The organism is Mycetocola manganoxydans, from assembly GCF_003667545.1.
In the GTDB taxonomy this organism is placed as follows: Bacteria; Actinomycetota; Actinomycetes; order Actinomycetales; family Microbacteriaceae; genus Mycetocola_A; species Mycetocola_A manganoxydans.
Genome location: NZ_RCUV01000001.1, coordinates 113,026 through 228,368 on the forward strand (window position 1 = coordinate 113,026; position 115,343 = coordinate 228,368).

Consider the following 115,343-nt stretch of genomic DNA (forward strand, 5'->3'; position numbering starts at 1 on the left):
CGGTGTCCATCGGCGAGATCGCCGGCGAATTCGTCTACGCGGTCGCGGCCGCGATCGCTGTCGGGATCGGTGTCGGTTATGCCACGGTGTGGGTGCGCTCGAAACTCGGGGACCCCGTCCTCAACACGACGATCTCGTTCGTCGTGCCGTTTCTCGCCTTCATCCCGGCGGAAGCCGTGAATTCCTCCGGCGTCCTCGCCGTTGTGGTTGCCGGGCTGATCACCGGCCATAACAGCGCCAGGTACTTCAGCGCCCAGGACAGGATCGCCGAGCGGATCAACTGGCGGACAGCGCAGTTCGTTCTGGAGAACGGCGTCTTCCTGCTCATGGGAGTCGAGCTGAGAACCCTCGTCGAGCAGGTCGAAGCGGATGACCTCAGCGTGCCGGGAGCGATCGGGCTCGGCCTGCTGATGTGCGTGCTGCTCGTTCTCATCCGGACCCTCTTCGTCATTCCGCTCATCGGCGTGCTTCGCAGGGACCAGCGACGAGCCAAATCGAAGGGGATCTACCTCGACTCCGCCATACGCCGTCTCGACAACCGAGCGCCGGACTACTCGATCTCGCCGGAAGGACGCCGCCGTGCGCGCCGGTTCCTCAGCCGCAAGCGGGCGGATGCTGCTTTCCTCACCTCCGAGGGACTGGGCTGGCGTGGCGGGGCCGTCCTGGCCTGGTCAGGGATGCGTGGCGTCGTCACCCTCGCAGCGGCCCAGTCCCTGCCGGTCGACATCCCGTACCGTCCTCAGCTCATCCTCATCGCATTCACGGTCGCCGTCGCCACGCTGCTCGTCAACGGAGGAACACTCCCCCTCCTCATCCGCAAGCTTCGGATCGTCGGCACCACGCCTGAAGCGGACCAGGCTGAGCTCACCAGCCTGGTCGGGGAGCTCAGTTCGGCCGGACTCGCGACCCTCGACAACCCGGACCTGCTTCGCGACAACGGGTTCACGGCCGACGTCATCGCCCGGGTTCGCGACGACAGCATCCTGCACCGGAAATCGCTCGCCGAGCGGAGCTCCGGTAATCCCGGCCCTCATGAGCAGCACCGGGCGTTGCGGCTTCGTGTGCTCGAAGCGGAGCGGGCAGCGCTCCTCGACGCCCGAGCGACCGGCGCATACAGTTCGCGAATTCTGGAGCGGGCCCAGACCTTGCTCGACCTCGAGGAATACCGGCTGGGGCAGCTGTAACAACGACAAAGCGGGGAACGGATGCTGTGGCATCCGTTCCCCGCCTGTGTCCTGGGTCAGCTCTCGCGAGCGGCCGCGACGTGTTTCTCGGTGTGTGCAGGCTCCGTGCGGTCGGCGGAGTGGACGCCGCGGGAGAGCTTGCTCGGCCACCAGATGGCGCGACCGATGTCATAGCTCAACGCAGGGACGAGCAGTGTGCGCACGAGGAACGTGTCGAGCAGCACACCGAACGCGACGATGAAGGCGATCTGGAGCAGGAACAGGATGGGGATCACGCTGAGAGCCGCGAAGGTGGCCGCGAGAACGAGACCGGCAGAGGTGATCACGCCACCGGTGACCGCAAGCCCGCGCAGGATTCCCTGCTTGGTGCCGTGCTTACCGGATTCCTCCCGAACCCTCGTCATGAGGAAGATGTTGTAGTCCACCCCGAGGGCAACGAGGAACACGAAACCGAACAGCGGTACGGACGGGTCGGCTCCTGGGAAGTCGAAGATCCCGTTGAAGACCCACGCCGACACACCGAGCGCGGCACCGAATGACAGCACGACACTCGCGATGAGGATCAGCGGCGCAACGATCGACCGCAGCAACAGCATGAGGATCAGGGTGATCGCACCGAGGATCAACGGAATGAGCAGGTTGCGGTCATGGATCGCCGTCGTGTTGGAGTCGAGGGCGATCGCGGTGGTACCACCGACGAGAACCGGCTCCGAGTCCGTCGACACCGGAGCGAGCTCCGCACGCAGGTCGACAACGACGTTCTCTGCCTCGATCGAGTCACCGGCGTCGAGAAGGGTCGCCGAGAGCAGGACGTTGCCGTCGACCACGGTGACGTCCGGCACTGGAGTTCCCGGAGGGCCGAGAGGCTGAACGCCGTCCTCGGTGACCGGGAGAGAGCCGGACGGGGAGTCCTCGGAGAGGACGGTCAGCGAATCGACACCGTCGGTACCGAGCACGATGTCAGACACCACGTCGAGTTCCCCCTCGGGAGCGATGATCACCGTCGGCGATCCTGAGCCGGCCGGGAAGTGGTCAGCGAGGACTTCCTGACCGTCACGAGCCTGCGATTCGCCGAGGACGAATTCGCTCGCTGCAACGCCGTCGGCCTTGAGCTGGAAGACACCGAGAGACATCACGGCGAGAAGCAGAACGCTCGAGATCGAGATCACCCGCGGGCGTTTCTGAACAAATCGCGCCAGCCAGGGCCAGAGTCCCTTCTTGTCGGCTGCGATGGGGTTGTCGTTCAGCGGCGTCGCCTTCGGTTTCACCGGCCAGAACGCGACCTTGCCTGCCCAGTAGAGAAGAGCGGGGAGCAGGGTGAGCGATGCGAGCAGGGCGAACACGATCCCGATGGATGCCACGGGGCCGAGCGACTTGTTCGAGTTGAGATCCGAGAAGAGCAGGAGCAGGAGCGCCGCGATGACGGTGCCGCCCGAGGCGAGGATCGGCTCCCACGAGCCCTTGAGCGCCGCCCAGGTGGCCTTCCACTTGGTCGGTTCGATGGCGAGGGCCTCTTTGAACCGCGCGATATAGAGCAGTGAGTAGTCGGTGGCAGCACCGATGACGAGGATGAACAGAATCCCCTGCGTCTGCCCGCTGAGGAGCAGGACGTCAGCGCGTGCCAACTGCACGACGACGAGGATCGACGCGCACAAAGCGGAAAGGCTCGAGAACAGCACGAGCACCGGGAGGAGTGGTGAACGGTAGACGACCACGAGGATCACGAACACGGCGCCGAGAGCGACGAGGAGCAGGAGGCCGTCGATGCCGGCGAACGCGTTCGTCAGGTCGGCGGTGAGCCCGCCAGGACCGGTGATCGCGGCGTTGACACCGTCGATCGGGTTCTCGTCGAGAACACCGCGGAGAGCTTCGACGACCTCGGCCGTCTTCTCGTCGGTGTCGAGCACGAGAACGACCTGGACGGCTTCGCCGTCCTCGGATTCGATTGCGGGTGAACTCTCGTCGGCGAGAACCCCTTCGATGTCGGAGAACTCGGCCACGCGGTCATCGATCGCGGTGAGGTCGCTTTCCGTCAGCCCGCCGTCGCGTTCGAAGACGACGATCGCCGGGATGACGTCGTCGTCGCGGAAGTCGGCCTGCAGGTCCTGGACCTTTGTAGCCTCGGCGCTGGCGGGCAACTGCTGCGACTGGTCATTGGTGCTGACGGCGCTGATCTGGCCGAAGCTCGCGCCGCCGGCGCCGAACAGTCCGAACCAGACAAGAATGAGCGCGACGGGGATGAGAACACGCAGCCAGACAGGCACGCGTGAGTCTCGGACGGGGGCAGGGGTTTTCATCACAACCCGAGCGTACGTGCCCCGAAGGCGGTCCTGCGTCGTCCGAAAGTTTGAGGTAGAACGCTAGTGCGTTGCCTGCGCTGCGCGGAGCCGCGCCATCACCTGGAGCTTGAGATCCTCCGGCGCCGTCTCCTTGCACGCACGCTGCACAGCCTCCGTGAGGGTACGGGCGAGCAGTGCCTCTTCCTGGCACGAGGCGCAGTGCTCCAGGTGCTCACGAATATCAGCGGCGTTGGTCGAGCACACCTCGTGACGGAGGTACTCTTCCAGGTCACGCTTCGCTTTGTCGCATCCGCAATCGGTCATTTCTTCACTCCAGCCCGGCCCGTGTCGATCCCGCGCTCGTGGGCATAGTCGGCCAACAGGTCCCGCAGCATGCGCCTGCCACGGTGCAGGCGGCTCATGACGGTCCCGATGGGCGTTTTCATGATGTCGGCGATCTCCTGGTACGCGAACCCCTCGACGTCTGCCAGGTAGACGGCGAGCCGGAAGTCCTCAGGAATCGCCTGGAGGGCATCCTTCACGGCGCTGTCTGGCATGTGATCGATCGCTTCGGCCTCAGCCGAACGGGAGGACGTCGCCGTCCGTGATTCAGCACCACCCAGTTGCCAGTCCTCGAGATCATCGAGGGTGCCCTGGAACGGCTCGCGCTGCTTCTTGCGATAGATGTTGATGTAGGTGTTGGTGAGAATCCGGTACAGCCACGCCTTGAGGTTGGTGCCCTGCGTGAACTGTCCGAACGCCGAATACGCCTTGACGAAGGTCTCCTGGACGAGATCCTGTGCGTCGGACGGATTCTTCGTCATCCGCATCGCTGCGCCATAGAGCTGATCGATGAACGGCAGCGCCTGCTCTTCGAACAGCGCGCGCGGATCGCTCTCCGGCTCGGGAGGAAGTGTGTCATCGACGGTGGTCATCACCGGCCAGTCTACGACCAGCTCAGAAGCCACGCCGCGTTCGAGCACTCCAGTTGCCACCATCCACACCCTTCGAAACGAATTCTCGTTAGATTAGGAGAACAATGCTTGAGTCAAAATATTCCGCTCCGGAGTTCGACCTGTACGGCGACCGGCACCAGAGCGACGACGACGGGTCCTGGCCCGCGCCCGTTTCCGGATCCCCGGTCGCGGCGACCGTCGCACTCCCGGGCTCGAAGTCGCTGACCAACCGCGAACTGGTGCTCGCCGCCCTCGCCGATTCACCATCGCGCCTGCGCGCACCGCTTCACTCCCGCGACAGCCAGAACATGGTCGACGCCCTCCGCGCCCTCGGCGCAACGATCTCCGAGACGGATGCCACGGGCAGCTTCGGTCCCGACTGGACGGTGACGCCGGGCGAACTCTTCGGTTCGACGACCGTGGATTGTGGCCTTGCCGGCACAGTGATGCGTTTCGTCCCCCCGGTTGCGGCTCTCGCGCTCGGACCGACCACATTCGACGCGGAAAGCGCCGCCCGCGGACGGCCGATGTCGACGCTCATCGACTCGTTGCGCGGGCTCGGCGTCGACATCAACGACGACGGCAGGGGCTCGCTCCCGTTCACCGTTCACGGGACCGGCCGGGTCGAGGGCGGCGAGTTGACCATCGACGCCTCCCGCTCCAGCCAGTTCGTCTCCGCCCTGCTTCTCGCCGCTGCACGCTTCGAGACCGGGCTCACCCTGACCCACTCCGGCGAGCGGCTGCCGAGCCTTCCGCACATCGAGATGACGATCGCCGCCCTCGCCGCCCGCGGCATCCGTGTCGACTCCCCCTCGGTAGGGGTCTGGCGAGTGGAGCCCGGCACTATCACCGGTCGCGACGTGCGGATCGAGCCCGACCTCTCCAACGCCGCCCCGTTCCTCGCCGCAGCCGTCGTCACCGGCGGAACCGTGACCATTCCCGGCTGGCCCGCCGAGACCACGCAGGTCGGATCCGAACTTCTCGATCTCCTCCCCCGCTTCGGTGCCACCGTCACGCTCGAGGGCGACAAGCTCACCGTCACGGGCGGGAGCAGGATTCCCGGCGTCGACCTCGACCTGACGACGGCCGGTGAACTCGCCCCCGCCCTGACCGCCATCGCCGCGCTCGCGGACTCGCCGTCGACGATCACCGGAATCGGTCACATCCGTCACCACGAAACCGACCGGCTCGCTGCCCTCGCCACCGAGATCAACAAGCTCGGCGGCAACGTGACCGAACTGGACGACGGATTGCGGATCGAACCCCGACCGCTCACCGGTGGCACCTGGCTGAGCTACCACGATCACCGGATGGCCACCACCGGCGCGATTCTCGGTCTCGTCGTTCCCGGCGTCGTGATCGAGAACATCGCGACGACCGCGAAGACACTGCCCCAGTTCCCCGAGCTGTGGAGCACGATGGTCAGCGGAGCCGTCCTCGGATGAGCTGGTGGGACACCGGAGACAACGACGACGAACCGGAGTTCGACGAGTCCAGCATCCGGGAACGCCCGAATCGCAAGGGCAACAGGCCCCGGACGAAAACCCGGCCTGAACACAACGACGCCGAGACGGCGCGAGTGCTTGCCGTCGACCGCGGCCGATACACGGTGCTCCTCGACGAGGGAACCGACACGGAGCGTCGCATCACGGCATCCCGGGCGTCGGAACTCCGCAAACAAGCCGTCGTCAACGGCGACCGGGTCCGTGTGGTCGGAGACCTCACCGGCAACGAGGGCAGCCTCGCGCGGATCGTGAAAATCGTTCCACGTACGACACTCCTCCGCAGAAGCGCCGACGACAGCGACGAAGTCGAACGTGTCATCGTCGCCAACGCCGATCAGATGCTCGTGGTCGTTGCCGCCGCAGACCCGGAACCGAGGGAGCGGCTCGTGGACCGCTACCTCATTGCCGCGCTCGATGCAGGCATCCGCCCGATCCTGTGCATCACGAAGACAGACCTCGCCGACCCGAGCGAGTTCCTGCGCAATTTCGCCGGGCTCGAGGTGCGGGTCTTCACGAGTTCCACCGACCGGATGCCTCTGGCAGAGATCACCGAGGCTCTCATCGGTCATGACACGGTCTTCGTCGGCCACTCGGGTGTCGGCAAGTCGACACTCGTGAACGCCCTCGTACCGAGCGCACAACGCGCCACAGGGCACGTTAATGCCGTGACCGGGCGTGGCAGGCACACCTCATCGTCGACCGTGTCGTACCGCATCGAGAACGAACACGGGACAGGCTGGGTCATCGACACCCCCGGTGTGCGGTCGTTCGGGCTCGGTCACATCGACCCGGCAAACATCCTCCGAGCGTTCACCGACCTCGCCGAGGCGGCCGAACGCTGCCCACGCGGCTGCACCCACCTGCCCGATGCCCCCGATTGCGCCATCGTCGAAGCGGTCGAGGCCGGGGAACTCGGCGACACCGGCGCTGCCAGGCTCGATTCACTGCAGCGCCTGCTCGCGACCTTCATGAAGCCGGTCCAGCACTGACGGCGGTGGCGCCTCGCACCGACATCAGTAGGCTGGAATCATGACTGCGAACCGACTCGCCCCGGGCGACACCGCCCCCTCGTTCACGCTCACCGACGCCGACGGGGCCCGAGTGTCCCTGCAGGATTTCGTCGGTTCCAAGGTGATCCTGTATTTCTACCCGGCGGCGATGACACCGGGGTGCACGACGCAGGCGTGCGACTTCCGCGACAGCCTGGGATCGCTCCAGGCGGCTGGGTACACCGTGCTCGGTGTGTCGAAGGATTCGCCTGACAAGCTCAAGACGTTCGCCGAGCGGGATTCGTTGTCGTTCCCCCTGCTCAGCGATGAGGATCTCGCGGTACACAACGCGTACGGCGCATACGGCGAGAAGAACTCCTACGGCAAGATCGTCACAGGAGTCCTGCGCTCCACCTTCGTCATCGACGAGAACGGCTTGCTCGAGCATGCGCTCTACAACGTCAAGGCGACCGGCCACGTCGCATCCCTGCGGAAGAAGCTCAAGGTCGCCTGAGCCCTTCCTCCGCTCGTGTTCACCAGGTCGAGTCTCCCCGGATGACGGCGTCCGAGCCGCCGTCGATGAAGATCACCTGGCCGCAGAGGTGTCCGTTCTCCTCACTCGACAGCCACGCGAGCAACTGTGCGACGGATTCCGGGCCGAAGAATCCGTTGAGGGGCATGGGAACCATCCCGGCGAGCTGGGTTCTGGCTTCTTCCGTCGCTGTCAGAGCGGCCGTCATCGGGGTGAGCACCACGCCCGGCGCCACCGCGTTGAGCGGGATGCCCGCCCCAGCCCATTCCGCCGTCGGCGCCTGGCGACGCACCCACCGTGAGAGTGCCTGCTTGCTCGAACCGTAGATGAGGTTCCCCTCGTCGGGTGAGCCTGCCGCGAGTTCAGCCGCTCGTGCGAGCGCTTCGTCCTCGTTCCCGTTCAGGAAGGCAGTGACCAGCGCGTCGTCGTGCGGCATGAGCGACGCCATCGACGTCACGGCGACCGCGCGCGGTGAGTGCGATCCTGCCAGGAGCGGACGGAGGCCCTCGAGCGTCGCGACGGCTCCGAAGTAGTTCACCGCTGCGGTAGCGATCGTCGGGGAGGAGAGCCCGGCAACGGCGAGGACCGCGTCGATCGTGCCGCCGCTCAGTGTCTCGACCACGGTGACGAGCGTTTCTCGACCCTCACGCGTGGTGAGGTCGACGGTGATGTCGCTTCCGGCGATGTCGGCGCCGATGACGCGATCACCGCGGGATTCAAGCAACTCCTTCGTCGCCTTGCCGATTCCGCTCGCTGCTCCGGTGATGACATAGGTGCGTTCCACGGGGACCTCCATTGGTCGGTTTGCCGGGTGCAGCTCTGCTCGGATTTTGAACAACGCCTGACCCTGCTCGCCATCATGGCAGGCGTGGGACGACGGAAGCCAGCACTCGTCCTGAATCGCCCTCAGAACTGGGAGCGCTGGACTCCGTCCCTCCGGATCGCCGCCATCACCGATGGGGTGAACAGCAGTACGAGAACGACGATGCTTGGCGCGAGCAACGCCCAGCCGATCGCGGGTTGTGCGAAGGTGCCTTGGAACGCGCCGATGGCGATGGCGAGCTGGACAAGTTGCCAGATGACCGCACCCCCGCGCACCCATCCCTGCCTGCGCAGAGCACCGATGGCGACGGCGGAGACGAAGACGGCGGCGATGGCGACGACGACCGTCAGGGCGATCGCGCTCGAGATGGATGCCGCCGGGAGCGTCAGGATGTCGACGATGAGAACCAGGACGACGACGATGACGGCGGCAGCTTCTGCGAACAACAACACCGTCAGCAACCACAACGCCGGGGACCGTCCGGAGGATGGGGCGGGAATTGTAGCGCCCGAAGATGTCGAGGATGTGTCATCAGTGTTATTCACAGGTATATCCCATACGAAGCTATTGATTTGGTAGAAGCGGTATGTCACGATTGTTGAGGCCCGAGTACGACGCTCACAGAGAGGTGAGCAGATCCGGTTTACGTGATCGCCCTCTCATTCGCTCGGGCATTCCCTCATTTCCGACCATATCGGTCGTTTACCCTCATTCAAAGGAGCACCCGCATGGACTGGCGCGATAAAGCCGCTTGCCTGACAGCAGACCCGGAACTTTTCTTCCCGGTAGGCAACACAGGGCCGGCAGTCGACCAGATCGACAAGGCCAAAGCCGTGTGCGGCCGCTGCACCGTCACCGAGATCTGCCTCCAGTACGCACTCGAGACCGGCCAGGACTCCGGCGTCTGGGGTGGCCTTTCCGAAGACGAGCGTCGCGCCCTCAAGCGCCGCGCTGCACGCGCCCGCCGCGCTTCCTGACCGAACGACACAGAACTCCCGGTCCTTTAGGACCGGGAGTTTTTTGCGTGTCCGCTCAGGTGCGTGAGATCCAGCGCAGAGGGACCTCGATGGTGACCTCGGTGCCTGAACCCATCACCGTGTGCCAGTCGATGGTTCCGCTCAGTTCACCCTGAATCAGCGTCCGGACGATCTGCGTGCCGAGACCGGTGCCGACCTTGCCCTCCTGCAGGCCAACTCCGTTGTCACGCACGAGGACGGTCAATTGGTCCCCCGACCGGTCGGCGACGATTTCGACCTCCCCATCACGCCCGGCGAGTCCGTGTTCGACAGCGTTGGTGACGAGTTCGGTGAGCGCGAGGGCAAGTGGCGTTGCGTATGCACTCGGAAGCACACCGAATTCGCCGGACTTGCGCGGGTGAACCGTCGTGTTGTGTGAGGACGCCACCTCGGCGATGAGCATGAGAACGCGTTCGAACACCTCGTCGAAGTTCACATCCTGGGTGAGCCCCTCGGACAGGGTGTCATGGACGACCGCGATGGCCGCCACCCGGCGCATGGCCTGGGTCAGTGCTTCCCGCGCCTCATCGGTGTGTGCACGCCTGCCCTGGATCCGCAGGAGCGACGCAACCGTCTGGAGGTTGTTCTTCACCCGGTGGTGGATCTCGCGGATCGTGGCATCCTTCGTGATGAGTTCACGTTCCTGGTGGCGCAATTCGGTCACATCGCGGCACAGAACGATCGCGCCCGCGCGTTCACCGCGGTGCCGCAACGGAATGGCACGCAGGGACACCGTCACCCCGCGCGCCTCGATGTCGGTCCGCCATGGTGCCCGCCCGGTGACGACTAGGGGCAGCGACTCATCGATGACCTGCTTGCCCGGCAGGATCAGGGTGGTGACCTCGGCGAGCGACTCTCCTTCGAGTTCGTCATTGAACCCCATCCGGTTGAACGCCGACAGAGCGTTCGGGCTGGCGAACGTCGTCGTTCCGTCGACGTCGAGACGGATGAGACCGTCGGATGCCCGTGGCGCGCCACGACGGGGACCTGTCGGTGCAGACAGGTCAGGGAAATCGCCCGTCGCCACCATCTCGAACAGGTCGTTGGCGCACTCGTTGAAGGTGAGCTCCTGCCTGCTCGGCGTGCGGGCTTCTCCGAGGTTGGTATGCCGGGTGAGTACTGCGATCGGTGCCGGCGCGTTTTCCGGTGAGGTGGAGCCGAGGCGCCGCATGACCGGCACTGCACGCACCCTGGTTGGCGTTTCCTCGTACCAGTCGGGAGCAGTGGAGTCGACGATCCTCGCGCTCTCGAACGCTTCGGTGACCTGCGCGCGCCACTGCGGTTTGATCGACTGGCCGACGAAGTCACGATAGAAAAGCGTCGCGGCGCTCGATGGCCGGTGGTGCGACACCGAGACGAAGCTGCCGTCCTCGGTCGGCACCCACAGAACGATGTCGGCGAAAGCCAGATCGGCGAGGAGCTGGGCATCACCGACGAGCATGTGGAGCCAGTCGACATCCTCGTCTGTGGAGCGGCCGGTGGCAAGGACGAGGTCACTGAGCGTCGACATTGATCCAGTCTACGGCCGGGACATCCCGGCCCCGGTTCAGCCGGCGCGGGCGGGCCGCGCCACCCGTGCGCGCCGAAGCGCCCTGCGTCCGGACTGCGGAACTGCCTGTGGCAGGATCCGGGCGGTGACGAGGCGCGAGATCGCAGCAAGCGCCTGTGACCGCGGACTCACATCCCGCAGCGCACGACCAGCGAGCAACGCGGCATCCGTTCCCCTGTCATCCGCGGGCACGAGCACCGGGTCCCAGACTCCGCCGAACCGCTGCAGCGTTGCGCGGACCTGTCCGTTCGGGTTCAGTCCCACCACACTCGCGCGCACCTTATTGATGACGGTCGTGATGGGAACATCGCCGCACAATTCCACGAGGTCCGGATACGCCCGGAGGAAGCGTGCGAGGCCGACCGGGTCCGCCGCGCCGACCGCAATGACCCGGTCGGCGGCCTGCAACGCCGCGAGGGTGGCAGCGTTGCGTCTCGGAGCGAAGAGGTCGCTCGAGATCTCCTCGTCGTTCTCCAGGCTGAAGCCCGTGTCGATGACGACGTATTCCGCCCAGTCCCGGCAGACGGCGATGGTGCGTGAGACCCGTTCCGCGCTGATCTCGGGCCACCGGGACGCGCGCGGGATGCCGGTGAGAACGTTGACGGTCCCTCCGTGCACGGAATACGGCTGCCGAATCCGGTCGAGCTCCGCCAGGCTGAGCCCGTCCTGACCGGCGAGACGGCATGCCGCCGCGAAGCCGGGCGCTTCGTCGAGCATTCCCAGCACCGGGGCGATCGACGCGGCATGGGTGTCCGCGTCGATGAGGGCCACATTCCGGCCTGTCGCCGCGATCTCGGTGGCGAGGGCGATCGCGACGGTGGTGCGCCCTGGCGCTCCCGCCGGGCCCCACACGCTGAGCACCGTCCCTGCTGCGGGCGATGGAAGGTCCTGGCTTATTGCCCGTGATCCGCGGAGGACAGCGTCGACGACGTCGATGGGGGTATCGAGGTCGAGGACGTCGTACAGGCCGAGCGACGCGGCGTTTCGCTTACCCGCATCGTTTTCGGTGAGCGCGATGACGCGGATCCCCCGCGCATCACATGCCGCGAGCAGTTCCTGGCTGAGGCGGCCGGGAACAGCGGCGACGAGAAGAGCGTCGGGGGCTGCGCTCTCGAGTGCGAGGACGGGATCGGTGAGAGGACCGATCCGCAATTCAACCGAGTACCCCTTCTCGACGAGTCCGGCGACGAGACGGTCCTCGTCGTCGCGCTCCAGGAAGAAAGCCAATCCGGTCACGGTTTCACCCGGCAGGAACGATCGAGATTGACGCTTCACCGGCGAGCGCGGCAAGGACCGAGGCCACGGATCCTGACGGGACGAGCACTTCGACGGTCGAGCCACCCGACCCGGCGACCAGCCCCTGTTCTTCGACGACCCGGACGACGCTCACCCCACCGACGACGACGACCGGCGGGGCGAATGACCCGTCGTCCTGCTGCTCAGCGGCCCAGACGTCGACGAGCGAACCCGGTTCTACCGAGCGGGAAAGGCGGGTCGCCGACTCGACGACGACGGCACTCACCTGCACCCTGGCATCGGTTTTGACCGACGCCAGCGGAATGAACTCACCCTCGAAAACCGTCCGCGTGATGACGAGGCCGCCGTCCGGTACGTGGGTGAGGTAGCGCTCCCCCGCTGCCTCAAGGCGGACGTGCGCCACCTCGAGATCATCCTCGGAGACGGTGTCGCCGACTGTCAGGGTTTCAGGCGCGACGAACACCGGGCTGGATCGGTCGGCAGCCTCGACCACGGTCCACACTCCCGCCACCGAAGCGAGGATGAGGCCCGTGCCGATGACGAGCCGTGGGTCGACACCGGCAAGTCGCGAACGTCGTGACATGAGACCTCCGAAGCACAACCGATGCGAGTGGGCGACATCCATCGTGTCAAGTTCTCCCGGTCAGCGAGAAAGTTATCCACAGTCATTTCGAGTGGGGACCCGGCGCGGAATAATCGATCCATGGACACGGTCTCTTCCGACTCCGTCGGGCGCTTCCTCACAGTGGCCGACACTGCCGACCTGCTCAACATCTCCACTGCCGAGGTGATCGAGCTCGTGCGTTCGGCGGAACTGCCCGCCATCCGGGTCGGCACGCCCGGGCGCTGGCGGATCGAGCGCTCGGTCCTCGAGGTGTACATCGAGAACAAATACGAAGAGACCCGACGGATGGGCCTGTGGCGGGAGGCCGACCTCGCAAGCCTTCCGGAGATCTCCAACGGAACGATCCGGCGGCCTGACGGCTCGTGAATCGAGACGCCTTTCCGCACGAACGCGGCTACACCGACGAAAGCACGATCATCGAAATCGTCCGGATGGGGACGAGTCGAACGTGGCTGACGTTCCGTTCGCGGCGTGGAGCACCGGCCTCGTGAACAGCCAGGTCGACATGATCGCCCGCGACCCGGTCCAGTGTTCCCCCGTGGATCGTCTCCCCCGTCGTTCCACAGTGCAATTGAACCCAGACCCGGCGCCGGCAGAGATCGCGGAGGACGAAACCGAGCCCGATCCTGTCGGTCAGCCGGGGGGCTTGTTCGTCCCGGTCGGGAACATCGAGACTTCTGGCCAGATCGTCCTTCGGCAGGATGACGCCGGCGATGGCGTCGAGCGGCACGATGCACGCACCGGATGCTCCGCCCTGCGGGTCGAGGTCGCCCGACATCCAGTCCCGTCCGAACGCCTGCGGCAGCACGGTGACCCTCGACCCGGTCACCAGATCGAGCACGACCCTCCCGCGCCGCCCACCCGGCGCCGAGAACGTCTGCAGCCGGTCACGGAGAGTCAGCCGTCCCAGGCGGAGCCGGTGTTCCTCGGCACGTCTGTCCAGTTCTTCGGCGTGCAACTCGTGTTCGAGCTGGCTTTCCAGGTCGTCAAAGAGGCTGTCCCAGCGCATGGATGGAGAGTAGCGATTCGACAGGCTCCAGCGCGAACGTTATCCACAGATCGAAATGTGGGGCTTTACAACCGCGGGCGGACGCTGGAAAAGTAGCTCGACATAACCCGCCCCGGATTCGCCGGGGCACTGCTGACGCAGGTCATGCATGGACCCGAAACAGGCATCCTGTCACCGAGTGGCGCCACCTGGCGCCGGACTCCAGGCCCTGCCCCTGGCCGCCGTGCCCACCCCGTCCTGGCTGTTTTCCGTTGCATGTCTTTCACGGAGCCACGAATGACTTCCCCGACTGCCGGGAAACCGGCATCCGCTGTACCGAGCGCCGGGCAGGCGCACACCCCGTTCGACCCCGAGCAGTTCTTCGGCAGGCAGAAGACCCCGACCGATGAGCTTCCACCGCCTGAGCCTCTTCTCGAAAACCTCACCCGATGCGTCATGGAGGTTCTCGCCGGCGCGCGGGAACTCGACCAACTCGCGCGCTGGATCTCCGAAGACGTCTATAAACATCTGCTCAAACGCCAGGTGGTGTCAGCGCGCGCCCGCCAGGTGAAAGGGCTGCAGGCGGTGCGGCCCGTGCTCACAATCGGGACGATCTCGGTATTCGAACCGTGCGACGGAGTGGTCGAAGCTGTCGTGATGGTTCACCAGCGCACGCGGTCACGCGCGGTCGCGATCCGGCTTGAGGGCATGGACCGTCGCTGGCGAGCCACCGCGATCGCCGTTCTCTGAACGACGATGCCCCGTCCCACGATGTGGGACGGGGCATGATGGTATCGTCGCGATCGACCGTTACTTCTTCTTGCCCTGGGCCCGACGATCGGCGCGGTTACCGTCCGCTGCCGATCCCTCGCTCTTCTGGCCGAAGGCGTCTCGAGCGGTGGATTGCGCGGGCGTCGCTCCCGTGGTCGGGACAACTGCGGTCTCGGTCGCGCGCTGGGCTCGAGCCGTCGCGGCCTTCTCGATCTGCCCCTTCTGGTTGCGAACCTCGACCTCGCCACCTTCATTCGCGGCGGAGTAGCTCAGCTTCTCGTCTTCGCCCTCCGGGCGGTCAAGTCCCTTGGCTTCGACGGACGTGACCTCCTCCGTCGCCCCCTTCTTGACCTCGACCTCGAGGTTGAACAGGTAACCGACGGACTCCTCGCGAATCTGTCCCATCATCTGCTGGAACATGCTGAAGCCTTCGCGCTGGTACTCGATGAGCGGGTCACGCTGAGCCATCGCACGCAGGCCGATGCCGTCCTTGAGGTAGTCCATCTCGTAGAGGTGGTCACGCCAGCGGCGGTCGATGACCTGCAGGACAACACGGCGTTCGAGCTCGCGCATGGCGGGAGAACCGAGCTGCTCCTCGCGGCGGGAGTACGCAAGGCGAGCGTCGGAGAGGATTTCGCGCCGCATGAAGTCGCGGTTGATCCTGCCCTTCTGGCCGGCCTCTGCGAGGACCTCGTCGATCGTGAGCGTGATCGGGTACAGCGTCTTGAGATCGACCCAGAGCGCGTCGAAGTCCCAGTCGTCTCCGTTGCCCTCGCTGATGTGCACGTCGAGGACCTCATCGATCACATCCTCGAGGAACTTCTGGGTGCGCTCGTGAAGATCGTCACCCTCGAGGATGTGACGGCGGTCGGTGTAGATCGCCTCACGCTGGCGGTTGAGGACGTCATCGTACTTGAGCACGTTCTTGCGGATCTCGGCGTTCCGTGACTCGACCTGGGACTGGGCGCTCTGGATGGCGCGGCTGACCCACTTCGATTCGATGGCCATGTCATCGGGTACGCCACCCTTGCCCATGAGCGCTTCAGCGGCACCCGAGTTGAACAGTCGCATGAGGTCGTCGGTGAGAGAGAGGTAGAACCGGCTCTCTCCCGGGTCGCCCTGACGGCCGGAACGACCCCGCAGCTGGTTGTCGATGCGGCGGGATTCGTGGCGCTCGGTACCGAGCACGTACAAACCGCCGGCGTCGATCACCTTCTCCGCTTCTTCGTTGACCTTGTCCTTGACGGCGGCGAACACGTCGTCCCAGGCCGTTTCGTACTCTTCGGGCGTGTCGACGGGGCTGAGGCCCTTCGCGTTCATCTCCTGCACGGCGAGGAACTCGGCGTTACCGCCGAGCATGATGTCGGTTCCTCGACCGGCCATGTTCGTCGCGACGGTGACCGACCCGAGCCTGCCGGCCTGGGCGACGATCGCTGCCTCACGCGCGTGGTTCTTGGCGTTCAGGACTTCGTGGCGGATGCCCTTCTTGGCGAGGAGCCGAGAGAGGTATTCGCTCTTCTCGACGCTCGTCGTTCCGACCAGAACGGGCTGACCCTTCTCGTGGCGTTCGGCGATGTCCTCGACGACCTGCGCGAACTTCACTTCCTCGTTCTTGTAGACGAGGTCCGAACCGTCGATCCGGCGCATCGGCTTATTGGTGCGGATGGGAACGACACCGAGTTTGTACGTCGACATGAATTCGGCGGCTTCGGTTTCTGCCGTACCGGTCATACCGGAGAGCTTCTCGTAGAGCCGGAAGTAGTTCTGCAGGGTGACAGTCGCAAGAGTCTGGTTCTCGGCCTTGACCTGGACGCCCTCCTTGGCCTCGATCGCCTGGTGGATGCCTTCGTTGTAACGACGGCCCATGAGGATACGGCCGGTGTGCTCGTCGACGATCATCACCTCGCCGTTCATGACGACGTAGTCCTTGTCCTTCTTGAACAGGGCGCGTGCCTTGATCGAGTTGTTGAGGAAGGAGATCAGCGGGGTGTTCGCGGACTCATAGAGGTTGTCGATGCCGAGGTAGTCTTCGACCTTTTCGATGCCGGGTTCGAGCACACCGACGGTGCGTTTCTTCTCGTCGACCTCGTAGTCTTCACCCTCGACGAGCACCGTTGCGAGGCGCGCGAACTCGGCGAACCACCGGTTCGCTTCGCCTGACGATGGACCGGAGATGATGAGCGGGGTCCTCGCCTCGTCGATGAGGATGGAGTCGACCTCGTCGACGATCGCGAAGAAGTGACCGCGCTGGACAAGATCGCTCGACTGCCAGGCCATGTTGTCGCGCAGGTAGTCGAAACCGAATTCGTTGTTGGTGCCGTACGTGATGTCGGCGTTGTACTGCTCGCGCCGCTCTGTGGGGGTCTGCCCGGAGAGGATCACGCCCGTCGTCATGCCGAGGGCTCGGAAGACGCGGCCCATCAGTTCGGACTGGTAGGTGGCGAGGAAGTCGTTCACCGTGATGACGTGGACGCCTTTGCCTGCGATCGCGTTGAGGTAAGCGGGAAGGGTCGCGACGAGCGTCTTCCCTTCACCGGTCTTCATCTCGGCGATGTTGCCGAGGTGAAGTGCGGCGCCGCCCATGATCTGAACGTCGAAGTGACGCAATCCCAGGGTTCGCTTCGATGCCTCGCGCACTGCCGCGAACGCTTCGGGGAGCAGATCGTCGAGGGTCTCACCGTTGCCGAAACGTTCACGCAACTCGGCGGTCTCGTTCCGCAATTCCTCGTCAGTGAGGTCGGAGAAGTCCGGCTCGAGCGAGTTGACTGCCGTCGCGATGTTCTCGAGTTTCCGGATCAGACGGCCTTCGCCCAGGCGAAGAACCTTCTCTAGTACTGAGGCCACGTATTGAACTCCACTTTGCTCTCGGGCACGTTTGTCCGACGTGCGGCCGCGCCGTGTGCGCGGGCGGTCACCGGACTCTCGAACGGATAACCGTTTCCATGTTAGTCGCGCTCGGGGTGGGAGCATCCTGAATCAGCGGGTATCCCCCCGAACATGGTTCACGCGGGTACCCGATCGGGCACCCGCGTGAACGGTCGACCTTTCTCAGGCTCGCTTCTTCTCATCCTTCGCGTCATCGTCGAGGCCGATGACGCCGTAGTCCCAGCCCTTCCGGCGGTACACGACGCTCGGCCGGTCGGTCTTCGCGTCGACGAAGAGGAAGAACGGGTGACCAACGAGCTCCATCCGGTCGACGGCTTCGTCGACCGTCATGAACTCGGCGGGGAACACCTTCTCGCGGATGACGACGGGGCTGTACTCGGCTTCATCGTCGCTCTCGGCCTCAAGCGTCGCGACCGATCCGGTGGCGACACGATCGATCGTGTCCAGGTCGGCCGGTTCGACGTCGATTCCGCTGAACCCGGCAGAGCTCGCTGCATGCAGCGACGTGCGGCGTTTGCCGCGCAGGACTTTCTTCCTGTCCTTCGCCCGGCGCACCTGCTCCAGCAACTTGGCGATTGCCAGATCGAAGGCCACGTATTTGTCTGACCCTGCTGCCTCGGCACGCACGAGCGGTCCGGGTCCGATGAGCATGAGCTCGACCCGGTCGTCCCCCGGTTTCCCGCTCTTGTCGTGGTGACGGCTGACCTTGACCTCGAATGCGAGGGCCCGGTCCGACAGGTGGGCTATCTTTTCCGACTTTTCTTCCACGTAATCGCGAAAGCGGTCCGTGAGTCCCAGGCCTTGTCCGACAATGTTTGTTTCCACGTCAACCTCCCAGATCAGGCGTGCCGCCGCAATATCCAGGGCGGTCCTTTCACGCCTTTAGCCCCCACCGTAGTCCCGCCCGGGGCAGAAGTCACTGAGCAATGCGTGAGGCCGGCTCACCCTTCGCGTCTTCGCCGCGGAGTTCCGGCGATCACAGCGGCGCCAACAATTTTTGCGCCGGCGGCGGTCAGCGCCCTGTGCGCTTCGAGCAGCGTCGCCCCTGTCGTGACGACGTCGTCGACGAGCAGAAAGGCCCTGCCGTCGAGCCGCGGGCGCGCGCGGAGGGAACCGTTCAGGTTGGCCCGACGTTGCGCGATGCCCAGGCCGATCTGGTCAACGGGTTGTCGTTGCCACACGAGCGGATGCTCCCTGCCGAGGCCGGTTTTCGCCAGGACCACGTCGACAGGACGATAGCCCCGCCTGCGATACGCCGCCCGGGAGGACGGCAGGGTGGCCAGGGTGATTCTCTGCGGGAAAATACCTGACGAGGCCGCTATGGCGTGCTCGATCGCGGGCAGGAGGACACGGGCAAGGGCGCGGGAGACGTCGGTCCGTTGTTCGTTCTTGAGGGCGAGCACGACGCGTCGCGCAGCGCCCGAGTACTCGGTTCCCGCCCACACCGGAAACCCGGGGGTGAGCTCCGACCGCAGCGGGGGCGCGCGCATGCTGACGGCGCACGCGGCGCAGACCGCGGCGTCGGGTGCCCCGCAGCCGGCGCACGCCACCGGGATGAGCACGGAGAGCGCATCCGCTGCGGTGGCGGTGAGCAGACGCACGAAATCCATGCAGCCAGCTTCTGCCCCGAGAGCGTGTGCACGCCCGGCTTCGCGGGGTATGTGGAGAGGGCCCTGCCGCCAGGGGATGGTGGAGGGGTCAGCCGGGGGTTCCCAATTGCGTGGCGATGAGAACGACGCCCGATCCGATGACCTGCCAGGCCGATGTCCGGAGAACAGTGAGATTGCCGCCATCCACGATCGCGCGCAGCTGTCGCAACCCGGTGCCGCCGACGAGAGACACCGCGCCATCGGGGCCCTGCAGGATTTCCGATTGGCCACCGATCACCTGGTGCACCACGTCGGTCGATCCATCGGCTCCCGTGGTGAGCGTGGCGATCGTGACGTCATCGACCCAGGTCGTCGTTATGGCTGACCCGGTGCCAACGGCGAGCGCTTGTGGGTCCCCGAGGCTGACGGGAACATAGTCCTGGTCGCGCTGGATCCCGGCAGCAAGCAGGCGGGACTCATCGCCGACCTTGACGAGGGCGAGCACGCGCGTCCCGTCGCGGGACACGGCGAGGGACAGGATCGAGGACGCTTCCGGCCAGCTGGTGACGACGGGCGATTGCGAACCGTCCCCGCGGGACACCATGAGCGTCGCCGGCGCCGTTGCCGGCACCGTCCAGATGTGCCCGAACCCGTCAAGCGCCGGTGCGATCAGTCCCGGACGGGAATCGACCCGCAGCGGCTCGTCGCTCGAGCTGCGGACGGCGAAGACCCCGGCGGTCGTGCGGGCCGCGGCGAGGTCATGGGATGGACTGACGATGACGGCTGTCGGCTGCAGGGCTTCGACCTGATCGGAGATTCCGGGCAGCGGTTCGATCGAGTCTCCACCGGACAGGAACCCGAATCCGTCGGCGGTCAGCACGAGCGCGCGGGGATCCACCCGCGGCGACGGGAGCGTGAGATCGGGGATCGTCTCGGTGCTGTTGTTCACCGTGATGCTTACCGAGTTGATCGCGGACACTCCGGTGAGGCTCGCGTCGAGCTGAGCCTTCATCCGCTGGAGGGTGTCTTCGTTCGCCTGGAAGGCTTCCCCGCTGAGATCGACCTGCGCCACATCGCCGACGACGGGGACGGAATTCTTCGTCAGCGCCGTACCCTCGGGGAATGCGGTCCGCACCGCCCCGTCGAGGAGCGGTCCCGGGCCGTCCAGAAGCGCCTTCACGATGCGCGTGCCCGTCGACGTCCTAGAGGGGAACCACCGCAGATCAGGCACGAGGTACGTCCAGGACGGATCGAAGAAGGTGACGGGATACGAGCTGAACACGTCGTTGAAACGCTGGGAGTCGAGAATCACACGGTCGGGCGCGACGCTGATCCTCCACTCGTCCTTCACCTTCGTGAACACGTAGCCTTGCGTGAGCGAGGTCTGCGCAGCGAACTCGGTGTACTCCCCTTGCGCGTTCACCTCGGCCACCGGACGGACCGTCAGCTCCATCGAACGCTCATCCATGGCGCGATAGCTCCTCACCCCCGGTTCGTCGACGATGACGTTGAAGTCCGGGTCCCACGACGAACGGATGTCTGGCGCGAGATATTCGCGCGCCGTCGCGTAGTCCTCGCGAGGGCTCGACGCCGCGTCGATGAACCCGCGCAGGATCTCCTCCTGACTGGCACCGGCCTCGGGGCTGTTTGCGATGAACTGCACCTCGGGGTCGCCTGCGCCCTCGACCGGCTGGCCGATGCGCGGTGCCCCGGACTGCGGAATTCCGGAGCATCCAGAAAGGATCACTGCAGCGAGTACGGCGACCGTGACCGGCAGCCTGCGTGAACTCCAGGTCATACTCCGACTCCCTTCTCGTGCTGGGTGGTATCCCTGGCGTTCTCCTCGTGCGCCGTTGCATCCGCATCGTGTCCGAGATCCGTGGACGCGTCCTCCGGCGGCAGAGGAAGCGGCGACTTGGTCACGACACCGCCGAGGGCCCGAGGCAGGGTGAGGCGGAAACACGTCCCTTCGCCGACGACGGACCACAACTCGAGGGACCCGCCATGCAACTGCGCATCCTCGAGTGCGATGGCGAGGCCGAGCCCGGTGCCTCCGATCGTCCGCTTGCGGGACGGGTCTGCGCGCCAGAACCGGTCGAACACCCGCTGGGCGTCCGCCTCGGTCATCCCGTGCCCGTAATCACGCACGGTGAGGGCGACCGCTTGTTCGTTGCTGTCCACGGTGACGACGATCGGACGGCCTTCGCCGTGCTCGATGGCGTTGCCGAGCAGATTCCGGACGACGCGGCGGATGCGACGCGGGTCCATTTCGACGTTGGAGTATCCGCCGGGGGCGACGAGGCGGACGTCCGAGCCCTTCTGCTCGGCGAGCGACGCCATTCCTTCGATCGAGTCCTCGGCGAGATGGACGAGGCTGTGCGGTTCGATTTCGAGTTCGACCGAACCGGCGTCGTAGCGGCTGATCTCAAGCAGGTCAGCGAGGAGGAGTTCGAAGCGTTGCGTCTGCGTGTGCAGAAGTTCCGCTGTTCGGGCCGTGGCCGGGGGGAAGTCAACGCGCTGATCGTAGAGGACGTCGCCGGCGAGACGGATGGTGGTGAGCGGCGTGCGCAGTTCATGGGACACGTCGGAGACAAATCGCTGCTGGACCTGCGAGAGCTCCGCCAGCTCGCGGATCTGGGACTGCAGGCTGTCAGCCATCCCGTTGAAGGAGCGTGCGAGGGTCGCGAGTTCGTCCTCACCCTTCACCGGGATCCGCACCTCGAGGTCGCCCTGCGCGAGCCGCTCACTCGTCTCGGCAGCGACGCGGACCGGGTTGGCCACCAGCCGCACGATCACCCACGACACAGCCCCGACGAGCAGGAGAAGCGTGAGCCCGCCGATGAGGAGCGTCCTCTGGACGAAAAGCAGGGTCTGCTCGGTGTCGCTGAGATCGAACCCGATATAGATCTCCCACCTGCTGCCCTCTGGCAGCGTGATCTGCGAGCCGACCACGATGCCGGGGACCGAACTGCCATCTGCCGCCGGCAGAGACACGGACTGCCACCACTGTTCCTCGGGGTTGTTCTGGACGAGTTTGCGCAGTTCATCAGAGACGACACCGTTGAGACGCACGTTCTCGAAGTCCTGCGGCCCCGTTGCGGTCGGTTCCTGCCCCGGCGCCCGGTAGCCCGCGATCATCGAACTCGAGGATGTCCGCGCGATCTCCTCGCGAGCCGCACCCATCAGCTCCTGTGTCCCCGTCCGCCCGGCGCCGCTCGACGAATCCAGGATGTTCTGGGCCGATTCGATCGCTCGGGCCGAGTCCTGCTGTACTTGCGTCACTCGCGACTGGAACAGGTCGTTCCCGATGGTGATCGCCATGTAGAAGCTTGAAATCAGCAGCGCGAAGAGCGACAGGGCAAGCGTGACGACGATCGTGCGGAATTGCAGGGACCGTCGCCAGGAGCGCGCGGCCCTCGCCGGCCACGTCCTCCAGTTTTCGAGCCGGATGCCCGAGACGCCCTGGCCGAGTCCCATCGCGTCCTCAGACGGTTGCGCCGGCGCCGGCGCGATAGCCGACGCCGCGCACCGTCATGACGATGCGCGGGTTGTCCGGGTCGTCCTCGACCTTGGCGCGCAAGCGCTGGACGTGCACGTTGACCAGACGGGTATCGGCCTTGTAGTGATAGCCCCACACCTGCTCCAGCAGCATTTCGCGCGTGAACACCTGCTGCGGCTTGGACGCCAGCGTGAGGAGGAGGTCGAACTCGAGGGGGGTGAGGTTGATCCGCTGTTCCCCGCGCTTGACCTCGTGTCCGGCCACATCGAGGACGAGATCCCCGATCTGCAGCGAATCCTGGGAGTCGGGCGTCGCCGGGCGCAGCCGGGTGCGGATCCTCGCGACGAGCTCCTTCGGGTTGAAAGGCTTGACCATGTAGTCGTCAGCGCCGGACTCGAGGCCTTTGACGACGTCGGACGTGTCGGTCTTCGCGGTCAGCATGATGATCGGTACTCCCGACTCACTCCGGATACGCGTGCACACCTCGATGCCGTCGATCCCTGGCAGCATCAGGTCGAGCAGCACCAGGTCGGGACGGGACTCATGGAAAGCGTCGAGAGCTCCTGACCCATCGGCACAGAACGAGGGCTCGAAACCCTCGGTGAGCAGCACAATCCCGATCATCTCGGCCAGCGCGGTGTCATCGTCGACCACCAGGATCCGTGCGTTCATACGCCTCGTTCTCGATTCGTGTGCGGGCAGCGTCTCGCTGACCTGCAATACCTGGCTCAAGGTTAGCCGCAACCCGGTGGCAGTTGGCCGAGAACCGCGGCTCACGGCGGATGCCGATGCCTTCGTGGTGTCGGCAGGGCAGGTATGGCACGATGAGGGAGCGCGAAAAAGTCGAACTTCTCGAAGGGGCCGTGAGTGACGAACGACGACAACTGGCAGGCACCGGGCGGCTCGACGCCGAGCGCATCCGCGGCGGGACACAACCCACCTCCCAGTGCCGCCGCCCCTCAGTCCCAGACCCCGCAATGGCAGTCGGACCAGCCTTTCCCTCCGCCGTTCCCCCAACAGCCTGCGCCGCAGCAGCCCTACGGCCAGCAGTACCCGCCTCAGCCATACGGCCAGCAGTATCCGCCTCAGCCCCCGTACGCTCCTGCCCCGCCGCAGCAGGGCCAGATGCCCCCAGGCCAGTTCCCCGGCTACGGTCAGCAGCACGGCGGCCCATTCCCTCCAGACGCGCCAGGCGCATGGACCCCTCCCCCCAAACCGGGGCTCATTCCGCTTCGCCCGCTGGGCTTCGGCACTCTCCTCGGCGCCCCATTCCTCACCCTGAAACGGAACCCCAAGGCGACGTTCGGGAGTGCACTCCTCGTCCAGGCGATCACCGTCGTGGTGAGCCTGGTCGTGCTCGGCATCATCACCTTTTTCGTCATCGGCCGGATCACGAGCGCAGCGCCGGAGGACCAGGAGGCCGTGGCCGCCGGTGGACTCGTCGCCATTCTGATCGGCTCGATCGTGCCCTTCCTCGTGGGGATCGGCGCGACGGTCTTCCTCCAGGGTGTCATCGTGACGGAGGCGGCACGGTCCACTCTCGGCGAGAAGCTCACCCTCCGCGAGACCTGGAAAGCGACATGGCCGAGACTCGGCCGTCTGCTGCTCTGGACTCTTCTCGCCGGCGGTGCCGTGACCGTAGCCGTAGCCATTGTCGTCGGTATCGTCTGGATGCTCGTGGCGCTCGGCGGCGGTTTCATCGCCGCTGGGGTGATCCTCGCCATCCTCGCCGGCCTCGCGATTCTCGCGCTTGCGATCTGGCTCGGTGTCAAGTTCTCGCTCGTACCGAGCATTCTCGTGCTCGAGCGGACCGGTGTGATCGAAGCGGCCCGCCGGTCGTGGCGACTCACAGACGGCTACTTCTGGCGCACCCTCGGAGTGCAGTACCTGATCGCGTTCATCGTCGGAACGGTGTCCCAGGTGGTCGTCACCCCGATCTCACTGCTCTACACGGTCGCCCTCGGGCTGATCGACCCGACTGCGTCCACCGCTGAGGACTGGATCGCGCCCGCCTTGCTCTATGTCGCCCTCATCATCGTGACCCTGCTCGTGGCATCCGTCACCAGCGTCGTCCAGTCGGCGACCATCGCGTTCATCTACATCGACCTCCGCATGCGCAAGGAGGGGCTCGACCTCGAGCTCATCCGGTTCGTCGAGGCGAGGCAGTCAGGCGACGCTTCAGCGCCAGACCCGTACCTCGTCCAGGCATCGGGCCGGCCTGCACCGGGTATGGCCGCTCCGGCGGGATCTCCGTGGGCCTAGCGAGCAACGCCGGCTTCGATGTCCCGGTCGTGCCAGACGCGCCCGACGCACGGGACTGGCTTCTCGAGGAACTGTCGAAGCCGGAGTACGCCGCTGCACGCCCCAGCCTGTTCGACATCCTCAGCCAGCGGTTCTTCGACTGGCTTCTCCGGCTCTTCCAGCCGGGCGAATCGGTCCCGCTCGACTGGCTGCCCGTCGCAATCGTCGGCCTCGTCGTCGCCGGCCTGATCGTAGCGCTGCTCATCTGGGGTGTTCCGCGAGTCAACCGGCGAAGCGGCGCTGCTACCGGGCTGTTCGGTGACGAAGATCGCCGCACCGCGGCGGAACTCCGACGGGACGCTGCAGCCGCCGCATCGGCGGGCAACTGGACGCTCGCCGTTCTCGAGCAATTCCGTGCCCTCGCGAGAGGTTTGTCCGAACGCACCATCGTTCTCGTCAGCCCCGGTACGACCGCACATGATTTCTCGCTCCGTGCGTCCGGCGCGTTCCCCCCGGCATCCGATGACCTTGCGAACGCCGCAACGATCTTCGACGGGGTTCGCTACCTCGGGCAACAGGGCACAGCGGACGACTATGAACGCGTGCGACGGCTCGATGCCAGGCTGCAGGGAGAATCCCCTCGACGGCATGAAGCGGTGGACGCCGAGGTGCCGGCATGACCACCACGACCGCAGCCCCCTCCGATGCCACCGTCCTGACGCCACGGGCACGAACCGTCGCCAGGCGCGGACTGTTCTGGGCCGGAGTCGGGCTTGTCTGCATCCTCGTCGTCACCGCGACGCTCCTCCTCACCAGGGGCGGAGCGGCGAGCGACCTGCTGCTCGACCCGTCGAGCGCTGCGCCCACCGGCGCGAAGGCCGTCGCCCAGGTTCTCCGCGAACAGGGTGTCGACGTTATCCTGCCCGAGGGGTACGACGAGGCCATCGCCGAGTCCGGCGAACCCGGCACGACCCTCGCGATCTACGATCCGTCCGGCTACCTGTCGGCAGGACGCCTCACCGCTCTCACGGAACAGGCAGAGGACGCCGTGCTCCTGAGCCCCGGGTTCCGTCAGCTCCAGGCCGTCGCCCCCGGAGTCAACGCAGCGGGAACGGCGGATCCGGACGAGATCCTCGACGCCGGGTGCGACCTCGCCGTGGCCGACCGCGCCGGCTCGATCAGCGCCGGTCCGCTTCTCGACATCCCCGGGAACCCGGATGCCGTTGGTTGCTTCCCCGCGAAGACTGGAGGGTTCGGGCTTGTCACCATTCCCGACGGCGGAGACACCCTTTCGTTGCTCGGCCCCGCTGACCTCCTGTCCAACGACGCCGTCATCCTCCACGGCAACGCCGCACTCGCCCTGGGACTGCTCGGAGGGACCGATCGGCTCGTCTGGTTCCTGCCCTCCGTCGCTGATGTTGAAGCAACCGGCCCCCCGACCCTTCAGGAGCTCACCCCGACCTGGCTCGTGCCGGTGACGTCGCTCCTCGCCATCACCGTGCTCGTCGCCATGTTCTGGCGCGGCCGCCGTTTCGGCCCTCTCGTCGCCGAAGATCTCCCTGTCACCGTTCCATCGGGCGAGACGATGGAAGGCCGATCCCGGCTGTACCAGCGGACCGCCGCGAGGACGCGTGCCATCGACGCGTTGAGGATCGGGACCGTCGGGCGGCTTGGCAATGCCCTCGGACTCTCCCGGCACGCGAGCGTTCCCGAAGTGTCGGATGCCGTCGCCTCGGTGCTCGGACGGAATCCGAACGAGATCCGGAGCATCCTTCTCGACACCCTCCCCACGTCGGAGCGCGACGTCGTCGCCCTCTCCGACGCGCTCCTGGACCTGGAGACAGCGGTCATCGCTGCCGTCGACCCCCGGCCGCCGACCACCGCACGCTGACACTGCCCGAACCCGTACGACCGAACCGGAAGAATGCGACATGACCACACCGACACCGCACGGCCAGCCGTATCCGCACCGCCAAGGCCAGCCCATCCCGCAGGGATACCCCGACGACACCGGCGCACCGAGGAGCTACCCGCAGCAGCCGCAGCACGCGGTCCGTCGATCGAGTGACGGCACGGAGCCGCCTCGTGCGCCGGCCGAGGCCGAGTCGCCGCGGAACGCCGAACTCCGGGCACAGCTTGCCCAGGTGCGCAGGGAGGTCGGCAAGGCGGTAGTCGGGCAGGAAGCAGCCGTGAGCGGCCTGATCGTCGCCCTCCTCGCGAAAGGCCATGTGCTCCTCGAGGGTGTGCCAGGGGTCGCCAAGACCCTCCTCGTCCGTACCCTCAGCCAGGCGCTCGACCTCGACACGAAGCGGGTGCAATTCACTCCTGACCTGATGCCGGGTGATGTCACCGGTTCGCTCGTGTACGACGCGAAGACCGGCGAGTTCGAATTCCGCCGCGGACCCGTGTTCACCAACATCCTCCTCGCCGACGAGATCAACCGGACTCCCCCGAAGACGCAGTCATCGCTTCTCGAGGCAATGGAAGAACGCCAGGTGTCCACCGACGGCGTCACCCAGCCCCTCGCCGAGCCCTTCGTCGTCGCTGCGACGATGAACCCGATCGAATACGAGGGCACATACACGCTGCCAGAGGCCCAACTCGACAGGTTCCTGCTCAAGCTCGTCCTCGACGTTCCCGAGCGCGATATCGAGGTCGAGGTCCTGCGGAGGCACTCCGCGGGTTTCAACCCGCGTGACCTCACCGGCGCCGGTGTCACGGCGGTGCTCGGCGCCGCCGACCTCGCCGAAGCGCAGGTCGCGGCGGCAGCGACAGGGGTCAGCCCGGACGTGCTCAGCTACATCGTGGACCTTGCGCGCGCCACACGACGCAGCCCGTCCGTGCGCATGGGTGTCAGTCCGCGCGGAACGACGGCGTTGCTCTCAGCGGCGAAGGCGTGGGCCTGGCTCAGCGGCTACTCCTGGGTCACCCCCGACCACGTTCAGGCGATGGTGCTTCCCGTCTGGAGACACCGGTTGCAGTTGCGCCCGGAAGCGGAACTGGAGGGTGTCGCCTCCGACGCGATCCTGCGCTCGATCATGCAGCAGGTACAGGTCCCGATCTAAATGACCGTTTCCGGGAGGTTCGTCGCGCTCGTCGCCCTTGGCGTCGTTCCGGTGATCGCGCTGGGCCTGGTGACGGGCGAGCCGGGCGCCGTGCTCGGCGCCTGGCTGCTGTTCGTTCTCGCGCTCGGCATCCTCGACCTTTCGCTCGCGGCGTCTCCCCGTCTCGTCACCACGTCACGGTCGCTTCCACCGCGCACACGGCTCGGCGAGACCGTCCTGAGCGAGCTCTACCTCACCAACCGTGGCAGGCGCACCCTGCGCGGAATCGTCCGTGATGCCTGGCAGCCGTCGGCAGGCGCTGCCGTCACCCGGGCGCGCGTGAGCATTCCGTCGGGTGAACGACGGCTCGTGTCCGTGCCGCTCACACCGTTCCGTCGCGGCGAGCGCACCGTCGAACTCGTCACCGTGCGCTCGTTCGGGCCGCTCGGGTTGTGGGCGCGGCAGGCGACGCTCAAGAGTCCCGGCCGAATCCGGGTGCTTCCGCCGTTCCACGCTCGAAAGCACCTGCCATCGAGGCTCGCGCGGCTCCGCGAACTCGACGGTGCGACGAGTGTCATGGTCCGCGGCCAGGGCACGGAGTTCGACTCCCTGAGGGAGTACGTCCGCGGCGATGACGTCCGATCGATCGACTGGCGGGCAACGGCCAGGAGACGCGACGTCGTTGTGCGGACGTGGCGTCCCGAACGCGATCGGAGGGTGGTACTCGTCCTCGACACCGGTCGCACGTCTGCCGCCCGGATCGCGGACGAACCGCGCATCGATACCGCGTTCGAGGCATCCCTCCTTCTTGCCGCGCTCGCAACGCGCGCGGGTGACCGGGTCGACCTGCTCGCCTACGACCGGCGGATGCGGGCACGCGTCCAGGGAGCGACAGGCGCGGACCTGATGGCGAAGATGGTGGACGCTCTCGCCCCGGTCGAACCGGAACTGCTCGAAATGGACTGGGCGGCTGTTCCCGCGCTCGTCCGAGGAGTGACGAGCCAGCGTTCCCTCATCGTTCTGCTCACGTCGATCGACGCGCCCGGCGCCTCCACCGCCCTGCTGTCGGTGCTCCCCCAGCTGACCAAACGGCACGTCGTCGTCGTGGCATCCGTCACCGACCCCGCCGCGCTCGAGGCGAGCCGTCAGCGCGGAAACCGGGACGAGGTGTATCTGGCCGCCGCCGCGGAGCGCGCGCTGCTCGACATCTCGAGGGTCTCTGATGCCATCCGGCAGATGGGGGCCGAGGTCGTGACGGCGTCACCGTCCGAGCTTCCACCCGCCCTCGCCGACCGCTACCTCGCGCTCAAGGCGGCCGGGCGCCTCTGACCCGCGTCTTCACGCGTTCCGGTCGGAATCACCCGGCGTACCGGGTGGTTCCGTCCGCACCGGGTGAATTCGCGACAACGACGACGGGCCCGGCACCCGCGTGAAGCGGATGCCGGGCCCTGCGTGTGTCAGTCGTGCCTAGACGGCGACGTGCGCGGCTGCGAGCGCAGCACCGAGCTTCGAGCCCAGCTCGATGTCGACGTTCGACCAGTACGCAATCGCACGCGCACGGATCTCCGGGTTCCGGACAGCACCGACGTGACCGGTGATCTGCGCGAGCAGGCGGGCCTTCGCCGCGTCGTCCATGACGTCGCGGTAGAGGGTTCCTGCCTGCCCGAAGTCATCGTCCTCGGGGTGCAGTGTGGCCGAGGTGCGCAGGAGCTCACCGTCGTTCTGCCAGCCGGTGGATTCGGCCGCGCGAGCAGCGTCCGCGTGCGGGCCGCCGAACGAGTTCGGCGCGTAGACCGGGCGGTCTGCCGGCGGGAAGTCGATCCGGGCAGCGCCGTCCTTGGAGTACGTGTTGACCTGGGCCTTCGCGGCGTTCACCGGGAGCTGGGCGTGGTTCACACCGACGCGGTAGCGCTGGGCGTCCGCGTAGGAGAAGATCCGGGCCTGGAGCATCCGGTCGGGGCTCGCGGCGATTCCTGGAACGAAGTTCGCCGGAGAGAACGTCGCCTGCTCGATCTGGGCGAAGTAGTTCTCGGCGTTCTTGTTGAGCGTCATGGTGCCGACCTTGATCAGCGGGTAGTCGGCGTGCGGCCAGACCTTCGTGACGTCGAACGGGTTGAACCGGTAGGTCTTCGCGTCCTCGTACGGCATGACCTGCACGGACAGCGTCCAGCTCGGGAAGTTCCCTTCGGCGATGTTCGTGTACAGGTCGTGCTGGTGGTAGTCGGCGTCCTGGCCGGCGATCTCGGTGGCCTGGTCCGCGCTCAGCACGGCAATGCCCTGGTTGGTCTTGAAGTGGTACTTCACCCAGAAGCGCTCGCCCTCCGCGTTGATCCACTGGTAAGTGTGCGAGCCGAAGCCGTCCATCTGGCGCCAGGATGCCGGCAGGCCACGGTCACCCATGAGCCAGGTGACCTGGTGGGCGCTCTCGGGAGACTGGCTCCAGAAGTCCCACTGCATGTCGTTGTTGCGCAGGTTCGAGCCAGGGAGGCGCTTCTGCGAGTGGATGAAGTCGGGGAACTTGATGCCGTCGCGGATGAAGAACACCGGTGTGTTGTTGCCGACGAGGTCGTAGTTTCCCTCGGACGTGTAGAACTTGAGCGCGAATCCGCGCGGGTCGCGCCAGGTGTCAGGAGAGCCCTGCTCTCCGGCGACGGTCGAGAAACGGGCGAGCATCTCGGTCGACGCGCCCTGCTGGAACAGTGCTGCGCGAGTGAACCTTGACACGTCCTCCGTTGTCTCGAAGACACCGAACGCTCCACCACCCTTGGCGTGAACGACACGCTCCGGCACCCGCTCGCGGTTGAAGTGGGCGAGCTTCTCGGTCAGGTAGCTGTCGATCAGCGGGATCGCGCCGTCTGCTCCGACGGTCAGCGACTGTGAGTCGGCTGCGACCGGTGTTCCGGTGTTTGTGGTGGTGTACGAGGTGTCGGACATGTATCTCCTTGGTGGTGCTTGTCGGGGCAGGGGGAAGCGTCAGGCAGCGCGATGCGGCCTGTTGCGAAAAGACAGGGTCAGGTGAGGGGCGCGGCAGCGCAATCGGGGCAGAGACCCCAGTACGTGACTTCGGCCGTTGTGAGAGTGAATCCGGATGTGTCCAGCGGCGTCAGGCACGGAGCCGCACCGACGGCGCAATCCACGTCCCCGATCGCTCCGCATTTCGAGCAGACGATGTGGTGGTGGTTGTCTCCGACACGCAATTCGTAGCGCGCGGGGGATCCGGCCGGTTCGATCCGCCGCACGAGACCGGCATCGGTCAACGCTCCGAGCACACCGTAGACGGCCTGCAGTGAGGTGTCGGGCAGATCGGGCAGCACGGCCTGGAAGACGGTGTGGGCGTCAGCGTGCGGGGAGGTTTCAAGAGCGCGAAGCACGGCGAGACGCTGGTCGGTTGCCCGGAGCCCGGCCGAGCGCAGCAGTTCGCGCTGGGGGGTCGTGCTCGCCGTGGTCATGACTCAAGCCTAGCGTCTATCTTGAATCATTCAAAACTGGGATGCCGTCAGCCGGCATACAGGCGGGATGCTCCCGCTTCGAAGGCGGTCAGGTCCCCGGTCTCGCCCGCGCGGTAGGCGCGGCGGCCGAGAACGAGCATGTAGAACAGAAACGCGCCGAGGGCGAGCGCGCCGAGCCCGATCTTCACGGGCCACGGCCAGGGCTGTGGGGTGACGAATCCCTCGAGGATTCCGGCGACGAGAAGGACGAGCACGAGACCGATGGCGACAGTGAAGAGCGAGCGGGCATCTTCGGCGAGCGCCTGCCCCCTCGTGCGGTTGCCCGGCGCGACCCACGCCCAGAAGATCCGGAGTCCACCTGCGCCGGCGACGAAGATCGCGGTGAGTTCCAGCATCCCGTGCGGGGCGATGTAGAGGAAGAACGTGTCGCCGTGGCCGAAGCTGAACAGGACGGCGGCGGTGACACCGAGGTTTTGCGCGTTCATCAGGATCACGTAGGGAACCCAGACACCGGTGACGCCGAACGCGATGCACTGGGCGGCGATCCATGCGTTGTTGGTCCAGACCTGTCCGGCGAAGGAAGCCGCCGGGTTGTCGGAATAATAGTTGGCGAAGTCCTCTTCGGCGAGCTGCTGCAGCTCGGCCGTACTGCCGAGGTTCGCGAGGACCTGGGGGTCACCGAGGATCCACGCCGCCCAGAGCCCTGCGACGATCACCGTGCTGAGGGCCACGGCAAGGGTGAGCCAGCGCAATCGGTACAGTGCTGCCGGAAGCTGCAACACGAAGAACCGCGGCACCTGGCTCATCACGTTCGAGCCGGCGGAGGTGAACCGGAGCCGGGCCCTCGACAGACTGACGCTGAGTCGATCACCGTGAACGGTCGACCCCGCCGTCGTCTTGATCGCAGACAACTGGGTGGCGCCGGCCTGGTAACGATCGATCAGTTCGTCGGCTTCGGCGCCCGACAAACCGCGCTTCGACGCGAGAGCGTCAAGGCGGTCCCACTCTTCGCGGTGGGCGGCGCTGTAGGCATCGAGATCCATCTGCTTAGATACTATTCATGGCAGAGCCCGTCGGCACACTCTCGAACACGCCGGACTCCTCCGAGCTTCTCACCGGGGAGGCCGTCGCCCTCGACGTCCAGTCGACGAGTTTCATCCTCCGTGCCGCCGGCGCCATCATCGACTTCCTCGCGACCGTGATTCTCGCGGGCCTGCTGTTCTGGCTGCTTTTCGTACTGGCGATGCAGGGTGTGATCGACCAGTCGGCGACAGCCGCGTTCAGCACGTCGATCATCGTCTTCTCCTGCGTCGTCGTTCCGACGGCGGTCGAAACCCTCAGCAGGGGCAGGTCGCTCGGAAAACTCGCCGTCGGAGCACGGATCGTCCGCGACGACGGCGGGGCGGCCGGGTTCAGGCACGCATTCATTCGCGCGGTCACCGGTTTTCTCGAGATCTACATGACCCTCGGTGGGGTCGCCGCTCTGACCGGGCTGCTCACCGGCCGGTCGAAGCGCCTCGGCGACCTCCTCGCGGGCACGTACGCCCAGCAGGAGCGCGTTCCGCGTGTCGCCGAGCCGGTGTTCGGCATGCCGCCCGCCCTTGCCGCGTGGGCCGAACTGGCAGACGTGGGACGGATGCCAGACCGGCTGTCCCGCCGCATCGCGCAGTTCCTCAAGCAGGCTCCGAAGCTGACGCCCGCGACCCGTGTGCGACTCGCACGCGATCTTGCCGTCGAGGCATCCGCCTGGGTCTCACCGGTCCCGAATGTCGATCCGGAACTGTTCCTCTATGCGGTCGCCGCCGCACGCCGCGATCGTGAGTACGCGGCCCACATGCTCGAGCGGGAACGCCTCGCGCGGGTCGCCCCCGTGCTGACCGGTCGGCCGCACGGCTTCCCCGACCGCTGAAAAAAACCGCGAGTTGCCCGGAAAAGCGGTTGCACGCGCTCGCGCACCCGCGATTTCCGGCAACTCGCGGCGAGAGACCTCAGTAGCGGTAGTGATCGACCTTGTACGGGCCGTCGACCGTAACGCCGATGTATGCGGCCTGCTCCTCGGAGAGCGTCGTGAGCTCGACGCCGAGGGCACCGAGGTGGAGCCGGGCGACCTTCTCGTCGAGGTGCTTCGGCAGCACGTAGACGCCAACGGGGTAGTTCTCGCGGTGAGCGAAGAGTTCGATCTGCGCGAGCACCTGGTTCGTGAACGAGTTGCTCATGACGAATGACGGATGCCCCGTGGCGTTTCCGAGGTTCATCAGGCGTCCCTCGCTCAGAATGAGGATCGACCGGCCGGTGGGCAGTCGCCACTCGTGCACCTGCGGCTTGATCTCCACCCGCTCGGCACCGTCGAGTGCCTCCAGCCCCGCCATGTCCACTTCGTTGTCGAAGTGACCGACGTTCGCGACGATCGCCTGGTGCTTCATCCGGAGCATGTGCTCCGTGGTGATCACGTTGACGTTGCCTGTGCCGGTGACGAAGATGTCGACCTGCTCGATGACGCTCTCGATACGCGCGACCTGGTAGCCGTCCATCGCCGCCTGCAGGGCGCAGATCGGGTCGACTTCTGAGACGATGACGCGAGCGCCCTGGCCGCGGAGGGCCTCGGCCGCTCCCTTGCCGACGTCGCCGTAACCGACGACGAACGCGACCTTGCCGCCGATGAGAACGTCTGTGGCGCGGTTGAGCCCGTCGGGAAGCGAGTGGCGGATGCCGTACTTGTTGTCGAATTTGCTCTTCGTGACCGAGTCGTTGACGTTGATCGCGGGGAACAGGAGCTCACCGTTCCGGAACAGTTCGTAGAGGCGATGAACGCCGGTCGTGGTCTCCTCGGTGACTCCGAGCAGTTCCGCCCCGACCTTCGTCCAGCGGTCGGGGGACGCCGCGAGCGAGCGACGCAGCAGCTCGAGGACGACGCGACCCTCGGTGCTGTCGGCGTCCGTCGTCTCCGGAACAGCACCGGCCAGCTCGTATGTGCGCCCGTTGTGGACGAGGAGCGTTGCGTCTCCCCCGTCGTCGAGGATCATGTTGGGGCCGGTCCAGTCCGCGCCCTCTTCCGCCGCTTCGGCCGACCAGTCGAAGATCTGCTCGGCGCATGCCCAGTACTCTTCGAGGGTTTCGCCCTTCCAGGCGAACACCGGCACACCGGCCGGCGCGTCGACGGTCCCGGTCGGGCCGACGGCGATCGCGGCGGCGGCTTCGTCCTGGGTGGAGAAAATGTTGCAGCTCGCCCAGCGCACACGCGCGCCGAGGGCTGTGAGGGTTTCGATGAGCACGGCAGTCTGCACGGTCATGTGCAGCGAACCGGCGATGCGGGCGCCGGCCAGGGGCTGTGAAGCGCCGAACTCCTCACGGAGGGCCATGAGGCCTGGCATCTCGTTCTCGGCCAGCCGGATCTGGTGGCGACCCGCTTCAGCGAGCGAGAGGTCGCGGACCTGGAACGGCAGCGAGGTGGCGGATGCGCGAGGGGGGGTAATCGTCATGATGCCATTCTCGCAGACGCACCGGCGCGTTCCCCGAGAGCTTCTCAGGCGGAGGAGCCGACGTCGCGCAGCATCTGGTGCCGCACGACCTGCCAGCCCTGCGGAGCGCTCATCCGTTCGGCGTGGATCGCGCAGAGGTCGTACGTGTGCGGTTCCCTGGCGAGCGACAGGGGGCCGAGCACCGCCATCGAGTCACCGTAGTCATAGGTGAGTGTCGATACCGCGTCGCGCGAGCATCCGACTTTCGAACAGGGCCTGTCAAACATTCTCCTCACCATACAAGCCCTGGGCACCGGAGCCCGGGAACCTCGCCGCTCGAGGCGAATAGGATGGCGTCATGGCCAGACGCACTTCCCGGAGCACGGGTTATACCCGGCGCGCGGTCAGGCACGACCGGCACGGACGATCGGAACGCAGCGCAGCGACGGGCCCGCACCTCGACCCGCTCAAGAATCGCATCGACACCTTCGACATGACCGTCGCCGCAGCAGCTGATTTCCTGCGGAGCGCGTGGCCGGATGACCTGTCCAACGTCCGGTACGAGGTCGGGGCGATGCCACTCGGGACTTCCCCGGACGGAACGGTACCCCGCTGGTGGACGAGCGCATCAGAGCGCAGGATCGTGCTCTACCGCCTGCCGATCCAGCGGATGAGCAAGCTGCACCGAGATGACGAACTGCACCAGCGGATGATGATCGAGAGTTGCGTGTTCCGGGCCACAGCCGAGCTGATCGGCAAGGACCCGTGGGACCTCGGTCCCGACCGCTTCCACTTCTAGGACAGGGGCTCCCCCGTGACGGACGTCTATCGCGGGTAAACCGTCACGGGCGTCGCCAGCGGATTGGCCGGCTGGATCCCGTAGGCCGAGAAACCGCCTGCACCCTCGAAGCTGATCTGCGCGTGCACGCCTTCTGCACCCGAGACGGTGTACGCGGCACCCCCACGAACCGGCGTCACGACGCCATCGCCGGCAGGAACGGCGACGCCGGTCTCGGCTCCGTTTTGCCCGGTGAGCGTGACGTCGATCGCGGAATCCGTCGGGTTGAACAGGTGGAGTCGTGACCCCTGACCCTGAGCGACGGCGAGGCTGAGATCGGCATCGATCGGGGCGGATGCGACGAACCACGCGAAATCGCCGGAATCGCCGGCTGCGGCGGTCGTTCGCGCGGCGGCGACGATCGGCACATCGGAGCTCATGGAGATCGAGTAGCTCCCCGCGGCGAGGTTGGACAGCGGAATCTCATTGACGACGCCGGCCTCGATCGCGTAATCGAGGGGCTCTGGCACTGTTCCCCCCGACTCGCTCGCGAACGTGATGACGACCCGGGCAGCGTCGGCGCCTGGCACGAGGAGGCGCAGCGCGCCGATGCTGTCGTCGTAGGTCTCACCGATCGTGGTCGGTGCGGTTCCGGGAATCACGACACCCGGCAGGACCTGCGTGATCGCCGGAGGAGCTGTCGGCGCAGACAGTTCCACACCGCCGGGCGTGATGCCACGGACGACGCTGTGCTGCAGGGTGGCGTAAACCTGACCGCCGGTTGTCCTGACCCGGATCACGGGATTCCGGATGCTCGGGGCAAAGCTTGCGACGGAGAACACCCTGCTTTCACCCGCCTGCACGATGATGCCGCCCGCTCCCGGAGCTTCGATCTCGCCGGTCTCACCGAAGAACGACAGGTCGATCACGGCATCAGCGCGCGTGGGATTGCTGAGCGACAGCAGGCTCGTCCGCCCGACATCGGTCGATCCGGCGACGAGCCAGCTGTCGGCGCTGACTTCACCGCATGCGGTCGCGGCGAAACCGGTGAGATCGTCGAGGTCCGCGCTCTGCGACTGGGCCGCAGCAACGAGTGGCGCGTCCTCTCCGTCGGCGCTCGATGACGTGACGACCGTCGGCAGCCCGAACTGGTCCCCACTGATGTTGTCTGGAGCGGAGAGCGCCGTCTGCTCGCTACCCTCTGGGGCCGCGAGGGTGACAGCCGGAGCCCCGAAGCTGCCTGACGACGCGTCGATCTCCTGGCGAAGGAGCGGCCCTGGGCACAGCCGGGTCTGGTCGGATGCCGTCGGCGTCACGCTCGTGCGCGGCACATCGGCAGCAACCACGGGGAGTTCCACCTGTCCGACGGCGAACGCCGCCCCGGCGAAGAGCGCTACGCCGAGGATGCCTGTCACCACTCGCCCGCTTGTCGCTGCCACCCTGCGTCTATCGGCCATCGTTGTTCTCGCTCTCGACGGTCGCGCTCGGCACCAGCGCCGGCCGCTCATTGTCGCCTGTCGGTTCGGTTGCCGGTGCCGCGGCGTCAGCAGCGGTCGCAACAGCTTCGGCCTTGTCGATGGATTCGGACTCCGCTGCAAGCTCGAGCTCGATCGCCTTCTCCGCCTCGGCATCTGCTTTCAGCTCGGCCCGTTCGGCCCGTGTCAGGCGGGGAGCTTGCTCATGTCCCCGACGGCCGATCACGCGTGGCCGGCTCTCCGCTGCCCGACGTGATGCGGCAGTGGGGACGGCGAGGAGCAGCGCAAAACCGAAGACGAGAGCGAGGCTGACGAGGACCAGAGTCGATGCAAGCGGATCCCGGGGGCCGACGCCGGCCTGTGCGATATCTCCCTCGAAGCGCCAGAGGGTTCCGCGGTCGGTCGGACCGACGTGAGCGAGCGAGGCGTTGGAATCGAGCGAAGTGGCCGCACGGGCGGTCATGCCATCTGCGGGAGCCGTCACGTCCTCTCCCAGCGACGGGGCGGGTGGTGTGAGAAGCACGAATCGCACGCGGTACTCGGAGAGCAGCGCGGTCGGGTCAAGCCCGCCCTGCGAGACGAGGTTGGCGGCGAGAACAGCCACCTTTTCGTCGTTGTCCGTGATGTCGGGAGTGGTCGTCAGAAGCGTCGACTGAGTGTCGAGCGTCCTGCCGACACCGCCGACGAGCCGTGCCGCCACACCGCCGTCTGGCTGAGGAGTGAGAACAAGAGTCCGGAGGGATGGGTCGACCGACGCCGCCGCAGCAACATAGGCGGGCAGGGTCCTGCCGTTGCTCGCCGTGATCGCCCCTCCGGTTGCGAGGCTCGTTGCCATCGGCGCAGCGACGACGAGCGCGAGGATACCGATGACGAGTGCCGGCAGGGCGGCTGAGCGGCGAAGGCTGTCGAAACCGACCACCGCCGCGCCGACCAGGCCGAGCCAGTACAGGCTCAGCGCCGATCCTGGCCAGGCAGATGCGGCCTGCGAACCGGTGACGCTGATCAGGAGATGCGTGGAGCCGACCGCGGTCGCGAGGCCGAGGAGTGCGGTGAGAACGAGGAATGCAGCCCGCGCACTCCCAGGAAGGAACAACGCAACGAGCGCCATGACGGCAAGCGGAGCGAGCAGGATCGCGACGAGAAGGCTCGCGGGAAGGGCAGACAAGCCGAGAGTGTCGGCGATCGACGCCCACGCGGGGTTCCCGGCAGGAAGGCCCTGCAGAAGGTCCCAGCCGGTCGGACGGGCGGTCAGGAGAGGTAGTCCCGGGTCCGCGAGCAGCCCCAGCCAGTTGCGCCCGACGACGCCCTGCTGCCAGACAAGGGGAGCGAACAGGACAGCGCTCGGAAGAACCAGCCACACCACCCGTGCGAGGTGCCTGCCGGAGAGCACGAGGGCGATGAGCCAGAGAACCAGGAGGGCAGGGGCAAGCGTCGGCGCGACGGCGAGTGTCGCGGCGAGGATCAGCGACGCAACCGCGGCGGATCCCCAGGAACGTGCGGCGACGCATCCGCTGTAGAAGAGCCACGGAAGCAGGAGGTGAATGAGGATGCCGGAGAGGTGGCCGGCGCTGAGAGCCGAAAGGAAGGTCGGCGCGACGGTCCAGAGCACAGCGGCGACGAGTCGGTAGCCGCTGGCCTCGGTGAGCCGGGTGGCCGCGAACCATGCCCCGAGGGTGGCGAGAGGAAGCGCCAGGAGCGTCACGAGCACGAGCGAGTACGACGGGTTCCAGAACGTGAGCGTGCCGAGCACGGCGACGACGGCGGCGAACGGGTCAGCGGCCCCGGTGAAGCCGAGTCCGATATCACGCCAGCCATAGCCGATGTTCGACCAGAGGTCGCCCACCGCTGACGACAGCGGCAGGATCGTGCCCCCTTCGATGGCGGATGCCGCCAGCAGCCGGAAGAACAGCGCCGAGCCGATGAGCGCGGACGCGAGCACGAGCCACGCGCCTCCCCCGGTGAAGAATCGCAGTTCGCTGCGTTCGACGGTGTAGACGACAGCGCCGGACTCCCGGCGCAGCCTCCTGCGCCTGCGGACTTCGGCGAACGGGATCCGGAGGGCAGCGAGCGACGACCAGCCGACCGCCTTGGAATCGCGGAGGTTCTTGCGGGCCCGCGCGATCCGCATGGGGCTGAAGGCGACCCGGAACGCCGCTGCGATCTCGGGGCCGACGAGGTCGGGCTGTTTCCCGATGATGCGCGCGATCCCGCGCAGAATGCCCAGCGGGACGAGGCTGAGCCAGTGCAGCCAGATGATCGCGGTCGGCGCGTACACGAGCCGGCGATACAGCTGGGCTCCCCGTGTCTGCCGAGCTCGCTTGCGTCGTGCCGCCGGGCGGCCGGACCTGGCAGCACCGGCGATCCCGCTTCCACCGCTGAACACGGTGGCCGACGGGACGACGGTGACCCTGTGCCCCGCGAGTCTGGCCCTGGTGCAGAAGTCGAGTGCGTCGTCCGCCGAGCCGAGGGCCGGATCGAACCCGTCGAGGTGCTCCCAGACGGCGTGCCGCACGAGAAGGCCCGCCGGGGCGACACCCAGCACGTCGCTGACGTTGTCGTGCTGGCCCTGGTCGAGTTCGTTCTCGACGAGCGCAACGGTCGTTCCGAATGGCGTTACCGACTCACCGAGCGACACGATGGTCACACCGTCTGCGGCGTCCTTGATCTTGGGGCCTGCGATCGCCACAGAGGGGGCGATCTCGAGGGCGCCGAGCAACTTCTCGAGCGCGTCGGGGTCGGGAGGCGTGTCCTGGGCGAGCAGCCAGAGAAATTCATCGGGCCCGTCAGGCTGCTCGATCACCCGGACGCCCGCCGCGAGAGCCTGGCCGAATTTCAGCCGCTCCCCGGAGGTCACGATGCGGTCGACCCCTGCACGTTCGAGAGTCAGGGTGACGGATGCCGGTGCGTCGCACGCGACGGCGATGACGGCATCCGGCTTCCGCGATTGCCGGGCGAGCGCGTCGAGGGTGCCCTGAAGACCAGCGGTGCCGGTGGGGCTGGTGCCGTCGTGCACGACAAGGATTGCGGTAACTCGGGGAGACATCGCGTCCAGACTATGTCGGCGGGGGCACAGGGCGGTCGACTGGTCCGGCGTGGCACGATATCGCCACCCGAGGGAGGATCAGACGGCGCGTTTTTTCAGCTTGCGACGTTCACGCTCGGACAGCCCGCCCCAGATGCCGAAGCGCTCGTCGTTCTCGAGAGCGTATTCGAGGCATTGCGTTCGAACTTCGCAACTCGTGCAGATTCGCTTGGCGTCTCGCGTGGAACCGCCCTTTTCGGGGAAAAAAGCCTCCGGGTCTGTCTGCGCACACAGCGAGTCCGACTGCCAGGCGAGTGGGTTGTCGTCTTCGGTATTCTTGCGAACACCGGGCACGCCCAATTGAACCGGGTCAACGAACCAGTCCTCGGGAACCCCAGAGCGATATTCAGGTGACATATCTCTCTCCCCACTTTTTGCCCATGCGCCACGCGGCGCTAGACATAATTACACCCGTGTAGTTCGCTCACGTCAAGTCGCGGATAGTAAACCCTCAACCCCCAATGGAGGGTTCACGCAGCCTCTACCGGCGTGTCGTGGCGGCGTTCGCGCGTGCCCGGTACGCGGAGTCCACCATCTCGGCGAGGGTGTGGCGCATACTCCAGTCCAGGTCACGAGCGGCGAGGTCACCGGATGCCACGATCCTGGCCGGATCCCCGGCGCGCCTGTCTGCCAGCTCGGGCGTGAAGTCGATTCCGGTCACGTCGCGGACGGCGGTCATGATCTCGCCCACGGACACCCCGTCTCCGGAGCCGAGGTTGTAGACGGGTTCGATCGGGTCTCCCGCATCGAGTCGTCGCGCTGCAGCGACGTGGGAGTGGGCGAGGTCGGCGACGTGGATGTAGTCGCGCACGCACGTGCCGTCCGGTGTCGGGTAGTCGGTGCCGTAGATGCGCGGGGTGCGGCCGGTCAGGAGGGCTTCGAAGATCAGCGGGAACAGATTGTGCGGGCTCGTGTCGTAGACGTCCGGATACCCCGACCCGACGACGTTGAAGTAGCGAAGCGACGTGTGTGCGAGACCCGCCGCAACGCCCTGGTCGGCGAGCAACCACTCCCCGATGAGCTTCGACTCGCCATAGGGCGACTGCGGGCTCTTCGGGGTGGCCTCGGTCACGAGGTCGGTGTCCGGCGTCCCGTACACGGCCGCGCTCGAGGAGAACACGATCCGCGAAACCCCCACTGCCGCCATGGCCTCCAGGAGAACGAGGGTACCGGTCACATTCTGCGCGTACGTGTGCAGCGGGCGCTCGACGGATACGCCGGCGTATTTGAAACCCGCGATGTGCACGACGCCGGTGACGGCGTGATCCAGGAGCGTCGACTCGACCAGAGCGCTGTCGAGGATGCTTCCGCGGACGAAGGGCACGCTCTCGGGGAGGAACGTCGTGTGGCCGCTCGAGAGGTCATCGAGCACGACAACGCTCATGCCCTGTTCCGTGAACGCGCGAACGACGTGTGCACCGATGTAGCCGGCGCCTCCGGTGACCAACCAGGTCATGCTTCCTCCTCGGTACCGGACGGCAGGAGCCGCCCGGTACCGAGCATATTGCACGGGCGATCGGGAGGGCTCAGCGCAGTCCCGCAGTGAACGGACGACCGAGCTGGTCGAGGTCGTCATTCCTGGACGGGCCGAAAGTCCGCTCAGGGAGGCGGCGGAGTCCGTCGGAGTGCAGGTCGACGACGGTGGCGATCATCGAGAAGATGACCGCGGCGGCGGTAAGAATCAGCAACATCAACATGTCTGTAAATCTATGGATTGCGAGATCCTGCCAACAGTGGCAGAATTGCCACTATTCGATACATTCCTGCCAGATTCGGAGCATCCGTCATGCTGAAGAAAATTGCCGTTCTCGCCCTTCCCGAGATGGCTCCGTTCGAGTTCGGGGTCCTCTGTGAAGTTTTCGGAATCGACAGGTCCGACATGGGCGGCCCGTCGTTCGACTTCCACATCGTCGCTGCTGAGCCGGGTCCCGTTCGAACCAAACTCGGATTCGACATCATCGTCAACGAGAACCTGGACGAGGCGAAGGATGCCGATCTTGTCGCTGTTCCCGCGTACTACTTCGGAGAACTGGATCCGCGCATCATCGACCTGTTGCAGGACGCCGAGGCACGCGGCGCCTGGATCCTCAGCGTCTGCAGCGGGGCGTTCGCCCTTGCGGAGGCCGGCATCCTCGACGGACGCCGCAGCACCACGCACTGGATGTACACCGACAGGCTCACCCGGGATTACCCGTCGACGACCGTCGACCCCGACGTGCTCTTCGTTGAGGACCGCAGGGTCATCACCGGGGCGGGAACCGCGGCGGGGATCGACGCCTGCCTGCACCTCGTGCGCACCGAGCTCGGCGCCGCCGCCGCGAACGTGATCGCCAGACGCATGGTCGTTCCTCCCCAGCGCGACGGTGGCCAGGCCCAGTACATCCAGGCGCCGGTGCCCGAACGGCACAGCGACTCGTTCGCCGGGGTGACCGAATGGATGCTCGAAAACCTCGCCGAGGATCTCCCCGTCGATGTTCTCGCGGCACGCGCGCTGATGTCCGAGCGGACCTTCGCACGACGGTTCCGCGCTGAGATGGGAGCGACACCGGCAGCCTGGCTGAACCGGCAGAGGCTCATCCGGGCCCAGCACCTGCTCGAGCGCACCGACGAAGGTCTCGAGCAGATCGCCGCGGAATCCGGGTTCGGATCGGCAGCGGTCATGAGACACCACTTCCTCAAGGTCCTGCACACGACGCCGAACGCCTACCGCAGGGCGTTCAGCTGCACGGGCGACGCCGTGATGGCAGCTGGCTGATCGCTAGAGCCGCGTCGTCGCGACGAACAACTCCCCGTCGCCGCGAATGCTGAGCTGCCCCTCGTCCGGAGTGATGTAGGCCGCCGCACCGCGCTCGAGTGTGAGCGAACCGGACGCGCCGGTGAGGGTGACGGATCCAGCTGCCGCGAGGGCGATGGCCGCGCCTGGCAGCTCGAGAGTGGGCGACGTTCCCTGCCCCGCGACAATGTGCACGAGTTCGAAATCGGGCACCCCTGGCCGGTAGACGTCAATCCCGTTCTCGAGACGCTCCGGCTCGAGGTACGGCACGGCCACCGGAGTGAAGTCGAGCACCGTCAGCAGTTCGGGCACGTCGATGTGCTTCGGGGTCAGGCCCCCGCGCAGCACGTTGTCGCTCGCCGCCATGAGTTCGACGCCGAAACCGCGGAGGTACGCGTGGATGTTACCGGCTGGCAGGTACAGCACCTGCCCGCGCGTCAGCGTCACCCGGTTGAGGAGAAGCGACACCACGATCCCCGGGTCACCGGGGGCGAATCCGGCGAGGAGCCTGACGGTGTCGACCGCTGGCGTTCGAGGGGCGGATGTCGCTGCAGCCGTCACGGCGCGGACGAGGGTCGAGCTGTCGCCGTCCAGGAGAGAACTGACGACACGACGGAGCACATCGGCGTCGTCCCCCTCGAGTTCTCGGCGGAACGCGGCGAGCGCCGTGAGATCATCCGCCGAAAGCCCGGGGACGGCGAGGAGCGCGTCGACGTCCACCGCGGCGTCGCCGACCGGCCGGAACCCGCACAGTGCGTCGAACGTGTCGCTCAGGGCGAAGATCAGCTCAGGCTTGTGGAACGCGTCCTTGTAGTTACGCGCAGGGTCGTCGAGAGCGATCCCCGCGGCGTTCTCCCTGTCGAACCCATCCCTCGCCTGAGCTGGCGACGGGTGAGCCTGCAACGAGAGCGGGGCATCCGCGGCGAGGAGTTTGAGGAGGAACGGCAGCCGCTGCCCGGAAAGGCCGGCGGATGCCGCGTCCGCTGCGACCCAGTCGGCAAGCGTCATGAATCCACCGACGGCCTCAGGGGTCAGGATCGTTGCCGGCGATCCCGGGTGGGCGCCGAGCCACAGTTCCGCCTCGGGTTTGCCGGATGGTGAGCGTCCGAGAAGCCCCGCGATGTCGGTTCGGGACCCCCAGGCGTAGTCGCGGGGAGTGTTGGCGATGGGAACAAACACGGACTCGTCCTTCGGGTGTCTCCGGGGGCGTGCGGGGTTATCGCCACCCTACAAGAGCCGTGTGAATGCCAACGTCGGCCGTTGTCCGTTCGGCGCAGGCGAATTGTCGCCCCGGTCGCCGTTGCCTAGGCTGCGAAGCAGGATTCCCCTTCCCTCAACGCAATGGAGCACGCATGTCGTTCGAACCCCTCGCCAGTGATTTCTACGGATTCGAGACACTCCTCACTCCCGAGGAGCAGGATGCACTGATGCGCCTGCGTTCGTACATGGAGGGCACCGTTCGCCCGGTGATCAATGACTACTGGGAGCGCGCCGAGTTCCCGCACGACCTCGTCGAGTCGTTCCTTGCCACCGACGTCGCCCGGTTCGCCTTCCCCGAGACTCGGCCGTTCGAGAACTCGGCCGTGTTCCGCGGGCTCGCGGCAATGGAGATGTCGAGGGTGGACGCCTCGATGTCGACCTTCATCGGGGTGCAGGAGGGTCTCGCGATGGGCTCGATCTCCGTCTGCGGCTCACAGGAGCAGCGCGACGAGTGGCTGCCGCGGATGGCGAGCGGTGAGGTCATCGGAGCATTCGGACTCACAGAACCCCTCTCCGGCAGCGACAGCGCACGCGGCTTGCGCACAACGGCGACCCGTGACGGTGACAGCTGGGTGCTCAACGGATCCAAGCGCTGGATCGGGAACGCCACCTTCAGTGACATCACGATCATCTGGGCCAAGGACACGTCGGACGGCCAGGTCAAGGGTTTCATCGTCGACACCACGACCCCCGGGTATTCCGCGACCAAGATCGAGCGCAAGATCGCGCTTCGCCCGGTGCAGAACGCGGACATCGTTCTCGAGAACGTGGTCGTCCCTGAGGCGATGCGGCTGCAGAACGCCCGCTCGTTCCGCGACACCGCGAAGGTCCTCCGGCTGACCCGCGCGGCTGTCGCCTGGTCGAGCGTCGGCGTCGCGATCGGGGCGTACGAAGCAGCGGTCGCATACGCGAAGGAGCGGGAGCAGTTCGGCAAGAAGATCGCCGAACACCAGCTCGTACAGGACCTGCTCGCTCGCTGCCTCGGAAACATCACTGCCTCGATGGCGCTGTGCGTCCGGGTCTCGCAGATGCACGACGAAGGCACTCAGGGCGACGAGCACTCCGCCCTCGCCAAGGGGTTCTGCACGTCGAAGATGCGGGAGACCGTCGCGTGGGCGCGCGAATCCATGGGCGGCAACGGCATCGTCCTCGACTACGAGGCCGCGCGCTTCTTCGCCGACGCTGAAGCGCTCTACTCCTACGAGGGCACTCGAGAGATGAACGCACTCATCGTTGGTCGCGCGATCACCGGAAAGGCCGCTTTCGTCTGAGTTGTCGATGGCCCGGTACACCCCGGGCCACCGATCGGCAAGGCGGTGGCAGGACGTTCGGCCGGATGCGAGGATCGATCCCGCGCCCGGCCATTCCGGCCGGTCTGATACTGCCCGGAGGCCCCGTCCATGCCGCATGTCCATCTGCGACCTGGCTGCCACCTCGCCGTGACCTGGGGGGTCTCCGATTCCTTCGGCGGGATGACCGGTGCCCTGCTGCACCGCTCCCGTGCGTTCGTCCGGCTCGGCGGAGTCGCCGTCGACGTCGTCACCTTCGATCTCCGGCCGGACTATCCGGCTCTTGAGCCGCGCCTGCGTGCCTCAGGAGAACTGATCGACGGCATGACGCTGACGAACCTCTGGGACTGGCTGGTCGGCACGCTCCCCCGCTCGGACACTGACGACAAGGCCGCCGCCAGGCGGGTTCCATTCACGCCTCTCGACAACGACCCGACGTACGAATCGGTCGTCAGAGACGGGCGCGAGATCATGCGCATCCGCTCGGACGGAAACGGCAACCCGCTTCAGGTCGACCACTACCGCGCGAACGGCTCCCTCGCCGTCTCGGACCGTCGTGACATTCGCGAGCCGGGAACCACCGGGGGCCGGGTGATCGTCTGGTGCGACGCCGACGGCACCCCCGCGCGCCGGTGGCGCAGCGCCCGGTCGTTGTACCGGTGGTGGCTCGACCAGCTTCGCGACCATCGGCCGACCACGCTGATCGTCGACAGCAAGACCAGTGCACGGTTCGTGCTCGGATACCGTAGGCCGGACCTCATCACCCTGCATGTGGTGCACGCATCTCACCGCCAGGGGGTGACCGATCCCCTGCAGGTGCGGGCGTCGCGCGCCGACGTGTTCCGGACTCCGGACGGGTTCGACCGCATCGTGTTCCTCACCGAGCGCCAGCGCGATGACGCGCGGTTGATCCTCGGCACGGACGCCCCGCTCGCCGTCATCCCGAATGGACGGGACGTCTCGCCAGGCGAACGCGGACCCATCGACCGCGATCTGACGCGGGGAGTCGTTCTGGCATCTCTCGACAAGCGCAAACGCGTTGAGCATGCGGTGAAAGCGGTCGCAGCGATGAGCGGACGTGTGTCGCTCGACGTGTTCGGAGACGGTCCTGAGCGGGCGAAGGTCGAACGAACCGTCGCTGCGACAGACGCCAGCGTCGTCCTGCACGGTTATCGATCCGGCGCGAGCCGTGAACTGGCGGACGCCTCCTTCTTGCTCCTCACCTCACGCAGTGAAGGTCTCCCCCTCGTCCTCGTCGAGGCGATGGCGAGCGGATGCCTGCCCATCGCGTACGACATCCCTTACGGCCCGGCCGACATCATCCGCAACGGACACAACGGGTATCTCGTTCCTGCGGGTGACGTCGCCGGTCTCACCGCGGCGATCGAGCAACTTCTCGCGCTCCCAGCCGCGCGCGTCGCCGCGATGCGACGTCAGGCGATCCGCACCGCGGAACGCTTCTCGGACGAATCCGTTACCCGGCGGTGGGCACGAGAGATCGATCGGGCTGCGATGCAGCGCGGGCTCCCACCCGCCGCGCCAGCGCGTGCGCTGGCTTTTCGACTGCGGCGTGGAATGCGACGGAGACTGCGAAAGTTGCCGGGAGCGCAACGGCTGAAACGAGCCACCATCGACCGTCTCCGATGAGGTAGGCAACCGTCGCGAGCACCGGAATGTGCACGAGGTACAGGCTGAACGACACCTTGCCGAGCCAGCGCGGCAGTGGTGAGTCCAGAAGGCGTTCAGCCAGGGGCGACACGATCGCAACGACGATGAGTCCGGCCGCGCCGAACCCGGCGAGCCCCCAGAGAACAGCGCTGACCTGCGATCCGGCGGGTGCGATCGGCCGGGCGAGCCAACTGGTGATCAGGACTGCGGACGACGACACGGCGAGCGCAGCCCAGACCCAGCCGCCGTACCGCTCGTGGACCGATGCACCCCACGCTCGAAGCCGGTCGAGGTTCGCGGCGATCAGGGTGCCGAGGAAGAAGGTCGGCAGATAGACGAGCGCATCGAGTTCGAGAACGCGGCCGAGGACCATGGCACCGCCGCTGACGAACACGGCAAGGCCGACGTGCCTGCCGACCGCCCTGGTGGCCACGATGAAGACCGGAAGAAGAAGCGAGAAAAGGACCTCCCAGCGCAGCGACCACAGGACGTTGTTGAGCGTGTAGGTCTCGGGGAGCAATGTCGCCTCACCGAGCAGGAGTGACAACGGGGCCTCGTCCGCGTTGCGCTTCTCCAGCCAGCTGTCAGCCGTGACCTGGCCGTCGGCATGCGGGACCAGGAGGATGAATGCCGCAGCCAGAAGCAGGGATGCCACGACGGGAAGATAGAGGCGGACCAGCCGGCTCGGGTAGTACGCCAACCAGTCGAAACCGTTGCGGAGGGCTGGGAGGGCAACGACGAGTCCGCTGAGAACGAAGAACACGAGGACCGCTTCGGTTCCGGCGGTGACGAGTTTGAGCGGGGATTGGGTGAGCCACTCCCACGCACCGGGGATCTGCTCGAGAGCGGGACGCGCAACGAGCGTGTGGTGGTACAGCAGGACGACGACCGCCGCGATCCCCCGCACACCGTCGAGCGAGGCGATCCGCCCTGACCGGGCAGTGCCCGGGACCCGTGAAGAATGCATCATTCAACTGTAGGCAGAGCAACATGGACAGACGCTGGGTTGACGACGCCCTCGCCTATACTTGCGACGAACCGAGGCGCGACCCGCCCATTCGTCGAGCCAGGCCGTTCCGGCCAGAATTGCGTGGATGTTGTGAGAGAACCGTGGTGAGCCGTCGGCGCCTGCTCGGGTTCACCGGCGGTTACGGGGCATCGGTCATCATCAGCGGCGTCATCAGCATCGGTGTGCTCCCGGTCATCATCGTCTTTGCCGGCGAAGCAGTGTGGGCTGAGATCGCCGTGGCCCAGGGCGTCGCCGGCTTCGCCTACGTGCTCGTGATCTTCGGTTGGGGCGTCACCGGTCCGACCGACGTCGCCAGCCTCGAGCCAGCAGACCGTGGCCGGTATTACCTCGATTCCCTGATCAGCCGGATCTGGCTTCTCGCCGTTGTGCTTCCCCCGGCGATCGTGATCGCACTCCTGTTCGGCAGCGCATATCCCCTCGTCACGGCGTTCACGGTGGTGACCGGGCTCGTATCGGGGTTGTCCGGCGCCTGGTTTTTCGTCGGAGAGGCGAGCCCCGGTCGGTACTTCTTCCTCGACCTCGTTCCCAAGAGCATCGGAACTCTCGCCGGAGCGGGACTGCTCATGATCACCGGCAACGCCCTGTGGTTCATCCTCGTGCAGGGACTCGGTGCTGTCGCCGCGCTCATCGTCACCACGGTGAGTATCAGCAGCCGCTACCCGGGCTGGGCGCGTGACCTGTCAGCACGGGGAGCATTCGCGCGACTGTCCGGGCAGTCGGCCGCGGTTGCCATGTCGCTCACGAGCGCAATCTACGTCAACCTTCCGATCCTCATCGTCGGCGCATTCGCCGGTACCCAGGTCACCGCAGCGTACGCGCTCGCGGAGAGGATCATGCGTTTCGGCCTCATGGCGACCCGCCCCATCGTGCAGGTGTCGCAAAGCTTCGTCCCGGCCAAACCCGAAGAAGAACAGGCTCGCCGCGCCCGGGTGGTGACGAAGATCGCCGCACTCACCGGTCTCGCCGGCGGCATCGCCTACGCCGCCGCAACGCCCTGGATCGTCGACCTGTTCTCGGGGAGCGGCCTCTCCATTCCGTTTGCTCTCTCGATCCCACTGGGAATCGCGCTCGCCGCCATGCTTGTCTCCCAGATCACCGGGTTCGCGTGCCTCACCGCCTTCGGCCAGACCCGCGCTCTGGCCACGAGCACCATCGCCGGCGCAATCACCGGCGCCGTCCTCCTCGTGCCCCTCATGCTCGCTTTCGGCACTCCGGGGATCGCAGCGGGGCTCGCGGTCTCTGAGGTCGTCGTCCTGATCGTTCAGCTCTCCCGCCTTCGGCCTTTCCTCCGGCAGCGCGATACCCTGACTGCATGACCTCGCCGATCGTCGCGCCACCCGAAGCGCTCTCGACTCCGCGACTGTGGGCATCCGGGATCGCCACCCTCGCGCTGTTCATCGCCCTGGCTGGAGACGCGGTGCGCCACGTGCTCGGGCTCTGGGGTTTCGTCGGCGTGAGCATCCTGGTGGCGGTGGCTGCGCTTGTCGTTTTTCTCCGGTTGCGTCCGGTCTGGGATCGCCGCCGCATTCCGAAAGCCCTTCTCGCCTTCGTCGTTTTCGCCGTGCTTTCTCTCGCGTGGTCGGCGTACCCGGGCGCGAGCGTCTTCACGCTCGCCGGCATGCTGGTCTGCAGCTTCATCGGGATCTTCCTGGCGCTGACGTTCGACTGGCCGGAGGTCGTCCGCGTGCTCGCGAACGCGATCAAGTGGATCCTCGCCCTGTCGATCCTGTTCGAGCTCTGGGTTTCGCTCGTCATCCGTGACAGGGTGCTGCCGTTCTGGATCGACTACGGCGACGAGGAACCGCCGCTTCTCGCCTTCTGGTCACGGAATCTCCTCTTCGAAGGCGGAAAGATCCAGGGCATCCTCGGCAATTCGAACCTGCTCGGCATCATCGCCCTGTTCGGCCTGATCGTCTTCTCGCTGCAATGGGCCGCAGGCACTGTGCGCCGCTGGTCCGCCATCAGCTGGCTCGTTCTCGCCGCGCTCGCGTTCGCTCTGACGCGCTCGAGCACCATGATCATCGCACTCGTGGCCGTTGCCATCGTGCTGGCTGCAGCACTGCTCATCCGCAGCGCAGGAACGCCGGCCGGAAGAACTCCGGTCTATCTGGGACTCCTCGGCGCCCTCGCAATCGCAATCGCGGGAGCCGTCCTGTTCCGCGATCAACTGCTCGGCTTGCTCGGCAAGAGCGACGATCTCACCGGGCGGCTGACGATCTGGGACACCGTCCTGAGCACCGCTGCCCACAGGCCATGGTTCGGCTGGGGCTACTCCAGCCCCTGGATCCCGTGGGTCGAACCGTTCAATGATCTCGTGGTGCGCCGGGGAGTGCTTCAACTGCACGCGCATAACGCGTGGCTGGATGTCTGGCTGCAGCTCGGTTTCGTCGGCCTCATCCTCTTCACCGCCGTGATCGTTTCCGTCACCTGGCGGGCGTGGTTTGCCGCTGTCGACCGCCCTCGCGTCGACATCGTCGACACCCACCCCTATTCCCCGCTGTCGCTCCTCCCGATCCTCTTTCTCGTCGTTCTGCTCGTGCAATCGCTCGCCGAGAGCCGCATCCTCATCGAATCGGGATGGGTGCTTCTGGTCCTCTTCGCGGTCGCCACCAAGCAGCAAACCGTCACGCGCCCATCGGCGCTCGGGCGATGAGCAACTCGCGCGGGGCGCGTCCGTCCCGCCTGCAGTCGATCGAGGAGACTCTCGGATCGGCTCCTGTCGCTCAGGCTCTGGCCTGGTGCATCGTTGGAGTCGCGTTCGGTGCGCCTGCGCTCGGCCGTGTCATCGGCGTACCGGGGCTGACCGCGATGCTCGTGACCCTCGCCATCGGATCCATCGTGGTTCTCGTCGCACGCCGCCGATTCCTCGACTGGCACGGATTGCTTCCTCTCTCGATCCTTGCCTTCATCATCTGGTGTGCCATCTCGGCTGCCTGGTCCGGATATCCGGCCGACACGCTCGAAGGGCTCTTCACGCTCACGGTGTACGCGTTCCTCGGGCTCACCGTCGCTCTCACCAGGGACCTGATCCAGATCGTGCGCACGACGGGAGGCGTCCTGCGCGTGTTGCTGAGCGCATCCCTGCTTCTTGAGGTGGCCAGCGGGGTCATCTTCGATCGTCCGATCGGGTTCCTCGGGGTCGAGGGACTGCTCGCGTCCGGTGGACCCATCCAGGGACTCTTCGAGACCAGGAACCTGCTCGGTATGGTCACGTCGATCGCGCTCGTCACCTTCATCATCGAGTGGCGCACCCGCTCCGTCCCCAAGCCTGTCGCCCAGTACTCGGTCGCGATCGCGCTGCTCTGCCTCATCTTCAGCGGCTCACCGGTCACCCTCATCGTCGTCGTGATCCTCGGCGTCGCGTCCCTCGCGCTCTACGGTCTTCGCCGGGCACGACCGGACGCCCGCCGGGTATTCCAGGTCGCGTTGCTCGCCGCGGGATCACTCTCGCTCGTGATCGCCTACGCGACGCGAACACGAATCATCGATCTGCTCAACGCGGGGAGCGAATTCGAGGTGCGCTACCGTCTCTGGCTGAGCGTCTGGAACTTCATCCAGATCCACCCGCTGGAGGGCTGGGGTTGGGCCGGCAGCTGGCCGCTCGGCGAGGCACCGTACAACTACATCATCTGGACGGTCGGCCGCGAACACATCTCCGCCCTCAATGCCTTCCTCGACGTCTACCTCCAGGTGGGGCTCGTCGGCATCTTCTCGTTCATCCTGCTCTGCGGATTCGCCTTCCTTCGGAGCTGGCTCCTCGCCTCGAACAAACGCAGCACCGTCTACGTCTGGCCCGCCCTCGTCCTCGTCGCACTGCTCGCTACGGGCATGTCGGAGAGCTTCCTCCTCGACGAATCCGGCTGGTTGCTGCTCGTCATCTGCGCCGTGAAGGGTTCGCAGGGGATGAGCTGGCGATCCCGCCTGCCGGAAAAGCCGCCGCCACCGCGGGCGCCAGGCGCGTCGCATCCCGAATCTCTCGCCTGAATCGCCCAGCGTCGGGCGACTAGGCTCTGGAAGGCGGATTGTCGGTCCGGCTGCCATCATCACCATCGAACATCCACGGAATACGGAGTCCACAAGAATCGTGACGAACTGGTCAACACTCCACAATGTCGTCTTCTCCACCGATGGCGACCCCGATGTCCTGCCACTTTATGCAGACCCGGAGACCTGGACGCAGATCGGCGAGGAAACCGTCAAGATCAGCGAGAACGCGCACATCGAAGACGTCCTGTCGCGGTCGAGCATGAGGATTCGCGCCGGAAGGCGGGTGTCGTTCGCGAGCTACTTCAACGCCTTCCCCGCGTCATACTGGCAGCATTTCTCCAACGTCCGCTCGGTTCGGCTGACCCTCGCCACCACCGGTGCAGGAACGATCCTGGTCTACCGTTCCAACTCCCAGGGCATCCAGCAGAGCGTCACATCCCGTCCGATCAGCGGTTCGGCAGAGACCGTCGTCGATCTGCCGATCCAGTCGTTCGGCGACGGCGGATGGTACTGGTTCGACATCGTCGCCGAGAACGACGACGTCATCCTCAATCGCGGCGTCTGGTCAACCCAGGCGGAACCCGTCGTCAACGGAAAAGTGTCACTCGGCATCACGACGTTCAACAAGCCGGACTATTGCGTAGCCACGCTTGCTGCGCTCGAGGAAAGCGACGAGCTGCTCGCCGAGATCGACCGCATTTTCATCGTCGACCAGGGGAACCAGAGGGTCGCGGATGAAGCAGCGTACCCCGAACTCGCCGCACGCCTGGGCGACCAGCTCCAGGTACTCACGCAGTCGAACCTGGGCGGTTCCGGCGGATTCGCCCGCTCGATGGCCGAGACGCTCGCACGCCCCGAGAGCGACTTCGTGCTCCTCCTCGACGACGATGTGAAGGTGGAGCCGGAGAGCATCCTGCGTGCCCTCCGCTTCGCGAGGCACAGCCGCCGCCCGACCATCGTCGGCGGGCACATGTTCGACCTGCTCGACCGCCCGGTGATGCACGCCTTCGCCGAGGTGATCGACCCGGCACCGTTCGTCTGGCAGACCCAGTTCAAGGACAGCTTCCCGCACGACTTCCGTCGCTCGAACCTGCGCCAGACTCGGATGCTGCACGCCAGGATGGACTCCGACTACAACGGCTGGTGGTTCTGCCTGATCCCGACGGCGGTCATCCGTGAGGCCGGGCTCGCCCTCCCCGCGTTCATCAAATGGGACGACGCCGAATACAGCCTGCGGGCGCGCGAGCACGGGTTCCCCACCGTCAGCTTCCCCGGGGCTGCGCTCTGGCACGTCTCGTGGATCGACAAGGACGACGCCATCGACTGGCAGGCGTACTTCCACCAGCGCAACCGCTTCGTGGCCGCCCTCCTGCACTCTCGCCACAAAAACGGCGGCAAGCTGCTCAAGGATTCGCGTCGGGCCGACCTCAAGCATCTCCTCTCGATGCAGTACTACGCCGTCGCCCTGCGCCACCAGGGACTCCGTGACGTCCTGACCGGCCCCGAACACATGCATCGGACGATGCCGACCCAACTCGGCAAACTCCGCGAGCAGGCCAGGAACTTCCGTGAGAAGAAGGTTCTGCGCTCTGACGACGAGACCCCCATCACGAACCAGGGCAAACAGGTGTACAAGGCGCCGTCCGGCACCCAGCAGACCAAGGGCCCGCGTGGAATCCCGCTCGTCATCTACACGATCAAGATGATCGCGAGGCACTGGCTGAGCGACCCGTCGACGCGAGACCAGGAGCGCCCCCAGGTGGAACTGGCAAAGCGGGATGCCACCTGGTTCCGTGCGCCGACGTTCGACAGCGCACTGGTGTCGACGGCCGAGGGCTCCGGCAAGGTCTGGTATCTGCGCGACCGCCGCACGTTCCGGCGGATGCTGCGCGAGAGCATCCGTCTTCACCGCGAGATCGAGAAGAACTGGGACCGCCTCGCAAAGGAATACCAGGCGGCACTCCCCCGCATCACCTCGGTCGACGAGTGGCAGAACACGTTCGAGAAGTAGAACGAAACGGCGAAACCGCGCCGGCAGTCGAACTGCCTGGCGCGGTTTCGTCGTCTCCGGTTACTCTCCGCCGAGGTGCGCGGACAGCTTGTTGTTCCACATCGACAGCGCAGACCCGATCGCCATGTGCATGTCGAGATACTGGTAGGTTCCGAGCCGACCGCCGAAGAAGACGTCCTTCTCCCCTGACTGCAGGTCGCGGTACGCGAGGAGCCTCGCACGGTCGTCAGCCGTGTTGACGGGGTAGTACGGCTCGTCGTCACGGCCGGCGAAGCGTGAGAACTCGCGCATGATGACCGTCTTGTCTGCCGGGTAGCTGTCGCGCTCCGGGTGGAAGTGGCGGAACTCGTGGATTCGCGTGTATGGGATGATGGCGTCGGCGTAGTTCATCACCGTCGTGCCCTGATAATCACCGACCGGCAGGACTTCGCGTTCGAAGTCGAGCGTGCGCCACGCCAGCTCGCCCTCCGAGTAGTCGAAGTAGCGGTCGACCGGGCCGGTGTAGACCACCGGGACCTGGCCGACGACAGCGGTCTTGTTCACCGGCTGGGATTCGTCGAAGAAGTCGGTGTCGAGCCGCACCTCGATGTTCGGCGAGTCGGCCATGCGTTCGATCCAGGCGGTGTACCCGTCGACGGGAAGACCCTCCCAGGTGTCGCTGAAATACCGGTTGTCGTAGTTGTATCGCACCGGGAGACGCGAGATGATCTCGGCGGCCAGTTCGGTCGGGTCCGTCTGCCATTGCTTGGCGGTGTAGTCGCGAATGAATGCTTCGTAGAGCGGGCGCCCGATGAGCGAGATCGCCTTCTCTTCGAGGTTCGCGGCTGTCTTCGAATCGAATTCGGATGCCTGCTCGGCGATCAGCGCGCGCGCTTCGCCCGGTGAGTAAGCGGCCTGGAAGAACTGGTTGATCGTTCCGAGGTTCACGGGCAGCGGGTACACGACACCGTTGTGGTTCGTGTACACCTTGTGCTGGTAGTTGGTGAACTCGGTGAAGCGGTTGACGTACTCCCACACCGCCGGGTTCGACGTGTGGAAGAGGTGCGCACCGTAGTTGTGGACTTCGATGCCCGTCTCGGGATCGGCGGAGCTGTACGCGTTTCCGCCGATGTGGTTCCTGCGGTCGATGACGACGACCCTGCGGCCGAGGGCTGCGGCGCGTTCGGCGATGGTCAGGCCGAAGAAACCGGATCCGACGATGACGAGATCTGCATTCACGGGTATGGGCTCCTCAGCGGGTCGGGAAGGCGCGAGCGCGCGGGGATGTGACCGGTATGCACCGGAAGGCGCACGTTCGCGTCAGGCACCCAGCCTAACAATTCCGCGGGGCACTCCGCCCCGCCCCGCCAGCGGCCGGACGCGAGCAGCGGCGTTTACTCTGCGACGGCTGCTTCGTCGACAGTCGCTGAGCCGGGTGGGCCGGTCACGACGCAGGTGTACTCGGCGGGAATGGAGGTTCCGTCCGGGGTTGTAATCGTTCCCTGGAGGAAGACGTACCAGGCGTCGCCGTCCTGCTGCGTCGCGGCAGGTGTCGTCCACTCGAACTCCCCCGCGTCACCCGAGTCGGAGGTCTGGAAGTCGATGCACGCGGTGGTCAGCTCCGCGACGGTCCACTCGGCCGGCGGGGCGGTCGTCGGAGCACTCGACGGCTCATCGCCGGGCGTCTGGGTCGGTGTTGGCGTTCGAGTCGCGCTCGGGGTGGTGGTGTTCGCCGGCTCAGGCGCCGAGCAGCCGGCCATGAGGAGACCGGCGACAAGCACGAGGCCGAGTGTCGACGCTGTTTTCCGAACCGGCATGGTGCCCCCTCTGTTGCGAACGATCAGTGTGTGCCGCCGGCGCCGATGACGAGGCGCGGTGTTCCGGCCCAGGCGTCGGCGCTGGTGGTGTTACGGCCATCGACAAGCAGACGGATACCGGGCAGGTCAGCGGCGGTCAACGTCTTGTAGTCGGCGTGGTCGGCCTGCACGATCGCGAGGTCCACCGGCTGGCCGATCTCATACGGGGTGAACCCAAACCGGCCCAGTTCCTCATCCGAATACAGCGGGTCGTGAACGAACACCTCAGCACCACGGGCGGTGAGCGCCTCCACCGTGGGGAACACCCCGGAGAACGCGGTCTCCTTCACCCCACCCCGGTACGCCGCCCCGAGTACAACAGCACGCATCCCGGTCAGGTTCCCGAGAACGGTCGCGGCCTGCTCGACCACCCGTTCCGGCATCGACGCGTTCAACGTGCGCGCCGTCCGCACGATCTCCGCATCCTGATCGGTCGAGAGATACAACCGCGGATACACCGGGATACAGTGCCCACCCACAGCGATACCCGGCGTGTGGATGTGCGAGTACGGCTGCGAGTTACACGCCTCGATCACCGAATACACGTCGATCCCGACGGTGTCAGCGAACAACGCGAACTGGTTTGCCAGCCCGATGTTCACATCCCGGTAGGTCGTCTCCGCCAGCTTCGCCATCTCGGCTGCCTCGGCGGAGCCCAGGTCCCAGACCCCGTTCGGCCGGGCCAGGTCGGGCCGCTCATCGAAGGTCAACACCGCTTCGTAGAACTCCGTCGCCCGTTTCGCACCCTCAACACTGAGACCACCGACGAGTTTCGGATACTTCTTCAAATCAGCGAACACCCGCCCGGTCAGCACCCGCTCCGGCGAGAACACCAAATGGAAATCGGTGCCCTCGACCAGACCAGAACCTTCCTCGAGCATCGGCTTCCACCGGGTCCGAGTGGTCCCCACCGGCAATGTCGTCTCATAGGAGACGAGGGTGCCAGGGGTCAGGTGTTCCGCGAGCGACCGCGTCGCGGCATCCATCCACGCGAAGTCCGGCGCCCACGTCTCATCATTCACGAACAGGGGAACGACGAGCACAACAGCATCAGCGCCCGGGATCGCGTCGGCGTACTCCGTCGTGGCCCTCAACCTTCCGGCGGGCACCAGGGCGGAGAGTTTCTCCTGCAACTGCGCCTCACCCGGGAACGGTTCAATCCCCTGGTTCACCAGGTCAACCGCAGCCGGGTTCACATCGACCCCGACCACCTCGTGACCCGCATCCGCGAACTGAACAGCAAGAGGGAGACCAATTTTTCCGAGGGCAACAACCGCAATACGCATGGGCTCAATCCTACGGGGAATCAGAATCCGTATCGGTTCGCCAGGTCAAGGCTCGACACGTAGCCGGTTCGGCCGTTCGCGATAACGCGGTACCAGAGCCGCACGCTGTCAAGCGCTTCGACGTTGATTCCGGCAGGGATTGTGAATAGCGCTTTTCCGCCCGCACTGGCACGGACTATCGTTGCCGTCTTCGATTTCAGTTGTTGAATCGGGTACGTGGCTACCTTCGCTATGGGCCCGTTGAAGTGCTCGTAAACAATACGGGCGAGCCGTGCGACGCCCGCCTTAGTCGCCCCACGGTAGCCCATGATGACGACGCTGTAGGTGCCTGCCGGCGCATAAACCAGCCCTGCGTCGATTTGCGTCATTCCCGATGACACCCACAACTCCCCTGGCTTCGTGGCAATGCTGACGCCTGCTGGAATCGCTGATCCAATACGCGACGTCCAGAACTGTTCCTTCATAAGTTTGAGCATGAAGGTCGAGCTGGCCGTGCTCAGTAGTTTGCCCGAGTTCAGACGCAGGAGAAGGGTGGTCAAATCGTTCGTGCTGCTCGTCTTGTAGGAGTAGTACTTGCCCTTCCACGTGCCCGCGTAATGCGTCGCGGTATAGCCCTCCGCGGCAAAAGTCGCGTTCATTGCGTTCGCGCCGATCAATTTGATGATGTCGGAGTGGCAGTAGTTGTCTGAGATGTGGATCATCCCTCGGAGGCACTGAGCGAGCGTATATCCCGACGACAGCTTCGTAGAGTAGTAAAGACGACCCTGATCGATCCGCTTCATCGCCGCGTACGCCGCGAAGAGTTTGATACTGCTCGCAGGCTCAACCGCGGATCCCCCGCGGATGCTGACCGCTCGTTTCATTCCCGCCGCCTCGAACGCAGACACGTTGTATCCGCCGGGAAGCCCTGGAATCGCCGCGTTCAGTTTGCTCGTGAGTGCTTTCTCCGATGCAGCTTTGGTCGCGGTGCTCGCCGTCGAACACGCGACGAGACCGACCACTGGCGCCTGGAGGGTGCTGCTCCCGCCGACCACTGTCACCGTTCCTGCTGCGGCGCGACCGGCGATGTCGGCTTTGACGGCGTCTGGCACGCACGAAGCTTGAGACGGATAGACCGGGCCGGGCTTTGCAGCCACCAGAGACGCAATGCCGAGAGCATCGGCGTAGTTCGCACCGCTGGTGAGGTATGCGGGCGCCCCGGCAGGATATAGCAGCGAGTTCAGACTAATCGCGGCGGCGTACTGGTCGGCGCCGTTCGCCCGATCAACCGTCGGTACGAATGCTCGGAGGGCCGTCTCGATGCCGGCGGAGATGGTGGATGTGCCGCCGACCAGAACGACTCGCGCCACGCCGAGCGCGGCGAGCTGGCTCTTGGTCGCTGAGTCGAGAGTGGAGCTACTGCCATCGACCGGGATAAGCGGTTGCTTCAGCTGCCCCGCAGCCCCCATCGCCGGTAGAACCCCGAGCCAGGTACGTCCGGACACAAGTATTGCCGTCGTCGCCGTGCTGAAACCGCTCGCGACGATGTCCCGTGCGGCCGCATACGGCTCCCCCGCTCCCAGCCGGGTGACATCCGGTGCGAGTCCGTCGCGGATTCTGTTGAGCACCACATCGCCGATATCGCTGGTTGACCCGACGACGACGATTTTCTGTGGTTTCAGCCGTCGTATTTCGTTGACAGTGGGGGTCGAGACCGACGAAGGGGTTGAAAGGAGGAGAGGCCCCCCGGCAGCAGCAGCGACCGGTCCCGCGACGAAATTGCCAGCGAAGCGGGTCGTCGATCCAACGTAGACAACCGGCGCCCCGGAGGGAAAAGCAGCTTGTGAAACCGCGATTGCGCTTGCGGTCCGATCGGCACCACCGATCCGTGAGACGCTCGGTGTGGTGGCGGCAGCGAGTGGAGTTGCGGGGAGAGCACTGGCAGTCTGTGCCGACGCCAGCAGGCCGGCGATCACCAGTGACGCCACGACCGTGCCCTTGAACCGGCGTTGCCGTCCGCCGCGCGGGTTCTCAGCGTGTTTTCTCGTGCCTGCCATTCGTGGCTCCCTCGTTATCTCAGCGGAGAGTAACATGCGCTCGCGCGTGCGGTTGATTACAGGAGGCTCTATCTGGCTCCGCGGACCAGAACCGATGCGGTCATCATTCTCACCGGCGCCTCGCGGGCAAGAAAGTGGTGCAGGCTGCCGGGAAGGATCGAACTCGGGCGGAGGAACTGTCGCCGTTCTAGACCCCGCGCGAGAAGGTTCTGCGTGGGCACTGCCAGATCAAGGATGGCGTCGAGCATCCGCCCGTCCGCTCGGGACAGGATGCGGCGGGTTGCGGGCGCAATCGCGAGAAGTTGTCTGGTGGTTTCGGCGAGGTGGTGGCGATCGGCCTCTGTCCATGATTCGAGGGCCGGTCGATTGGTGACGACTCCGAAGATGTGAATCCTGATCAGCTTGATCACCAGTGCGAGTCTTTGCTTCTCAGAAATCCGCCCGAACCGGGGGTCGTGGGCGAGAAGCCGGAGAAACTCCAGGTCTGCGCTGACCGGCTTTTGCGTCGTCGTCACCCGGTCCTGAGCGTCATTATGGATCAGGTATGCGGGTCCGTGCCTGTCGAAGCTGATCGGATGGCCGCTGAACCAGAGCGCGGTGACGTAGGCGACGTCCTCGCCCGATCCGAGATCGGGCACGAATCGCTCCGCGCCGAATTCTCTCCTCGAGACTAGTCCGAGCGGTGCGCTGCGGTAGGACAGTCGATCCTTCACCGCGTCGAGGTTTCTTCGCCTTCCTGGTCGCACCGGGGGCGTTGGGACGTTTCGCCCTCCGAAATGACGCAGCCGCGGAATTACGACGGATGCCCGGTCACGATCGGCAATGGAGAGCCAGGAATCAATCGCGCCGGGCTCCAGCTCGTCGTCGGAGCCCATGACCGACGTAAATCGACCGGTCGCTGCGTCGAGGCCATGGTTGAACGGACCCGTCGGGCTGCGGATCCCGTCCTCGAGAGCGAGAAACCGCAGTCGCGGATCGCCGTCGTGGACGGTGAGAAGAGAGCGGATGGTGGCGACTGACGTGTTGTGACAGACAACAGTGGCTCGAAGCGCGACAGTATTCCGGTCGAGCACGGATCCGACCGCGCGTGCAATCGGACGCCGGGGATCGTGAACGGGAATAATAACGTCGACGTCGGGATCTGGGCTCACCCGTCGACGGTATCAGCCGGATCGACCAACTCGCAGACCCGGCGCGACGATCGGAAAGCACGACATTCCCGATACTCTGGACAGCGGGACACGTGGACGTCGGCGGCACCCTGTCCCCACTTCCGATTCACCCTGACGACTCACTACGGAGCGGAGAGACATGCCGGACCCGGGCCGACCAGGTGACGCACAGAGCGCGCCTGAAGGACCACCGCTGGCTGCCCGCCGATCCGGCTCGGACCGCGTCGCGTGGATCGATCTCGCGAAAGCCGGCGCCATCATCCTCGTCGTCGTCTTCCACGTCGCGGGGGCCGCCGCCGCTTTCCTTCTACCGAACGCTCAGGACTTCTGGATGACAGGCTGGAAGGCGCTCAGCGATTTCCTGGTTCCCGTGCGTATGCCCCTCTTCTTCCTGATGTCCGGGCTGCTGGCCGGGGCGGCGGTGAACCGGCCCTGGCGAAAACTTTTTCGTTCTCGCTATGCCAACCTCCTCTGGCCGTACCTGATCTGGTCGGTCTCGTTCAGCTTCGTCTATGGCTTCGCCGTTGCCCCCCCAGCAGTGGTTCACTGCAACACGAGCCAGCCTCATCAACGTTGCATTCGGCGGGGACGCCTACTGGTTTCTTCCGACCCTCGTCGTTTTATTCACCGTCGCCCGAGCCTTCAGGAAGTTCGCGCCGGCCTTGGTGTTTGCCGCTTTCGTCATCTGGATAACAGTCCCGCTGAGCCAACCGTTGCTCGCAGAGGTCCTTCCCACCGGACTCGCCACCAATCTCGGCAGGTGGGGCACCTTCGGTATATGGTTCCTGCTCGGCTGCTTCGGCAGACCATTTGTGAGCAGAATCGCCGCTCTCCCTCTCTTACCGCTGCTGCCGCTCGCCGCAGGTTGTTATGCCGTCATGGTGTGGTTTTACTATGTCGCCGACAACCGCGGCTTACCGTGGATCATCGGACTGAATGTGAGCGGTCTGCTCACCGCCGTGCAGCTCGCGGTGCTGGTGTCCAGGAGCTCACGCTTGGCAGCCGTCGGAAGCCACATCGCCCGAAGAACTCTCCCGATCTACCTCCTTCACCCCTTGATCGTGTATTCGGTCGTTGCGTTGAGCCGCGTCCCCGGCGTTTCACTGCGGCTCCCTCAGGACTCCCCCGTCGTGAATTTCTTTTTTGTACCTGCGCTCACAGCTGCGCTCGTCTGGGTCAGCATGCTGATCTACGACGCCGCGATGAAGGGTCCCCTCCGGGTGGTTTTCACACCCGCATCGTCGGGCGGTGGCTCTCTCGAGTCTCGTCACAGCGATCATGACCAGTCGGCGCGAACCTGAGTCAGGGCTCCGCGCGACCGCCTCGGCCACTGGCCGGTGTGCCGTCGGCCGACGGGGCGCGTCAGCACCCGCAGGTTCACCGCCTACAATGGCTTCCCGTGACGGGTGAACAGCAGACAGCACGGATGCCGTTCCCAGCGCCAGAACGCAAAGAGGTCACGCGCCCTCCCCGCCTCGACTCTCTCACAGGGTTGCGCTGGTGGGCAGCGTTCGCGGTCTTCGCACACCACATGTCGATTATCGCGCCGCTGCCGGGCTCATACGCCCTGAGCTACGGCTCGTACGGAGTGACCTTCTTCTTCATCCTGTCCGGATTCGTCCTCACCTGGTCCGCACGAAAGACGGTGACGACATCCACGTTCTACTGGCGTCGTTTCGCACGCATCTACCCGTCTCATTTCATCGCACTCCTGCTCGCCATCCCGGTTTTCTACAGCTTCTCTCCCGCACCAGAGGAATGGTGGGTCAAACCCGTGAGCGTCGGAATTCTGGCGCTGTCGTTCGTGCTGCTCCAAGGCTGGTCCCATGACCCGGTTATTCTGTTCTCCGGCAACCCGGCCGCCTGGACGCTGACCTGTGAGGCATTCTTCTATGCGCTGCACCCGGCCATCAACCGTGTCTTCGGCAAGCTCCGCGTAAAGGGGTCACTAATCCTCGTCGGCGCCGTGATCGGCGCAGCGTTTCTCTACCGCTTCGCCGTGATGTTCTCGTCTGAGTCTTGGCTCGCGGCCGCCCCCCTTCCGATCGTCAGACTGAGTGAGTTCGTGATCGGCATCGGCATCGCGCGCGCGATGCTCGCCGGGTGGCGGGTCCGCCTCTCCCCCGTGTGGTGTTATCTCGGAGTTCTTCTTCTCGTTGGGTGGTTCGCGATTTCTATCCGCTGGTCCGGGAATTCGTTCGTGGACTTCTTGCACGCGACGGCGAACGAATGGATCATCGTCGCGTTCGCCGCCACTATTGCCGCCGTTGCGTCGAGCGACCTCACCGGCAAACGGTCACTCTTGCGCTGGCGCCCGTTCGTCCTTCTCGGCGAATGGTCATACGCGTTCTACCTTGTGCACGCCACCGTCATTTACGCCCTGCTCGCCGTCGTCGGAGTCCAGCCGAAAGGCTGGAGCAACCTGCTCTGGTATGCCGGTCTCCTCGTCGTGACGGTGGCCGCGGCCGCGGCTCTGCACTATCTCGTGGAGCGGCCGTGCGAGCGGTTCATGCGGTCGTGGTGGGATCGACGTCTGGCGCGCCGTACGCAGCACGATGCGTCGAAGCCAGCCGACGTTGTGCCTGTCGAACCCGTTCAGCCGGGCAGCAGGTCGTAGTTCACCCGGGTGGCCGTGACTCAAGCAGGTCGACGATCGCTTTCTCCCAGATCGCGACCTGGCTGTCGGCATTGAGCTCAGAGGCTGTCTTCATCGCCGCCGATTTAAAAGCCGCAACCGACTCACCGGTCAGGCTGTCCAGAGCGTCAGCAAGCGACTGCGCCGTAAAATCCCTGGCTACCAGACCGAGCTTGTTATCGGTCACTATGGCCGCCATCTCGGGCGATGGCCCCACGACGACAGCCAATCGCGCCTGAATGAAATCGAATATCTTATTGGGAAGCGCCCACCGGTAGCTGAAGTTCACTGGCGGGAGGACGAACACTCCGACGTCATACCCGTTGAGCGTTGGAATCAGTTCGTCGTACGGCACGGGGTCATTGATACGGACGTGTTCGAGCTCGGCTGCACGGGCCTTCAGCTCTTCGATGTAGGGCGGATCATTGGCCGTGAGGTACAGGTCAAGGCTGAACTCCGACGCCGCCAGCTCGACAGCGTCGAGCATGATGTCGAGCTTTCGGTTGCGCAGGCCCGCGCCACTGTGGACCAGGCGGAGCAGCACTCTGGGAGGGGCTGGCTCCAGATTCCAGTATGGGGCGGCGTTGGTCACCACCCCTGGCAGAAAACCGAAGTCCTTCTCATACTCACGAGCGAGCCCCTGTCCTACTGTTGTCCACGAGTTGGCCCTGCTCACATACCGGCGACACAGCCAGCGATAGTACGGCGCAAGCCAGCGCATCCACTTGGGATTCTCCGTCCGAAGCTTCGAGGTGTATTCATGGAGGTCAGCGTGCACACCGTGCTTCGAGCGCAATTCGAGCGCGAGCGGAACGGTTTCGACGTCGTTCGCCAGCACGACATCCCACTCCCCCGTTCGAAGTTGTTCCCTGCACCAGGCCACCGCACCCGTCCGCCAATACGTCGCTCCGAACATCCGCAGCGCCAGAGTCGGCGCGAAGAAGTTGTTCTGCGGCTGGCTGTCAGGAATTCGTATGTGTCTGGACACTCCTTCCGGCGCTTCCCCATATCCACACGTGGTGACGTCATACCCGCCCACGAAGTGTCGGACCTGCTTGAGCACTCTCGCGTCATTGGCGATCGGCGAAAACGACAGGATCAGGATTCTGGGTGCTGGACTCATAACTTCATTTCAGGTCGGTGGTGAAGCGCGATCACGTCGTGAGGAAACCACGAAGCACGTCGGCGGCGAAACGTCCGTCGTGGACGCTTTCGACGTACGCGCGTCCCCGCGCACCGTTCGGTCGGAAGTGATCCGGACGAGCACAGATGTCACGGATCACCGCCTCGATCGAGTCGGGCGTTGCCTCAACTATGGGAAGTTCGAGTCCAGTCTGGGCCTCCACGTACTCGCGGGCCTGCGCGGTCACGTGACCGACAACGATGCGTCCCGCTGCCATCGCTTCGCACGCGGCGACACCGAAAGACCCAATGCGGAATTGGTCGAGAACGATGTCAGCGCTGTGGTAGACGTCAGGCATCTGCGCGGCGGGCACACCTTCGACGCGCCGGTAATCGATCAGCCCTTCCTCAGCCAGACCGGCGAGGACAGGATCGATGAGATCGGATCCTTTGAGCGATCCCTTGCTCGGCGCATGGACGACCCGGGGCCTCGTCGTGGCGAGTATATCCTCACTGTTCGACCATCGCGCGGCGTCGACCACGACAGGGAGCCACGTGGCCTCAGGGACGTCCAGAATGAGATCGGGGGTCGAGACGAAGACGGGCGCTCCCACCTCGTCTAGGATACGACGATTGGCGCTCGCCTGCTTCTCGAGAACAGCGGTCCCTGCGTCCGCCGCATCAGCGAACGGCGACCATTCGTGCCGAGCAGCGTGTCTGCTAGGCAGCCGGATGTCACTCCCGTGGCACAGCATAGCCAGGCTGACCCCCGAGCTCGTGATGTCACGAGCCTGGTCCACCACGCTCTGGTCGTACACGCGGCCGAAGACGTGACGCTCTGCTTCGAGCAGCACATGGGTGAAACTACTCAGGACCACCCGTCGCTGCTCTCTTTGCCAACGGCCGGAAAGAACGAAAGCGCCAACGGGGACCGAAACGTCGACGGGGAAACCAAAATCGGAGTCGAGCCTGTATGCCATGCTCACCGCACCGACGCCGGGGATGAAGCGCTCGGCAGCGCGGGCCCATTGCCAGCCCTGCCCGGCCCAGTTGACCGGTGCGACATACAGCCGGATCGGGGTTTCGGGTGCCACAGTCGGCACAGGAACCGCAGCGACATCGAATCGAAACCGACCAGGGAGCAATGCGACCAGCGCTCGGTCGGGCACACGCCTGGTCAACAGACTCAGGGCGCGAAGCACGACAGGTGGCATGCTCATCGGTTTAGCCGATACAAGACGAACCTGGTCAGGTTGGATTCGCGGTCGAATAGCCTCAACGGGTTTCGTGGGACTATCCGGTTCAGCCGCGACGACGTTCGGTGTCGCTCAACGGCGTCGGCGAGCGACACCGCGCTGGAACCGATGTCGATCACCGCATCGAGAAGCGAGCGGTCTGCGCGCGACAATGGCGCGAGCGCGCCGGGTGCACGCATCACGATCTCTCGGGCACTCGACCGTAAGGCGTCGGTGTCGCCCGGCCCCCACGACTCTGCCCGCGACCGCGTTATGACCGCGCCGAGGACATGAATGCGCAGGAGCTTCGTCACGAGGGATCGCCGCGCCGATGTCGTCAGTCCTGTGAACCAGTCGCGAGCGACAAGGTCGAGAACCGCGGCCATCGCTTCGGAGATGGGGCGGGGCTGGGTGGTCACCCGGGTGACGGCGTCAGCGCCGATGATGTAGGCAGGAGTCCGCACGAGGTAATCAATCCGCTTCCCTGCCGCCCACAATCGGGCGCTGAAGGCCATGTCCTTACCGACCGGCATCCCGGCCGTGAACTCAAGCCCCAGCTCGCGGACTACGGCGAGCCGGAGAAGTCCGAGGGGGGCTGTCCGGTAAAACAATCGGTCCCGAACCGGGTCGAGACGCCGGGAGCGCCTCCACCGCGTCAACGGGTTCATCAGGAGCTCGCCGTGCTGATGCCTGAGGGGAACCAGAGCAGCGTCGGGACGGCTCACGTTCACGTGCGCTATCCAAGCCGCCATTGCGCCTGGCTCGAGGAAGTCATCCGAGCCCATGATCGAGACGTATGGGGCTGTGGCGAGAGTTAGCCCATGGTTGAAAGGTCCGGCGGGACTCTTGATGCCGTCGGCGAAGGAAACGACCGTGACCGAACTGTCGTGTACGTATTCAGCGAGCTGCGCCTCGATCCCTTCGGGATCGATGTTGTGGCAGACGATGAGCACCCGGACAGCGCCAGCGGGTGTCCCGGCGAGCACAGATTCAACCGCGCGCTTAGTCGGTCGTGTCACGTCGTGAACGGGAATCACTACATCCACCATGATTTCGGATGCTGCGACCCGGTTTTCTCCGCCCACGTTAGTCGACAAGGCCGGCAAGTCGCGCCTGAACAGAGAAGTCTTCGACGTCGCGGACGACTTCATCGAACGAGCCATGGGTAACGATCCGGCCGTCGCGCATGAACACGACCTGATCGTTGTCCCGAATCGTCGAGAGTCGATGGGCGACGGAAATGATGGTCACCTCTCCTCGGAGTTCCCGGATAGCGATGGAGACATCGGACTCCGTCTTTGTGTCGAGGGCACTCGTTGCCTCATCGAGAACAAGGATCAGTGGGTCGCTGTAGAGGGCGCGAGCTATTCCGAGGCGCTGACGCTGGCCGCCCGATAGCGACATGCCTCGTTCGCCGACCCGGGCATCCATCCCGCCCGCTCTGGACATCACGACGTCCCAAAGCTGGGCACGCTCCAGCGCCGCCTGCACCCGAACGCGGTCAAAATCCCCGGTCCAGGAAAGCGCAACGTTCTCCGCGACGGATCCGTCGAAGAGAGCAACATCCTGAGGAACATACCCTACGCGGGAACGCCAGTCAGCGAGGACTCCTTCGAGAGGGATACCGTCGATGAGGATGTCGCCGCCCGATGGGACGAGAAGCCCGAGAAGAATGTCGACGAGAGTTGATTTTCCTGCGCCGGAGGATCCGACGAGGCCGACGGTGCTCCCCATCGGAATAGTGAGGTCGATCCCCGTGACGGCCGGTTTCTCTCCTCCAGGGTAGGTGAAGGCTACATCTCTCAGTTCGAGCACCTTCGGTTCGCTCTTAAGCGGATCATGGCCGATCCGCTCTCCCCGTTCGAGATACCCCTCTGCCTTGTGGATGTCTCCCATCACCGCCCTGACCTGCGGGATGTTCGAGTGGGTCTGAGTGATAACGGATTGGAAACCGGTGAGCGATGGAACCAGCCGGAAGCCGGCAACGGCGAAGAGCGCGACAGCCGCGAACGCACCGGCCATACCACCCGACCAGTACGCGACTCCCCCGACCAGGATGAAACCGCCGACCAGTGCAGACTCGAGCACAAATTTCGGTACGGCGCCGAGGAAACTGAGGTTGGCGCGAGCCCTGGTCGTGTGCAGCCGGTTCGAGTGGATGACCGCGGCGACTTCCCCGGCCTTGTTCCGCAGGGTGATCTCTTTGAGTGCTGAGACCATGTCAGTCATCAAACTGGCGACCTTGAATGAGTAGTCGCGGTTCACTCGCCCCGCCTCCACCGATTTCCGAGAAACCCAGAAGTAGAGCAGGAAGGCGATGAGGCCCAGGTAGACGACAGTGACAAGCGCTGTGACGGGCTGAGCGATGACGATGACGACGAGGACTGAGATCGACGTCGTGAAAAGTGTCGGGAGGCTGAGAACAGGCAGGAGGAATCCGGCGACGACGGCTGCGATTCCGACATCCGCCATCCTGACCAGTTGTGACGTATTGCGCTGCAGCCGCTCGGTCCACGGCGCCTGGATGTAGGCGCCGAAGAGTCGGTCACCGATCTCGAGTTCGTACTTCGCGAATCGTCGCGTTGCCCTCCACTGCAGAAGAACACTCAGACCGGACTTGAGGATGATCAGAGTCGAGACGGCTACCAGGATCCATACATAGCCCGACTGGTCGACCGCACCGACGAGTGGTAGGTTCACCGGCTCCGACTGGACCATCGCCGCCATCGAGAGGGCGAGGAGGCCGATAGCTGCGACGTCGAGCAGCGCAAGGGCAGAGGAAAGGACGACATAGGTCCACAGAAAGTTTCGGGCTCTGGGTGGCAGCAGGGGCAAGAGCTTCTTAAGGGTCTGCCAGAGGAGTTTCACGGGAGGTCTATCCTTCAGGGTGAGCGGAATCCCATGATCCCACAGTTCCCTGATCGGACCGGCGGCGCGGAACCGTCCAAATAGCGGACGAACTAGGATGGCTGCTCGTGAAGATAATCAGTGTCGTTGGTGCCCGTCCCCAGTTCGTCAAGCTCGCTCCCATCGCGAAAGCCGCCGCGGTTGCCGGCGTCGATCACGTGATCGTCCACACGGGCCAGCACTACGACCCAATGCTCTCGGATGTTTTCTTCCAGGACCTCGGAATCCCACAGCCCACAGTGCACCTTGGCGTGGGGTCCGGGTCCCACGGGGTTCAGACGGGTGCCATGCTCGGCGCTTTGGACGCCGTGTTCGACGAACATCAGCCGGACTGGGTTCTCGTCTACGGCGACACGAACTCGACGGTGGCCGCTGCGCTCAGCGCGGTGAAACTCCACTTCAAACTTGCTCATTTGGAAGCCGGACTGCGTTCGTTCAACCGGCAGATGCCCGAAGAGCACAACCGGGTTCTCACTGACCACGCGGCAGACGTGCTCTTCGCGCCGACGAGCGTCGCGGCCGGCCACCTGGCGAACGAGGGCCTCGCCGACCGCACCGTTGTGGTCGGCGACGTCATGACCGACGTTTTGATGCTCATTCGCGACCAGATCAGCGGCAAGCCATCAGCCCTGGTCACCGAACTCGCGCTCGCCCCAGACGGTTACTACGTCGCGACCATCCATCGCGCAGAGAACACTGATGACCCCGGCAGGCTCAGGCAGATCGTCGACGGGCTCGCCGAACTCGATCTCCCAGTCGTGTTGCTCGCACACCCACGGGTGGTCGCTAAGGCCGCCGAGCACGCAATCGACCTCACTTCTGGCTCCCTTATCGGCCACGCGCCGCTTGCATATCCGGACCTGCTTGCCGCCGTCGCCTTGAGCAGGGGCGTGATCACCGACTCCGGCGGGCTTCAGAAGGAGGCTTTCCTCCTTCGCATTCCGTGCACAACGGTACGAACGGAGACCGAGTGGGTCGAGACAGTCGATCTTGGCTGGAATGTTCTCGCTAACACCAAGGAAGAGATTGCAGCAGCAGCAACGCGCGCCCGTCCGGCCGCGACGGATGCCGCTCCGTACGGCGATGGAGACGCGGCAACCAGAACCGTCGAGTGGCTCATTTCACACTGATCGGACCCGGACCCACAGTGTTTCAGAGGGCAAGACGACTGATGCTTTCCTCCCATACATCAACCTGCGGTCCGGCGGAGAGCTCGAGCGCAGCAGCGTCAGAGCCCGCTTTGTACTCCCTGACGGAGTCCGCGGTCAGCTCAGCGATAGCCGCCTGCAACGCCTCCATCGAGAAGTCCGCGGCGACATCCCCGAGGTGGAATCTCTTCACATATGCGGCCATCTCCGCGGACGGGCCGACAATGATCCCCAGGCGCGCCTGGACGTAGTCGAACATCTTGTTGGGTAGCGCCCACTCGTTGTTGAAATTCACCGGCGGCAGGAAGTGCACGCCGACATCGAAGTTGTTGAGGGTCTTCACCAGCTCGGAGTATGGCACCGGGTCGTGCAGGGTGATGCGGTCGGATGCATCCGCGCCCGCCCTCAGCTCAGCGAGGTAGGCAGGATCGTTCGCCGTGAGGTACAGATCGAGCGTGACATCCGCCGGTGAACCGGCAACGGCAGAGATGAGTGTGTGTATATTGCGTTTTCGCAGGGCAGCGCCGCTGTGGACGAGCCGAATAGTCTGGCCAACCGGTTGTGGGGTCAGGTCTGCGAAGGGAGCGGCGTTGGTGACCAGGCGCGGGTGGAAGCCGAAGTTCCGCTGGTACTCATTCGCGAGTCCTTCTCCGACGGTCGTCCAGGACTGCGCCTTGCTCACATACCGGCGGCACAACCATTCATAGTACGGCGCGATCCGACGGAGCCAGCCCTCGAATTCGGCGTGCAGACGTGGACTGTATTCATGCAGATCCGCGTGCACGCCTCGCTTCGGTCGAAGCGAGAGCGCCAGCGGCACCGTCTCGACGTCATTGGCAAGGATCAGGTCAAACCTTCGGCCGGCAAGCGCTGCCTTCGTCCAGCGCACGGCTCCAATACTCCAGTAGGCACGCGAATAAAGGTGGAGCGTAATGAGTCGGCCGTTGAGATCGTTCGCAGGCACATCGTCGGGAATGCGAATATGCTCGGCTACTCCCTCCGGTTTGGGACCGTAGCCACACGTCGTGACGTTGTAGGTCGGTGTGAAGCGCTCGACCTGCTTGAGTACGCGGGCGTCGGTCGCTATCGGTGAGAACGAGACGATGAGAAGGTCAGTCGGTGAAGGCACGCCCCCAGTTTCGCACTACTTTCGAATCCAGCGAGCGACTCCGGTCGACTGACCGGCGAGCAGCGAGCGATAGAGCTGGAATAGTCGTGCGGATTCGCCCTGCCAGGTGAGTTCGGGAGCGGCCAGACGGATGGCTGCACGCCGCTGCGCCGACGAAGCCAGGGTCTTCGAGATCGTCGCCGCGAGCGCTTTCGCCGGCATATCTGTCTCAACGATCTCGCCGACGTCGTACTTGCGTACCAGCCGCGCCGCATCGACGAGGTTGGTGGAAACAACGGGGATTCCTGCCTGGATCGACTCAAACAGCTTGTTGGGGAGCGAGTACTCGTAGCTGAGGCACGCGGGGCGGGTCAGCACGAGCGACACGTCGGCGTCAGCCAGCGCCGCTGAAACATCGCTCGAGCGAACAGCACCGACGAAATGGACCCGATGGGCGAGCCCGAGTTCTGCGATTCGCCTGTCGAGCCCTGCGCGGTAGATCTCAGAACCGAAGCCGAGCAGGACGAAGTGCACGTCGCTGGGGAGCAACGGAAGCGCCTCGATCGTCTCTTCGATCCCGCGATTCGTCGTGATCCCGCCACAGTAGGCGAGTACGCGAGTCTCAGGGCTGAGATGTGCGAGCTCCCGCAGCCGGCCGGCGGATTGCTCAGGAACCTGACCGGTGAACGCGGGGATGTTCCTCACGAGAGTCGGCTGCGCTCGAAGCCTGTAGCGCTTCTTCAGCCAGTCAGCGATACTGGGCGACACTGTCACGACTGCCGTGGCACGCTGAGCGCCGAGTCGTTCGTAGAGCCGCTCAAACCTCTTGGCCACGGGCCGGTCGGACCGAATGTTACGTTCGGTCCACAGCTCGTGGGAGTCGTAGACATACGGCACTGAGAGACGCCGCGAAGCCCACATTGCGACGACGAGGGTGTTGGCGTCGTGGGCGTGGATGATGTCAGGGCGCCATGCCTGGACACTCGCACTCGCCCGCTTCCAGAAGGACCCTTGCTTGATCGTTGCGTCGGCTCGACGCCACAGATCTATCGCCACGTTCTTTGCTCCGGAGGCACGCGGAGCAGCAGGCTTCGGAACAGAAGGCGTCGCGACCTTCGGCGCAGCTGTGCCAGCGACGGGTGCTGTCGACGATTCCCCCGTGTTGGTTGCGGTTTCGGTGTAGATCGGCACCGGGCGCCCCAGCATCCGTCGCACCGACAAACCCCATTTGGTCAGCAAGTGCGCTATCTCGCGCAGCGGGAGACGGTCGATTTCGACCTCACCCGTTTCAAGACCCGGCCCGAAATGACCTGTACGCGATGAAAAAGCGAAGATGCGAACATCCGCTCCACCCTCGGCGACCGTCGCCGCGATTTTCAGTACTCGGGTGTCTGCGTAGGTGTCGTTGTACACGACAAACGCAATTCGCGGACGACGTCCGTCAATCAGGGGTAGGGGGTCGTTGCTTACCATGTTCGTCTTCCGCCTTGTCGCAGTGCCGTCTCGAGGCCATTCTCGCTCTCCGTTGTGCCGGCCGGGTAGCATCCGTCGTTCACGTCGCCCCGGCACCGGCGTCGGACACGACCTGCGCTGCGCGGCGTCCCGCAGTTGCCAGCGAAGCGTTCTTCTCGGCCCACTCAGCCAGGTTGCCGGGATCCCACGTCCTGTCTCGCAGCATTGTGGTGAGCGCATCCGCCACGGTGGCCACCTCGTAATTCACGGCAAGCCCGAGCCCGGCCCCCTCGATGATGTCAGCCGCCGGGCCGGGGCCGGTGAACAACACGGGAGTCCCGCACGCGACCGCAGCGAATATTTTGGTCGGAATGGCAAAGTCATAGCCCTGCCCCGGTTTCAGGCTGACCGCGGCGACGCGGGCGGAACGGAGTGTCGCGGCTGCTCGGTCGGGAGAGACCACCCCGCGGAATTCAACGGCGCCTGGAGCTAGTTGCTCAGCCAGCGCTTCGAGCGATTCCCACGCACTCCCCTGCCCCAGAAAGATCAAGCGAGCCCCCGGTATCCGCTTCCGGACTTCGGGCATGGCGCGGACGAAGATGTCAGCCCCCTGCCACTCAGAAGTTGTGCCGGCATAGATGACGGTGGGGGCAGACCTGGGGCTCGAACTTCCCGGCGAAAAAATCGTCGTGTCGATGCCATTCGGTACAACGACGCTGTGCCGTGCTCCCGACAACTCGTCGACGCGTCTGGCGACGCCGTCGCTGACGGCGATCACCCTTTTTGCGTGCCGCAACACATGCGCTTCGACCAGACGCAGCACGCGCACCACGAACCGGGGTGCACCCGTCGACTCGGCGGCATCCGACCACACATCCGCGGCGTAGTAGACGTACGGCACCCGGGTGAGCGCTGAGACGACGCGGACGACGACGCCTGTCGTCGGGGGCGGCTCGCTGACGAAGACATCCGGGCGCCGTTCAAACAGCAACCGGAAGAACAACGGGATGTCGAAACTGAGGTACTGCAGGTATCCTCGCACGTAGCCGTCGCGATCACGTAGCACGGGGAAGCGCCTTATCGTCACGTTCGGACGTGTTGCCGGCCGCTCCCCTGAGCGGGACGTGGTCGTCATGACCGTGACCTGATCACCACGTTCAGTCAGCGCGTTCGCCAGTGACGCCAGTCGGAAAGACGCGGCCGCCGGCTCAGGCGAAAAGATGCGACTCGCGATTACGACGCGCATCAGCCTAGAACTCGACCGACTTGCCCGTCCTGGCGGAGTCGATGATGCCTTCGACGACGGCGAGGGTTCGGAGCCCTTCTTCCATCGTGACGACGTCGGTGCGAAGGCCGAGGACGGCGTCGCGGAACGCTTCGTGTTCGACCCGGAGGGGTTCTCGTTTTGCGATTGCGAACCGGGTGACATCGCCCTCGGACACTCCCCGGAACGCGGACATGTACTCCCACTCGGTGGGGATCGTGCCATTGGCATAGAACGTCAGGTCACTCGAGTTCGTGTCAGCTACGTACGCGCCACGTTCCCCAGTGACGATAGTGACCCGTTCCTTCATCGGGGAGAGCCAGTTCACCACGTGGTTCACGATCACCCCGTTCTCCAGCCGGCCGGTGGCGAGGATCATGTCCTCGTACTCCCGGCCGCTTTTCAACATCGTCTGCGCGAAGATCGTCTTGTGGGGTGACTGTGCCACCCACGCTGTCAGGTCGACATCGTGCGAGCCGAGGTCCTTCGCGACCCCGACGTCCGCAATCCGGGACGGGAACGGCCCCTGACGCCTTGTCGCAATCTGGTACACCTCACCCAGGTCTCCCGCTTCGATCCGGCGACGCAGTTCTTGCAACGCCGGGTTGAACCGTTCGATATGACCGACAGCGCCAACCAGATTGTTCGCGGTGAACGCGTCGACCATCCGCTGCCCGGCCTGAACCGAGTGTGCGATCGGTTTCTCGACGAGGGTGTGCACGCCTGCGTCGGCAAGTTTCAGTGCTGCCGCCTCGTGGAACGCAGTCGGCACCGCGACAACGGCCATGTCGATCCCGACACCGATCAACGCATCGATGTCCGGAAGAACATCAAGTTTCCCGGCAACACCGTGCGGGTCCCCGCCCGGATCAGCGATCCCGACCAGATCCACCCCGGGCAACTCTCGCAGCACCCGGGCATGGTGCCGGCCCATCTGGCCAACACCGAGCAAACCCACCCGCAACTCGGCCATCAGGCGCCTGCCTTCACCACAGTGTTCACCGCGGCGACGACCCGTTGCAGGTCGTCCTGCGACAGTGACGGGTGCACCGGCAAGGACACCACCTCAGCGGCCGCGCGTTCCGTCTCCGGCAACTCCAGCCCGGGAGCGAAATGGGTCAACGACGGCAACCGGTGATTCGGCACCGGGTAATACACACCAGACCCCACCTGGTGCTCCTCCTTCAACGCGGTCACGAAACCGTCCCGGTCTTCCGGCACCCGGATCGTGTACTGGTGATAGACGTGCACGGCGCCCGTCGCAACCGGAGGAACGGTGACACCCTCCAGGTTCGCGTCGAGGAACGCCGCGTTCTCCTGACGGGTTTTCGTCCACGCGCCGACCTTGGTCAGCTGTACCCGCCCGATCGCCGCGTGGATGTCGGTCATCCGGTTGTTCAACCCGACAACTTCGTTCTGGTACTGCGTCTCCATACCCTGGTTGCGGAACAGCTTCACGCGCCGGACGAACTCGTCACTGTCACAGGTCACCATCCCACCCTCGCCGCTGGTCATGTTCTTCGTCGGATACAGGCTGAACATCCCGAACCGACCGAACGACCCCACCCGCTTACCGTCCAGCTCTGCGCCGTGCGCCTGCGCGGCATCCTCATAAAGATCAAGATCGTATTTTTCTGCCAAAGCCATCAGCTCACCGAGGTGTGCCGGGTGACCGTACAGGTGAACGGGCATGATGGCCTTCGTCCTCGAGGTGATCGCCGCTTCGACGGCCACCGGATCCAGAGTGAACTGGTCCGGTTCAATGTCAACAAACACCGGGGTTGCCCCGGTCAACGCCACCGAGTTCGCCGTTGCGGCGAAGGTGAACGACGGCACAATGACCTCGTCGCCCGCGCCAACGCCCGCAGCGAGCAAACCGAGATGAAGGCCAGAGGTGCCGGAGTTCACGGCGACACTCGCCCGACCCTGCACCATCACCTCAGCGAACTCAGCCTCAAACGCCGCAACCTCAGGCCCCTGCGCAACCATCCCGGAACGAAGAACACGATCAACCGCCTCCCGCTCCTCATCACCGATGATGGGCTTCGCCGGAGGAATAAATGAGTTAGTCATGTGCGGGGACCTCTCTGAGTGTTCCGTCGTTTTCTTCATAAAGCGCACCCGTCTGGGGGCATTGCCACCCGGCATCCGTCTCTGTCAACCGCTGACCGGCCTTACCGACCCACCCGATGCGTTTCGCGGGGACACCAACCATGAGCGCGAAGTCGGGCACGTCGCGGGTGACGACCGCGCCCGCAGCCACGGTCGACCATGCGCCGATCGTGACGGGAGCGACGCATACGGCGCGAGCGCCGATGGCGGCACCCTCGAGGATGGTGACTCCGACAGGCTCCCAGTCGTGCGCGCTCTTCTGCGACCCGTCCGGGTTGATCGCCCGTGGGTAGGTGTCATTGGTGAGCACGACTGCCGGGCCGATGAACACGCCGTTGCCGAGCCTCGCGGGCTCGTAGACGAGGGCGTAGTTCTGCACCTTGCAGTTGTTGCCCATCTCCACACCGGTTCCGATGTATGCGCCACGGCCGACGATGCAATTGCGGCCGATTCGAGCTTCTTCACGGACCTGTGCGAGATGCCAGACTGAGCTTCCTTCGCCGATGTCGGCCTGTTCGGATACGTCTGCCGATGGCACGATTCGGGCGTTGGGGTGAATACTCAAGTGGGCTCCTCGCACACGTTCGTTCGACGGCTGGTGCGCACCAAGACTACCGCCTTCTGCAACAATGGGCGTATGACCGCCGCCCCCTCCAACGTGCCTGATGTCGCCGGAGGACGGGACTCGGAAGCGTGGATCATCATTCCCCTCTATAACGAGGCGACGGTGATCGCGCGTGTCGTCACCGAACTTCTTGAACGATTCGAACACGTGGTGTGCATCGACGACGGCAGCACGGATGGATCCGCTGCGGTCGCGGCTGCGGCCGGTGCCCGGGTGATTCGCCATCCAGTGAACCTGGGGCAGGGTGCAGCCCTTCAGACCGGGCTGGCCTACGTGACGACCAAGCCGGACGCGCGCTACATCGTGACCTTCGATGCGGACGGGCAGCACAGAATTGAAGACGCCGAGGGGATGTTACGTGCGGCACGAGAACACGGAACGGCTATCGTCTTCGGTTCCCGCTTCCTCGACGACCGTACTCAGCCTGGCTGGTTGAAGAAGGTCATTCTCAAGACGGCGGTGTGGGTGACCAACCGGACGACGGGCCTTCGCCTGACCGACGCGCACAACGGCCTGCGCGTCATTCGCACCGACGCCGCGCGACTCGTCGATCTGCAGCAGGACCGGATGGCGCATGCGACCGAGATCGTCTTTCAGCTCGGCCGCACCAAGCTGCCGTGGGAGGAATACCCGGTGGAGCTTCTCTACACCGACTACTCGAAGGGGAAGGGCCAGTCTGTGTTGAACTCGGTCAATATCCTTGTCGACCTCCTCGTGCGATAGGACCAGAACCATGTGGATCCAGATCATCCTCGTTGTCGGCGTTGTCGTCGTCGGCCTCTTTCTCACTCGCCCGTCCGGCCGGGACAGCCACCTCGCGCTTCGCCGTCTGTTCCTGGCGGCGTTCGTCGTCGCTGCGGTCGGGTCGATCATTTTTCCGCAGTGGCTGACCTATGTCGCCAACCTCGTGGGAGTCGGACGCGGAACCGACCTTCTGCTGTATGGTTTCGTCCTTGCATTTCTTATCTACGTCTCAACGACGTATCGCCGCAACGTCCAGCTGGACCGTAAGCTCACCCGGCTCGCGCGTGATCTTGCCCTGGCGGAAGCACGCATCGAGGACAGTCATCCGGAAACGGCGCCCCCGTCGGCCCCAAAAGGCGACGACTGACGTACACCCGGCGGGGTAGTCGCGTCAGTCGCAGCCGGTGATGCGGTAGAGGACCTTGTCGTTCTCACGATCGATCTCCGTGACTGCCCCCGACTCGGCGAGATTCAGATAGCCCTCGAAGTTTGTCGTGCTGTCGAAGCTGAGTACGCCGCCCGCATCTCTCGTGTAGATGCCGAAGTCCAGCACATATCCAACCCCCAGCGACTCCAGCGCCGCGCACACCTCTGGGTCGGTGCCAGCCTCATTGAGCCGCGTGTTGACGGTAACGTGTTCGGGATCGGACGAGATATTGAAGTGCGGGTTGAGCACGCGACGATCGCCGACGACGTATGCGAGTGAAGCACCGGTCCACGGGTTGCCGGCCACAATGGAATCCTCGGGCACGTGCTCACCGAGCCGCTCGAGTATCGTGCGCTCATCGATCGATAAAATCGGCGACGATTCGGTCATCGCGTACTTCGGTCGCGCGTCCGCAACGGCGTACTGCATGGCGTTGCCCTGCGTCGCAGCGAGTAACAGGACGGCGGCGAAGAACGGCAGGACGGGGGCAATTCGTGCTGCGCGCAGACGCTGATCCAATCGGGGTTGAAGCCGTTTCTCAGCGAACCTCCACACGGCAGAGACGCCAAGCACGGCGATCGGGACAGCTATCGTCGCAAGCAACGCAGTGAGCCGTGGAGTGTCCTTATAGAACAGGCCGATCGTGACGTTGCGCAGGTCGCCGTAAGGAAGTGACGCCGCCAGAAGGAAGAGGACGGCACTGACCGCCCACATGCCGCCGATCCACCACCGGCCGTTGCGGAGAACGGACACCAGCCCGACGATGGTCAGGACACTGATGACAACAGCCGGGAATGCCCCCTCCCTCGAATTGCTGATGAGTTCATACAACGCGTACACGGGGCTGGCGTGGGCGTCCCACGGCGAGGTATTTCCGAGCCGCCCGATGACGTACCACGCGGCGGCAAACACCAGCATTGCGATTCCGAATGCCAGCACTGCTGCCCATCGCACTCCGCGCGGGCCCGATCCCCGCCAGATCCGGACGACAACGGCGAGCGCAGCTGGCACGAGCATTGCTGCCCAGGCGAAGACGACGGCAGATTGGGCCAGCCCCATCGCGACGAGCGTAACTGCGAGCGTGAGGGCAGCCAGCACCGGTGGCGCCAGCGTGCCACGGGGAACCAGCCCGAGGACGGACAACCCGAGCGCGAGAGCGAGCGGGATGAAGGCTAGTGCAAAGAAATAGGGGTACAGCACGCCGTAGTCGAGCGGAAGAATCGGGAAGCCGGGAATGCCGGCACTCAGGACACCCGCGGCCAGGATCGCCACCCGGCTCCCTGGAGCGAGCGCCCGGCTGAGAGCCACCACGCCAGCTGGCCAGATACCGGCGGCGATGACGATGTTGACCGTGTTCGCGGCCATGAGGACGTCGCCACCGGATGACGCCGCCACAAGCGACACCATCCCGTGCCATGCTGCCGGATAGAAGCTCGATGCTCCCGGGGGCAGGATCAGACCGGAAAGATGGAATGACGAGGCATTGGCGGAGTCGAGCACGAACTTGACGCCATTGAGGTGGAACGCTGCGTCGAACGTCTGCGACATGTTCGTGGGGTCGCCGATCACGATGACCAGTTGAATAGTGATCGCGACGGCAGCGATCGCCAGCGCCGTGATAATCCAGCTACGTTCAGTAGGCTTTCTGTATCGCCGCGAAGCGCCCCATGCACCGGTCAGAAGACGATGCACGACGGCAGTTCCGGCGGCGATCGCGAGCAATGCCGCCATGACTACCGGGACTGCCCACGGCAGCGCCACGAACGGAAAGGCGATTGCCAGGACCGCAACGAGTGCCGCGGAGACGGCCGGCGCGGCGGCATGAAGCACGAATCCCCGTGCCCCTGCTGCCAGAAGCACCGCTAGACCGGGCAGGTAGAAGAAGCCGATCGAGACCGCCAGGACCGGTAGTGCTGACAACCAGCTCACGTGATCGCCATCCCCTCTCGACGAGTGAGGGCTGTCACGACGCCATGCCCGGGCGTGCGAGCAGGGAGGCCTCCCACGCTGAGCCGACCATCTCCGTGAGGTTGCGTCTGGCGGTCCAGCCCAGCGCTTCCTGCATCCGGGTCACATCTGCCACGACAGTTGCAGGGTCGCCCGCGCGACGGACCTGCACAACCGGCCGGAACGTTCTGCCTGAGCACACCGAGAGTGTGTCGAGCACTTCGAGGACGCTCGCACCGGTTCCTGTCCCGACATTGAGCACCGTCGACCGAACGTCGGTGTCAGCCAGGTGGTTGAGCGAACGGATGTGGGCTTCAGCCAGGTCGAGGACATGCACATAGTCCCTGACCCCTGTCCCGTCCGGAGTATTGAAGTCGTCGCCGAACACCCGGGGGCTTTCACCACGGTGCACCGCGTCGATCGCAAGCGTCAAAAGGTTCATCGGAACTGTGTCAGCAAGTTCCGGCCAGCCGGCGCCTGCCACGTTGAAGTATCGGAGGCTCGCGGTTCGGAGCTGCTGGGCATCTGCAGCGGCGGCGACCAGCCACTCGCCTGCGAGTTTCGTCTGGCCGTACGGGTTGACGGGATTGGTCGGCGCATCCTCAGTCACCGGGGATGCTTCGGGACTGCCATATACGGCCGCAGAGGACGAGAAAACAAATCTGTCGACAGACGACCCCTCGATCGCCAGAAGTACATTCGCGAGCCCGCCGACGTTCTCCCGGTAGTAGCGTGCTGGCTGCTCAACGGACTGTCCTACCTGCTTCAGGGCAGCGAGATGAATGACGGCGGAAACGTCATGTTGGTCGATGAACGTCCGCAGCGACCGTGGGGCCTGTTCGCTGGCGAGGTCGATGACGGCGAGGGGTACGTCTCCCACTCGCGAAGCGTCACCGCTGGCGAGGCTGTCCACGACGACGGCTTCTTCCTTTTGCTCACGGAGTAGCCGAACGATGTGGCTGCCGATGTACCCGGCGCCGCCGGTAACGAGAACTGACACCCGTCAATAGTAGTCGTGCAACCACTGGCTCGTTCTGAGCAGCGTCACACTCCCGTGTTCTTGAATCCGCGGGCGATCAGACGACGGTAAAGCCGCGTGCGCATCCCGACGGGAACAAAGCGGTATATCCCCCGTACAGTGATGTTGCGGCAGAACTGGGCGCGGGTCGTGAAACGGATGCTGCGGAGCGCGCGCTGGAGACTGAGTTCGGCCTCGAACTGCCGACGACCGCCTCGGCGGGAGTATGCGCCTGCCCCGACCCGGTACATCAGGAGCGGGTCCGGCAGGTTTTCGACCCGTGCGCCCGAGTGAATCATTCGGGCGAAGAGCCAGTAATCCTCCATGAGCCCGATGTCCTCATAGCCGCCCGCCCGGTCAACGGCGGCGCGGCGGTACATCACTGTCGGGTGATTGAAGGGGTCGTGGAATCGTGCGTACTTGGCGATATTTGCCGCGCCTGTTGGCGGGGTCCGTCTGCCGATCACTTCGCTTGTGTCGTGCGCGAACTCCAGCATGCCCGTGCCAACGAGGTCGAAACCCTCATGAACTTTGGCGAGCTGTCGCTCGAAACGGCTCGAGAGCGAGACGTCATCGGCATCCATTCGGGCGACGATGTCGTGCGAACACGCAGCGAGACCAGCGGTCAGCGCGTTGGCGAGCCCACCGCGCTCGGGAATCCGAACACGCACGACGGGGACTCCCGTTGAGGCGACGGCTTTTGCCACCGCGGTCTCAAGAGCCGCAGTGATGGCGCCGTCCTGGACGACGACGACCTCATCTGGCGGAAGGGTCTGCGCATCGACCGAACTCGAGAACGCACGGGTGAACTGTGCAGGGTCGTCGTTTCCGTATACCGGCAGCAGCAGCGAAAACGGCGCCGGGCGCTGTTGGGGGACGTCGCCTGTCATGATGGCCTGCGTTCGAGAACAGCGAGCACGTCCTCCGGGACTCCCACCCCGGCGAGCACTGCAGAGTTCGGACGCGGGCGTCGCGCCAGCCCCTCACGAAGCCCGACGGCGAGCCCGGAACGGAGAGTTCGTCGATCGTGCGAACTGCGGAACGTTTTTCCCCAGCGAAGGAATGAGGCTCCGATGTAGATGACCTTCTCGCCAGGCGACAGTGCCGGAGATGCCCTGAACAGCCAGACTTTGTTCCGGACCTCGAGCCTGAACCGGGGACCAGGGTCGACGTCGGTCGAGGCGAAAGCTCTGGTCTTGTGGACGACGACGCTTGCCGGCACGCTCAGACCTGCTCCGTGGCGCAACAACCTCGCACTGAATTCGAAGTCGTCATTCCAGAGGAAATAGTCGGCGATGGGGAAACCGTGGCGCACAATCGCGTCGGCTCTGTACATCGATGAGACGAATGAGAGCGATCGGACGGCAACGGCGTCGATGTCCTCGGCGCGGCTTTTCTCCGCCTTCCCCGCAAACGGGTTTCGTCTGGGGGTGTTCATGGGGTGTTCTGCCCCGTTCGTCCAGACCACGCGTGACCCGACCGCACAGAGGTTTTCACCGTTGTATGCGTCTACCGAGTGGAGTAAAGCGTCGAGGGCTCCGGTCTCGGGGACGGTGTCGTCGTCCATCACCCAGACCCAGTCGGGGTCGTGACGAGCGAGAGCTGCAGCCATCCCTACCGCGAACCCGCCTGCCCCTCCGGTGTTCGCCGAGAGCTGGATCAGGGTGGCGGTCGGCGCGACCTCACGAACAACAGCTGCGGAATCGTCGCTTGACGCATTGTCTACAACGACGACGGCATCCGGTACCCGCGTCTGAGCCTTCAGCCCTGCGAGGACCTCACGAAGGAGATCCCGCCGGTTGTAGGCAACCACAACCGCAACTACCTGACGACTGCGCACCCTGTGTTCCTCTCATGGCCACAGTCGCGGCCACGGGCCAGTTTACCCGCTGCGCGCGGAGTCCAGACGCGTGCTAGCCGCGCCAGACGCCGCGGGCAGTAGACCAGAAGAGGGTTCCGTTCTGGAACTTCTGTGATCTGGTGCCGTCCGCATTCTTGACGTAGTCGCCCGTCGGATAGCCGAGCGACCCCGTCGGACCGCCGAGTCCGACGTAAACCGAGGCGATCTTGCCTGTCGTCAGTCGGGTGCCAGCGGCACTGGTCCAGTAGGCGGTGCCCGCCTGCAGTTGCTGCGAGTATCCGCCCTCGTGGCTCACGGTCGACTGCGTCGGGTAGCCATAGTCTCCGCCTGTGCCAGAGAGCTTTGCGTACCCGGCGCCGATCTCGGCGAGCATGTACCTCGCACCGGTCGCTGGCGACCAGTAGATGGTCCCCTTCTGGAACGCCTGCGATCGTCCGCCGTCCGCCCGGTGGGTATAGTCACCAATCGGGTATCCCAGCACTCCGTTCGGGCCGCCGAGAGTCGTGAAGAGCCGGCCGAGGACCCCGGTGGTCAGTCGCGCACCCGTCGAGGGCGACCAGTAGACAGCGCCGGCTTCGAGTGCTTGACCGAAACCGCCTCCGGCGTAAGCCGTTGCAACGCCGGCGGGGTATCCGTACGGCCCGGTGACGCCGCCCTGGCTCTCATAGCCCTCGTTGAACTGGCTGAGCATGAAGTGACCGCCGTTCCCCGTCGACCAATAGAAGGTTCCGTTCTCGAAGACCTGGCTTCGCCCATCGTTCGGGGCGGTCCGATAGTCGCCTGCCGGGAATCCGAGCGGGCCGCTCGGCCCTCCCAATGCATGATATTCACGGCCGATGACTCCCGTGACGAAGCGCACGCCGGTCGCCGGCGACCAGTACATCGTGCCGTTCTCGAACACCTGCTTGCGCCCCACCGTCGCGATCGTCTGATAGGTCGAGATGGGAATCCCGAGTGAGCCATCCGCGCCGCCCATTTCGTTGTGCGCAGCGCCCATTTTTCCGGTGGTGAAGATTGCGCCGGTCGCGGACGACCAGTAGTACGTACCGTTCTGGAACGACTGGCTCCTGGCTCCGCTGGAATGTTTCGTGTATTCGCCGGTCGGATAGCCGAGGTCGCTGCCGCCGCCGCCGGCTTCCGCATGGTCCCGGCCGATCCGCCCGGTCGTCTTGGTCACAGCGCCAGCGGGCGAGCGATACACCCAGTAGTTCGTGAACCGCTGACCCATGCCTCCGTCAGCGTAGATTTCCGCGGACTCGAGGGGTGCCCCCAGCAGGCCTGCATTCTTGTCGTAGTAGGCAGCGATGCTCGCGTCGACACCGGTACCCCGAGTGGAGCCGAACCACGACGTGAAGAAGTTGTAGAAGTTTCGGTTGCCGTACGCGGAGCATCCGTCCCCGGTGCCCCAGCCGGCGCTCAGGGCGCGTGCGTTGGGCTGGTATGGCGTGTAGTAGTAGAGGCTCGCTGTTGCCTTGTTCTCCACGTAGACCTGGCCGGTGCCGCACGAAACGTTCGGGTGCCACTGGATCGGCACCGTCTTGCCGGGGCCGAACCAGGTGAAGTAGTTCGACGTTCCCGGGGGGTTGGTATAACGGATCAGCTGCGATCCCGCTTTGTACACCTGGTTGAACAAGCCGAAGTACTGGCTGTCGCACAACTTGAAATCCGGGCAGCCATAGCCCATCGCGATGTTGTACCTGCCCTGGGTCGGTGAGGCCATCGTGACAAGGCTCTGCTCCTTCTCGAGCATCACCAGAAGGACCTGCGGGTTGATCCCACACGCCTGGGCAACCTTATAGAGGATGCGCGCAGCTGTCTCATTGCTAGCGCCGGAGTATGCCTTGCACATCGCGTCAGCTGCCCGGTTACTCGTTGTCACCTTGTAGTTCTTGAGGCACAGCGCACCGGCCTTGCAACTCGCGCCCTTCGTGTTCAGAAATGACTGGATGCCCGCCTCGGTCATCGCATTGCTGTTGTAGAAAACAGCATCGTCGATGATGTTGCCAGCGTTGAACCCCGCGGCGGAAGCGGACGGAGTCTGCGAAGCAGGAAGCGGGGCTGCGACGAAGATCGTTGCTACCAATAAACCGATGATGAACAGCGCGATTGAGCGCGCGCGAGTATTACTTTGGACCCCAGGCATGGGTCCTATCGTATGGGTATGTATATACCCCGGGTACTCCCCGTACTGGGCGCGACACGGTCCTCTAGGCTAGAAGCGGCGAAAACAACCGATAACGAGGGGCTCACGCATGGCGACAATACTTCGGATGGTCGTCGATCAGATGATCACTCCTGCCCCGAATGGCATCTCGCGCTACACCGAAGAGCTCACGCGGGCACTCGTGTCGACCGCGCCGCGCGGCTGCTCGGTGGAGGGAATCGTGTCGGCGCTGCCACAGGAGAAGATCGCCCGGATCGAAGAAGCCCTGCCCGGCCTGTCGCAGCTTCACCGCACAACACTCCCCCGTCGCGAGCTGGCGGCGGCGTGGCAGCTCGGCATCGTCCCGACCCTCGGCACCGGAATGATCCACTCCCCCAGCCTTCTCGCTCCGCTCCGCCGCCATGACCGTGAGTTCGACCAGACCCAGATGGTGGTCACCATTCACGACACCCTCGCCTGGAGCGACCCCAAATCGCTGACTCCGACGAGCGTCGCATGGCACAAGGCAATGGCGAAGCGTGCGAGAAAGCACGCGGACGCCATCGTTGTTCCGACGCACGCCGTCGCCGAGCAGCTCTCCGACATCATCGATTTCGGAGACCGTGTCCGCGTCATTTCCGGTGCCGTCGCGTCGAACCTCACACTGCCGGACGATGCCGATGAGCGGGCGGCGCGGATGGAGCTTCCCGAGGAGTTCATGCTCACGGTCGGCACCCTCGACCCGCGTCGCGGGCTTACACCGCTCATCACGGGGCTCGGCCAGCCTGATGCTCCCGATCTTCCCCTGCTCGTTCTCGGCCCGGAGACCTGGGGCGAGCTCGCCCTCGCTTCGGTCGCAGACGAGGCGGGCCTGGCTGAGGGCCGCGTCCGGGCCCTCGGTTACCTCTCCGACGCGGATCTCGCCGTGGTTCTCGCTCGCACGAGTGTGTTCATCTACCCGAGCCTGCGCGAGGGCTTCGGCCTCCCTCTCGTTGAGGCATTCACCTTCGGAGCCCCCGTCGTCCACTCCGACGACCCCGCTCTCGTGGAGGTCGCCGGCGGTGCCGGCCTCGCCGTCGAACGCGGCGCAAAGGGGTACCCGGAGCGCCTCGCCGCCGCCGTGGCATCCGTCCTCGCCGATTCGGAACTCGCCGACCGCATGCGGATCGCCGGGCAGGACCGCGCTCGCGCCTTCAGCTGGCGTGACTCAGCAGAACGCGTCTGGGCACTTCACGCGGACCTCTAGAACGCCCTACTCGGGTTTCGGCGTCGCCGACGGCGGATACAGGTCCGCCCGGACGAGTTCGCGGATCCTGTCGAAGTCGTTGAAGTCGCGCTCGTCGGGGATGATGCCGTTCGCCGGCGTCAGCTCGACCGAGCTGGTCGGCAGTTCCTTGGTCTTCATCGCGAGGTTGCCGAAGTAACCCAGCATGTCCTGCGGGATGTCGGTCTTCACCACCTGCGTTCCTGCCTGCGCGATGCTCTGGAACTTCGAGAGCACGTTCGCGGGTGTGAACTGGTCGAGTATCGCAGCCTGGAGTTCGCGCTGGCGTTCCATCCGGTCGTAGTCGGAGGTGCTGTGCCTGGACCGGGCGTACCACTGGGCGTAGTAACCGTTGAGCGTGCGGGTCCCCGGCTCGATCCACTCGTCCACGCCGCGCAATTGCTCGTCGCCGCCGATCGGGAGCCGCTCCTTCACGGTGATCTCCACGCCACCGAGCGCGTCGACGAGTTTCTCGAACCCCTGCATGTCGATGAGGGCGAAGTACGGGATCTCCAGCCCGAGGATCCCCTCGGCTGCTTCTTTCGTCGCTTCGATTCCCGGGCTCGACGAGGTCGACGCAGCATCCGGATACAGATCTCCGTGGCGTAACTGGGCCTCGGTGTAGATCGAGTTCAGTTTGCAACTGCTGACGTCACAACGCCGGTAACCGTCTGGGTACAGCTCGCCCATGGGTGACCCGGCGGAAAACGGCACATTCCGCATGTCGCGTGGCAGCCCGATCATGGTCATCCGCCCGGTCTCAGCGTCGAGCGACACCACCGAGATGCTGTCCGGGCGCAGCCCCTCGCGGTCGGGGCCGGCGTCCGCACCGAGCAGGAGGATGTTGTATCGACCGTCGACCGGAGGAACGGATGCTGCACCTCCCCCGAAGATGGACTGGAGCGTTCCCCGCGCGACTCCGGCGTAGTACGCGCCGGCCGTCGCCGTGCCGACAGACAGCACGAGCAGCACGACCGTGCAGGCCGCGATCCAGAATCGGGTGCCTGGCATCGCGCGGATGAGGCGGACGAGGCGGAGCGTGTCGATAGTGAGAACGAGCCACAGCACCCCGTAGCCGGCGAGGAGGAGCTGGGCAGCGGTGAGAACCCACGAGTTCGTGGCGATCGTAAGGGCAGCCGTGCGCCAGAGAAAGTAGGCGAGGATCGCGAAGATCCCGATCAGCCACATCGTCAGTGTTGCCGCGAGGCCGAAGCGTCCGAGCTTGCGGTTGCCCGCGAGGACCTGGGTGGATCCGGGAATGAGGAAGTTCAGCGCAACGAGCCACCACGCCCGCCGCGTCATGAGTGCGGGAGCCGAGAGGTCCGGGTAGCGAATCGGACTGGTCGCAGAGACGCTCATAGGTTCGACTTGAGGGCGCGATTCTTCTCGTCGACCTGTGAGGCGAGTGCCGAGGCATAATCGGCGAGTTTCGTCGCCAGCGTCTCGTCGGCCGTGGCGAGGATGCGTGCCGCGAGTATTCCGGCGTTCTTCGCGCCGCCGATTGACACGGTAGCCACCGGGACACCGGCGGGCATCTGCACGATGGAGAGCAGTGAGTCCAGTCCGTCGAGCCTCGCGAGCGGCACCGGTACACCGATGACGGGAAGAGTGGTGACGGATGCGAGCATGCCAGGCAGGTGCGCGGCCCCGCCTGCTCCGGCGATGATGACAGCGAGGCCGCGCGACCGGGCATCGCGACCGTAATCGATCATCTTCTCTGGCGTGCGGTGGGCACTCACGACCTCGACCTCGTGGTCGATCCCGAACTCGGACAGGATCTCTGAAGCGGCAGCCATCACCGACCAGTCGGAGTCGCTTCCCATGACGAGACCGACACGGGGGCGCGCTGAGGCGTGGAATGGCATGAGAACCATGCTAAATGTCAGTTCTGAAAAAACGCCGCTGCGGCGCGCGCTTCATACGCGACGACGTCGAGCCTGCTGCCACTCGCATTGACGTGGCCGACCTTTCGGCCCGGCCTCGGATCCTTGCCGTAGTTGTGGATCTTCGCTGTGGGGTGAGCGCCGAGTGCGCTCGAATACCGGTCAGCGAGCGCGCCATCGGCAGGCCCGCCGAGGATGTTCACCATCACGGTGTGCGGCTCGGTGCACCCCGTAGCGCCGAGCGGGAGGTCGAGAACGGCGCGGAGGTGCTGCTCGAACTGGCTCGTTGTCGAGCCGTCCTGGGTCCAGTGCCCCGAGTTGTGCGGGCGCATCGCGAGTTCATTGATGAGCAGGCGATCGTCCTGCGTCTCGAAGAGTTCGACAGCGAACACACCGGTGACGCCGAGCCCCGTGGCGACGTCAGCCGCGATCTGGGCGGCGACGTCCGCGATCCGCCCGGCCGAACCCGGCGCGGGAGCCAGCACTTCAGCGCAGACCCCGTCGCGCTGGATGGATTCGACGACCGGCCAGAGCACAAGCTCCCCCGACGGGCGGCGGGCTGACAGCTGCGCGAGTTCCCTGCGGAAGTCGACGAACTCTTCGACGAGGAGCGCGTCCTGAGCGCCGTGTTCGGCAAGGGTGGTGAACCAATCGCTTGCCTCGTGGGCGGCTGACACGACCCGGACGCCCTTCCCGTCATAGCCGCCGCGCGGGGTCTTCACCACGGCGTGGCCACCGTTGGCGTCGAGGAAGTCCTGGAGTTCATCCTCGGTTTCGACCCGCGCCCACGCCGGAACGGGCAAACCGAGATCGCTGAGCTTCTGTCGCATCAGCAGTTTGTCCTGGGCGAACAGGAGCGCGTCTGGGCCCGGATGCACCGGAACCCCCGCGTCGACCAGGGCGTGCAGAACGTCCTGCGGGACATGCTCATGGTCGAACGTGATGACGTCGACGTCCCGAGCGAACGCGAGGACGGTTTCGACGTCGTGATAGTCCCCGACAGCGGTAGCCGCGAGGCTCGCGGCCATTCCCTCGGTCTCCGCGAGCACGCGGAGGTCGATGCCCAGGTTCACGGCCGGTGGGATCATCATCCGGGCGAGCTGCCCTCCGCCAATTACACCAACACGGACCACGGGCAAGCCTCCAGAGATTGTTCCGGCGCAGGGAACTCCCAGCGGTGTGCGCCGGGAGGTCGCATAAACTGCGTACGCCCCTATCCTCGCGCATGGCGCATCAGGCATCCAACCCAGCCCCTTCCCGAAACCGGAGCAGGACATGACGAGAATCGCGCTGACCGGCGGTGCGCGCCGTCTGCTCGTCCAGGTGGCTCAGTTCGGACTCGTCGGGGCCGCCGGTCTTCTCGTCGACCTGACCGTGTTCAACGCCCTCCGTCTCACGATCCTCTCGCCGGAGAACGTGCACACCGGTCCTCTGATCGCAAAGATCGTCTCGACACTGCTCGCGATCGTCACGAACTGGTTGGGCAACCGGTACTGGACGTTCGCCCGCGAACGCCGGTCGAACACTCTTCGTGAGGGGCTCGAGTTCTTCGCGGTGTCTCTCGCCGGGATGGGAATCGGGCTCGGCTGCCTGTGGGTGTCCCACTACCTGCTCGGCTTCACCTCGGTGCTCGCGGACAACATCTCGACGAACGTCGTGGGGCTCGGGCTCGGCGCCGTCTTCCGTTTCACGCTGTATCGCTACTGGGTCTTCTCGCCGAGCCGCCAGGCATCCGCTGCCCGCGTCGTTCCGGCGGGTCAGAAAGCGGTCGTCGCGCTCCCGGTCGAACCCATCTGAGGGGTGAGGACGACCTGGTTGCGTTCGATCAGTTCCTGGAGCGTTTCGAGTACCTGGTCGGCCCCGGGAAGGTCGCGGAGGATGAGCGGCTTCTCCACGCCCGAACTGATGTGGATGTCGCCTGAGCGGAATGCGCTCTGCAGCCAGCTCTGCTTGAGCGTGACGTGGTATCCCCTGCTGTGGAAGATCTCCCTGCGTTCACGCACGAAGAACCCGCGGCGGGCGATCACCCGACGTGTCGTGATCGTGCACCGGTGATTGAGCCAGGCGATGTACGGGAACAGCACGAACAGTACGAACAGCAAAACCGCGAGCAGGACGATCATCGCGTGCAGCCAGGTCTCCGCGAAGAGGCTGACGGCGAAGACCGTCAGTCCTGGCAGCGCGACGAGCGCGAGCGCCGGCAGGAAGAGTGCTCGGGCGTTGGGGCGCAGCCGCGCAACGACGCGCTCCGTCGGCACGATGGGTCGCTCACCGACGGGAGGCAGGCTCGCTGCAGCGCTCGGGTAATCGGCCATGCTTCATTTCTAGCACTGGCGGCCGGAACGTCAGGGCCGCACCGCCGCCGCCCTCCGTACGAATCGAGGAGATGTGATGCGGCACGCCGTTCAGCACCGGCCGCCAATGGTCTGCAACACCGGATCTCCCGAACCCGACGTCGACGCCGGAATGTGAGGTCGCGAATCAGCGGGCGCGCAAGTGGGTGACGTCGCCGGCGGAAACCGGGGTGAGCTGATCCGACCCATCAGCCTGGACGACGATCCGTCCTGAGACGTCGATGCCGCGGGCGATGCCGGACAGCAGGTTGCCCCCGGGGAGCTCGACCCGGACACGCGCGCCGATCGTGCCACAGGCATCCGTCACCGCTGCCTGCAGGCCACTCGCTGCTGCGTTCCCGTCCGCCGCCCGGAACGCATCGACGAGGCTGCGGAACTCACGCAGGTAGGTCTCCAGGATGCGATCGGCATCCGGATGCTCCGCCCCGGCGAGCACGAGAGAGGTCGCCGTGGGAACGGGCAACTGTTCGTCGGTCATGGTGAGGTTCAGCCCTGCACCGACGACCACGCTCGGGGCACGTCCGACGACGAGTTCGGACAGGACACCGCTGATCTTCGACCCGCCAACGAGCACGTCGTTCGGCCACTTCAGCGTCACGTCGTCCCGGTCAGGAAGGGCAAGACGGACGGCGCGGGTCATGGCGAGACCGGCCGCGAGCGGCAACCAGCCGAGCGCATCGATCCGGAGCGAAGAGTCCGCACGGACGAGGACCGAGACCGCGAGCGCCGTGCCGGCCGGGCTGACCCACACCCTGCCCAGGCGACCGCGTCCCGCCGTCTGCGTGTCGGTGACGACGGCGGAGAAATCGGGCCACTCGGCCTCATTCGCCGCCAGGGAGACGAGCTCGTCGTTGGTCGACGGGGTCGCGGGAAGGACCTCGAGGCGGGCGGCGACGGCGGCGGATCGGGAAAAAGCTGAGCTCATGGCTCCACGATACGCGCCGCAAACCGACAAGGCTCAGGAGGGCTCGTTGTAGGCATCCACCAACGGTATGGCCCTATCTGTGCACAGTAGAGTGAAGAAGTGACCGATGACGCAGCTGTGACCGACGAATCCGCCCCTGACATGTACACGACGACTGGCAAGCTCGCCGACCTCAAGCATCGGTACCACGAAGCCGTGACGGCCTCGGGAGACGCTGCGATCGCGAAGCAGCATGCCAAGGGCAAGATGACCGCACGCGAGCGGATCACCCAGCTGCTCGACCCGGGCAGCTTCGTCGAACTCGACGAGTTCGTCCGCCACCGCACCCACGCGTTCGGCATGGAGAAGTCGCGGCCGTACGGCGACGCCGTCGTCACAGGCACCGGAACCATCCACGGGCGCCAGGTCGCCGTGTACTCGCAGGACTTCACCATCTTCGGGGGTTCGCTCGGCGAGGTCGCCGGCGAGAAGATCATCAAGATCATGGACCACGCGCTCAAGACCGGCGTCCCTATTCTCGGCATGCTCGACTCAGGCGGGGCGCGCATCCAGGAGGGCGTCGTCGCGCTCGGAAAGTACGGTGAGATCTTCCGCAGGAACACCGCCGCTTCCGGCGTCATCCCCCAGATCTCCCTCATCATGGGTCCTGCCGCCGGCGGGGCCGTGTACTCCCCCGCCCTCACCGACTTCGTCATCATGGTCGACAAGACCAGCCAGATGTTCGTCACCGGCCCGGATGTCATCAAGACGGTCACCGGTGAAGATGTCGGCATGGAGGAACTGGGTGGAGCTCTCACGCACAACACCCGGTCCGGTGTCGCGCACTATCTCGCGAGCGATGAAGCAGACGCCCTCGACTACGCCCGGACACTCATCAGCTTCCTCCCCGACAACAACCTCGCTGAGCTTCCCGTCTACGAGAGCGACATCGAGCTGGAGACGACGGATGCCGACCGCAAGCTGAACACGATCATCCCGGACTCCCCGAACCAGCCGTACGACGTGAAGACCGTGATCGAGCACGTCGTCGACCACGGTGACTTCCTCGAGGTGCAGCCGCTGTTCGCCCCGAACATCGTCATCGGTTTCGCGCGTGTCGAAGGCCGGACGGTGGGAATCATCGCGAACCAGCCGAACGCGATGGCCGGAACCCTCAACATCGAAGCCGGGGAGAAGGCATCCAGGTTCGTGCGTTTCTGCGACGCGTTCAGCATCCCGATCCTGACCCTTGTCGATGTGCCTGGCTATCTCCCCGGCACCGACCAGGAATGGACGGGCGTGATTCGCCGCGGCGCGAAGCTGCTCTACGCCTACGCCGAGGCGACGGTTCCGCTCGTCACGGTGATCCTGCGCAAGGCGTACGGTGGCGCCTACATCGTCATGGGTTCGAAGCAGCTCGGAGCTGACATCAACCTCGCCTGGCCGACGGCTGAGATCGCCGTCATGGGCGGACAGGGCGCCGTCAACATCCTCTACCGCGGTGAGATCAAGCGCGCCGAGGCGGCCGGTGAAGACGTCGCCGCCGTGCGGACCCGCCTCGCCAACGAATACACCTACAACGTCGCGAGCCCGTTCCTTGCTGCCGAACGCGGCGAACTCGACGGGGTCATCGAACCGGCGGCCACCCGGGTCGCCGTCATCAAGGCGCTGCGCTCGCTCAAGGGCAAGCGGTCCAGCCTGCCGCCCAAAAAGCACGGGAACATCCCGCTGTGACCCGGCAGGAACCGGCCGGGCGCCGTTCGGGTCGGCACGCGGGACCCTCAGGCGCGCGCGAACTGTTCACGGCGGAAGGGCAGGATCAGGGCGTGAATGTCCGCGTCCTGCGTGGCTCTCCCACGCCCGAGGAGATTGCCGCCGTCACCGCTGTCCTCACCGCGGCTGTCGTCGAGGAAGCGGCGCGGGCCGATGCCGTCCCGTCTGACGGTCCGTCGGCGTGGCAGAGGAGCCAGCGCATTCTGCGCTCCCCGCTCCAGGCCGGTGCCGGGCGCTGGCGGAACTTCTCCGCCTGACGGTCCCCCAAAGAGCCGACTAGCGGCGTGTGCACATGCCGAGCAGAATGAGAGCGCAAGGTGTCTCTCCTAGAGGGTTACACCACCAGACGATTCGCTCGATTAGGGTAGCAGCGGCGTTTGGGGGCGGGTCAGGGCGTTATTCGGGTTAACGTTCTGACCCGGGGTTTAGTGGGCCGGTTCGAAAGAGCCGGCCCTTTCCCTTTGTGCCGGAACTCAGCGCTCGGCTTGCCACGACTCGCGGCCAGGGCGGGCGGCGGGCGCCTGCACTGCGGGTCGGGGGATCTCTTTCCAGAGCCGCACCGAATCGCCGGGCTCATCGGGGTCCGTCGACGCGCTCAGCCCGACGAGTGTGACGGCGACATCGGAGTCCGCCGGAGCCGTGCGCACGATCAAGCGGTCCACATGGGTGTCGGCGATCACGACGGCGACCTCGTCGAGCACGGACTGGAGAGCATCCTCCGGCAGGTGATCGAGCGTGCCCTCGTCGAGCATGCTCACCGTGGTGCCGCGCCTGCGCGCCGCGAGCACGCTTGTCCGCACCGCATCGTTGAGCAACCGTCTTCCCCGGATCTCGTCACGGAGCCCCGCTTCGAGAACACGCGACTCGATGCGCTGGGCTTCGCTCAGTTCTCCGCCGGCGAGGATGATGTCGCGCAGGATCGGGAGGGCCCGCTTGCCGGTCTGCTCGAGCCGTGCGCGCCGCTCCTGCTCGTGTGCGTCCTGCGCAGCCTGCCACTTCGCGGCTTCCTGCTCAGCGACGGTGAGCGTCTGGGCGTCGTGTCCGACCTTCGCGAGCGAGCGGGTGAGAACTCCCGCGACGACGACCCACATGAGACTGCCGGTGACCCCGATCTCCATCGACGTCGGAATCCCACACCAGATCACCGACTGGACCGTGAGGAACAGGACGCCCAGCCAGCCGACGATCTCCTGCCGTCGCACCACCGTGATGGTCATGAGCGTGCCGATCGCCGACACATGCCAGGTCGCGTACCCGTTGTTGACGGCCGGGTCGAGCTGGCTGGTCACGAGCAGAGGCACACTGATCGCCGTCGCCAGGCAGAACGATGCGAGCCATGCCGGCATGGCCGTCGGGCTCGATGGCCACAGCGCCATTCCCGTCGCAGTGAGGTACAGCGCCATCGCCATCACGCTCGGCCACGGCGAGTCGGCCTGCGGCAGGGTGAGCAGCCCGCGAACGACGTGATAGAAGGAGAAGGCAGCAGCGAGCGCGAGCATCGTGTACCGGTTCAGTGCGATCATGCCGATGCCTCCTCGGTCGTTTCCTGCGTCGACTGCCGGGGGGCGGCATCCTCATCTGACCAGCGGATGTTGACCACGGTGCCAGCACCGGGTCGGGATCGGAGATCGACGCTTCCCCCGGCCGCGACGACGCGCTCGATGATGGACACCCTCAAGCCGAGTCGGTCGGCGTCGACGGCGGCGGTATCGAACCCGACGCCCTCGTCGCGCACGCAGACATGCACGACGGCATCCTCAACCTCGACGGCGACGCTGCGGCCGCCCGTGTCGCCGGCGTGCTGGATGCTGTTCGTCATGGCCTGGGCGGCGGCGAGGTACAGGCTCTCCGCAACGGGGAACGGGATGCTGTGGGCGTCGGATCCCCGGAGGGTGATCTCGAACGGCGTCTCGAGGTGAACCGCGTGCTGCCTGAGCACGTCGACGAGCCAGCCGATCGTGATCCTCTGCCCGGGGTCCGCGACGGGACCCTCGAGTGCGGCGAGCTTGCTGATGGCGTCGCTCGCCATGGCGACAGCCGCCCGCGCCTGCTCGGGCATCGATGCGCGTTCCGCGGCCTGAAGCGACGCGAGAACGGTGTCGTGGACGAGGGCATCCACTTCGATCCTCTCCGCCTCGAGCGCGTGTCGCCGGACGGCTTCGTCATACCGGAGGAACGCGGCCGACCTGGCTTCATCGACGGCACGGGCGGCATTACGGAACATCGTGATGAGGACGAGGATGACGAGCCCGATCATGGTTCCGTAGAGCGCATCCTGCACGGCGATATCAGCGTGGGTGATGTCACCGTTTTCGTCGATCACCCGGACCAGTCCGTAGACGGCGGGGGTGACCGCGATGTACACGGCCGCGATCCACGGCCGGAGGGCCTGGGAGACACTGGCACACGCGATGGCGCAGAGGTACCACGTCCACGGCTCGGTGATCGACTCGGCACCCGCTCCCCCGCTCGCAACCGCCCACAGCGCGACGGCCACGAGGTAGACGGCTGCGAAGAGCAGATTCGCGATCCGCTGCAATCGGGGGTTCACACCGAAGAGGATGACGGCGACGAGGAGGCCGAGGAGCGTCAGGAGGTAGAGCGAACCCATCGGCTCAGGGGCGACCAGACCGCTGCCAAGGGCGATGCTCAGTGTCTGGGCGCCGAAAACCAGGGCCATGAGACTGATCGAACGAGCGATGAGCTGCTCGATTCGAGCAACGCTGAAGCGCGGCTGAGTGTGGGCGGCGTCTCTCGCTACCCGGTCCAGATTGTCGAGAAGAGGTCCTCGCGGAACCGGCGAGAAGATCGCCCCTGACCGCTGCTGGTCAGTTGTCATCACCGGTGCCCGGGTTGAGTTCGGGCAGGATGCCATCTTCGACGGCGCGGCGGAGAAGGTCGACCTTCGTCGGCGCTGGGCGGCCGATGTCCACGTACTTTCCGCGAATGCGGTCGAGGTACTCCTTCACCGTCGACGGGGCGATGCCGAGCTGCACCGCAACGTCCTTCATCGGAAGTCCTGAGGCGTAGAGGTGGAGGACGTCCCGTTCACGGCGGCCCAGTTGAGCGCGACTGAAGTCACCGTCGGCGTCGATCGCACTCGCCCACTCCAGGTTGTTGAGTGCCTCACCGCTCGCGACCGTCTCGATGGCGGCCACGACGGCATCCGTCGGCGCCGATTTCGGGATCACACCGGCAGCGCCGGCGGCGAGCGCCTCGCGGACGGAGGCGACCCGGTCGGCGATGGAGTGGATGAGCACCGCTGACCCTGAGCCGTGCACAGCGCGGACGTTGTCGGTGATGTTGCTTCCGTCACCGAGGTTCAGGTCGAGCACGACGACGTCGGATGGTGTCGCCTCCGACGCCGACACGAACTCCTGCACCGTTGAGACACTGAGCACGACGGAGTGCCCCGCCGCCTCGCAGACAGCCGTCAGGCCCATCCGTACGGACTCATGATCATCGATTACCGCTATGCGCACCACAGAGCCCATCGTAGGGTGCCGCGGCGCTCAAGCGGGAAACCCTGTGCGCTCATCGGGTGAGAAGCGCGATGGACTCGAGGTGGTGGGTGTGCGGGAACAGGTCGAATGCGCGCAACGCCTTGAGCTCGTACCCCTCCGCAGCGAACAGCCCGATGTCTCTCGCGAGCGCGACGGGGTCGCAGGCGACGTAGACGAGCTGCGCCGGGCGCAACTCAGCGAGGCTGGCGACGACCTCTTTGCCCGCGCCCGAGCGGGGCGGGTCGAGGACGACGGTTCCGGCCGCCAGCCGTGTGCGTTCGGCGGCGCTGGACTGGGCGACGAGGCCACGGAGGTACGCGTCGACACGAGCGGTGATGCTCTGCGCGCCCACCCAGTCGGAGAGGTTCTCAGCGGCGTGGTCCGTCGCCCGTGCGGAGGACTCGACGCTCGTGATGCGGGTGGTGCTGCCGAACTTGTCACCGACGGCTGCAGCGAGGAGTCCGACGCCGCCGTACAGGTCGAGGTTCGCTGCGCGGGGGTCGAACAGCGCTTCGTCGATCGTCGACTGGACGAGACCGGTGAGCAGTTCCGCAGCCGAGCGGTGCACCTGCCAGAAGCCGCCCTCATCGAGGAAGAAGTCACGGTCGCCGACCCGTTCGATGATGGTCTGCTCGCGCCGGTTCGCCGGGCTCACACCCTTCTTCACCGGTTCACGCACCACGATGCGAGCGCTCTGGGTGCTGCTCGGGGCGATGATGTCGACGGACTCGGCGCCCCGGAACTGCTGGTCGAGCGGGGCGGCGGATGCCACTTCGTCTGTGGCGAGCGGGAGGTCACCGACGCGAATCACGCGGTGGCTGCGTGCGGCATACGGTCCGACGTTGCCGTCGGCGTCGACGTGCAGGCTGACCCGGGTACGCCAGGCGAGCCCGTCGCGTTCGTCGTCGCCAGGGACGGCTTCGACCTGCACATCGCTCTCGACTCCGGCGAAACGCTGGAGCGAGTCCGCGAGCACCTGCCGCTTAAGTTCACGCTGGTGCGACAGCTCGATGTGGCCGAATTCGGCCCCGCCGGCGCGCTCGGAAGGTGTCACGTCGATCGCCGCCGACGCCCAGACGTGGGCCTGGCGGTGAGGGGAGGCATCCAGAACCTCGACCGTCTCCGCGCGCCAGAAGCTCTTCTTCGACGATTCGGTGATGCGTGCACGCACGCGTTCGCCTGGGATGGCGTCAGCGACGAAAACCACGCGGCCGTCGAGCCGCGAAACGAAGACACCGCCGTGGGCTACGTTTGTAATCTCGAGTTCGACATCTGCTGGGTTGTTTTGCGCATTCACCCTTGAATCGTCCCACGGATGGCTGAGCATCGCTCGCGCCGCTGCCGGAAGGGACACGATGCAGCTCCACCTCGCCTCCACTTCACCCGCCCGACTGCAGCTGTTGCGACAGTCAGGAATCGAGCCCGTCGTTGTTCCGTCGCACGTCGACGAGGATGCCGCTGTTTCCGCCGCCGAGACGGCCTCCGGTTCTCCGCTCAGCCCGGAGGACACGGTCGCGCTCCTCGCGCAGGCGAAAGCGGAATCGGTGTGGCGGGACCTTCCCGCCCAGGATTGCCTCATCCTCGGCGGAGACTCGGTTTTCGTCGTCGACGGCGTCATCTACGGCAAGCCCCACACTCCCGAAGCGGCTCGCGAACGCTGGATGCTGCAGCGGGGCAGGACCGGCACACTGTACTCAGGTCACTGGCTGATCGAGCACCGGGCAGACGGCAGCGCCGGGCAGGCGGTTGGAGCCGTCGCATCCGCGAACGTCACCTTCGCCGCCGACATCACCGATACCGAGATCGACGCGTACATCGCCACCGGCGAACCGCTCTTCGTCGCCGGTGCGTTCACCATCGACAGCCTCGGAGCGCCGTTCATCGAGCGCATCTCCGGGGACCCGTCGACCGTGGTCGGCCTGTCGCTCCCGACGCTCCGCTCGCTGGTGCGGCAACTCGGCTACGACTGGCCTGCACTGTGGAATCGCGGCGGCGCCTTGTAGGCATCCGCAGGGTTATCGACCCTTTTCTGTGCGCACCGGCCAAAAGGGAGGGGCGTTCGGGCAATAGGCTAAGGAACTGTGTCGCGTATATCCAAGGTCCTCATTGCCAATCGGGGCGAAATTGCCGTCCGAGTGATCCGCGCAGCGCGCGACAGCGGGATCGGCTCGGTCGCGGTGTACGCCGACCAGGACCGCGACTCGCTGCACGCGAAGCTCGCCGATGAGGCGTACGCGCTCGACGGCGCGACGAGTGCTGAGACATACCTCGTCATCGACAAGATCCTCTCGATCGCCCGCCGCTCCGGCGCAGACGCGATCCACCCCGGTTACGGCTTCCTGGCCGAGAACGCCGACTTCGCCCGCGCCGTGATCGGCGCCGGACTGGTCTGGATCGGCCCGTCGCCCGAAGCAATCGAGAAGCTTGGAGACAAGGTCTCAGCCCGCCACGTGGCGCAGAAGGTCGGTGCACCACTTGCGCCCGGCACGCTCAACCCCGTCTCCGGCGCCGATGAGGTCCTCGCGTTCGTCGACGAGCACGGACTTCCCGTCGCCATCAAGGCAGCGTTCGGCGGTGGGGGCAGGGGCCTCAAGATCGCCCGCGAACGCGAGGAGGTCGCCGAAGCATTCGACTCCGCGACCCGCGAGGCCATCGCCGCGTTCGGTCGCGGTGAGTGCTTCGTCGAGAAGTACCTCGATCAGCCCCGCCACGTCGAGACCCAGTGCCTCGCGGATGCCGCCGGCAACGTCGTCGTCGTCTCCACGCGGGACTGCTCCCTCCAGCGCCGCCACCAGAAACTCGTCGAGGAAGCACCGGCGCCGTTCCTCACCGATGAGCAGAACAACCTTCTCTACAGCGCATCCAAGGCGATCCTCAAAGAGGTCGGCTACGTCGGCGCAGGAACCTGCGAGTTCCTCATCGGCAAGGACGGCACCGTGTCCTTCCTCGAGGTGAACACCCGACTGCAGGTCGAACACCCCGTCTCGGAGGAGATCACCGGAATCGACCTCGTTCGTGAGCAGTTCCGGCTCGCCGAAGGCGGCACCCTCGACTACGAGGACCCGATCCCCCAGGGCCACTCGATCGAGTTCCGGATCAACGGCGAAGACCCCGGCCGCGGGTTCCTGCCCCAGCCCGGCCCGATCCATGTCTTCAAGACCTTCGGAGGCCCTGGCATCCGCCTCGACTCCGGCGTCACCGCCGGCGACGAGATCTCCGGTGCGTTCGATTCCCTCCTCGGCAAGATCATCGTCACCGGTGCGACCCGCGAGCAGGCCCTCGAACGGTCCCGCCGCGCCCTCGACGAGTTCGAGGTCTCAGGGCTCCCGACGGTGTTGCCGTTCCACCGCAAGATCGTCCGTGACCCGGCGTTCACCGCCGAGAACGGCAGCTTCGGCGTGTACACGCGCTGGATCGAGACCGAGTTCGTCAATGACATCGAACCCTGGGACGGCGAACTCGACGGTCCCGTCGCCCCGGTCGGACGACACAGCGTCGTCGTCGAGGTCGAGGGCAAGCGCATCGAGGTCAGCCTCCCGACCACCCTGCTGCCCACGTCCGCCGGTCCTGGCCGTGCCCTCGCGCCTGCGCCAAAGCGTCACGGTGGAACAGGAACCGTCAGTTCTGCGACCGGCAACTCCGTGGCATCCCCGATGCAGGCGACGATCGTCAAGCTTGCCGTCGAGGACGGACAGCAGGTTGTCAAGGGCGACCTCGTCGTCGTGCTCGAAGCCATGAAGATGGAGCAGCCGATCACCGCTCACAAGGACGGAACCGTCGGGAACCTCAACGCCGAGGTCGGAACGACGGTGTCGAGCGGACATCAGCTGCTCACGATCACGAGCCTCTGACGCCGCGACGGGGCGAGCGCGACGTCAGTTGACGATGTGCATCGCCTTCGCGGCGTCGGTGATGCTGCCGGTCAGTGACGGGTAGACCGCGAACGCTCGGGCGATCTCGTCGACGTTGAGCCGGTGCTCGACGGCGATCGCGAGCGGGAAGATCAGCTCGCTCGCCCTCGGTGCGACGATGACGCCGCCGATGACGGTTCCGGAGCCGGTGCGGGCGAACAGCTTGACGAAGCCGTCCTTGATGCCCATCATCTTCGCGCGCGGGTTGGATTTGAGGGGAAGCTTGTAGATCTCGCCCTGGGCGAGGCCTTCCTCGATCGCCTTCTGGGTCCAGCCCACTGTTGCGATCTCCGGCTGCGTGAAGATGTTCGCGGCGACGTTCCGCAATTCGGTGGGGTTCACGGCGTCACCCATGGCGTGGAAGATCGCCGAGCGGCCCTGCATGGATGCGACGGATGCCAGCGGCATGAACGTCGTGCAGTCACCGGCCGCGTAGATGTTCGGGATCGACGTGCGCGCCACCCGGTTCACCCGGATGTGACCGGATTCGGTCATCTGCACGCCCGCTTCTTCGAGGCCGATGCCCGCGGTGTTCGGAATGGCGCCGACCGCCATGAGGCAGTGGCTGCCTTCGACCGTGCGTCCGTCCGAGAGGGTCGCGACGACACCGTCCTCTGTGCGCTCGACGCTCGATGCGCGGGACTTCGACAGCACCGTCATGCCGCTGCGCTTGAACACCTTTTCGATCACGGCTGCTGCGTCGGCATCTTCGCCGGGGAGAACCTGGTCACGGCTGGAAATCAGGGTTACCTCGGAACCGAGTGCGCGGTAGGCAGAGGCGAACTCCGCGCCCGTGACACCGGAGCCGACGACGATGAGGTGCTCGGGCACGGAGCGAAGGCTGTAGAGCTGGGTCCAGTCGAGGATCCGCTCGCCGTCGGGCATCGCGGACGGGAGCCTGCGGGGGCTGCCGCCGACGGAGACGACGATCGTGTCTGCTTCGACCCGGTCGAAGTCGGTGCCGCGCCCGCCGGACTCGGTCGAGACGATGACGGCGTCACGGCCGTCGAGTCGTCCGTCTCCGTGCACGATCCGCACGCCGGCCTCCTCGAGCCGCGTCCGCATGTCTTCCGACTGGTGGCGGGCGAGGCTCAGCAGCCGCTTGTTGACGGCGGCGAGGTTGACGGTCACCTCGGGCTTGACCGGCTTCCCGGTGTCGGTGCGAGCGAAGAACTGCACGCCCAACTCGCTCGCGCCACGGACGGCGTTTGTCGCTTCGGCCGTGGAGATAAGGCTTTTCGACGGAACCACGTCGGTGATGACGGCTGCTCCGCCGACTCCGGTGCGTTCGACGAGGGTGACGTCGGCTCCGAGCTGGGCGCCGGCGAGGGCTGCTTCGTACCCGCCCGGTCCGCCTCCGAGTACAGCGATCCGTTGTTTGCGCTCGAACTCGTAGGTCATTGCTCCATTGTCGCAGCACGGAACACCCTTGCCAAAACGCCCGCCTCCCCGCCACCCGCGGATTCCCGCGTCGGATCGAGGGGGATCGCACAACGGATGCTGCGACGCGGCTCGACGAATACCCCGCCGCTGAGTGCGCCGCTGAATAAGATGGGGGAATGTCTGACGCTTCCAGCAATCCCCTCGACGATCCCACCGCCGATCCCTTCGACGTCGCCCTGGGCGCTGCCGCCCAGATCGCCGAACGAACCGGTGTCGAACGACACGACATCGCTCTGACGCTCGGCTCCGGCTGGGGCAAGGCAGCCGAGCTCATCGGCGAGACCACGGCGACGATCCCCGCTCACGAGATCGACGGCTTCTCCCGACCGGCGCTCGAGGGCCACGTCGGCACCCTGCGCTCCGTCCTCCTGCCGAGCGGCAAACGTGCGCTCGTCATCGGCGCCCGCACCCACTACTACGAGGGCCACGGCGTGCGCCGGGTCGTCCACAGCGTGCGCACCGCGGCGGCAGCCGGGGCGACGACCATGATCCTCACGAACGGTGCCGGCGGCATCCGCGAGACCTGGACGCCCGGCACTCCCGTCATCATCCGGGACCACATCAACCTCACCTCGGATTCGCCCCTCGAGGGCGCGACGTTCATCGACCTCACCGACCTGTACTCGAAGCGCCTGCGCGAGCTCGCCCACGGCATCGAGCCGGACCTCGACGAAGGCGTGTACTGCCAGTTCAGGGGGCCGCACTACGAAACCCCCGCAGAAGTGCAGATGGCGAAGGTCATCGGCGGTGACATCGTCGGCATGTCGACGGCACTCGAAGCCATCGCGGCACGACAGGCCGGCATGGAAATCCTCGGCCTGTCGCTCATCACGAACCTCGCCGCCGGGATCCAGGCAACGCCGCTCAGCCACCTCGAAGTCCTCGAGGCCGGGCGGGACGCCGAGCCCCGGATCAGCGCGCTGCTCGCCCGGATCGTTGCGGCTCTGTGATGACCCCCGCAGGAACCGCCCATATCCTTACCGCTGCGCGAGCCTGGCTGGCGCAGGACCCGGACCCGGAGACCCGCCAGGAACTCGACGTCCTCATCCGCGACGCCGAGGGCGGGAGTGAGCCGGCTCTCGACGAACTGCACAGCCGGTTCGACACGAGGCTCGAGTTCGGCACCGCCGGTCTGCGCGGTCGCATCGAAGCGGGCTCCGCCCGGATGAACCGGGTCCTCGTCGGACAGGCCGCGGCCGGTCTCGCCGCGTACCTCGCTGAGCGTGAACCCGACGCCCGGCCGAGCATCGTCATCGGATACGACGGTCGCCGCAACTCGCGGGTCTTCGCGACCGACACCGCCGAGATCATGGCCGGAGCCGGCATCCGGGCAATTGTGCTTCCCCGGCAGTTGCCGACACCGGTCCTCGCCTTCGCCGTCCGTCACTTCGATGTCTCCGCCGGCGTCATGGTGACCGCGAGCCACAACCCGCCCGCCGACAACGGCTACAAGGTGTACCTCGGCGGCGCAGACGAGGGCTCGCAGATCGTGTCCCCGTCCGACGCCGAGATCGAGGCGCAGATTCTGCGGGTCGCCGCATCGGCGAACGTGCTCGAGCTGCCGCGAAGCACCGACTACGAGACGGCGGACGAGACCGTCGTCGACGCATACATCGCCGCGACGGCTGCGGTGATGACGAGCGAGCCTGTGCCGATGGAGGTCGTCTACACGGCCATGCACGGGGTCGGCTGGGAGACGTTCTCCCGGGTCGTCGCAGCGGCAGGACTCACACTCCCCCACTCCGTCGTCGCGCAACAGGAACCCGACGCAGAATTCCCGACCGTGGCGTTCCCGAACCCCGAGGAACCGGGAGCACTCGACCTGTCTTACGCGCTCGCTCGGGAGACCGGCGCGGAACTCATCGTCGCCAACGACCCGGACGCCGACCGCCTCTCGATCGCGATCCCGGACGCCTCCTCAACCGAGGGATACCGGCAGCTCAGCGGCAACGAGGTCGGGGCGCTCCTCGGCTGGCGTGCCGCCGTGCTGAACGCCGAACAGGGAAATGCGGGCGGCGTGCTCGCCTGCTCGATCGTGTCCTCCCCCGCGCTGTCCGCCGTCGCCAGCGAGTACGACCTCGACTTCGTCGAGACGCTCACCGGCTTCAAGTGGGTCTCCCGGGTACCGAACCTCATCTTCGGGTACGAGGAAGCACTCGGCTATCTCGTCAACCCGCGCACCGTTCGCGACAAGGACGGGATCTCTGCCGCGATCGACTTTCTCTCGATGGCATGCTTCCTCGCGGGCCACAACCTCACGGTCCAGTCGGCGCTCGATGCTTTCGCCGAGAAGTTCGGCTACTTCGCGAGCGACCAGTTGTCGTTGCGGGTCACCGATCTGTCCGACATCGCCGCGATCATGGCGCACCTGAGGGCGAACCCTCCCGCCGAGCTCGGCGGCGTCGGCGTCGAGACGATCGAGGACCTTCGCGACGGTTTCGGCGATCTTCCACCCACGGATGCCCTCCGGTTCCGTCTCACGGACGGCTCACGCGTCATGGCGCGGCCGAGCGGCACCGAACCGAAGATCAAGTTCTACCTCGACGTCAAGCGTCCGGTCGAGCGCAAGGACGAAGCATCCGTCGTCCTTGCCGCGGTGAAGTCAGACCTGTCCGCGATCGCAGCGGCAGCGACGGCCTGACCCTCAGCCGAGGGCTTTTTCGAGCTTTCGCTCGAGCTCATCGAGATCGAAGTAGTTCTCGATGATGACGACGTCGGCGAAGGTCTTGCCGATTTTGTCGACGAGCTCGGGCGACGTGAGGATGACCTGGGCGTCAGCCGCTGCGTCAGCGACCCCGGCGACGTCTGACGCTGTTACCTCGGCGTCGATGTCGAGGCGCTTCAGCACCCGCTCAGCGTTGACCTTGAGGATGCCGGATGTCCCGACACCCGCACCGCAGATTGCGACGATCTTCATGGCAGCCTCCCGGCCTGGTCAGTTGTCGGCGTCGAACACCCGGCGGACCTCGTCCGGGGTGGTGGCGGCCGCGATGGCCGGAATCGCGGACGCGTCGTTGAACACGTTCGCGAGTTGCGCGACCGTGGTCACGTGAGTCTCCGGCGTCGGTACGGCGAGACCGAGGACAACGCTCACCGGGTCGTTGTGCGGATGTCCGAACGCCACCGGCTCTGCGAGGGTCACGACCGCGAGCCCCTCCCTCAGCACATCCGAACCGGGGCGTGCGTGCGCGAGCGCCAGTCCGGGTGCGATGACGATGTAGGCACCGAATTCGTCGATGACCTCGATCATCCGGTCGGTGTACGACGTCTCGGTCGCACCGCTGCGCTCGAGTGCGTTGCCGACGAGCCGGACAGCATCCCGCCACGTTCCGGCGTCGGCACCGAGGTCGATGGCGGAGTTCGGGAGCGGGGGCAGGGACATCGTTGGTCTCACTTCAGCTGGTGGGCGGCCGGTCTCAGGCTATCGGTCCGGCCGGACGCGACGGGTGGGGCAGCTCTCAGTCGCGGTATCTCTCGGCATCTTCGAAGCCCGCAGAAATGATCTCGGCGAGTTCCTCACGGTCCTCGAGGGGCAGGAACGCGCCACGCGCCGCATTCTGCTGGAAGACCTCGAGGTCGTCGATGTCGTAGGAGAAGGCGTCGGCGAGCAGACCGAGTTCCCGGGTCAGCGTCGTACCGCTCATCGTGCGGTTGTCGACGTTCACGGTGGTCTTGAAACCGAGCTGGTAGAGCACGTCGAACGGGTGGTCGACGAGATCGCTTCCCCAGGCGGCGATCGCGCCGGTCTGCAGGTTCGAGGACGGGCTGAGTTCGAGCGGGATCTCGCGGTCCTTGACCCACTGGGCGGTTTCGCCGAGCGACACGTATGTGCCCTCGTCATCGCTGCGTTCGACGGTGATGTCTTCGGCGATGCGCACACCGTGTCCGAGGCGCAGTGCCCGGCCGTCGAACAGCGCGCTCTTGATCGAATCAAGGCCGTCTGCTTCACCCGCGTGGACGGTGACAGGGAAGTGTTCCTGGGCGAGGTAGTCGAACGCGACCCGGTGTCGTGACGCCGGGAAGCCCGCTTCTGCGCCGGCGATGTCGAAGCCGACGACACCGTTGGTGCGGTGCCGCACGGCCAGTTCGGCGATCTCGAGTCCGCGGTCGGCGTGCCGCATGGCGGTGATGAGCTGACCCACCTGGATGCTGTCACCGGAGCGCTCGGCGTCATCGATTCCCTGCTCGATGCCGGCCTGTACCGCTTCGACCGCCTGGTCGAGTGTCAGGCCGCGAGTGAGGTGCTGCTCGGGAGCCCAGCGGACTTCACCGTAGATGACCCCGTCGGCGACGAGGTCCTTCACGAACTCGCGGGCGACGCGGGTCAGGCCCTCCTCCGTCTGCATGACGGCGGTGGTGAGGTCGAATGTCTTGAGGTAGTCCACAAGGTTGCCCGCGTCGCACTGGGAGAGGAACCAGTCGCCGAGCTTCGCCGGGTCGGTCTCAGGAACGTCGATGCCGACGGCATTCGCCAGTTCAAGGATGGTCTGCGGGCGCAGGGCGCCGTCGAGGTGATCGTGCAACGAAATCTTCGGCAGGTCGGCGATGTCGACGCCGTTGGGGAGGAGGAACTGGTTCTCGGAAGTCACCCGCTCAGACTACCGCCCAGCCTCTCCGAACGCACTGCCCGGCGGCTCCTCCCCGCCCCGCTTCGACGCGTCCAACTGGCGTCATTCCGGACCGGGCGAGCCCATAGAATCGAGAAATGCCCCAGAAAATCCTGCTCGACTGCGACCCCGGCCACGACGACGCGATTGCCATGCTGCTCGCCCATGGGAACCCGGAGATCGACCTCGTGGCTGTGACGACGGTCATGGGCAACCAGACACTGGAAAAGGTGACCAGGAACGCCCTGTCGGTCGCTCGTGTCGCCGGGATCACCGGCATCCCGTTCGCCGCAGGAAGCGCGCGTCCCCTCGTGCGGGAGATCGAGACGGCGCCGACGATCCACGGCGAATCCGGCCTCGACGGGCCGGAGCTGCCCGAGCCGCTGCTCGAGCTCGACTCGAGGAACGCGGTCGAGCTCATCATCGAGACCATCATGACCAACGAGCCGGGCACGATCACGCTCGTTCCCACCGGCGCCCTCACCAACATCGCCCTCGCGGCGCGGATGGAGCCGCGGATCGTCGAGCGCGTGAAGGAGGTCGTGCTCATGGGTGGAGGCACCAACTTCGGGAACTGGTCGGCCACCGCTGAGTTCAACATCGTCATCGACCCCGAGGCCGCCCACATCGTCTTCAACGAGGCGTGGCCGCTCACGCAGATCCCCATCGATGTGACCCATGAAGCGCTGGCAACGCCGGATGTCGTCGAGCGGTTCACCGCGATCGGCACGGCACCTGCGCGGTTCGTGGTCGAGCTGCTCGACTTCTTCGGGTCCACCTACCGTGAAGTGCAGGGCTTCGACGCACCCCCGGTGCACGACCCGTGTGCCGTCGCCTACGTCATCGACCCCAGTATCTTCACGGTGCGGCGTGCTCCGATCACCGTCGAGCTCGTCGGAACCCTGACGGCCGGAATGACCGTCGCCGACTTCCGGGCGCCCGCACCCGCCGACTGCACGACTCAGGTCGCGATCGGGATCGATACACCCCGGTTCTGGGACCTCGTCGTGGACGCGGTGGAGCGCATCGGCGACCCGGAGTAGCGCGGGCGCCGCTCGCCGCCTCTTGCGCGGCATCCGCGTTCGATTCACCACAAATGGTTGCTCACACAATCGATTCACCAGGAAATGTCCGTCCTCTACCCGTCGAGCGACAAGTCGTGGTGATTCGAGACCGAGCGGTCCCGTTCCCTCACAACTCGCCTTCTCGCGCACACTGTGCACGGGCGCTGCGCGCCTAGTCTCTCGCGGCCGAGTACACCAAAGAATCGATGAGTGACGTTCCGCAAACCTCTTCCGGTGACGATGCCGTCAGCATTCTCGGTGGCCGATGCACTGCACAATGGGCTGACCACCGGGCAGCTCCGCAACCCGTCGTTCGGGCGACCGTTTTTCGGCACCCGAACGACGCCGGGCGCGTCAGACGCTGTGGAGGTGCGATGCCGCGCGCTGGCCAGTCGGATGCTTCGCGGCCAGGCCTTCAGCCACCTCACGGCGGCGTTTCTATTCGGAGTGCCGCTTCCGCGCTCAGCGCGTTCGCCGTCACTGCATGTGATGTCGCCGACGCCCGTGCGCGCCATGCGTGCGACCGGGGTGACCGGGCATCAGGCGTCACTCGTACCCGACGAGGTCGTACGTGTTGGCGGGCTTCCCGTCACATCGCCCGAGCGCACGTGGTGCGACCTCGCGGCGCTCCTCGGCTTCGCGGATCTCGTGGCCGCCGGCGATCACCTTCTGTGCTGGAAGTACCCGAGGACGACGATTGACCAACTGACGGATGCCGTCGCGCGCTACCCCTCTCAGCGCGGTCGAGCCGTCCTGCCCAGAGCACTTGCCGCGCTCAGCACGCGGTCACGATCTCGTCCCGAATCTCTTCTCCGGGTGGAACTGGTCGCGAGCCCGTTGCCCAACCCCGTCCCGAACTTTGAGGTGCATCTTCGGCTGAGCCGCAGGGACCTCGAGATCGACCTCGCCTACCCCGAGTTCAAAGTGGGTCTCGAATACCAGGGGGACCACCACCGCACCGACCGCGGCCAGTGGCGTCGTGACATCCGACGCGGAAATGACGCTGTCGATGAGGGATGGAGCATGCTCTACTTCACCGGCGATGACACCGACGACCTCCCAGCCCTGCTTCCGCGGGTCGAGCGACGGCTGCGCGCCCGCGGCTGGGCCGGCAGCAGCTGACGGGAATCTCCGTCGTCAAGCGGTCGACCCGTGGTGACCGAGTCGTCACAAGCCGCTGGTTCTCGGTCGAATCACCGCAATCGGTCGCATGAGCGCTCGAAGAAGGACAGAGTGTGGTGAATCGACAGACGATCAGCAGAGTGTGGTGAATCGATCGACGGATGCCACGCGCGGCACGCGCTACTGGATGCGGTCGCGCACCAGCGGCTCGGGCGTGAACGCGGTGCCGGGCGCCGCGAGTTCCCACGCGCCCTCGATCGCTTCGAGCGCCCGGGGGAATCGAGCCGCGTCATCCGCAGACAGAGTGAACAACGGCTGCCCGGCACGGACGACGTCTCCCGGCTTCGCATGCAGGTCGACCCCGGACGCGTGCAGCACCGGGTCCTGCGCCCGCGCTCGACCTGCACCGAGGCGCCACGCGGCGATCCCGAACGGCAGGGCGTCCTGGCGCACGAGGATGCCATCAGCGGGAGCAGGGACGGTGTGGGTTTCACGCGCGACCGGCAACGCCGCATCCGGGTCCCCGCCCTGGGCGATGATCGACCGGCGCCACGTGTCCATGGCTCGACCGTCAGAGAGTGCGGCCTCGACGTCGGCGTCGGGCTGTCCGGCGAGCGTCAGCATCTCGCGGGCAAGAGCGACGGTGAGCTCGACGATGTCTGCGGGTCCACCACCGGCGAGCACCTCGACAGATTCACGCACCTCGTTGGCGTTGCCGATGGCCAGGCCGAGCGGCACGCTCATGTTCGTGAGCAGCGCCGAGGTCTTGACGCCGGCATCCTGCCCGAGCGACACCATGGTGCGCGCGAGTTCTTCCGCCTTGGCATAGTCCTGCATGAACGCACCGGAACCGAACTTCACGTCGAGCACGAGCGCGCTGGTGCCCTCGGCGATCTTCTTCGACATGATGCTCGACGCGATCAGGGGAATCGCCTCGACGGTCCCGGTGATGTCACGGAGCGCATACAACCGCTTGTCCGCCGGAGCCAGCCCGGCGCCGGCAGCACAGATGACGCCTCCGACGTCGCGCAGGATCGAGAACATCTCGTCGTTCGACAGGTCGGCGCGCCAGCCGGGAATCGACTCGAGTTTGTCGAGCGTTCCGCCCGTGTGCCCGAGGCCACGACCGGAGAGCTGCGGTACGGCCACCCCGAAGGATGCCACGAGCGGCATGAGCGGGAGAGTGATCTTGTCGCCCACTCCCCCGGTCGAGTGTTTGTCGACCGTCGTCTTGCCCAGTGTCGAAAAGTCCATCGTCTCCCCGGACGCGATCATCGCGAGGGTGAGGTCGCGGATCTCACGGCGGCTCATTCCGTTGAGGAGGATGGCCATCGCCATCGCAGCCATCTGTTCATTGCCGACGAATTCGCGCGTGTACGCGTCGACGAGCCAGTTGATCTCGTCGGTCGTCAACTCACCGCGGTCGCGTTTGGTGCGGATGAGGTCGACGGCGTCGAACGATTCGAGCGCTGCGTCAGTCGTGGTCATTCGTGGGTACTCCTGCGTATTCGTTGAGCGTGCGGGGGCCGAACGCGTCCGGCAGGACTTCGTCGATCGTGCGGATGCCGGACACCGTCTCGAGGAGCATCCCCGGCACCGCGTGCTCGAACAACAATTGCCGGCAGCGACCGCACGGCATGAGCGTGTTTCCGTCGCCGTCTACGCACGTGAAGGCCACGAGCTGCCCGCCGCCGGTGAGGTGCAACGTCGATACGAGCGCGCATTCGGCGCACAGGGTCAGTCCGTAGCTGGCGTTCTCGACGTTGCATCCGGTGATGATCCGGCCGTCGGTCACGACGGCTGCCACCCCGACCGGAAACTTCGAGTACGGAACGTATGCCTTCGTCATGGCATCCGTCGCTGCTTCACGGAGCGAACCCCAGTCGATTGAATCACTCATGTCGTCACGCCTTTATGTATGGTTTTCCGGATGCCGCCGGCCCACGTGACCGTCCGACAAGACCGGCGACGGCGAAGATGGTCACGATGTACGGAAGCATCAGCATGAACTCGCTCGGCACCGGGGAACCGATGATGCCGAGTACGTTCTGAAGGTTGGTCGCGAAACCGAACAGCAGAGCGGCGAGAGTGGCACGGATGGGATCCCAGCGTCCGAAGATCACCGCGGCGAGGGCGATGAATCCGGCGCCCGCCGTCATCTCCTTGCCGAAGGCGCCGACAGCACCGAGGGTGAAGTACGCACCACCGAGTCCGGCGATCGCGCCGGCGAGCGACACGTTCCAGAACCGGGTTCCTGTCACGTTGATACCAACGGTGTCCGCAGCGGTCGGATGCTCTCCGACGGCTCGCATACGCAGCCCCCACTTGGTGTGGAAGAGGCAGAAATACACCAGTGCGACGACGACGTACATGATGTAGACGATGATCGTCTGCTCGAACAGGACCGGGCCCAGGATCGGGATCTCGCCGAGGATCGGGATCTCGATCCGGCTGAACCGTGGCGGTGTGTTCAGGAGGCCAGGGTCCTTGGTGAGGACCTGCGAGTAGAAGAAGCTCGTCAGGCCGATCACGAGGACATTGAGAACAACACCGACGATCACCTGGTCGACGAAGTACTTGATTGAGAACGCGGCGAGGACGAAGGAGACGAGGACGCCGGCGACCATGGCGCCGAGGAGGCCGAGGTAGAGGTTCCCGGTGGCCGAGGCGATGACGGCGGAACTGAACGCGCCGGCGAGCAGCTGCCCCTCGATCGCCACGTTGACGACTCCGACCCGTTCAGAGATCACCCCGCCCATCGCGCCAAAGATCAGCGGGACACTGAGTGTCACCGTCCCGATGAGAAGACCCGGCACAGGAACAGTTGCACCTGCGGCCGCCCAGGTCAGGAACCCTGTCATGAACAGCACGGCGAAGACAGCGATGAACCAGATGGGAACTCTGCGGTACTTCTGGACCCGGTAAAACGCGAACGCCGTCATGAGAGCGAGCACGATGGTGATGATGATCCCGGTCGCGAACGTCGGCAACTCGGGAGCGGGCAACTGGATCAGGTCGGAGCCCTGCGAAAGCTGGAACCGTGTGGTTCCCTCGCGGTGTCCGAGAATGAACAGCCCGGCCGCAATGACCGTGAAGATCGCGAGGGCGATCGGCGCTTTCCAGCTGCGGAGAACCACCGCCCGGTTGTCGGGCTCGGCCTGTGGCCGTTCAGGTTCGGTGAGAACGCTCACTTTGCCTTCACCTCCTTGGTGACGATTGGCAACTGTCTGCGCGGCGCCGTCCCTGGAGTGGGGAGGCGGAAGATCGCGCGGACGAGTGGCGGGGCGGCGATGAACAGCACGATGACGGACTGCACGACGAGGACGATGTCGATGGGGATGCCTTCGGCGGCCTGCATGGAGAACCCACCGGCTTTGAATGCTCCGAACAGGACGCCGGCGACGAAGATACCGACCGGCTTCGACCGACCGAGGAGCGCGACGGTGATCGCGTCGAAGCCGATGCCTGCGTCGATTCCGGAACTGAATCCTGTTGTCACCGTCCCGAGGACCTGGTTGACGCCGGCGAGGCCGACGAGTCCACCGGCGATGAGCATCGTGTAGACGTAGATGTTCTTGACGTTGATACCGGCGACGAGCGCGGCGTTGGGATTCTCGCCGACGGCGCGGAACTGGAAGCCGAGGCTCGAGCGGTTGAGCAGCCACCACACGAAGATCGTCGCCGCGATGGCGGTGAGGAAGCCTGCGTGCAGGTTGTACTGCGGGCCGAGGAGATCCGGGAAGATCGCCGTCTCTTTCATCGCCGGAGTTTTGGGGTTGTTGCTCCCTGGCGCCTGCAGTGCCCCGGGGGTCCGGAGCAGAAAGGAGATGAGGTAGAGCGCGACGTAGTTGAGCATGATCGTCACGATCACCTCGTGGGCTCCCGTCCGCGCTTTCAGCAGACCGACGATGCCTCCCCAGATCGCTCCGCCGATGATTCCGACGAGGACGGCGACGATGAGGTGCAACACGGGCGGCAGATCGAGCGCGAAGCCGACCCATCCGGCTCCAGCCGCAGCGATGAGCATCTGACCGCGCCCACCGATGTTGAACATGCCGACACGGAAGGCCAGACCGACGCCGAGGCCCGCGACGATCAACGGTGTCGCGTAGACGAGTGTGTCGGTCAGCGGTTTGATACCCGCGAGGAAACCGTCCCGGCGGAAGTTATAGATGGAACCCTGGAAGAGCGCGCCATACGCACCCGAGACCGCTTGCCAGACGGCACCGAGCATGTCGCCCGGCCTGGAGAAGAAGTACCCGGCGGTCTCCTGAACCTGCTCGTCCGTGAAAGCGATGAGAACGGCGCCGACAACGAGCGCCAGGAAGACGGCGAGGACGGAGATCATGGCGTTGCCGCCGACGATGTCACGCATCGCCTGCGACCAACGCTGGTCATCCTTCGGCTCGGATGGCGTCGCCGGCACTGGGGCCTTTTCTGCCTCTGCTGTGGTTTCGCTCATGCTGCTTCACCTGTTCCTGGGGCGGGTTCGCCGGCCATCATCAGTCCGAGAACGTCTCGAGGGGTGTCAGCCGGAACGATCCCGACGATTCCTCCCCGGTACATGACCGCGATGCGGTCAGCGAGCGCGACGACCTCGTCGAGCTCGGTCGACACAACGATCACCGGAAGGCCGGAGTCCCTCGTGGCGATGATCCGTTTGTGGACGAACTCGATGGAACCGACGTCGAGTCCACGCGTCGGCTGCGCGGCGACGAACAACCGCAGGTCGCGGCTGAGTTCGCGGGCGAGGACCACTTTTTGCTGGTTTCCGCCGGACAGCCGGCCGGCCTTGGAATCGATGCCCTGGGTGCGGATGTCGAACTCGGTGACCTTCTCGCGCGCGAAATTGGCGAGGAAGTTCAGCTGAAGGTTTCCGGCTTTGACGAATGGCTTCGACGTGCTTCGGTCGAGCATGAGGTTCTCGGCGATGGAGAACTCGGCCACGACGCCATCCTGGGTGCGGTCTTCCGGCACGAAGCCGACGCCGGCATCGAGAATCTTGCGCACGCTACGATTCCGCAGCGATTTACCGTCGAGTTCGATGCTGCCGGTGACGTGGGGCTGGAGGCCGAGAAGCGCTTCGGTCAGTTCGGTCTGTCCGTTGCCCTGCACTCCGGCGATGACGAGGACTTCTCCCGACTTCACCTCGAAGCTGACGTTGTTGACGACGACCTGGCCCTGCGGGTCGATGACGGAGAGGTCGCGCACGACAAGAGCAGGCTCGCCGAGAACGGGCGGGTTTTTCGCGACGGTCAGTTCGACAGCGCGACCAACCATGAGCGACGCGAGTTCGGTGTTGGTGGCGGTCGGGGATGCCTCTCCAACCACCTTCCCGAGGCGGATCACGGTGATGCGGTCCGCGACTTCGCGAACTTCACGCAGCTTGTGCGTGATGAAGACGATGGAGGTTCCTGATTCGCGAAGCTGCTTCATGATGACCATGAGCTCGTCGGTTTCCTGGGGGGTGAGCACTGCTGTCGGCTCGTCGAAGACAAGCACTTTCGCGTCCCGGGAGAGTGCTTTGATGATCTCGACCCGCTGCTGCACACCGACGGGGAGGCCCTCGACGAGGGCGTCCGGGTCGACATGGAACCCGAACCGCGCGGAGATCTCGCGGACCTTCGCCCGAGCGGCTTCGAGGTCGAGTCGCCCGCCGAACGTGGTCTGTTCATGGCCGAGCATCACGTTCTCAGCGACGGTGAAGACCGGGATGAGCATGAAGTGCTGGTGGACCATCCCGATGCCGGCGTTCATGGCGTCGCCTGGTCCGGCGAACTTCTGGACGACGTCGTCGAGAAGGATTTCGCCCTCTTCGGCCTGGTACAGGCCGTAGAGCACGTTCATCAGGGTGGACTTTCCCGCGCCGTTCTCGCCGAGCAAGGCGTGAATTTCACCCGACTGGACGGTGAGGTCGATGTGGTCGTTAGCGACCAGGGCACCGAATCGCTTCGTTATGCCGCGAAGTTCTAGCTTCATGGTTCCTGATTCTAGGGAAGGGCGGAACCATGTGGGGGTTCACCCGGATGTTCACGGACGGCGTCAGCCTTGATGTTGGCTGACGCCAGCGAAACGGGGAGGCCGGTGTGCCGGCCTCCCCGCTTCATGCTGTGATGTAGCGCGTCGACTACGGGGACGACGGTGAGGTTACTTCGATCGATCCGTCGATGATGCCGGCCCGGATCTCATCCAGTTCTGCCTGCAGTTCGGCGTCGACCTTGCCTTCGAAGTCGTGGAACGGGGCGATTCCGACACCTTCGTTCTCGAGGGTTCCGACGAACGGGGTTCCGTCGAACTCGTCGTCTGCTGCTGCCAGGACGACTTCGTTCACACCGACCTTCATGCCCTTGAGGATGGAGGTCAGGAACAGGTCAGCGCCGTCCGGGAACGTCTCGTAGAGGTCAGCGTCGACACCGATCATGGCGATCTCCTTGCCGGAGTCGCGGATCGCGGAGATCGCGCTCTGGAAGATCGGGCCACCGACGGGGAGAAGAACGTCGGCGTTCTGGTCGATGAGACCCTGCGCCAGGTTCTGAGCGTCCACTCCGACCTCGAATCCACCGGTGAAGCTTCCGTTCTGGGCTGCGACGTCCCAGCCGAGCGCCTTGACGTCGGCGTCCTTGACTTCGTTGTAGTGGTTGACTCCATCGACGAAACCGTCCATGAAGATCGTGACGGGCGGGATCGGGATTCCGCCGAAGGTTCCGACGACTCCGGTCTTGCTGTAGCTCGCTGCTGCATAACCGGCGAGGAATGCTGCCTCAGCGGTGTTGAAGACGATGGGCTTGATGTTCTCGGAGTCCGTGGCGCCGTCGCTGTCGAGGTCCACATAGTCATCAATGATTGTGAACTTGACATCGGGGTTCGCTGCAGCTGCAGCTCCCGTCGCCTCGGCGAGGAGGAAGCCGACCGTGACGATCAGGTCGCAGCCCTGGTCGACGAGGTTTTCGACGTTGGGGCCGTAGTCGGTCTCAGCAGCGGACTCGACCGTGATCGGCTCGACGCCGAGCTCCTCGGCCGCTTCGGTGAGGCCTTCGAAGCCGAGCTGGTTGAACGACTTGTCGTCGAATCCGCCTGCGTCAGAAACCATGCAGGGCGTGAAGTCGAGGGCTTCACCCTCGCTGCCGTTGCCGTTGTCTGCGGCGGGGGCCTGCCCACAGCCGGCGAGCAGGGCAATGACGCCTGCCGTGGCAAGGCCGGCGAAAGCGACCTTACGGGTGTTGATTGTCAATGTGACCTCCAGGGTGCTGCCCCGCGGGACTCGCTAGGGCGGGTATGGGTACGTTACCGAATGTTACGGAGGCCACTGCGCTGTGGATGGCTCTCGAAACAGAAGCGTTACATAGCCGTTCCATGCGAGGCTAGGGCCAACCCTCGAACGGGTGACGCTCCCGCTCTCATGAGCAGCCACCCACTCTTCGCCTGCTCGAATGCGCACTATCGGC

At 65.5% G+C, this 115,343-nt stretch carries 101 protein-coding genes and 2 pseudogenes (1 of these 103 running past the window's edge); 37 read left to right on the forward strand and 66 right to left on the reverse strand.

The genetic code is table 11. The features are described from left to right. Positions 1-1,184: the 3' portion of a cation:proton antiporter gene (locus D9V29_RS00545; RefSeq protein WP_229790401.1), read on the forward strand. It extends 436 nt beyond the left edge of the window; 1,184 of the gene's 1,620 nt are visible here — the last part of the coding sequence; its start codon lies off the left edge, out of view; its stop codon occupies positions 1,182-1,184. Positions 1,185-1,240: 56 nt separating this feature from the next. Here the strand turns inward: D9V29_RS00545 and D9V29_RS00550 are convergent, their stop codons facing one another. From D9V29_RS00550 to D9V29_RS00560, 3 genes are all read right to left on the reverse strand, one after another. Next, positions 1,241-3,481, reverse strand: coding sequence for an MMPL family transporter (locus tag D9V29_RS00550; protein WP_121671373.1), 2,241 nt, complete (start codon positions 3,479-3,481; stop codon positions 1,241-1,243). Positions 3,482-3,544: 63 nt separating this feature from the next. Further along, complete coding sequence (locus tag D9V29_RS00555; protein WP_121671374.1) at positions 3,545-3,787, reverse strand: zf-HC2 domain-containing protein; 243 nt, start codon at positions 3,785-3,787, stop codon at positions 3,545-3,547. Continuing rightward, complete coding sequence (locus D9V29_RS00560) at positions 3,784-4,398, reverse strand: sigma-70 family RNA polymerase sigma factor (protein WP_189607798.1); 615 nt, start codon at positions 4,396-4,398, stop codon at positions 3,784-3,786. Before D9V29_RS00560 ends, D9V29_RS00555 begins: the two co-directional genes overlap by 4 nt. Before the next feature lie 104 nt (positions 4,399-4,502). Between D9V29_RS00560 and aroA the strand changes: the two genes are divergently transcribed. From aroA to bcp, 3 genes are read left to right on the forward strand one after another with little or no spacing between them, the layout of a single operon-like run. Further along, entirely contained in the window at positions 4,503-5,864 is a 1,362-nt protein-coding gene (gene aroA, locus D9V29_RS00565; protein ID WP_121671376.1) for a 3-phosphoshikimate 1-carboxyvinyltransferase, read from the forward strand. Beyond that, positions 5,861-6,913 (forward strand): ribosome small subunit-dependent GTPase A, encoded by a 1,053-nt coding sequence (gene rsgA / locus D9V29_RS00570; RefSeq protein ID WP_121671377.1) that lies wholly within the window; start codon positions 5,861-5,863, stop codon positions 6,911-6,913. Before aroA ends, rsgA begins: the two co-directional genes overlap by 4 nt. A 40-nt stretch (positions 6,914-6,953) precedes the next feature. Continuing rightward, positions 6,954-7,427: a thioredoxin-dependent thiol peroxidase gene (gene bcp / locus D9V29_RS00575; RefSeq protein WP_121671378.1), complete on the forward strand. Its 474-nt coding sequence runs from the start codon at positions 6,954-6,956 to the stop codon at positions 7,425-7,427. Between the two features lie 19 nt (positions 7,428-7,446). Here the strand turns inward: bcp and D9V29_RS00580 are convergent, their stop codons facing one another. Beyond that, on the reverse strand, positions 7,447-8,229 hold the full coding sequence (locus D9V29_RS00580; protein ID WP_121671379.1) for an SDR family oxidoreductase: 783 nt from the start codon (positions 8,227-8,229) through the stop codon (positions 7,447-7,449). A 122-nt stretch (positions 8,230-8,351) separates the two neighbouring features. Beyond that, complete coding sequence (locus tag D9V29_RS00585; RefSeq protein ID WP_229790400.1) at positions 8,352-8,720, reverse strand: hypothetical protein; 369 nt, start codon at positions 8,718-8,720, stop codon at positions 8,352-8,354. Between the two features lie 276 nt (positions 8,721-8,996). Between D9V29_RS00585 and D9V29_RS00590 the strand changes: the two genes are divergently transcribed. Then, complete coding sequence (locus D9V29_RS00590) at positions 8,997-9,245, forward strand: WhiB family transcriptional regulator (RefSeq protein WP_090711166.1); 249 nt, start codon at positions 8,997-8,999, stop codon at positions 9,243-9,245. 55 nt (positions 9,246-9,300) lie between these two features. Here D9V29_RS00590 and D9V29_RS00595 read toward each other — a convergent pair whose 3' ends face one another. Genes D9V29_RS00595 through D9V29_RS00605 form a run of 3 tightly spaced genes read right to left on the reverse strand, consistent with a single transcriptional unit; the run spans position 9,301 to position 12,673 of the window. Then, entirely contained in the window at positions 9,301-10,794 is a 1,494-nt protein-coding gene (locus tag D9V29_RS00595; RefSeq protein WP_121671380.1) for a sensor histidine kinase, read from the reverse strand. A 36-nt stretch (positions 10,795-10,830) separates the two neighbouring features. Then, positions 10,831-12,069 carry a CpaE/TadZ family protein gene (locus tag D9V29_RS00600; RefSeq protein ID WP_121671381.1) on the reverse strand — a complete coding sequence of 413 codons (1,239 nt, stop codon included), beginning with the start codon at positions 12,067-12,069 and terminating at the stop codon, positions 10,831-10,833. Between the two features lie 4 nt (positions 12,070-12,073). Then, positions 12,074-12,673 (reverse strand): hypothetical protein, encoded by a 600-nt coding sequence (locus tag D9V29_RS00605; RefSeq protein ID WP_147436196.1) that lies wholly within the window; start codon positions 12,671-12,673, stop codon positions 12,074-12,076. A gap of 120 nt (positions 12,674-12,793) precedes the next feature. Between D9V29_RS00605 and D9V29_RS00610 the strand changes: the two genes are divergently transcribed. After that, entirely contained in the window at positions 12,794-13,081 is a 288-nt protein-coding gene (locus D9V29_RS00610) for a helix-turn-helix domain-containing protein (RefSeq protein ID WP_121671383.1), read from the forward strand. A 28-nt stretch (positions 13,082-13,109) separates the two neighbouring features. Here D9V29_RS00610 and D9V29_RS00615 read toward each other — a convergent pair whose 3' ends face one another. Beyond that, positions 13,110-13,724 (reverse strand): hypothetical protein, encoded by a 615-nt coding sequence (locus D9V29_RS00615; protein WP_121671384.1) that lies wholly within the window; start codon positions 13,722-13,724, stop codon positions 13,110-13,112. A 276-nt stretch (positions 13,725-14,000) separates the two neighbouring features. Between D9V29_RS00615 and D9V29_RS00620 the strand changes: the two genes are divergently transcribed. Then, the gene (locus tag D9V29_RS00620) at positions 14,001-14,453 is read left to right on the forward strand and encodes an Rv3235 family protein (protein WP_229790399.1); all 453 of its coding nucleotides are present in this window, start codon (positions 14,001-14,003) and stop codon (positions 14,451-14,453) included. A 60-nt stretch (positions 14,454-14,513) separates the two neighbouring features. Here D9V29_RS00620 and secA read toward each other — a convergent pair whose 3' ends face one another. The 6 genes from secA to mtrA all read right to left on the reverse strand — a co-directional run bounded on the left by secA (position 14,514) and on the right by mtrA (position 23,120). Continuing rightward, positions 14,514-17,318, reverse strand: coding sequence for a preprotein translocase subunit SecA (gene secA, locus D9V29_RS00625; protein ID WP_121671386.1), 2,805 nt, complete (start codon positions 17,316-17,318; stop codon positions 14,514-14,516). Positions 17,319-17,522: 204 nt separating this feature from the next. Further along, positions 17,523-18,185, reverse strand: a complete 663-nt coding sequence (gene hpf / locus D9V29_RS00630) for a ribosome hibernation-promoting factor, HPF/YfiA family (RefSeq protein WP_121671387.1) — start codon at positions 18,183-18,185, stop codon at positions 17,523-17,525. A gap of 116 nt (positions 18,186-18,301) precedes the next feature. After that, positions 18,302-18,970: a ComF family protein gene (locus D9V29_RS00635; RefSeq protein ID WP_183084861.1), complete on the reverse strand. Its 669-nt coding sequence runs from the start codon at positions 18,968-18,970 to the stop codon at positions 18,302-18,304. 88 nt (positions 18,971-19,058) lie between these two features. Further along, a complete protein-coding gene (locus D9V29_RS00640) occupies positions 19,059-20,747 on the reverse strand; it encodes an LpqB family beta-propeller domain-containing protein (protein ID WP_121671389.1) in 1,689 nt (562 codons plus the stop codon). After that, positions 20,744-22,426, reverse strand: coding sequence for an MtrAB system histidine kinase MtrB (gene mtrB, locus D9V29_RS00645; RefSeq protein ID WP_121671390.1), 1,683 nt, complete (start codon positions 22,424-22,426; stop codon positions 20,744-20,746). Before mtrB ends, D9V29_RS00640 begins: the two co-directional genes overlap by 4 nt. A 7-nt stretch (positions 22,427-22,433) precedes the next feature. Beyond that, positions 22,434-23,120, reverse strand: a complete 687-nt coding sequence (mtrA, locus tag D9V29_RS00650; RefSeq protein ID WP_121671391.1) for an MtrAB system response regulator MtrA — start codon at positions 23,118-23,120, stop codon at positions 22,434-22,436. Between the two features lie 195 nt (positions 23,121-23,315). Here mtrA and D9V29_RS00655 point away from each other — a divergent pair, with 195 nt between their 5' ends. Genes D9V29_RS00655 through D9V29_RS00675 form a run of 5 tightly spaced genes read left to right on the forward strand, consistent with a single transcriptional unit; the run spans position 23,316 to position 29,062 of the window. Beyond that, the gene (locus D9V29_RS00655; RefSeq protein ID WP_121671392.1) at positions 23,316-24,710 is read left to right on the forward strand and encodes a hypothetical protein; all 1,395 of its coding nucleotides are present in this window, start codon (positions 23,316-23,318) and stop codon (positions 24,708-24,710) included. Then, positions 24,701-25,369 (forward strand): DUF4129 domain-containing protein, encoded by a 669-nt coding sequence (locus D9V29_RS00660; protein WP_121671393.1) that lies wholly within the window; start codon positions 24,701-24,703, stop codon positions 25,367-25,369. The genes D9V29_RS00655 and D9V29_RS00660 overlap by 10 nt, the downstream gene beginning before the upstream one ends. Then, positions 25,366-26,580: a DUF4350 domain-containing protein gene (locus D9V29_RS00665; protein WP_121671394.1), complete on the forward strand. Its 1,215-nt coding sequence runs from the start codon at positions 25,366-25,368 to the stop codon at positions 26,578-26,580. The genes D9V29_RS00660 and D9V29_RS00665 overlap by 4 nt, the downstream gene beginning before the upstream one ends. Positions 26,581-26,620: 40 nt before the next feature. Next, positions 26,621-27,754, forward strand: coding sequence for an AAA family ATPase (locus tag D9V29_RS00670; RefSeq protein WP_229790398.1), 1,134 nt, complete (start codon positions 26,621-26,623; stop codon positions 27,752-27,754). Then, positions 27,755-29,062, forward strand: coding sequence for a DUF58 domain-containing protein (locus D9V29_RS00675; protein WP_121671395.1), 1,308 nt, complete (start codon positions 27,755-27,757; stop codon positions 29,060-29,062). It abuts the gene before it with no gap. 138 nt (positions 29,063-29,200) lie between these two features. Here D9V29_RS00675 and D9V29_RS00680 read toward each other — a convergent pair whose 3' ends face one another. The 3 genes from D9V29_RS00680 to D9V29_RS00690 form a co-directional block, all read right to left on the reverse strand. Next, on the reverse strand, positions 29,201-30,667 hold the full coding sequence (locus D9V29_RS00680; protein ID WP_121671396.1) for a catalase: 1,467 nt from the start codon (positions 30,665-30,667) through the stop codon (positions 29,201-29,203). A 77-nt stretch (positions 30,668-30,744) separates the two neighbouring features. Then, on the reverse strand, positions 30,745-31,182 hold the full coding sequence (locus D9V29_RS00685; RefSeq protein ID WP_121671397.1) for a Fur family transcriptional regulator: 438 nt from the start codon (positions 31,180-31,182) through the stop codon (positions 30,745-30,747). Between the two features lie 47 nt (positions 31,183-31,229). After that, positions 31,230-32,225: a stage II sporulation protein M gene (locus D9V29_RS00690; RefSeq protein ID WP_121671398.1), complete on the reverse strand. Its 996-nt coding sequence runs from the start codon at positions 32,223-32,225 to the stop codon at positions 31,230-31,232. A 17-nt stretch (positions 32,226-32,242) separates the two neighbouring features. Between D9V29_RS00690 and D9V29_RS00695 the strand changes: the two genes are divergently transcribed. Continuing rightward, entirely contained in the window at positions 32,243-33,091 is an 849-nt protein-coding gene (locus tag D9V29_RS00695) for an RDD family protein (protein WP_121671399.1), read from the forward strand. A gap of 79 nt (positions 33,092-33,170) precedes the next feature. Here the strand turns inward: D9V29_RS00695 and ahcY are convergent, their stop codons facing one another. After that, a complete protein-coding gene (gene ahcY / locus D9V29_RS00700) occupies positions 33,171-34,661 on the reverse strand; it encodes an adenosylhomocysteinase (RefSeq protein ID WP_121671400.1) in 1,491 nt (496 codons plus the stop codon). 44 nt (positions 34,662-34,705) lie between these two features. Beyond that, a complete protein-coding gene (locus D9V29_RS00705) occupies positions 34,706-34,927 on the reverse strand; it encodes a DUF3499 family protein (protein WP_121671401.1) in 222 nt (73 codons plus the stop codon). Between the two features lie 71 nt (positions 34,928-34,998). Between D9V29_RS00705 and D9V29_RS00710 the strand changes: the two genes are divergently transcribed. Continuing rightward, positions 34,999-35,439 carry a metallopeptidase family protein gene (locus D9V29_RS00710; RefSeq protein WP_121671402.1) on the forward strand — a complete coding sequence of 147 codons (441 nt, stop codon included), beginning with the start codon at positions 34,999-35,001 and terminating at the stop codon, positions 35,437-35,439. A 26-nt stretch (positions 35,440-35,465) separates the two neighbouring features. Here the strand turns inward: D9V29_RS00710 and D9V29_RS00715 are convergent, their stop codons facing one another. From D9V29_RS00715 to D9V29_RS14830, 5 genes are all read right to left on the reverse strand, one after another. Next, positions 35,466-36,857: a DUF5719 family protein gene (locus tag D9V29_RS00715; RefSeq protein WP_147436197.1), complete on the reverse strand. Its 1,392-nt coding sequence runs from the start codon at positions 36,855-36,857 to the stop codon at positions 35,466-35,468. A 7-nt stretch (positions 36,858-36,864) separates the two neighbouring features. Then, a complete protein-coding gene (locus tag D9V29_RS00720; RefSeq protein WP_121671404.1) occupies positions 36,865-39,936 on the reverse strand; it encodes a glycosyltransferase in 3,072 nt (1,023 codons plus the stop codon). 78 nt (positions 39,937-40,014) lie between these two features. Beyond that, on the reverse strand, positions 40,015-40,332 hold the full coding sequence (locus D9V29_RS00725; protein WP_121671405.1) for a WhiB family transcriptional regulator: 318 nt from the start codon (positions 40,330-40,332) through the stop codon (positions 40,015-40,017). A gap of 124 nt (positions 40,333-40,456) precedes the next feature. Continuing rightward, positions 40,457-41,431 carry a UDP-glucose 4-epimerase GalE gene (gene galE, locus D9V29_RS00730; RefSeq protein WP_121671406.1) on the reverse strand — a complete coding sequence of 325 codons (975 nt, stop codon included), beginning with the start codon at positions 41,429-41,431 and terminating at the stop codon, positions 40,457-40,459. A 70-nt stretch (positions 41,432-41,501) separates the two neighbouring features. Beyond that, positions 41,502-41,672, reverse strand: coding sequence for a hypothetical protein (locus D9V29_RS14830; protein WP_183084862.1), 171 nt, complete (start codon positions 41,670-41,672; stop codon positions 41,502-41,504). A gap of 89 nt (positions 41,673-41,761) precedes the next feature. On the opposite strand from D9V29_RS14830, the gene D9V29_RS00735 reads away from it, so the two are divergent. Then, positions 41,762-42,730 (forward strand): GlxA family transcriptional regulator, encoded by a 969-nt coding sequence (locus tag D9V29_RS00735; protein WP_121671407.1) that lies wholly within the window; start codon positions 41,762-41,764, stop codon positions 42,728-42,730. A 3-nt stretch (positions 42,731-42,733) separates the two neighbouring features. Here D9V29_RS00735 and manA read toward each other — a convergent pair whose 3' ends face one another. Continuing rightward, positions 42,734-43,927 (reverse strand): mannose-6-phosphate isomerase, class I, encoded by a 1,194-nt coding sequence (manA, locus tag D9V29_RS00740; RefSeq protein ID WP_121671408.1) that lies wholly within the window; start codon positions 43,925-43,927, stop codon positions 42,734-42,736. Positions 43,928-44,100: 173 nt separating this feature from the next. Here manA and D9V29_RS00745 point away from each other — a divergent pair, with 173 nt between their 5' ends. Both D9V29_RS00745 and D9V29_RS15065 read left to right on the forward strand, forming a co-directional pair. After that, entirely contained in the window at positions 44,101-45,279 is a 1,179-nt protein-coding gene (locus D9V29_RS00745; protein ID WP_121671409.1) for an acyl-CoA dehydrogenase family protein, read from the forward strand. A gap of 489 nt (positions 45,280-45,768) precedes the next feature. Beyond that, positions 45,769-46,725: pseudogene (locus tag D9V29_RS15065) on the forward strand (glycosyltransferase); the annotation flags it as partial. Between the two features lie 46 nt (positions 46,726-46,771). Here D9V29_RS15065 and D9V29_RS15070 read toward each other — a convergent pair. Beyond that, positions 46,772-47,932 carry an acyltransferase family protein gene (locus D9V29_RS15070; RefSeq protein ID WP_259462871.1) on the reverse strand — a complete coding sequence of 387 codons (1,161 nt, stop codon included), beginning with the start codon at positions 47,930-47,932 and terminating at the stop codon, positions 46,772-46,774. 146 nt (positions 47,933-48,078) lie between these two features. On the opposite strand from D9V29_RS15070, the gene D9V29_RS00760 reads away from it, so the two are divergent. The 4 genes from D9V29_RS00760 to D9V29_RS00775 all read left to right on the forward strand — a co-directional run bounded on the left by D9V29_RS00760 (position 48,079) and on the right by D9V29_RS00775 (position 53,993). Beyond that, the gene (locus D9V29_RS00760; RefSeq protein WP_147436198.1) at positions 48,079-49,311 is read left to right on the forward strand and encodes a lipopolysaccharide biosynthesis protein; all 1,233 of its coding nucleotides are present in this window, start codon (positions 48,079-48,081) and stop codon (positions 49,309-49,311) included. Next, a complete protein-coding gene (locus D9V29_RS00765; RefSeq protein WP_121671413.1) occupies positions 49,308-50,648 on the forward strand; it encodes an O-antigen ligase family protein in 1,341 nt (446 codons plus the stop codon). The genes D9V29_RS00760 and D9V29_RS00765 overlap by 4 nt, the downstream gene beginning before the upstream one ends. Continuing rightward, on the forward strand, positions 50,645-51,979 hold the full coding sequence (locus D9V29_RS00770; RefSeq protein WP_183084863.1) for an O-antigen ligase family protein: 1,335 nt from the start codon (positions 50,645-50,647) through the stop codon (positions 51,977-51,979). Before D9V29_RS00765 ends, D9V29_RS00770 begins: the two co-directional genes overlap by 4 nt. 100 nt (positions 51,980-52,079) lie before the next feature. Further along, positions 52,080-53,993, forward strand: a complete 1,914-nt coding sequence (locus D9V29_RS00775) for a glycosyltransferase (protein WP_121671415.1) — start codon at positions 52,080-52,082, stop codon at positions 53,991-53,993. 60 nt (positions 53,994-54,053) lie between these two features. On the opposite strand, the gene glf is transcribed toward D9V29_RS00775, so the two are convergent. From glf to D9V29_RS00800, 5 genes are all read right to left on the reverse strand, one after another. Beyond that, a complete protein-coding gene (gene glf / locus D9V29_RS00780) occupies positions 54,054-55,211 on the reverse strand; it encodes a UDP-galactopyranose mutase (protein WP_121671416.1) in 1,158 nt (385 codons plus the stop codon). Between the two features lie 155 nt (positions 55,212-55,366). After that, the gene (locus tag D9V29_RS00785) at positions 55,367-55,789 is read right to left on the reverse strand and encodes a hypothetical protein (protein WP_121671417.1); all 423 of its coding nucleotides are present in this window, start codon (positions 55,787-55,789) and stop codon (positions 55,367-55,369) included. Positions 55,790-55,812: 23 nt separating this feature from the next. After that, positions 55,813-57,114 (reverse strand): nucleotide sugar dehydrogenase, encoded by a 1,302-nt coding sequence (locus tag D9V29_RS00790; protein WP_121671418.1) that lies wholly within the window; start codon positions 57,112-57,114, stop codon positions 55,813-55,815. 20 nt (positions 57,115-57,134) lie between these two features. Continuing rightward, positions 57,135-59,150 carry a serine hydrolase gene (locus tag D9V29_RS00795; protein ID WP_183084864.1) on the reverse strand — a complete coding sequence of 672 codons (2,016 nt, stop codon included), beginning with the start codon at positions 59,148-59,150 and terminating at the stop codon, positions 57,135-57,137. Between the two features lie 68 nt (positions 59,151-59,218). Beyond that, positions 59,219-60,301, reverse strand: a complete 1,083-nt coding sequence (locus tag D9V29_RS00800; RefSeq protein ID WP_121671420.1) for a glycosyltransferase — start codon at positions 60,299-60,301, stop codon at positions 59,219-59,221. 160 nt (positions 60,302-60,461) lie between these two features. Here D9V29_RS00800 and D9V29_RS15230 point away from each other — a divergent pair. From D9V29_RS15230 to D9V29_RS00810, 3 genes and pseudogenes are all read left to right on the forward strand, one after another. Continuing rightward, a pseudogene (locus D9V29_RS15230) lies at positions 60,462-60,785 on the forward strand (acyltransferase family protein); the annotation flags it as partial. Positions 60,786-60,834: 49 nt separating this feature from the next. After that, positions 60,835-61,623: an acyltransferase family protein gene (locus tag D9V29_RS00805; protein WP_229790396.1), complete on the forward strand. Its 789-nt coding sequence runs from the start codon at positions 60,835-60,837 to the stop codon at positions 61,621-61,623. 98 nt (positions 61,624-61,721) lie between these two features. Then, positions 61,722-62,939 (forward strand): acyltransferase family protein, encoded by a 1,218-nt coding sequence (locus D9V29_RS00810; RefSeq protein ID WP_229790395.1) that lies wholly within the window; start codon positions 61,722-61,724, stop codon positions 62,937-62,939. A gap of 1 nt (position 62,940) precedes the next feature. On the opposite strand, the gene D9V29_RS00815 is transcribed toward D9V29_RS00810, so the two are convergent. From D9V29_RS00815 to D9V29_RS00830, 4 genes are all read right to left on the reverse strand, one after another. Beyond that, positions 62,941-64,080: a glycosyltransferase gene (locus tag D9V29_RS00815; protein WP_121671422.1), complete on the reverse strand. Its 1,140-nt coding sequence runs from the start codon at positions 64,078-64,080 to the stop codon at positions 62,941-62,943. A gap of 31 nt (positions 64,081-64,111) precedes the next feature. Then, positions 64,112-65,173 carry a glycosyltransferase gene (locus D9V29_RS00820; protein WP_147436199.1) on the reverse strand — a complete coding sequence of 354 codons (1,062 nt, stop codon included), beginning with the start codon at positions 65,171-65,173 and terminating at the stop codon, positions 64,112-64,114. Positions 65,174-65,295: 122 nt separating this feature from the next. Then, positions 65,296-66,477: a glycosyltransferase family 2 protein gene (locus D9V29_RS00825; RefSeq protein ID WP_121671424.1), complete on the reverse strand. Its 1,182-nt coding sequence runs from the start codon at positions 66,475-66,477 to the stop codon at positions 65,296-65,298. Next, positions 66,401-68,182, reverse strand: a complete 1,782-nt coding sequence (locus D9V29_RS00830; protein ID WP_121671425.1) for an ABC transporter ATP-binding protein — start codon at positions 68,180-68,182, stop codon at positions 66,401-66,403. The genes D9V29_RS00825 and D9V29_RS00830 overlap by 77 nt, the downstream gene beginning before the upstream one ends. 107 nt (positions 68,183-68,289) lie before the next feature. Between D9V29_RS00830 and wecB the strand changes: the two genes are divergently transcribed. Further along, positions 68,290-69,351: a non-hydrolyzing UDP-N-acetylglucosamine 2-epimerase gene (gene wecB / locus D9V29_RS00835; RefSeq protein WP_121671426.1), complete on the forward strand. Its 1,062-nt coding sequence runs from the start codon at positions 68,290-68,292 to the stop codon at positions 69,349-69,351. 22 nt (positions 69,352-69,373) lie between these two features. Here wecB and D9V29_RS00840 read toward each other — a convergent pair whose 3' ends face one another. The 6 genes from D9V29_RS00840 to D9V29_RS00865 all read right to left on the reverse strand — a co-directional run bounded on the left by D9V29_RS00840 (position 69,374) and on the right by D9V29_RS00865 (position 75,870). Beyond that, positions 69,374-70,498 carry a glycosyltransferase family protein gene (locus D9V29_RS00840; protein ID WP_121671427.1) on the reverse strand — a complete coding sequence of 375 codons (1,125 nt, stop codon included), beginning with the start codon at positions 70,496-70,498 and terminating at the stop codon, positions 69,374-69,376. A 15-nt stretch (positions 70,499-70,513) separates the two neighbouring features. Beyond that, the gene (locus D9V29_RS00845; RefSeq protein ID WP_183084866.1) at positions 70,514-71,950 is read right to left on the reverse strand and encodes a glycosyltransferase; all 1,437 of its coding nucleotides are present in this window, start codon (positions 71,948-71,950) and stop codon (positions 70,514-70,516) included. A gap of 79 nt (positions 71,951-72,029) precedes the next feature. Beyond that, positions 72,030-73,175, reverse strand: coding sequence for a glycosyltransferase family 4 protein (locus D9V29_RS00850; protein WP_121671429.1), 1,146 nt, complete (start codon positions 73,173-73,175; stop codon positions 72,030-72,032). 4 nt (positions 73,176-73,179) lie between these two features. Further along, positions 73,180-74,166, reverse strand: a complete 987-nt coding sequence (locus D9V29_RS00855; RefSeq protein WP_121671430.1) for a Gfo/Idh/MocA family protein — start codon at positions 74,164-74,166, stop codon at positions 73,180-73,182. After that, positions 74,166-75,266, reverse strand: coding sequence for a DegT/DnrJ/EryC1/StrS family aminotransferase (locus D9V29_RS00860; RefSeq protein WP_121671431.1), 1,101 nt, complete (start codon positions 75,264-75,266; stop codon positions 74,166-74,168). The genes D9V29_RS00855 and D9V29_RS00860 overlap by 1 nt, the downstream gene beginning before the upstream one ends. Beyond that, on the reverse strand, positions 75,259-75,870 hold the full coding sequence (locus D9V29_RS00865) for an acyltransferase (RefSeq protein WP_121671432.1): 612 nt from the start codon (positions 75,868-75,870) through the stop codon (positions 75,259-75,261). The genes D9V29_RS00860 and D9V29_RS00865 overlap by 8 nt, the downstream gene beginning before the upstream one ends. A 72-nt stretch (positions 75,871-75,942) precedes the next feature. Between D9V29_RS00865 and D9V29_RS00870 the strand changes: the two genes are divergently transcribed. After that, positions 75,943-76,653: a glycosyltransferase family 2 protein gene (locus D9V29_RS00870; RefSeq protein ID WP_121671433.1), complete on the forward strand. Its 711-nt coding sequence runs from the start codon at positions 75,943-75,945 to the stop codon at positions 76,651-76,653. A 10-nt stretch (positions 76,654-76,663) separates the two neighbouring features. Continuing rightward, the gene (locus D9V29_RS00875) at positions 76,664-77,041 is read left to right on the forward strand and encodes a DUF2304 domain-containing protein (RefSeq protein ID WP_121671434.1); all 378 of its coding nucleotides are present in this window, start codon (positions 76,664-76,666) and stop codon (positions 77,039-77,041) included. 24 nt (positions 77,042-77,065) lie between these two features. Here D9V29_RS00875 and D9V29_RS00880 read toward each other — a convergent pair whose 3' ends face one another. The 5 genes from D9V29_RS00880 to D9V29_RS00900 form a co-directional block, all read right to left on the reverse strand. Continuing rightward, positions 77,066-79,030 (reverse strand): DUF6541 family protein, encoded by a 1,965-nt coding sequence (locus D9V29_RS00880; RefSeq protein WP_121671435.1) that lies wholly within the window; start codon positions 79,028-79,030, stop codon positions 77,066-77,068. A 34-nt stretch (positions 79,031-79,064) separates the two neighbouring features. Continuing rightward, positions 79,065-80,048, reverse strand: coding sequence for a UDP-glucose 4-epimerase GalE (galE, locus tag D9V29_RS00885; RefSeq protein WP_121671436.1), 984 nt, complete (start codon positions 80,046-80,048; stop codon positions 79,065-79,067). A 44-nt stretch (positions 80,049-80,092) separates the two neighbouring features. Then, positions 80,093-80,956 carry a glycosyltransferase gene (locus tag D9V29_RS00890; protein WP_121671437.1) on the reverse strand — a complete coding sequence of 288 codons (864 nt, stop codon included), beginning with the start codon at positions 80,954-80,956 and terminating at the stop codon, positions 80,093-80,095. After that, positions 80,953-81,906 (reverse strand): glycosyltransferase family 2 protein, encoded by a 954-nt coding sequence (locus D9V29_RS00895; protein ID WP_121671438.1) that lies wholly within the window; start codon positions 81,904-81,906, stop codon positions 80,953-80,955. The genes D9V29_RS00890 and D9V29_RS00895 overlap by 4 nt, the downstream gene beginning before the upstream one ends. Positions 81,907-81,979: 73 nt before the next feature. Next, positions 81,980-84,070 carry an LGFP repeat-containing protein gene (locus D9V29_RS00900; RefSeq protein WP_121671439.1) on the reverse strand — a complete coding sequence of 697 codons (2,091 nt, stop codon included), beginning with the start codon at positions 84,068-84,070 and terminating at the stop codon, positions 81,980-81,982. Between the two features lie 109 nt (positions 84,071-84,179). On the opposite strand from D9V29_RS00900, the gene D9V29_RS00905 reads away from it, so the two are divergent. After that, complete coding sequence (locus tag D9V29_RS00905) at positions 84,180-85,316, forward strand: glycosyltransferase family 4 protein (RefSeq protein WP_121671440.1); 1,137 nt, start codon at positions 84,180-84,182, stop codon at positions 85,314-85,316. Positions 85,317-85,322: 6 nt separating this feature from the next. On the opposite strand, the gene D9V29_RS00910 is transcribed toward D9V29_RS00905, so the two are convergent. From D9V29_RS00910 to D9V29_RS00920, 3 genes are read right to left on the reverse strand one after another with little or no spacing between them, the layout of a single operon-like run. Next, positions 85,323-86,693 (reverse strand): LCP family protein, encoded by a 1,371-nt coding sequence (locus D9V29_RS00910; RefSeq protein WP_229790393.1) that lies wholly within the window; start codon positions 86,691-86,693, stop codon positions 85,323-85,325. Continuing rightward, positions 86,690-87,208 carry a 5-(carboxyamino)imidazole ribonucleotide mutase gene (gene purE, locus D9V29_RS00915; RefSeq protein ID WP_373294789.1) on the reverse strand — a complete coding sequence of 173 codons (519 nt, stop codon included), beginning with the start codon at positions 87,206-87,208 and terminating at the stop codon, positions 86,690-86,692. Before purE ends, D9V29_RS00910 begins: the two co-directional genes overlap by 4 nt. Positions 87,209-87,216: 8 nt before the next feature. Beyond that, entirely contained in the window at positions 87,217-88,356 is a 1,140-nt protein-coding gene (locus tag D9V29_RS00920) for a 5-(carboxyamino)imidazole ribonucleotide synthase (RefSeq protein WP_259462873.1), read from the reverse strand. Positions 88,357-88,492: 136 nt separating this feature from the next. Here D9V29_RS00920 and D9V29_RS00925 point away from each other — a divergent pair, with 136 nt between their 5' ends. Further along, positions 88,493-89,014 (forward strand): GtrA family protein, encoded by a 522-nt coding sequence (locus D9V29_RS00925; protein ID WP_121671442.1) that lies wholly within the window; start codon positions 88,493-88,495, stop codon positions 89,012-89,014. Here the strand turns inward: D9V29_RS00925 and D9V29_RS00930 are convergent. After that, entirely contained in the window at positions 88,975-89,532 is a 558-nt protein-coding gene (locus D9V29_RS00930) for a PH domain-containing protein (RefSeq protein WP_121671443.1), read from the reverse strand. The two genes, D9V29_RS00925 and D9V29_RS00930, sit on opposite strands and share 40 nt — an antisense overlap. Positions 89,533-89,698: 166 nt before the next feature. Beyond that, positions 89,699-90,496: a biotin--[acetyl-CoA-carboxylase] ligase gene (locus tag D9V29_RS00935; RefSeq protein WP_121671444.1), complete on the reverse strand. Its 798-nt coding sequence runs from the start codon at positions 90,494-90,496 to the stop codon at positions 89,699-89,701. Between the two features lie 141 nt (positions 90,497-90,637). Between D9V29_RS00935 and D9V29_RS00940 the strand changes: the two genes are divergently transcribed. Together D9V29_RS00940 and D9V29_RS00945 are read left to right on the forward strand one after the other, a co-directional pair. Beyond that, positions 90,638-92,209, forward strand: coding sequence for an acyl-CoA carboxylase subunit beta (locus D9V29_RS00940; protein WP_121671521.1), 1,572 nt, complete (start codon positions 90,638-90,640; stop codon positions 92,207-92,209). Positions 92,210-92,301: 92 nt separating this feature from the next. Beyond that, positions 92,302-92,505: an acyl-CoA carboxylase epsilon subunit gene (locus D9V29_RS00945; RefSeq protein ID WP_229790391.1), complete on the forward strand. Its 204-nt coding sequence runs from the start codon at positions 92,302-92,304 to the stop codon at positions 92,503-92,505. Between the two features lie 216 nt (positions 92,506-92,721). On the opposite strand, the gene D9V29_RS00950 is transcribed toward D9V29_RS00945, so the two are convergent. From D9V29_RS00950 to D9V29_RS00965, 4 genes are read right to left on the reverse strand one after another with little or no spacing between them, the layout of a single operon-like run. After that, a complete protein-coding gene (locus D9V29_RS00950) occupies positions 92,722-93,771 on the reverse strand; it encodes a DUF8320 family protein (RefSeq protein ID WP_121671445.1) in 1,050 nt (349 codons plus the stop codon). Further along, a complete protein-coding gene (locus tag D9V29_RS00955) occupies positions 93,768-95,087 on the reverse strand; it encodes a sensor histidine kinase (RefSeq protein ID WP_121671446.1) in 1,320 nt (439 codons plus the stop codon). The genes D9V29_RS00950 and D9V29_RS00955 overlap by 4 nt, the downstream gene beginning before the upstream one ends. Continuing rightward, positions 95,077-95,733, reverse strand: a complete 657-nt coding sequence (locus tag D9V29_RS00960) for a response regulator transcription factor (protein ID WP_229790390.1) — start codon at positions 95,731-95,733, stop codon at positions 95,077-95,079. Before D9V29_RS00960 ends, D9V29_RS00955 begins: the two co-directional genes overlap by 11 nt. Positions 95,734-95,782: 49 nt before the next feature. Then, complete coding sequence (locus tag D9V29_RS00965) at positions 95,783-97,048, reverse strand: class I SAM-dependent RNA methyltransferase (RefSeq protein ID WP_229790389.1); 1,266 nt, start codon at positions 97,046-97,048, stop codon at positions 95,783-95,785. Positions 97,049-97,106: 58 nt separating this feature from the next. Here D9V29_RS00965 and D9V29_RS00970 point away from each other — a divergent pair, with 58 nt between their 5' ends. Further along, positions 97,107-97,754, forward strand: coding sequence for a Maf family protein (locus D9V29_RS00970; protein ID WP_121671448.1), 648 nt, complete (start codon positions 97,107-97,109; stop codon positions 97,752-97,754). Positions 97,755-97,832: 78 nt separating this feature from the next. Next, complete coding sequence (locus tag D9V29_RS00975) at positions 97,833-99,602, forward strand: acetyl/propionyl/methylcrotonyl-CoA carboxylase subunit alpha (RefSeq protein WP_121671449.1); 1,770 nt, start codon at positions 97,833-97,835, stop codon at positions 99,600-99,602. 24 nt (positions 99,603-99,626) lie between these two features. Here D9V29_RS00975 and D9V29_RS00980 read toward each other — a convergent pair whose 3' ends face one another. Next, positions 99,627-101,063, reverse strand: a complete 1,437-nt coding sequence (locus D9V29_RS00980; protein ID WP_121671450.1) for an NAD(P)H-quinone dehydrogenase — start codon at positions 101,061-101,063, stop codon at positions 99,627-99,629. Positions 101,064-101,221: 158 nt separating this feature from the next. On the opposite strand from D9V29_RS00980, the gene D9V29_RS00985 reads away from it, so the two are divergent. Both D9V29_RS00985 and D9V29_RS00990 read left to right on the forward strand, forming a co-directional pair. Then, positions 101,222-102,055 (forward strand): purine-nucleoside phosphorylase, encoded by an 834-nt coding sequence (locus D9V29_RS00985; protein WP_121671451.1) that lies wholly within the window; start codon positions 101,222-101,224, stop codon positions 102,053-102,055. Further along, positions 102,055-103,746 carry a phospho-sugar mutase gene (locus D9V29_RS00990; protein WP_121671452.1) on the forward strand — a complete coding sequence of 564 codons (1,692 nt, stop codon included), beginning with the start codon at positions 102,055-102,057 and terminating at the stop codon, positions 103,744-103,746. Before D9V29_RS00985 ends, D9V29_RS00990 begins: the two co-directional genes overlap by 1 nt. A gap of 3 nt (positions 103,747-103,749) precedes the next feature. Here D9V29_RS00990 and D9V29_RS00995 read toward each other — a convergent pair whose 3' ends face one another. From D9V29_RS00995 to D9V29_RS01005, 3 genes are all read right to left on the reverse strand, one after another. Next, positions 103,750-104,022: a PTS sugar transporter subunit IIB gene (locus D9V29_RS00995; RefSeq protein WP_121671453.1), complete on the reverse strand. Its 273-nt coding sequence runs from the start codon at positions 104,020-104,022 to the stop codon at positions 103,750-103,752. A gap of 18 nt (positions 104,023-104,040) precedes the next feature. Further along, the gene (locus D9V29_RS01000; RefSeq protein ID WP_121671454.1) at positions 104,041-104,487 is read right to left on the reverse strand and encodes a PTS sugar transporter subunit IIA; all 447 of its coding nucleotides are present in this window, start codon (positions 104,485-104,487) and stop codon (positions 104,041-104,043) included. A gap of 76 nt (positions 104,488-104,563) precedes the next feature. Further along, positions 104,564-105,694 carry an adenosine deaminase gene (locus tag D9V29_RS01005; protein WP_121671455.1) on the reverse strand — a complete coding sequence of 377 codons (1,131 nt, stop codon included), beginning with the start codon at positions 105,692-105,694 and terminating at the stop codon, positions 104,564-104,566. Between the two features lie 116 nt (positions 105,695-105,810). Here D9V29_RS01005 and uriH point away from each other — a divergent pair, with 116 nt between their 5' ends. Both uriH and D9V29_RS01015 read left to right on the forward strand, forming a co-directional pair. Further along, positions 105,811-106,755: a uridine-preferring nucleoside hydrolase UriH gene (gene uriH / locus D9V29_RS01010; protein ID WP_121671456.1), complete on the forward strand. Its 945-nt coding sequence runs from the start codon at positions 105,811-105,813 to the stop codon at positions 106,753-106,755. Positions 106,756-106,986: 231 nt separating this feature from the next. Next, on the forward strand, positions 106,987-107,898 hold the full coding sequence (locus D9V29_RS01015; protein ID WP_121671457.1) for a hypothetical protein: 912 nt from the start codon (positions 106,987-106,989) through the stop codon (positions 107,896-107,898). 180 nt (positions 107,899-108,078) lie between these two features. Here D9V29_RS01015 and D9V29_RS01020 read toward each other — a convergent pair whose 3' ends face one another. The 6 genes from D9V29_RS01020 to D9V29_RS01045 all read right to left on the reverse strand — a co-directional run bounded on the left by D9V29_RS01020 (position 108,079) and on the right by D9V29_RS01045 (position 115,129). Further along, positions 108,079-109,386, reverse strand: a complete 1,308-nt coding sequence (locus D9V29_RS01020; protein WP_121671458.1) for a thymidine phosphorylase — start codon at positions 109,384-109,386, stop codon at positions 108,079-108,081. Next, a complete protein-coding gene (locus D9V29_RS01025; RefSeq protein ID WP_121671459.1) occupies positions 109,373-109,798 on the reverse strand; it encodes a cytidine deaminase in 426 nt (141 codons plus the stop codon). The genes D9V29_RS01020 and D9V29_RS01025 overlap by 14 nt, the downstream gene beginning before the upstream one ends. A 4-nt stretch (positions 109,799-109,802) precedes the next feature. Continuing rightward, positions 109,803-111,089 carry an ABC transporter permease gene (locus D9V29_RS01030; protein WP_121671460.1) on the reverse strand — a complete coding sequence of 429 codons (1,287 nt, stop codon included), beginning with the start codon at positions 111,087-111,089 and terminating at the stop codon, positions 109,803-109,805. Continuing rightward, entirely contained in the window at positions 111,086-112,360 is a 1,275-nt protein-coding gene (locus D9V29_RS01035; RefSeq protein ID WP_121671461.1) for an ABC transporter permease, read from the reverse strand. The genes D9V29_RS01030 and D9V29_RS01035 overlap by 4 nt, the downstream gene beginning before the upstream one ends. Then, on the reverse strand, positions 112,357-113,877 hold the full coding sequence (locus tag D9V29_RS01040) for an ABC transporter ATP-binding protein (protein WP_121671462.1): 1,521 nt from the start codon (positions 113,875-113,877) through the stop codon (positions 112,357-112,359). The genes D9V29_RS01035 and D9V29_RS01040 overlap by 4 nt, the downstream gene beginning before the upstream one ends. A 148-nt stretch (positions 113,878-114,025) precedes the next feature. Further along, positions 114,026-115,129 carry a BMP family lipoprotein gene (locus D9V29_RS01045; protein ID WP_121671463.1) on the reverse strand — a complete coding sequence of 368 codons (1,104 nt, stop codon included), beginning with the start codon at positions 115,127-115,129 and terminating at the stop codon, positions 114,026-114,028. Positions 115,130-115,343 lie beyond the last annotated feature (214 nt).

Coding starts and splice junctions, on each gene's coding strand:
- D9V29_RS00550 (WP_121671373.1), bottom strand. CDS start 3,481: ATGAAAACCCCTGCCCCCGTCCGAGACTCACGCGTGCCTGTCTGGCTG.
- D9V29_RS00555 (WP_121671374.1), bottom strand. CDS start 3,787: ATGACCGATTGCGGATGCGACAAAGCGAAGCGTGACCTGGAAGAGTAC.
- D9V29_RS00560 (WP_189607798.1), bottom strand. CDS start 4,398: ATGACCACCGTCGATGACACACTTCCTCCCGAGCCGGAGAGCGATCCG.
- aroA (WP_121671376.1), top strand. CDS start 4,503: ATGCTTGAGTCAAAATATTCCGCTCCGGAGTTCGACCTGTACGGCGAC.
- rsgA (WP_121671377.1), top strand. CDS start 5,861: ATGAGCTGGTGGGACACCGGAGACAACGACGACGAACCGGAGTTCGAC.
- bcp (WP_121671378.1), top strand. CDS start 6,954: ATGACTGCGAACCGACTCGCCCCGGGCGACACCGCCCCCTCGTTCACG.
- D9V29_RS00590 (WP_090711166.1), top strand. CDS start 8,997: ATGGACTGGCGCGATAAAGCCGCTTGCCTGACAGCAGACCCGGAACTT.
- D9V29_RS00595 (WP_121671380.1), bottom strand. CDS start 10,794: ATGTCGACGCTCAGTGACCTCGTCCTTGCCACCGGCCGCTCCACAGAC.
- D9V29_RS00605 (WP_147436196.1), bottom strand. CDS start 12,673: ATGTCACGACGTTCGCGACTTGCCGGTGTCGACCCACGGCTCGTCATC.
- D9V29_RS00610 (WP_121671383.1), top strand. CDS start 12,794: ATGGACACGGTCTCTTCCGACTCCGTCGGGCGCTTCCTCACAGTGGCC.
- D9V29_RS00615 (WP_121671384.1), bottom strand. CDS start 13,724: ATGCGCTGGGACAGCCTCTTTGACGACCTGGAAAGCCAGCTCGAACAC.
- D9V29_RS00620 (WP_229790399.1), top strand. CDS start 14,001: ATGACTTCCCCGACTGCCGGGAAACCGGCATCCGCTGTACCGAGCGCC.
- D9V29_RS00635 (WP_183084861.1), bottom strand. CDS start 18,970: ATGGATTTCGTGCGTCTGCTCACCGCCACCGCAGCGGATGCGCTCTCC.
- D9V29_RS00640 (WP_121671389.1), bottom strand. CDS start 20,747: ATGACCTGGAGTTCACGCAGGCTGCCGGTCACGGTCGCCGTACTCGCT.
- mtrB (WP_121671390.1), bottom strand. CDS start 22,426: ATGGGACTCGGCCAGGGCGTCTCGGGCATCCGGCTCGAAAACTGGAGG.
- mtrA (WP_121671391.1), bottom strand. CDS start 23,120: ATGAACGCACGGATCCTGGTGGTCGACGATGACACCGCGCTGGCCGAG.
- D9V29_RS00665 (WP_121671394.1), top strand. CDS start 25,366: ATGACCACCACGACCGCAGCCCCCTCCGATGCCACCGTCCTGACGCCA.
- D9V29_RS00670 (WP_229790398.1), top strand. CDS start 26,621: ATGACCACACCGACACCGCACGGCCAGCCGTATCCGCACCGCCAAGGC.
- D9V29_RS00675 (WP_121671395.1), top strand. CDS start 27,755: ATGACCGTTTCCGGGAGGTTCGTCGCGCTCGTCGCCCTTGGCGTCGTT.
- D9V29_RS00680 (WP_121671396.1), bottom strand. CDS start 30,667: ATGTCCGACACCTCGTACACCACCACAAACACCGGAACACCGGTCGCA.
- D9V29_RS00685 (WP_121671397.1), bottom strand. CDS start 31,182: ATGACCACGGCGAGCACGACCCCCCAGCGCGAACTGCTGCGCTCGGCC.
- D9V29_RS00690 (WP_121671398.1), bottom strand. CDS start 32,225: ATGGATCTCGATGCCTACAGCGCCGCCCACCGCGAAGAGTGGGACCGC.
- D9V29_RS00695 (WP_121671399.1), top strand. CDS start 32,243: ATGGCAGAGCCCGTCGGCACACTCTCGAACACGCCGGACTCCTCCGAG.
- ahcY (WP_121671400.1), bottom strand. CDS start 34,661: ATGACGATTACCCCCCCTCGCGCATCCGCCACCTCGCTGCCGTTCCAG.
- D9V29_RS00705 (WP_121671401.1), bottom strand. CDS start 34,927: ATGTTTGACAGGCCCTGTTCGAAAGTCGGATGCTCGCGCGACGCGGTA.
- D9V29_RS00710 (WP_121671402.1), top strand. CDS start 34,999: ATGGCCAGACGCACTTCCCGGAGCACGGGTTATACCCGGCGCGCGGTC.
- D9V29_RS00720 (WP_121671404.1), bottom strand. CDS start 39,936: ATGTCTCCCCGAGTTACCGCAATCCTTGTCGTGCACGACGGCACCAGC.
- D9V29_RS00725 (WP_121671405.1), bottom strand. CDS start 40,332: ATGTCACCTGAATATCGCTCTGGGGTTCCCGAGGACTGGTTCGTTGAC.
- galE (WP_121671406.1), bottom strand. CDS start 41,431: ATGACCTGGTTGGTCACCGGAGGCGCCGGCTACATCGGTGCACACGTC.
- D9V29_RS14830 (WP_183084862.1), bottom strand. CDS start 41,672: ATGTTGATGTTGCTGATTCTTACCGCCGCCGCGGTCATCTTCTCGATG.
- D9V29_RS00735 (WP_121671407.1), top strand. CDS start 41,762: ATGCTGAAGAAAATTGCCGTTCTCGCCCTTCCCGAGATGGCTCCGTTC.
- D9V29_RS00745 (WP_121671409.1), top strand. CDS start 44,101: ATGTCGTTCGAACCCCTCGCCAGTGATTTCTACGGATTCGAGACACTC.
- D9V29_RS15070 (WP_259462871.1), bottom strand. CDS start 47,932: ATGCATTCTTCACGGGTCCCGGGCACTGCCCGGTCAGGGCGGATCGCC.
- D9V29_RS00765 (WP_121671413.1), top strand. CDS start 49,308: ATGACCTCGCCGATCGTCGCGCCACCCGAAGCGCTCTCGACTCCGCGA.
- D9V29_RS00770 (WP_183084863.1), top strand. CDS start 50,645: ATGAGCAACTCGCGCGGGGCGCGTCCGTCCCGCCTGCAGTCGATCGAG.
- D9V29_RS00785 (WP_121671417.1), bottom strand. CDS start 55,789: ATGCCGGTTCGGAAAACAGCGTCGACACTCGGCCTCGTGCTTGTCGCC.
- D9V29_RS00790 (WP_121671418.1), bottom strand. CDS start 57,114: ATGCGTATTGCGGTTGTTGCCCTCGGAAAAATTGGTCTCCCTCTTGCT.
- D9V29_RS00795 (WP_183084864.1), bottom strand. CDS start 59,150: ATGGCAGGCACGAGAAAACACGCTGAGAACCCGCGCGGCGGACGGCAA.
- D9V29_RS00805 (WP_229790396.1), top strand. CDS start 60,835: ATGGCTTCGCCGTTGCCCCCCCAGCAGTGGTTCACTGCAACACGAGCC.
- D9V29_RS00815 (WP_121671422.1), bottom strand. CDS start 64,080: ATGAGTCCAGCACCCAGAATCCTGATCCTGTCGTTTTCGCCGATCGCC.
- D9V29_RS00825 (WP_121671424.1), bottom strand. CDS start 66,477: ATGGCTCGTTCGATGAAGTCGTCCGCGACGTCGAAGACTTCTCTGTTC.
- D9V29_RS00845 (WP_183084866.1), bottom strand. CDS start 71,950: ATGGTAAGCAACGACCCCCTACCCCTGATTGACGGACGTCGTCCGCGA.
- D9V29_RS00850 (WP_121671429.1), bottom strand. CDS start 73,175: ATGCGCGTCGTAATCGCGAGTCGCATCTTTTCGCCTGAGCCGGCGGCC.
- D9V29_RS00855 (WP_121671430.1), bottom strand. CDS start 74,166: ATGGCCGAGTTGCGGGTGGGTTTGCTCGGTGTTGGCCAGATGGGCCGG.
- D9V29_RS00860 (WP_121671431.1), bottom strand. CDS start 75,266: ATGACTAACTCATTTATTCCTCCGGCGAAGCCCATCATCGGTGATGAG.
- D9V29_RS00870 (WP_121671433.1), top strand. CDS start 75,943: ATGACCGCCGCCCCCTCCAACGTGCCTGATGTCGCCGGAGGACGGGAC.
- D9V29_RS00875 (WP_121671434.1), top strand. CDS start 76,664: ATGTGGATCCAGATCATCCTCGTTGTCGGCGTTGTCGTCGTCGGCCTC.
- D9V29_RS00890 (WP_121671437.1), bottom strand. CDS start 80,956: ATGACAGGCGACGTCCCCCAACAGCGCCCGGCGCCGTTTTCGCTGCTG.
- D9V29_RS00900 (WP_121671439.1), bottom strand. CDS start 84,070: ATGCCTGGGGTCCAAAGTAATACTCGCGCGCGCTCAATCGCGCTGTTC.
- D9V29_RS00905 (WP_121671440.1), top strand. CDS start 84,180: ATGGCGACAATACTTCGGATGGTCGTCGATCAGATGATCACTCCTGCC.
- D9V29_RS00910 (WP_229790393.1), bottom strand. CDS start 86,693: ATGAGCGTCTCTGCGACCAGTCCGATTCGCTACCCGGACCTCTCGGCT.
- purE (WP_373294789.1), bottom strand. CDS start 87,208: ATGGTTCTCATGCCATTCCACGCCTCAGCGCGCCCCCGTGTCGGTCTC.
- D9V29_RS00925 (WP_121671442.1), top strand. CDS start 88,493: ATGACGAGAATCGCGCTGACCGGCGGTGCGCGCCGTCTGCTCGTCCAG.
- D9V29_RS00930 (WP_121671443.1), bottom strand. CDS start 89,532: ATGGCCGATTACCCGAGCGCTGCAGCGAGCCTGCCTCCCGTCGGTGAG.
- D9V29_RS00935 (WP_121671444.1), bottom strand. CDS start 90,496: ATGAGCTCAGCTTTTTCCCGATCCGCCGCCGTCGCCGCCCGCCTCGAG.
- D9V29_RS00940 (WP_121671521.1), top strand. CDS start 90,638: ATGTACACGACGACTGGCAAGCTCGCCGACCTCAAGCATCGGTACCAC.
- D9V29_RS00950 (WP_121671445.1), bottom strand. CDS start 93,771: ATGATCGCACTGAACCGGTACACGATGCTCGCGCTCGCTGCTGCCTTC.
- D9V29_RS00955 (WP_121671446.1), bottom strand. CDS start 95,087: ATGACAACTGACCAGCAGCGGTCAGGGGCGATCTTCTCGCCGGTTCCG.
- D9V29_RS00970 (WP_121671448.1), top strand. CDS start 97,107: ATGCAGCTCCACCTCGCCTCCACTTCACCCGCCCGACTGCAGCTGTTG.
- D9V29_RS00980 (WP_121671450.1), bottom strand. CDS start 101,063: ATGACCTACGAGTTCGAGCGCAAACAACGGATCGCTGTACTCGGAGGC.
- D9V29_RS00985 (WP_121671451.1), top strand. CDS start 101,222: ATGTCTGACGCTTCCAGCAATCCCCTCGACGATCCCACCGCCGATCCC.
- D9V29_RS00990 (WP_121671452.1), top strand. CDS start 102,055: ATGACCCCCGCAGGAACCGCCCATATCCTTACCGCTGCGCGAGCCTGG.
- D9V29_RS00995 (WP_121671453.1), bottom strand. CDS start 104,022: ATGAAGATCGTCGCAATCTGCGGTGCGGGTGTCGGGACATCCGGCATC.
- D9V29_RS01000 (WP_121671454.1), bottom strand. CDS start 104,487: ATGTCCCTGCCCCCGCTCCCGAACTCCGCCATCGACCTCGGTGCCGAC.
- uriH (WP_121671456.1), top strand. CDS start 105,811: ATGCCCCAGAAAATCCTGCTCGACTGCGACCCCGGCCACGACGACGCG.
- D9V29_RS01020 (WP_121671458.1), bottom strand. CDS start 109,386: ATGACCACGACTGACGCAGCGCTCGAATCGTTCGACGCCGTCGACCTC.
- D9V29_RS01025 (WP_121671459.1), bottom strand. CDS start 109,798: ATGAGTGATTCAATCGACTGGGGTTCGCTCCGTGAAGCAGCGACGGAT.
- D9V29_RS01035 (WP_121671461.1), bottom strand. CDS start 112,360: ATGAGCGAAACCACAGCAGAGGCAGAAAAGGCCCCAGTGCCGGCGACG.
- D9V29_RS01040 (WP_121671462.1), bottom strand. CDS start 113,877: ATGAAGCTAGAACTTCGCGGCATAACGAAGCGATTCGGTGCCCTGGTC.